Source organism: Kistimonas asteriae (assembly GCF_018263925.1).
GTDB classification, from domain to species: Bacteria; Pseudomonadota; Gammaproteobacteria; order Pseudomonadales; family Endozoicomonadaceae; genus Kistimonas; species Kistimonas asteriae.
The window spans coordinates 115,344-230,686 of the sequence record NZ_JAEVHF010000002.1 but is presented as its reverse complement, the minus strand read 5'-3'; the positions used below and the strand labels follow the sequence as shown (position 1 = coordinate 230,686).

General features: G+C 51.1%; 110 protein-coding genes and 1 riboswitch (2 of these 111 cut by a window edge). Of the genes, 52 read left to right on the top strand and 58 right to left on the bottom strand.

What is annotated here, in order from left to right:
- Positions 1–344, top strand: the 3' end of a protein-coding gene (locus KHS78_RS03350; protein ID WP_211825108.1) for an FAD-binding oxidoreductase. 1,090 nt of this gene lie to the left of the window's left edge; 344 of the gene's 1,434 nt are visible here — the last part of the coding sequence; the start codon falls outside the window, past its left edge; the stop codon is at positions 342–344.
- A gap of 23 nt (positions 345–367) precedes the next feature.
- On the opposite strand, the gene KHS78_RS03345 is transcribed toward KHS78_RS03350, so the two are convergent.
- Positions 368–730, bottom strand: a complete 363-nt coding sequence (locus tag KHS78_RS03345; RefSeq protein WP_211825107.1) for a nuclear transport factor 2 family protein — start codon at positions 728–730, stop codon at positions 368–370.
- A 189-nt stretch (positions 731–919) separates the two neighbouring features.
- On the opposite strand from KHS78_RS03345, the gene KHS78_RS03340 reads away from it, so the two are divergent.
- The 5 genes from KHS78_RS03340 (at position 920) to KHS78_RS03320 (ending at position 3,779) form a co-directional block, all read left to right on the top strand.
- Positions 920–1,552, top strand: a complete 633-nt coding sequence (locus tag KHS78_RS03340; RefSeq protein ID WP_211825104.1) for a class I SAM-dependent methyltransferase — start codon at positions 920–922, stop codon at positions 1,550–1,552.
- A 264-nt stretch (positions 1,553–1,816) separates the two neighbouring features.
- Positions 1,817–2,296: a GNAT family N-acetyltransferase gene (locus KHS78_RS03335; RefSeq protein ID WP_211825102.1), complete on the top strand. Its 480-nt coding sequence runs from the start codon at positions 1,817–1,819 to the stop codon at positions 2,294–2,296.
- Between the two features lie 57 nt (positions 2,297–2,353).
- Positions 2,354–2,794: a GNAT family N-acetyltransferase gene (locus KHS78_RS03330; protein ID WP_211825100.1), complete on the top strand. Its 441-nt coding sequence runs from the start codon at positions 2,354–2,356 to the stop codon at positions 2,792–2,794.
- A gap of 169 nt (positions 2,795–2,963) precedes the next feature.
- Entirely contained in the window at positions 2,964–3,188 is a 225-nt protein-coding gene (locus tag KHS78_RS03325; RefSeq protein WP_211825098.1) for a DUF1272 domain-containing protein, read from the top strand.
- A gap of 132 nt (positions 3,189–3,320) precedes the next feature.
- Entirely contained in the window at positions 3,321–3,779 is a 459-nt protein-coding gene (locus KHS78_RS03320) for a YaiI/YqxD family protein (RefSeq protein ID WP_211825096.1), read from the top strand.
- Positions 3,780–3,856: 77 nt separating this feature from the next.
- On the opposite strand, the gene KHS78_RS03315 is transcribed toward KHS78_RS03320, so the two are convergent.
- Positions 3,857–4,450, bottom strand: coding sequence for a hypothetical protein (locus KHS78_RS03315; RefSeq protein WP_211825093.1), 594 nt, complete (start codon positions 4,448–4,450; stop codon positions 3,857–3,859).
- A gap of 142 nt (positions 4,451–4,592) precedes the next feature.
- On the opposite strand from KHS78_RS03315, the gene KHS78_RS03310 reads away from it, so the two are divergent.
- The 3 genes from KHS78_RS03310 to KHS78_RS03300 all read left to right on the top strand — a co-directional run bounded on the left by KHS78_RS03310 (position 4,593) and on the right by KHS78_RS03300 (position 7,917).
- Complete coding sequence (locus KHS78_RS03310) at positions 4,593–4,883, top strand: ArsR/SmtB family transcription factor (protein WP_211825091.1); 291 nt, start codon at positions 4,593–4,595, stop codon at positions 4,881–4,883.
- 74 nt (positions 4,884–4,957) lie between these two features.
- Complete coding sequence (locus KHS78_RS03305; RefSeq protein WP_246506048.1) at positions 4,958–6,031, top strand: permease; 1,074 nt, start codon at positions 4,958–4,960, stop codon at positions 6,029–6,031.
- Between the two features lie 305 nt (positions 6,032–6,336).
- On the top strand, positions 6,337–7,917 hold the full coding sequence (locus KHS78_RS03300) for a PhoPQ-activated protein PqaA family protein (protein WP_211825089.1): 1,581 nt from the start codon (positions 6,337–6,339) through the stop codon (positions 7,915–7,917).
- An 82-nt stretch (positions 7,918–7,999) separates the two neighbouring features.
- Here KHS78_RS03300 and KHS78_RS03295 read toward each other — a convergent pair whose 3' ends face one another.
- Positions 8,000–8,839, bottom strand: coding sequence for a hypothetical protein (locus KHS78_RS03295; RefSeq protein WP_211825087.1), 840 nt, complete (start codon positions 8,837–8,839; stop codon positions 8,000–8,002).
- Between the two features lie 257 nt (positions 8,840–9,096).
- On the opposite strand from KHS78_RS03295, the gene KHS78_RS03290 reads away from it, so the two are divergent.
- A complete protein-coding gene (locus tag KHS78_RS03290) occupies positions 9,097–9,339 on the top strand; it encodes a DUF1418 family protein (RefSeq protein ID WP_211825085.1) in 243 nt (80 codons plus the stop codon).
- Positions 9,340–9,426: 87 nt separating this feature from the next.
- Positions 9,427–9,873 carry a GNAT family N-acetyltransferase gene (locus KHS78_RS03285; protein ID WP_211825084.1) on the top strand — a complete coding sequence of 149 codons (447 nt, stop codon included), beginning with the start codon at positions 9,427–9,429 and terminating at the stop codon, positions 9,871–9,873.
- Here KHS78_RS03285 and KHS78_RS03280 read toward each other — a convergent pair.
- The 7 genes from KHS78_RS03280 to KHS78_RS03250 all read right to left on the bottom strand — a co-directional run bounded on the left by KHS78_RS03280 (position 9,861) and on the right by KHS78_RS03250 (position 16,839).
- A protein-coding gene (locus KHS78_RS03280; RefSeq protein ID WP_211825083.1) for an IS1 family transposase occupies positions 9,861–10,564 on the bottom strand; the annotation gives its coding sequence in 2 pieces (ribosomal slippage) (positions 9,861–10,315 and positions 10,315–10,564; 705 coding nt in all). The two genes, KHS78_RS03285 and KHS78_RS03280, sit on opposite strands and share 13 nt — an antisense overlap.
- Before the next feature lie 515 nt (positions 10,565–11,079).
- Entirely contained in the window at positions 11,080–11,667 is a 588-nt protein-coding gene (locus tag KHS78_RS03275; RefSeq protein ID WP_211825082.1) for a cob(I)yrinic acid a,c-diamide adenosyltransferase, read from the bottom strand.
- Positions 11,668–11,714: 47 nt separating this feature from the next.
- Complete coding sequence (locus tag KHS78_RS03270) at positions 11,715–13,205, bottom strand: cobyric acid synthase (protein ID WP_211825081.1); 1,491 nt, start codon at positions 13,203–13,205, stop codon at positions 11,715–11,717.
- Between the two features lie 18 nt (positions 13,206–13,223).
- Positions 13,224–14,666 carry an ethanolamine ammonia-lyase reactivating factor EutA gene (gene eutA, locus KHS78_RS03265; RefSeq protein ID WP_211825080.1) on the bottom strand — a complete coding sequence of 481 codons (1,443 nt, stop codon included), beginning with the start codon at positions 14,664–14,666 and terminating at the stop codon, positions 13,224–13,226.
- On the bottom strand, positions 14,659–14,850 hold the full coding sequence (locus KHS78_RS03260; RefSeq protein WP_211825079.1) for a hypothetical protein: 192 nt from the start codon (positions 14,848–14,850) through the stop codon (positions 14,659–14,661). The genes eutA and KHS78_RS03260 overlap by 8 nt, the downstream gene beginning before the upstream one ends.
- A gap of 18 nt (positions 14,851–14,868) precedes the next feature.
- Positions 14,869–15,975: an ethanolamine utilization protein EutH gene (gene eutH / locus KHS78_RS03255; protein WP_211825077.1), complete on the bottom strand. Its 1,107-nt coding sequence runs from the start codon at positions 15,973–15,975 to the stop codon at positions 14,869–14,871.
- A 294-nt stretch (positions 15,976–16,269) separates the two neighbouring features.
- Entirely contained in the window at positions 16,270–16,839 is a 570-nt protein-coding gene (locus KHS78_RS03250; protein WP_211825075.1) for a hypothetical protein, read from the bottom strand.
- Positions 16,840–17,066: 227 nt separating this feature from the next.
- Between KHS78_RS03250 and KHS78_RS03245 the strand changes: the two genes are divergently transcribed.
- The 6 genes from KHS78_RS03245 to KHS78_RS03220 all read left to right on the top strand — a co-directional run bounded on the left by KHS78_RS03245 (position 17,067) and on the right by KHS78_RS03220 (position 20,543).
- Positions 17,067–17,468, top strand: coding sequence for a hemerythrin domain-containing protein (locus KHS78_RS03245; protein WP_211825073.1), 402 nt, complete (start codon positions 17,067–17,069; stop codon positions 17,466–17,468).
- A gap of 162 nt (positions 17,469–17,630) precedes the next feature.
- Positions 17,631–17,801, top strand: a complete 171-nt coding sequence (locus KHS78_RS03240; protein ID WP_211825071.1) for a DUF3012 domain-containing protein — start codon at positions 17,631–17,633, stop codon at positions 17,799–17,801.
- 113 nt (positions 17,802–17,914) lie between these two features.
- Positions 17,915–18,121: a hypothetical protein gene (locus KHS78_RS03235; RefSeq protein ID WP_211825069.1), complete on the top strand. Its 207-nt coding sequence runs from the start codon at positions 17,915–17,917 to the stop codon at positions 18,119–18,121.
- 28 nt (positions 18,122–18,149) lie between these two features.
- Positions 18,150–18,725 carry a hypothetical protein gene (locus tag KHS78_RS03230; RefSeq protein ID WP_211825067.1) on the top strand — a complete coding sequence of 192 codons (576 nt, stop codon included), beginning with the start codon at positions 18,150–18,152 and terminating at the stop codon, positions 18,723–18,725.
- Between the two features lie 62 nt (positions 18,726–18,787).
- Positions 18,788–19,744, top strand: coding sequence for a hypothetical protein (locus KHS78_RS03225; RefSeq protein ID WP_211825065.1), 957 nt, complete (start codon positions 18,788–18,790; stop codon positions 19,742–19,744).
- 73 nt (positions 19,745–19,817) lie between these two features.
- Positions 19,818–20,543, top strand: a complete 726-nt coding sequence (locus tag KHS78_RS03220; RefSeq protein ID WP_211825063.1) for a phytochelatin synthase family protein — start codon at positions 19,818–19,820, stop codon at positions 20,541–20,543.
- Positions 20,544–20,560: 17 nt separating this feature from the next.
- Here KHS78_RS03220 and KHS78_RS03215 read toward each other — a convergent pair whose 3' ends face one another.
- The 11 genes from KHS78_RS03215 to KHS78_RS03165 all read right to left on the bottom strand — a co-directional run bounded on the left by KHS78_RS03215 (position 20,561) and on the right by KHS78_RS03165 (position 32,384).
- Positions 20,561–21,592, bottom strand: coding sequence for an NADP(H)-dependent aldo-keto reductase (locus KHS78_RS03215; protein ID WP_211825061.1), 1,032 nt, complete (start codon positions 21,590–21,592; stop codon positions 20,561–20,563).
- Between the two features lie 797 nt (positions 21,593–22,389).
- A complete protein-coding gene (locus tag KHS78_RS03210; protein WP_211825060.1) occupies positions 22,390–22,875 on the bottom strand; it encodes a hypothetical protein in 486 nt (161 codons plus the stop codon).
- Between the two features lie 348 nt (positions 22,876–23,223).
- On the bottom strand, positions 23,224–24,006 hold the full coding sequence (locus KHS78_RS03205) for a hypothetical protein (protein ID WP_211825059.1): 783 nt from the start codon (positions 24,004–24,006) through the stop codon (positions 23,224–23,226).
- A 191-nt stretch (positions 24,007–24,197) separates the two neighbouring features.
- The gene (eutB, locus tag KHS78_RS03200; protein ID WP_211825058.1) at positions 24,198–26,636 is read right to left on the bottom strand and encodes an ethanolamine ammonia-lyase subunit EutB; all 2,439 of its coding nucleotides are present in this window, start codon (positions 26,634–26,636) and stop codon (positions 24,198–24,200) included.
- 58 nt (positions 26,637–26,694) lie between these two features.
- The gene (locus tag KHS78_RS03195) at positions 26,695–28,191 is read right to left on the bottom strand and encodes an ethanolamine ammonia-lyase reactivating factor EutA (RefSeq protein WP_211825057.1); all 1,497 of its coding nucleotides are present in this window, start codon (positions 28,189–28,191) and stop codon (positions 26,695–26,697) included.
- A 172-nt stretch (positions 28,192–28,363) separates the two neighbouring features.
- Positions 28,364–29,992: an alkaline phosphatase gene (locus KHS78_RS03190; RefSeq protein WP_211825056.1), complete on the bottom strand. Its 1,629-nt coding sequence runs from the start codon at positions 29,990–29,992 to the stop codon at positions 28,364–28,366.
- 260 nt (positions 29,993–30,252) lie between these two features.
- Positions 30,253–30,684 (bottom strand): EutP/PduV family microcompartment system protein, encoded by a 432-nt coding sequence (locus KHS78_RS03185; protein WP_211825055.1) that lies wholly within the window; start codon positions 30,682–30,684, stop codon positions 30,253–30,255.
- Positions 30,685–30,694: 10 nt separating this feature from the next.
- Positions 30,695–31,042 carry an ethanolamine utilization microcompartment protein EutS gene (gene eutS / locus KHS78_RS03180; protein ID WP_211825053.1) on the bottom strand — a complete coding sequence of 116 codons (348 nt, stop codon included), beginning with the start codon at positions 31,040–31,042 and terminating at the stop codon, positions 30,695–30,697.
- 231 nt (positions 31,043–31,273) lie between these two features.
- Positions 31,274–31,747 carry a cupin domain-containing protein gene (locus KHS78_RS03175; RefSeq protein ID WP_211825051.1) on the bottom strand — a complete coding sequence of 158 codons (474 nt, stop codon included), beginning with the start codon at positions 31,745–31,747 and terminating at the stop codon, positions 31,274–31,276.
- 44 nt (positions 31,748–31,791) lie between these two features.
- Positions 31,792–32,085 carry a hypothetical protein gene (locus KHS78_RS03170; RefSeq protein WP_211825049.1) on the bottom strand — a complete coding sequence of 98 codons (294 nt, stop codon included), beginning with the start codon at positions 32,083–32,085 and terminating at the stop codon, positions 31,792–31,794.
- Positions 32,082–32,384 (bottom strand): EutN/CcmL family microcompartment protein, encoded by a 303-nt coding sequence (locus tag KHS78_RS03165; RefSeq protein ID WP_246506046.1) that lies wholly within the window; start codon positions 32,382–32,384, stop codon positions 32,082–32,084. Before KHS78_RS03165 ends, KHS78_RS03170 begins: the two co-directional genes overlap by 4 nt.
- Positions 32,385–32,644: 260 nt before the next feature.
- Here KHS78_RS03165 and KHS78_RS03160 point away from each other — a divergent pair, with 260 nt between their 5' ends.
- Positions 32,645–33,100 (top strand): DUF1499 domain-containing protein, encoded by a 456-nt coding sequence (locus tag KHS78_RS03160; RefSeq protein ID WP_211825047.1) that lies wholly within the window; start codon positions 32,645–32,647, stop codon positions 33,098–33,100.
- A gap of 45 nt (positions 33,101–33,145) precedes the next feature.
- Here the strand turns inward: KHS78_RS03160 and KHS78_RS03155 are convergent, their stop codons facing one another.
- On the bottom strand, positions 33,146–34,720 hold the full coding sequence (locus KHS78_RS03155) for an AbgT family transporter (RefSeq protein WP_211825045.1): 1,575 nt from the start codon (positions 34,718–34,720) through the stop codon (positions 33,146–33,148).
- A 181-nt stretch (positions 34,721–34,901) separates the two neighbouring features.
- Here KHS78_RS03155 and KHS78_RS03150 point away from each other — a divergent pair, with 181 nt between their 5' ends.
- A complete protein-coding gene (locus KHS78_RS03150; protein WP_211825043.1) occupies positions 34,902–35,126 on the top strand; it encodes a DUF3820 family protein in 225 nt (74 codons plus the stop codon).
- 32 nt (positions 35,127–35,158) lie between these two features.
- On the opposite strand, the gene KHS78_RS03145 is transcribed toward KHS78_RS03150, so the two are convergent.
- On the bottom strand, positions 35,159–36,244 hold the full coding sequence (locus KHS78_RS03145) for an SMP-30/gluconolactonase/LRE family protein (RefSeq protein WP_211825041.1): 1,086 nt from the start codon (positions 36,242–36,244) through the stop codon (positions 35,159–35,161).
- 132 nt (positions 36,245–36,376) lie between these two features.
- Here KHS78_RS03145 and KHS78_RS03140 point away from each other — a divergent pair, with 132 nt between their 5' ends.
- The 6 genes from KHS78_RS03140 to KHS78_RS03115 all read left to right on the top strand — a co-directional run bounded on the left by KHS78_RS03140 (position 36,377) and on the right by KHS78_RS03115 (position 42,367).
- The gene (locus tag KHS78_RS03140; protein ID WP_211825039.1) at positions 36,377–37,027 is read left to right on the top strand and encodes a DJ-1/PfpI family protein; all 651 of its coding nucleotides are present in this window, start codon (positions 36,377–36,379) and stop codon (positions 37,025–37,027) included.
- Between the two features lie 63 nt (positions 37,028–37,090).
- Positions 37,091–38,098 carry a 2-hydroxyacid dehydrogenase gene (locus tag KHS78_RS03135; protein ID WP_211825038.1) on the top strand — a complete coding sequence of 336 codons (1,008 nt, stop codon included), beginning with the start codon at positions 37,091–37,093 and terminating at the stop codon, positions 38,096–38,098.
- Between the two features lie 166 nt (positions 38,099–38,264).
- Positions 38,265–39,611, top strand: coding sequence for a GntP family permease (locus tag KHS78_RS03130; protein WP_211825036.1), 1,347 nt, complete (start codon positions 38,265–38,267; stop codon positions 39,609–39,611).
- Between the two features lie 84 nt (positions 39,612–39,695).
- Positions 39,696–40,829, top strand: a complete 1,134-nt coding sequence (locus tag KHS78_RS03125; RefSeq protein ID WP_211825033.1) for a glycerate kinase — start codon at positions 39,696–39,698, stop codon at positions 40,827–40,829.
- Between the two features lie 240 nt (positions 40,830–41,069).
- A complete protein-coding gene (locus tag KHS78_RS03120; RefSeq protein ID WP_211825031.1) occupies positions 41,070–41,717 on the top strand; it encodes a UbiA family prenyltransferase in 648 nt (215 codons plus the stop codon).
- Between the two features lie 182 nt (positions 41,718–41,899).
- Complete coding sequence (locus tag KHS78_RS03115) at positions 41,900–42,367, top strand: hypothetical protein (RefSeq protein WP_211825029.1); 468 nt, start codon at positions 41,900–41,902, stop codon at positions 42,365–42,367.
- On the opposite strand, the gene KHS78_RS03110 is transcribed toward KHS78_RS03115, so the two are convergent.
- On the bottom strand, positions 42,312–43,079 hold the full coding sequence (locus tag KHS78_RS03110) for an AraC family transcriptional regulator (RefSeq protein WP_211825027.1): 768 nt from the start codon (positions 43,077–43,079) through the stop codon (positions 42,312–42,314). The two genes, KHS78_RS03115 and KHS78_RS03110, sit on opposite strands and share 56 nt — an antisense overlap.
- Positions 43,080–43,210: 131 nt before the next feature.
- Positions 43,211–43,771, bottom strand: a complete 561-nt coding sequence (locus tag KHS78_RS03105; RefSeq protein WP_211825025.1) for a cytidine/deoxycytidylate deaminase family protein — start codon at positions 43,769–43,771, stop codon at positions 43,211–43,213.
- A gap of 223 nt (positions 43,772–43,994) precedes the next feature.
- Between KHS78_RS03105 and KHS78_RS03100 the strand changes: the two genes are divergently transcribed.
- Entirely contained in the window at positions 43,995–45,344 is a 1,350-nt protein-coding gene (locus KHS78_RS03100) for an iron-containing alcohol dehydrogenase (protein ID WP_246506044.1), read from the top strand.
- A gap of 37 nt (positions 45,345–45,381) precedes the next feature.
- On the opposite strand, the gene KHS78_RS03095 is transcribed toward KHS78_RS03100, so the two are convergent.
- Positions 45,382–46,248, bottom strand: coding sequence for a DMT family transporter (locus tag KHS78_RS03095; protein WP_211825023.1), 867 nt, complete (start codon positions 46,246–46,248; stop codon positions 45,382–45,384).
- A gap of 143 nt (positions 46,249–46,391) precedes the next feature.
- Between KHS78_RS03095 and KHS78_RS03090 the strand changes: the two genes are divergently transcribed.
- A complete protein-coding gene (locus KHS78_RS03090) occupies positions 46,392–47,018 on the top strand; it encodes a M48 family metalloprotease (protein WP_211825021.1) in 627 nt (208 codons plus the stop codon).
- A gap of 29 nt (positions 47,019–47,047) precedes the next feature.
- On the opposite strand, the gene KHS78_RS03085 is transcribed toward KHS78_RS03090, so the two are convergent.
- Positions 47,048–47,929 carry a LysR family transcriptional regulator gene (locus KHS78_RS03085; protein WP_211825020.1) on the bottom strand — a complete coding sequence of 294 codons (882 nt, stop codon included), beginning with the start codon at positions 47,927–47,929 and terminating at the stop codon, positions 47,048–47,050.
- A gap of 165 nt (positions 47,930–48,094) precedes the next feature.
- On the opposite strand from KHS78_RS03085, the gene KHS78_RS03080 reads away from it, so the two are divergent.
- Entirely contained in the window at positions 48,095–49,075 is a 981-nt protein-coding gene (locus tag KHS78_RS03080; protein WP_211825018.1) for a zinc-dependent alcohol dehydrogenase family protein, read from the top strand.
- Positions 49,076–49,135: 60 nt separating this feature from the next.
- Here the strand turns inward: KHS78_RS03080 and KHS78_RS03075 are convergent, their stop codons facing one another.
- Positions 49,136–49,912: a DUF748 domain-containing protein gene (locus KHS78_RS03075; RefSeq protein ID WP_211825017.1), complete on the bottom strand. Its 777-nt coding sequence runs from the start codon at positions 49,910–49,912 to the stop codon at positions 49,136–49,138.
- Between the two features lie 430 nt (positions 49,913–50,342).
- Positions 50,343–52,127: a hypothetical protein gene (locus KHS78_RS03070; RefSeq protein ID WP_211825016.1), complete on the bottom strand. Its 1,785-nt coding sequence runs from the start codon at positions 52,125–52,127 to the stop codon at positions 50,343–50,345.
- A 287-nt stretch (positions 52,128–52,414) separates the two neighbouring features.
- Between KHS78_RS03070 and KHS78_RS03065 the strand changes: the two genes are divergently transcribed.
- Entirely contained in the window at positions 52,415–53,272 is an 858-nt protein-coding gene (locus tag KHS78_RS03065) for a hypothetical protein (RefSeq protein WP_211825015.1), read from the top strand.
- Positions 53,273–53,344: 72 nt separating this feature from the next.
- Here KHS78_RS03065 and KHS78_RS03060 read toward each other — a convergent pair whose 3' ends face one another.
- The 6 genes from KHS78_RS03060 to KHS78_RS03035 all read right to left on the bottom strand — a co-directional run bounded on the left by KHS78_RS03060 (position 53,345) and on the right by KHS78_RS03035 (position 59,250).
- Positions 53,345–54,256 carry an HET-C-related protein gene (locus KHS78_RS03060; RefSeq protein WP_211825014.1) on the bottom strand — a complete coding sequence of 304 codons (912 nt, stop codon included), beginning with the start codon at positions 54,254–54,256 and terminating at the stop codon, positions 53,345–53,347.
- 264 nt (positions 54,257–54,520) lie between these two features.
- Positions 54,521–55,054, bottom strand: a complete 534-nt coding sequence (locus tag KHS78_RS03055; protein WP_211825013.1) for a DUF3299 domain-containing protein — start codon at positions 55,052–55,054, stop codon at positions 54,521–54,523.
- Positions 55,055–55,075: 21 nt separating this feature from the next.
- Positions 55,076–56,338, bottom strand: a complete 1,263-nt coding sequence (locus KHS78_RS03050; protein ID WP_211825012.1) for an ABC transporter permease — start codon at positions 56,336–56,338, stop codon at positions 55,076–55,078.
- Positions 56,338–57,060, bottom strand: a complete 723-nt coding sequence (locus KHS78_RS03045; protein WP_211825010.1) for an ABC transporter ATP-binding protein — start codon at positions 57,058–57,060, stop codon at positions 56,338–56,340. Before KHS78_RS03045 ends, KHS78_RS03050 begins: the two co-directional genes overlap by 1 nt.
- 307 nt (positions 57,061–57,367) lie before the next feature.
- A complete protein-coding gene (locus tag KHS78_RS03040) occupies positions 57,368–57,916 on the bottom strand; it encodes a BMC domain-containing protein (protein WP_211825008.1) in 549 nt (182 codons plus the stop codon).
- Entirely contained in the window at positions 57,916–59,250 is a 1,335-nt protein-coding gene (locus KHS78_RS03035; RefSeq protein ID WP_211825006.1) for a 4Fe-4S dicluster domain-containing protein, read from the bottom strand. The genes KHS78_RS03040 and KHS78_RS03035 overlap by 1 nt, the downstream gene beginning before the upstream one ends.
- Positions 59,251–59,585: 335 nt before the next feature.
- Between KHS78_RS03035 and KHS78_RS03030 the strand changes: the two genes are divergently transcribed.
- A complete protein-coding gene (locus KHS78_RS03030; protein WP_211825004.1) occupies positions 59,586–61,628 on the top strand; it encodes a leukocidin family pore-forming toxin in 2,043 nt (680 codons plus the stop codon).
- Between the two features lie 122 nt (positions 61,629–61,750).
- On the opposite strand, the gene KHS78_RS03025 is transcribed toward KHS78_RS03030, so the two are convergent.
- The 12 genes from KHS78_RS03025 to KHS78_RS02970 all read right to left on the bottom strand — a co-directional run bounded on the left by KHS78_RS03025 (position 61,751) and on the right by KHS78_RS02970 (position 73,786).
- Complete coding sequence (locus KHS78_RS03025; protein ID WP_211825002.1) at positions 61,751–62,914, bottom strand: RING finger protein; 1,164 nt, start codon at positions 62,912–62,914, stop codon at positions 61,751–61,753.
- Between the two features lie 981 nt (positions 62,915–63,895).
- Positions 63,896–64,645: a hypothetical protein gene (locus KHS78_RS03020; RefSeq protein ID WP_211825000.1), complete on the bottom strand. Its 750-nt coding sequence runs from the start codon at positions 64,643–64,645 to the stop codon at positions 63,896–63,898.
- Complete coding sequence (gene eutJ / locus KHS78_RS03015; RefSeq protein ID WP_211824998.1) at positions 64,642–65,502, bottom strand: ethanolamine utilization protein EutJ; 861 nt, start codon at positions 65,500–65,502, stop codon at positions 64,642–64,644. The genes KHS78_RS03020 and eutJ overlap by 4 nt, the downstream gene beginning before the upstream one ends.
- A gap of 16 nt (positions 65,503–65,518) precedes the next feature.
- A complete protein-coding gene (pduL, locus tag KHS78_RS03010) occupies positions 65,519–66,184 on the bottom strand; it encodes a phosphate propanoyltransferase (RefSeq protein ID WP_211824996.1) in 666 nt (221 codons plus the stop codon).
- 88 nt (positions 66,185–66,272) lie between these two features.
- On the bottom strand, positions 66,273–67,043 hold the full coding sequence (locus tag KHS78_RS03005) for a hypothetical protein (protein ID WP_211824993.1): 771 nt from the start codon (positions 67,041–67,043) through the stop codon (positions 66,273–66,275).
- 84 nt (positions 67,044–67,127) lie between these two features.
- Positions 67,128–67,415 carry an ethanolamine utilization microcompartment protein EutM gene (eutM, locus tag KHS78_RS03000; protein WP_211824991.1) on the bottom strand — a complete coding sequence of 96 codons (288 nt, stop codon included), beginning with the start codon at positions 67,413–67,415 and terminating at the stop codon, positions 67,128–67,130.
- A 45-nt stretch (positions 67,416–67,460) separates the two neighbouring features.
- Complete coding sequence (locus tag KHS78_RS02995; protein ID WP_211824989.1) at positions 67,461–68,927, bottom strand: acetaldehyde dehydrogenase (acetylating); 1,467 nt, start codon at positions 68,925–68,927, stop codon at positions 67,461–67,463.
- Between the two features lies 1 nt (position 68,928).
- Positions 68,929–69,636 (bottom strand): BMC domain-containing protein, encoded by a 708-nt coding sequence (locus KHS78_RS22625; protein ID WP_211824987.1) that lies wholly within the window; start codon positions 69,634–69,636, stop codon positions 68,929–68,931.
- Positions 69,637–69,653: 17 nt separating this feature from the next.
- Entirely contained in the window at positions 69,654–70,307 is a 654-nt protein-coding gene (eutL, locus tag KHS78_RS02985) for an ethanolamine utilization microcompartment protein EutL (protein ID WP_211824986.1), read from the bottom strand.
- A 70-nt stretch (positions 70,308–70,377) separates the two neighbouring features.
- On the bottom strand, positions 70,378–71,268 hold the full coding sequence (eutC, locus tag KHS78_RS02980) for an ethanolamine ammonia-lyase subunit EutC (RefSeq protein ID WP_211824984.1): 891 nt from the start codon (positions 71,266–71,268) through the stop codon (positions 70,378–70,380).
- Positions 71,269–71,281: 13 nt separating this feature from the next.
- Positions 71,282–72,646 (bottom strand): ethanolamine ammonia-lyase subunit EutB, encoded by a 1,365-nt coding sequence (locus tag KHS78_RS02975; RefSeq protein ID WP_211824982.1) that lies wholly within the window; start codon positions 72,644–72,646, stop codon positions 71,282–71,284.
- A gap of 369 nt (positions 72,647–73,015) precedes the next feature.
- Positions 73,016–73,786 (bottom strand): hypothetical protein, encoded by a 771-nt coding sequence (locus KHS78_RS02970; RefSeq protein WP_211824980.1) that lies wholly within the window; start codon positions 73,784–73,786, stop codon positions 73,016–73,018.
- Positions 73,787–74,122: 336 nt separating this feature from the next.
- Between KHS78_RS02970 and KHS78_RS02965 the strand changes: the two genes are divergently transcribed.
- The 3 genes from KHS78_RS02965 (at position 74,123) to KHS78_RS02955 (ending at position 78,959) form a co-directional block, all read left to right on the top strand.
- On the top strand, positions 74,123–75,523 hold the full coding sequence (locus tag KHS78_RS02965) for a hypothetical protein (RefSeq protein ID WP_211824978.1): 1,401 nt from the start codon (positions 74,123–74,125) through the stop codon (positions 75,521–75,523).
- Positions 75,524–75,734: 211 nt separating this feature from the next.
- A riboswitch (cobalamin riboswitch) is annotated at positions 75,735–75,936 on the top strand.
- Positions 75,937–76,128: 192 nt separating this feature from the next.
- A complete protein-coding gene (locus KHS78_RS02960; protein ID WP_211824976.1) occupies positions 76,129–77,040 on the top strand; it encodes a cobalamin-binding protein in 912 nt (303 codons plus the stop codon).
- 59 nt (positions 77,041–77,099) lie between these two features.
- Positions 77,100–78,959 (top strand): TonB-dependent receptor domain-containing protein, encoded by a 1,860-nt coding sequence (locus KHS78_RS02955; protein ID WP_211824974.1) that lies wholly within the window; start codon positions 77,100–77,102, stop codon positions 78,957–78,959.
- A gap of 166 nt (positions 78,960–79,125) precedes the next feature.
- Here the strand turns inward: KHS78_RS02955 and KHS78_RS02950 are convergent, their stop codons facing one another.
- Genes KHS78_RS02950 through KHS78_RS02940 form a run of 3 tightly spaced genes read right to left on the bottom strand, consistent with a single transcriptional unit; the run spans position 79,126 to position 80,961 of the window.
- Entirely contained in the window at positions 79,126–80,319 is a 1,194-nt protein-coding gene (locus KHS78_RS02950; protein ID WP_211824972.1) for an NnrS family protein, read from the bottom strand.
- Positions 80,320–80,333: 14 nt separating this feature from the next.
- Entirely contained in the window at positions 80,334–80,570 is a 237-nt protein-coding gene (locus KHS78_RS02945; RefSeq protein ID WP_211824970.1) for a transmembrane sensor/regulator PpyR, read from the bottom strand.
- Entirely contained in the window at positions 80,563–80,961 is a 399-nt protein-coding gene (locus tag KHS78_RS02940; protein ID WP_211824968.1) for a group III truncated hemoglobin, read from the bottom strand. Before KHS78_RS02940 ends, KHS78_RS02945 begins: the two co-directional genes overlap by 8 nt.
- A 319-nt stretch (positions 80,962–81,280) precedes the next feature.
- On the opposite strand from KHS78_RS02940, the gene KHS78_RS02935 reads away from it, so the two are divergent.
- Positions 81,281–81,757: a hypothetical protein gene (locus tag KHS78_RS02935; RefSeq protein WP_211824966.1), complete on the top strand. Its 477-nt coding sequence runs from the start codon at positions 81,281–81,283 to the stop codon at positions 81,755–81,757.
- A gap of 22 nt (positions 81,758–81,779) precedes the next feature.
- Here the strand turns inward: KHS78_RS02935 and norR are convergent, their stop codons facing one another.
- Complete coding sequence (norR, locus tag KHS78_RS02930; protein ID WP_246506042.1) at positions 81,780–83,369, bottom strand: nitric oxide reductase transcriptional regulator NorR; 1,590 nt, start codon at positions 83,367–83,369, stop codon at positions 81,780–81,782.
- Between the two features lie 332 nt (positions 83,370–83,701).
- On the opposite strand from norR, the gene KHS78_RS02925 reads away from it, so the two are divergent.
- Entirely contained in the window at positions 83,702–84,271 is a 570-nt protein-coding gene (locus KHS78_RS02925; protein WP_211824964.1) for an ATP:cob(I)alamin adenosyltransferase, read from the top strand.
- Positions 84,272–84,309: 38 nt separating this feature from the next.
- Here KHS78_RS02925 and KHS78_RS02920 read toward each other — a convergent pair whose 3' ends face one another.
- Complete coding sequence (locus KHS78_RS02920) at positions 84,310–85,461, bottom strand: type IV pilus assembly protein FimV (protein WP_211824963.1); 1,152 nt, start codon at positions 85,459–85,461, stop codon at positions 84,310–84,312.
- 754 nt (positions 85,462–86,215) lie between these two features.
- Here KHS78_RS02920 and KHS78_RS02915 point away from each other — a divergent pair.
- The 4 genes from KHS78_RS02915 to KHS78_RS02900 are packed head-to-tail and all read left to right on the top strand — an operon-like array spanning position 86,216 to position 92,585.
- Positions 86,216–88,462, top strand: coding sequence for an ABC transporter substrate-binding protein (locus tag KHS78_RS02915; protein WP_246506040.1), 2,247 nt, complete (start codon positions 86,216–86,218; stop codon positions 88,460–88,462).
- Positions 88,463–88,511: 49 nt separating this feature from the next.
- On the top strand, positions 88,512–89,489 hold the full coding sequence (locus tag KHS78_RS02910; protein ID WP_211824962.1) for an ABC transporter permease: 978 nt from the start codon (positions 88,512–88,514) through the stop codon (positions 89,487–89,489).
- A 13-nt stretch (positions 89,490–89,502) separates the two neighbouring features.
- Entirely contained in the window at positions 89,503–90,888 is a 1,386-nt protein-coding gene (locus KHS78_RS02905) for an ABC transporter permease (protein ID WP_211824961.1), read from the top strand.
- The gene (locus tag KHS78_RS02900) at positions 90,885–92,585 is read left to right on the top strand and encodes an ABC transporter ATP-binding protein (protein WP_211824960.1); all 1,701 of its coding nucleotides are present in this window, start codon (positions 90,885–90,887) and stop codon (positions 92,583–92,585) included. The genes KHS78_RS02905 and KHS78_RS02900 overlap by 4 nt, the downstream gene beginning before the upstream one ends.
- 12 nt (positions 92,586–92,597) lie before the next feature.
- Here the strand turns inward: KHS78_RS02900 and KHS78_RS02895 are convergent, their stop codons facing one another.
- Both KHS78_RS02895 and KHS78_RS02890 read right to left on the bottom strand, forming a co-directional pair.
- On the bottom strand, positions 92,598–93,314 hold the full coding sequence (locus tag KHS78_RS02895) for an SDR family NAD(P)-dependent oxidoreductase (protein ID WP_211824959.1): 717 nt from the start codon (positions 93,312–93,314) through the stop codon (positions 92,598–92,600).
- A 73-nt stretch (positions 93,315–93,387) separates the two neighbouring features.
- Positions 93,388–93,813 (bottom strand): PPC domain-containing DNA-binding protein, encoded by a 426-nt coding sequence (locus KHS78_RS02890; RefSeq protein ID WP_211824958.1) that lies wholly within the window; start codon positions 93,811–93,813, stop codon positions 93,388–93,390.
- A gap of 151 nt (positions 93,814–93,964) precedes the next feature.
- On the opposite strand from KHS78_RS02890, the gene KHS78_RS02885 reads away from it, so the two are divergent.
- The 5 genes from KHS78_RS02885 (at position 93,965) to KHS78_RS02865 (ending at position 101,642) form a co-directional block, all read left to right on the top strand.
- A complete protein-coding gene (locus KHS78_RS02885) occupies positions 93,965–95,110 on the top strand; it encodes a helix-turn-helix transcriptional regulator (RefSeq protein WP_211824957.1) in 1,146 nt (381 codons plus the stop codon).
- 670 nt (positions 95,111–95,780) lie between these two features.
- Positions 95,781–97,082 carry a parallel beta-helix domain-containing protein gene (locus KHS78_RS02880; RefSeq protein WP_343216859.1) on the top strand — a complete coding sequence of 434 codons (1,302 nt, stop codon included), beginning with the start codon at positions 95,781–95,783 and terminating at the stop codon, positions 97,080–97,082.
- A 3-nt stretch (positions 97,083–97,085) separates the two neighbouring features.
- On the top strand, positions 97,086–98,219 hold the full coding sequence (locus tag KHS78_RS02875) for an SO2930 family diheme c-type cytochrome (protein WP_211824955.1): 1,134 nt from the start codon (positions 97,086–97,088) through the stop codon (positions 98,217–98,219).
- A 103-nt stretch (positions 98,220–98,322) separates the two neighbouring features.
- Positions 98,323–100,299 carry a DUF1302 domain-containing protein gene (locus KHS78_RS02870; RefSeq protein ID WP_211824953.1) on the top strand — a complete coding sequence of 659 codons (1,977 nt, stop codon included), beginning with the start codon at positions 98,323–98,325 and terminating at the stop codon, positions 100,297–100,299.
- 29 nt (positions 100,300–100,328) lie between these two features.
- A complete protein-coding gene (locus tag KHS78_RS02865) occupies positions 100,329–101,642 on the top strand; it encodes a DUF1329 domain-containing protein (protein ID WP_211824951.1) in 1,314 nt (437 codons plus the stop codon).
- Between the two features lie 73 nt (positions 101,643–101,715).
- Here the strand turns inward: KHS78_RS02865 and KHS78_RS02860 are convergent, their stop codons facing one another.
- Positions 101,716–102,813: a phosphatidylinositol-specific phospholipase C gene (locus KHS78_RS02860; RefSeq protein ID WP_246506067.1), complete on the bottom strand. Its 1,098-nt coding sequence runs from the start codon at positions 102,811–102,813 to the stop codon at positions 101,716–101,718.
- A gap of 91 nt (positions 102,814–102,904) precedes the next feature.
- Complete coding sequence (locus KHS78_RS02855) at positions 102,905–104,023, bottom strand: hypothetical protein (RefSeq protein ID WP_211824947.1); 1,119 nt, start codon at positions 104,021–104,023, stop codon at positions 102,905–102,907.
- A gap of 220 nt (positions 104,024–104,243) precedes the next feature.
- Between KHS78_RS02855 and KHS78_RS02850 the strand changes: the two genes are divergently transcribed.
- The 4 genes from KHS78_RS02850 to KHS78_RS02835 all read left to right on the top strand — a co-directional run bounded on the left by KHS78_RS02850 (position 104,244) and on the right by KHS78_RS02835 (position 110,232).
- Positions 104,244–104,837: a LemA family protein gene (locus tag KHS78_RS02850; RefSeq protein WP_211824946.1), complete on the top strand. Its 594-nt coding sequence runs from the start codon at positions 104,244–104,246 to the stop codon at positions 104,835–104,837.
- A gap of 9 nt (positions 104,838–104,846) precedes the next feature.
- Positions 104,847–106,733 (top strand): M48 family metallopeptidase, encoded by a 1,887-nt coding sequence (locus tag KHS78_RS02845; RefSeq protein ID WP_211824944.1) that lies wholly within the window; start codon positions 104,847–104,849, stop codon positions 106,731–106,733.
- Between the two features lie 35 nt (positions 106,734–106,768).
- Positions 106,769–108,169, top strand: coding sequence for a hypothetical protein (locus KHS78_RS02840; RefSeq protein ID WP_211824943.1), 1,401 nt, complete (start codon positions 106,769–106,771; stop codon positions 108,167–108,169).
- A 338-nt stretch (positions 108,170–108,507) separates the two neighbouring features.
- Entirely contained in the window at positions 108,508–110,232 is a 1,725-nt protein-coding gene (locus tag KHS78_RS02835; RefSeq protein ID WP_211824942.1) for a hypothetical protein, read from the top strand.
- A 36-nt stretch (positions 110,233–110,268) separates the two neighbouring features.
- Here the strand turns inward: KHS78_RS02835 and KHS78_RS02830 are convergent, their stop codons facing one another.
- A complete protein-coding gene (locus KHS78_RS02830; protein WP_211824941.1) occupies positions 110,269–110,925 on the bottom strand; it encodes a glutathione S-transferase family protein in 657 nt (218 codons plus the stop codon).
- 165 nt (positions 110,926–111,090) lie between these two features.
- Between KHS78_RS02830 and KHS78_RS02825 the strand changes: the two genes are divergently transcribed.
- From KHS78_RS02825 to KHS78_RS02810, 4 genes are all read left to right on the top strand, one after another.
- Positions 111,091–111,525 (top strand): hypothetical protein, encoded by a 435-nt coding sequence (locus KHS78_RS02825; RefSeq protein ID WP_211824940.1) that lies wholly within the window; start codon positions 111,091–111,093, stop codon positions 111,523–111,525.
- A 107-nt stretch (positions 111,526–111,632) separates the two neighbouring features.
- A complete protein-coding gene (locus tag KHS78_RS02820; protein WP_211824939.1) occupies positions 111,633–112,262 on the top strand; it encodes a trimeric intracellular cation channel family protein in 630 nt (209 codons plus the stop codon).
- Positions 112,263–112,282: 20 nt separating this feature from the next.
- A complete protein-coding gene (locus KHS78_RS02815; RefSeq protein WP_211824938.1) occupies positions 112,283–112,576 on the top strand; it encodes a hypothetical protein in 294 nt (97 codons plus the stop codon).
- A 193-nt stretch (positions 112,577–112,769) separates the two neighbouring features.
- Positions 112,770–113,102 (top strand): hypothetical protein, encoded by a 333-nt coding sequence (locus KHS78_RS02810; RefSeq protein ID WP_211824937.1) that lies wholly within the window; start codon positions 112,770–112,772, stop codon positions 113,100–113,102.
- Between the two features lie 9 nt (positions 113,103–113,111).
- On the opposite strand, the gene KHS78_RS02805 is transcribed toward KHS78_RS02810, so the two are convergent.
- Positions 113,112–115,343, bottom strand: partial view of a hypothetical protein gene (locus tag KHS78_RS02805; protein ID WP_211824936.1) — the end only. 3,816 nt of this gene lie beyond the right edge of the window; the window shows 2,232 of its 6,048 coding nt (coding positions 3,817–6,048); its start codon lies off the right edge, out of view — the gene reads right to left on this strand; it ends in the stop codon at positions 113,112–113,114.

Here is a 115,343-nt window from a genome sequence, read left to right as displayed (position 1 = left end):
TCAGCGGTATTGAAATTCTCTACAGCGGCGGTGCCGTGACGCGACTGGATGACGATGCCTGCGCCTTTGCCGGCCGCAAGGCCCGCTTCCTGATATTTGTCGAATCCAACTGGAAAGAAGCCGGGGATAACGACGCGAATATCGCCTGGCCCTGTGATCTGATCAGCGCGCTGCAGAGAGGCACGGAGGGCAGCTTTTATCTGAATTTTTCCAGCACCCATGAAGAACAGGAGTCCACCATGCGTCACAACTATGGCAGGAAATACCAGAAACTGATGGCCATAAAAAAACGGTATGACCCGACCAATCTCTTTCGACTTAACCAGAACATCAGGCCAGATTAGCCATTGTCATTCAGACCACTTTCTTATTCCGGCCTGTAAACTTCTACACGACTGATCAGGCTCTTATCTGAAAATATAACGACTTCCCTTCCCGCCACTTCGACAAATTCACCGGTTTCGCTATCTGTTGCATGCCGTATGAAATCAAAAATAATCGTTCCTTCCTCCGTGTATTGGTATGCCTCTACCTGCCAGTAGATATCCTGGTAACGGTTGAAGAATGCCTCCATCATTGAAGCAATGGCTGCTTTGCCTTCAAAAGAACCGACATAGGCGGAATAGTAAGTGGCATCTTCCGCAAAGAGCGAAAGAACAAGCTCCAACTGATGGGCATTGGATAACGCAACATAAGCGCGTGCCATTTCGATCAATTCAGTTTCTGTCATGACCCATTCCTCTTTGGCAAAAGGGATCAAACGTCACTCTGTCTATAGATTGCTATACAGCCTGATACAGGCTGCACAATTGGCAAGTTCTGTCGCACCATAACGATCAAAGCGCCCCACTCATACCGCCCTTTGTACTATCTTTTGGCTTCTCATCCATAGAATACCTATCGATCAAAGGAAACTTCTGTGAAGCAAGAGACCCGCCCCGCATCACTTTCACCTGCCCAAGCTTATCAGACGATTCTTGTGCCAGCTTTATTTACGGAGTGGGCGCCACGTGTTGCGGACGCTGCCGGTATCCAGGCAGGGCAACGTGTCCTTGATGTGGCCTGCAGCACCGGTGTTCTCACCCGGGAAATCCACCACCGAGCAGGTCCGACAGGACACGTTACCGGCATGGACCTGAACCCGGATATGCTCGCAGTAGCCTCGACCCTGATCCATGCGATTGAATGGAAAAAAGGCGATGCTGAAGACCTTCCCTTTCCAGACGACCACTTCGATGCAGCCGTGTGCCATTTCGCCCTGATGTTTTTTAATGACAAGGTAAAAGCCCTGTCAGAAATGCTCAGGGTCATAAAACCTGGCGGAAAGATAGCCGTCATCGTGTGGGATGCGCTGAACAACGTACCGGCCTATGCCAAGGTCACTGAACTCTTAAAAGCCGACATTGGAGAGGATGCCGCTGATGCGTTACGCAAACCGTTCTGCCTGGGGGGTTATGACCAACTGGTGCCACTATTTGAGCAGGCTGCCCCGACAATCTGGCCATTAGCCAACAGATCGGGCATGCCTGCTTTCCTGATATCGACACCTTGATTGATGCGGAACTGGAAGGCTGGATGCCCATGAACGGCATAGTGATATCTACCTCACAGGCGCAGCAAATAAGACAGGTCGCGAAGACGCTACTCCATGAGTATATCGATGAGAATGGACAAGTGAGGTTTGCTATGCCCGCTCTGATTGTGACCGGAAACAATACTTTAAATCACTGATACGAATACACTGTCTAATTACCTAATCTCTCCCCCGGCGTGTATCGTTGCGGACTGATACCACCGGATCCAGTTGTGATATCCGATGAACATCATTGCCTACCAGGACAACTACAAAACCGGTGTCGTAAAGTTAATGCAACAATTGCAGGACACCGAACGCAAACTTAGCCGCGACCGCCCACCCGGCACCAATATCGCATCAGATCATACGGATTACCTGTTAGCACTCTGCAGGAATAAGCAGGGAACCCTGCTGATCGCCCTGGAGGATAGCGTCGTTGCCGGTTTTATTGTGGTGGTCACCGAGCAGGAGGATGAAGGGGATCAGCACCTTTATCCGGATTACCGCCAATATGGTCTTGTCACAGACCTGGTTGTGGACGAAGAGTACCGGGGCCACGGCATTGCCCGGATGCTGATGAAAGCGGCCGAACAGCACTGCCTCTCCTGTGGACTGAAGCAGCTTCACGTCACAGCACTTTACGGCAATGCGCCCGCCCGGGGGTTTTATGACTCCTACGGATTCAGTGAATACGAAATCATTTACCGGAAAAGTCTGTAACGATTAGCACTCTTTTCGTCTGACGCTTCACCGTGCGTCAGGCGACACAGGTTTATTATGCAGTTGACGTATACATCTGGAACCATTGAAGAGGCACTGGCCGTTTACGCTGGTACACCAGAGTTTGATCGGGTCATGACCCAAGAGGCTTTTCTGGCGAAACTCTCTGGTAAGCGACACCTTATCCTGGTCGCGAAAGACGGCGAACAGTGCGTCGGCTTTAAAGTGGGTTACGAAAACTCACGGTATGAATTTTACAGCTGGCTGGGCAGTGTTCTGCCTGCCCACCGCGGGCAGGGCGTTGCTGCCAGATTACGAGACATGCAGGAAAAATGGGCGCAGGCGCAGGGATACTCCTCCATACGGGTCAAATCCTGTAATCGCTTTCCAGCTATGTTGCATCTATTGATCCACAGTGGTTACCAGATCGTCGGCTATGAAGACCTCGGTGATATCACGCAGAACAAAATTCATTTTATCAAAGCGATCACGACCTGAAGAACCTGCCAGGGACTATCCCCACGCTTCAGCCATGATCAGACCTTAGTCGCAGAACCCAGCAGCCCCAGGGGCTTGATCCTTGTCAAATTCACCATTTACAGGAACTATCACACCAAACAAAGACTCTAATAACCGATGGATACATGATTAAGGAAAGGAGAATCCTATGCTCAAAATGAAATCCGCCTGTGAGAAATGTGGAGCATCACTTTCACCGGATGGAACCGCTTATATCTGTTCCTTTGAATGCACCTACTGTGCAACCTGCACCCAGGCAATGGACGCCACTTGCCCCAACTGTGACGGGGAACTCCTGCGCCGACCATCCCGGGTCAGGAAGGCACTTGAGGTCGCCGCTACACAGATTAAACAGAAACTGTTTGGTAAATAAACGGGATCAAAAGCCCCAGAATGTCATTAATGATAAACTGCGCCTTTCAGCCTCCGGTTACGCCGGCAGCACGATAAGACAGGCAGCCGAAAATGATGTCCTGTCATCCCTTTTCCAACCACGTGGTATGCCATGAAAATATGGGTAGACGCTGACGCCTGTCCCGTCGTGATCAAGGAAATCCTGTTTCGCGCCGCTGAGCGCACCCGGGTGGAGGTAACCCTGGTCGCCAACCAGCCGATACGGGTGCCACCATCACGCTATATCCGCTCCATGCAGGTCTCGAGCGGCTTTGATGTCGCCGACAATGAGATCGTCAGGCGCCTCAACGCCGGTGACCTGGTCATCACCGGCGATATCCCATTGGCCGCAGAGGTCATGGAAAAAGGCGGCTTTGCCCTCAACCCCAGGGGAGAGCTCTACACCGCCGCCACCATCAGGGCGCGTCTGAACATGCGGGATTTCATGGATACCCTGCGTGCCAGCGGCATCCAGACCGGTGGACCGGCCGCGCTCAGTCAGAGTGACAGGAAAGCCTTTGCCGATAACCTGGACAAGCTGCTGACAAAACATGACAAACAAACGCATTAAGAACACTTGTGAAAGTCACTCACGTTCGCCGTTTGTTTACCGCCTAAGTGCGTAGCTGGCTCATACTTTCAGCCAGCTCAAAGGGTAATTTTTTCCAGGACGACAAAAGGCATTGTAATTCTTTGGGTTTTCTGCTGAATAATACGACTGCGAACCGTATGTTGCATGATGTAAAGGTCGGCTTCTTTTCCCATGAAACTAGAGATGAGTGAATAAATCCCTCCCATATCACCCGCAACAGTTTTAGCCATGAAGCCATGAATCAGAAATATGGGTAAAACCTGTTCCAGTATAAGCCCCTTAGGTATAAAGATCTTGCTCAAATCAGAAGTAATCATCCGAATGTTAAAGGCCATTCTTTCGACAGAATGCTGATTCGCATACAAAACAGCGGGCAAGTTTTCCAACACAATCAAACTAAATTTATGCTTATCCAGTAGCTTCAAAACAGGAGCAATATCCGACGAACTGATGTCATAGACAATGTCTGGCTGACAGACAGGATTATTGTCCATCGTTGTGCAGTTTTCATGTGCATGAAAAGCCAGGGGATACCAGCCATTTATCCCCATTTCTTTTAGGCTATTAAAACCGTAGCCCTGCAATACACTATGCCCACACCCCACAACCAGGCTTTTTTGAAAACACTGCTTTCCGCCTGTAACCGACATATACATCACCGAAAGAGAAAATCTGAAAGTAAACCTTTCACCAGTGGAAAAGCGAAGGCTCGTCAGGAATTGTAGCTAAATATATATTTCTATATTTCTAGAAATTTGACTTAAAAAATAGTCCGGCATACACTCCCGCACCATGAACGATGAACTCGCAGCTAAACGTCTGGCCGAGCTGGGGAATGTGACCCGCCTGGCCATTTTCCGGTTACTGGTCCAGGCGGGCCATGGCGGCTTGCCGGTCGGTGATATTCAGAAAACCCTGGCGGTTCCAGGCTCAACGTTGTCGCACCATATCAGCCGACTGGTGTCTGCCGACCTGGTGAGACAACGTCGCGACGGCAGGGTACTGCACTGCACGGCCCGGCTGGATGAATTGCAGGAACTGGTGGAGTTTCTTCTGGCAGAGTGCTGCAGCATTAGCCACTGAGTTCACGGATGGCAGGTTTCTCTGCCTGTTTTTTTGCTTACTTATTTCGATATTTTTAGAAATATGGTGATTTTATGAGTGATAACCTGATAGCCATGCTGAGAGAGACATTTCATATGTTCCTCTTCCTGGCCACTGAACTGACCCTGCTGTTCCTGGTGATCAGCTTTATTGTCGGTGTGATCAACGAGTTGCTCCCGGCGAACAAAATTCAGAAGATTCTCAGCTCCCGAAATGGCCGCGGTTATTTTACTGGCGCCATCCTGGGTAGTGTGACGCCGTTCTGCAGCTGCTCGACCATTCCGATGCTGACAGGGCTTTTGAAAGCCAGGGCCGGGTTTGGCCCAACCATGACCTTCCTGTTCACGTCGCCGCTGCTGAACCCGGTGATTATCGGCCTATTCCTGGTGACGTTTGGCGTGAAAGTCACGGTGATCTACGCCGTGGTGGCACTGACAGTCGCCGTCATTGCCAGCGTCATTCTTGAAAAGCTGAAGTTTGACCGCTTCATTCGCAGCGATGTCTTACAGGCTGGCAGCAGTACTGGTTGTGGCAGTAAAAGTACAAGCTGCAGCAATACAGCTGACAGTAGCACCTGCTGTGACGGCAACAACACAACAGCCTCGCAAAACTGTAACAGCGCACCGACAACTAACAGCTGCTGCGATAGCACACCAACATCACAGTGCTGTGACAACAAACCGGCTGCCTCCAGCTGCTGCACAACCACACCACCTGAAAGCCGCTGGATGCGCGTATGGCGTGACACCTGGGCGCAGTTCCGCAAGGTATTGCCCTGGCTGATGGTAGGTGTGGTGATCGGCTCCTTCACCTACGGCTTCGTTCCGAACGAACTGATCACCCGTTTTGCCGGTCCCGATAATCCCCTGGCAGTCCCAGTCGCGGCATTCATTGGTATACCACTGTATATCCGTGCTGAAACCATGATTCCCCTGGCCGCAACACTCGCCGCCAAAGGCATGAGCCTTGGTGCGCTGATGGCGCTGATCATCGGCAGTGCCGGCGCCAGTATTACAGAGGTGTTCCTGTTGAAATCCCTGTTCCGGGGACCAATGGTCGCCGCCTTTCTGCTGGTAATTTTTTCCATGGCGATTATTGGCGGGTACAGCTTCAGTTTGCTCCCATGAATAGCGTCTTACAGGCTGAATCTATGAAATTCAGCTCAATTTAGCCTGTATTAAGTACCCAGACTTTAGTTTTCTCAGCGTACCAGCCCACCTTCAGTGGGCTGGTGGCGATAAAATAGGGGATTACTTTTGTACAGATATTTCCTCTTCAACAAAGAATCCCGGTATAGCAACCTGGAACCAATCGACAGACACTTTTTGAACAAATAGCCAGCACCTTTTAGGTACACCACTATAATTACTTTCCGCGAGTATTCACTCTTAAACACTTTTTCAAAAAGCGTAAATAAAAGGTTCCCATAATCATGGCTTTTATTAGTTCATTCTTGCATTTCCTTTGGAGATATAAACAGCAGGAAACGTACTTTTTAAACAAAAGGCATCATCGACTATATCTATTGAGCACCATTCCGCTGTTTCTTTTTTTTGCACTTTTGTCAAACTCGACGGTAGCAAATGACAGCAAACTGGATCACTACATTTCAGAACACCTATCGGAGGCCACTGAACTGCAATGCAGGGAACCGATGTTACTCCCATCTTCCATTATTCATGCCTGTACCTTCACCTCCCAGATTTGGCCTGCTGGTGAAGAAACAATTGAAGGTCCAGCCTGGGTTCACAACATCACCATTGCCATACCCAGAAAATTAAATGACATACCCGATACAGCACTTTATTTCAGTGATGGAGGTGATAATGACCGCCCCGGCGACTACTTGAAGCAATTCATCATGCTGGCTCGCCTGAAAAACAACAGTACCTCTTCAGCAGAACGTACATTCAATCCTATTGCCATTATGGATCTGCTGATTCAACATACTAATACGGTTCTCGTTTACCAACAGCAAGTACCGAATCAACCTTACACATTTCTCGATACTCCAGAGACTGAACTAACCGAAGACAAGCTTATAGCGGAAAGCTTGGTACGAGCGGTCAGTACCAAAACAGCTGATGCAGATTCAAACTTGCTGTTTCCCATGGCGCATGCCAATATTGCCGGACTTTACCGCTCGATTGAATTCATCAATACGAAAATCAGCAAAACTCCGATAAAGCATTTTATCGTCGGTGGCGCATCAAAACGAGCGTGGGCCATGTGGCTGGCAACCGCTTTTGACCAAGGGCCTGATGAAAATGCAAGACAACTGATCTCAGGCATTGTTCCCGTTGCCATGATCCAGAATTTCCCGGAAACGCTCAAAGCGACAAAAAACAGTTACTGTCATTTCCCCAAGCCACTTTCCCCTTTCACCGAACGCCATATATTTCAAGATCTCCTATCTCCCTATGACGACCGCTATAATGAGCTATTTACTGAAATCGATCCATACACTTACCTGAAAAACAAACGCTTTGATAATATCAATGCGCTAGTCATCCAACCCAGCAGTGATGACTATTTTATTCCAGATGCACCCCATTACTATTATCCAGAGCTGAAAGGTAATAAGCGGATGATGGTAATCCCTAATATGGGTCATGGAGGATCTATGCCTGCCATGAACTACCTCTATGGTGCTTTGAGCAATATTACCGCCCTTGTTCATGGTCAGCCGCTACCGCTTTTTCTGGAGGAGTATGACTGGCACAACAACATACTAAGCGTGCATACCGAGGACAAGCCGGAACATGTCTATGTTTGGAGTGCCAATAATACCGGAGCACGGGACTTCCGGTTAGATTCGGCAGAATTCACCCGCAAGGAAATTCAACCCATTATAGAGATGGGTGAATCTCGAACTTATCAATGGCAGGCAGATGAGGCAAAAGGATGGACAGCCTTTTTCATGGAAATGCACTACCGCGCACCGGGAGCCAAATCGTTTGTACTTAGCACTCAAGTTTACATTACACCTGACCGGTACCCTGTTTGCCGGTAGTGCAGGATTATGTGGAATTAAACAAAACCCCGCCTTTTAGACAGGGTTTTGTTTACTGTACACTGCGACTACACGAAACACGCTAGGCTTCGGTATCAAGAGAAAGCTCTGAGATACTCGCCGGATGATTTTCACCGTTGCCTGATTGCAATGGAGAACCCTCGGATGAGCTCAAATTAATGAGCATCATTTCCCCCGGAGCAACCTCTGCCCAAACAGAAGGATTACAGGCAAAATACGGTGTACTGAATGAAATACCAGGCTTGTTGGCAGTGATTTTATATACATGCCCAGGCTCAATATTCATGATAACAACACCGCCCTCAGTACCGGCTTCATCCATCCCGGGAATAGGTTGAGGTTTACCCGCCAGTGTCCCGAAATAAAAGACTGCGCCATGTGGCTTACGACGCTCAGCCCAGTCACTGCTTACCAGCGACACTTTGGCTCCCTTTTCCAGTTGATGGATATCACTCTGCGCTAAATTCCGTTTGTTTACCGTAGCAATCAGTTGGCAATAACCTGGCTTCATTTTTTCAGAAGTATGACGTTCAATAGCATACTGTGCACTATCCCATAACCAGTCGGGAATTGCTGACCAGGCAATACTGTTTTCCTCCCCACTAAACCCTTCAGGGGGCACAACAAAAACACCAGACTGAGACGTCGCATACCCTTCTTTTTTGAATAATAACGAAATCGCCTGATCAACCGGATACTGAAAATGATAAAGACCATCAATGAAAGGTAAATCATACATTGGCGTCTTCGAAATCACATCGTAAAACTCAACATCTTCAATGGGCTCCGCTTTTCCCAGTGGCTGGGCAAATACGGAAACGGATGCTATCTCCGTTGCCATAACCGAAGAAACAGAAAACGCCAAAGCAACAGCAAACGAATTCATCAAGTGATGATGCATGCGATAGTTACCTGATCATTGAATGAAACATCCTCTCCCGGTGTAGAAAACTCATCAGAAGAGACCATGAAAAAAGCAGTTTAGTTGATAAAAAAATGCAAGATTGCAGTAACCAGTCCGCCGGTCAGGTGCGGGTATCCTTATGTCTGAATAAGCATGAATTAAGTGCCTGTCAAACCCCACAGTGGTATCGAATCACCGATACTTATAGTATCAAGATAAGATACCGTATCAGGCAAACACCTAAGGAGAGGAGCATGGAAGGAAAGAAGCAACCGGTTACCATACCAGCACACTTGCTAATACTTGATGTCCTAGGAATGGTCTTGATTGGTTTAGGCGCAGCGGAGCTATCAGGCACGCTTGATTTTTTTGCCGGTCTGATCCCTTTTGAACACTATCATTGGGTCATGATCTTCATCGGCATCCTGCTAACTGCACCATTCATATTTTATCTAGTAAAGTCGGCTCAGGGCGTTCAAAACACACCCAGCGAATAGCGCTCATCCAGATATAGAAGCTAGCGGCTATCATTTACAACCTGATATCATTGTCTTTCCCCTGCTGCTAGCGTTCACCTTTGTCCTATGCCATTTCTATTTAGCCAACTTTCTCAGGAACAGTTCCCGCTGGTTAACCGTTTTTATAAAGCCAATGGCCACAAAGGCAAAGCTCGTGGTAGCGAAGCCCTCTATGTCATTCGCGAGGCACAAGATATTATTGCCGCCGTGCGCCTATGTCCCAAGCGCGATGGCTGGTTGCTCCGTAGCCTGTGGGTGGCCAAATCACGACGGGGAAAGGGAATTGGCACAATGCTCCTGCGCAACGTATTGGCAACACCTGAGCACCATCCCTGCTGGTGTTACCCCTACGACCATCTGAAAGCTTTCTATCAAGCTGCAGGCTTCCAGCAACAGCCTGCAGACGAAGCCCCTGAGCAAATCCGAGGACCTTTTGAAGCTTACCAGGCCAAGGGCAACCATCTTCTATTAATGACTTTCCAGAAGCACTGGGTAATGCCTCAAACACGTTGATAGTGGGTGCGAGAGATAAACTCACTAATGACTTTATCGTGAAGCTCCTCTGAGCGGGAAAAGCAAATCGTTTTGCGAGCCAGTCTTTTTAAACGTGTACGTAACGTCAAATTGTTTCTCTCAATTCTTTGCGTGAACAACTTACCAATAACATGATGATTCTCCGGCAGGTGTGAGGTGTAAGGACTCCAGTTATCAGTACAGTAAAAACTGAAACTATAGGGTTCAAGGAGTCTGAGCAGTGATTGGAGTGTAGACTCAGCCCTTCGCCCAAATGCATGGGTTATGACCCGTTTGAAGCCTGGCTCCCAAGCATAGAACAGCCACCGCTGATTCCGCTTGTTCCCTACAAAAGACCACTGCTCATCCATATCACAGAGTAGCTCTACCCTGGCCTTCTCGAAGGGATGGCTTGTTACTTGTTGGGGAGAGAGTTTTTTAAATGGCGGGATACGGTGTTTGGACTGGTATTGAGTACTCGCCCCGTGTCTCTTACCCCTGCACCATTCATTGCCATGTCGATAATCCGCTCATGGGTTCCTGACTGATTCGCGTTGTAGATGAACTCGGTCTGAAAGCTGTGCTTGCAGTCACGACAGAGGTAACGTTGCAGACCTGAGGGCGCTTTACCGTTTCTCACAACAGCTTTGGTACCATCACAATGGGCACAAACAACATCAATCTTTGCCATAGAACCTACAGATAAAACGACAGTAATATACCGGTTCTATCTGTGTTCTGTATTCGCAATCAACGCATTGGCGGCATTACCGAAGCACTGGGCATTACAATAAATACACGCCTTATTATGAAGACGATTTATTAATCATTTAAATGGATAAATATTTTCGACTTCCATTAATAAAAATACTAATGGGAGAATTAGAACCAACACTAAAAAACAAAGAACCGTAACCGAAACAATTACCCAGAGCCAAGTTTTCTTCAGCGTACCAGCCCATATTCTTTGGGCTGTAGACAACAATATATGGGATTACTTTTATACAAGAAATTACGTCAGGTCATTTATACAAATGAGATCATAGCATAACGTACTTAGGAAGGTGCGAATAAGTCCACCCTCACATTCGGTAATCCTTGGTATTACTGGTACTGTTTTGGGAAAAAGGGACTTATTCGCAGTTTCCCTTATAAACAATAACGTCACCGGGAATAAATAAATGCTTCCCGGTGACGTAAAAAGTCTTATTCCACCTTTGTTTTTTCAGACTGCTGCCAGAGTACTTCACCGCCAGACTGGCGGGCAGTCACTCGACCTAGCACAAACATCAGGTCAGACAGACGGTTGAGGAACTGCATCAGGGGCGCATTGATTTCCTCACCCGCCTCTTTCGCAGCAATCACTCGGCGCTCAGCACGACGGGACACAGTGCGCACCATATGGCAGTGACAGGCCAACCGTGACCCACCGGGCAGGATAAAATTCTTCAGCGGCGGCAAGCCTTCGTTGAACTCGTCCAGTACCTCTTCCAGATACGTCACAAACTCCTGACGAACCAGCTGATAGCCCGGCATGGCCAGCTCACCACCGACATCAAACAGGCGGTGCTGAATGAACTCCAGCGGCTTCTGCAGCTTATGGCGCAGGATCTGGCAGTCTTTCAGCTCACAGATCAGCATCCCCATCCAGGCGTTCAACTCATCGACAGAGCCGATGGCTTCGATTCGCGCGTGGGTCTTAGGAACACGAGTACCGCCGCCGAGGCTAGTTGAGCCCTTGTCACCAGTACGAGTATAAATTTTTGTCAGTCGGTTGCGTTCGTTCTCAGACATCTCAAAGCCTCGGTTCCGTCGCGCTGCCTTTGCAGCCACCGGTTCGGTTATTCTGTGACCAGTGCCAGAATCTGGTCCATATCAAGATAGGTTTCGATGGCATCTGCCAGACGATCCAGGTTGTCTTCCCGCACCTGGTCGAAATTAAACGTAGCCGCCTCGTTCTCCGCCAGCCCCGACCAGCGCAGGATGGCATGGCAGGCATCGGCGTGTTCAAACACACCGTGGAGGTAGGTGCCGAACACCTGGCCGTCCGCAGACAGCACACCGTCTTTGTGGCTGCCCAGATCAATCACCGGATAATCCAGGTCATCGCCCTGCGTCACGCCGGCGTGGATCTCGTACCCGGTCACGGTGACCGGCTCCTGGCCAGGAAGACTCAGTGTACCGGACACCCTACGCAGCTGTTTCTCACGATCCAGCGTGGTATCAATATCCAGCAGGCCGAAGCCCTCACTGATGCCGGGCTTACCTTCAATCCCCTCAGGGTCATGCACAAACCGGCCCAGCATCTGGTAACCGCCGCAGATACCCATCAATTTACCGCCCAGGCGCAGGTGGCGAAGGATATCCTCTTCCCAGCCGTTGTCCTGCAGGAACTCGAGGTCGGCGCGGGTACTCTTGGTACCGGGGATAATGATCAGGTCACAGGGGGGAATACGCTGCCCTTTGCACACCCAAGTGAAGTCAACATTCGGGTGAAGCTGCAGCGGGTCAAAATCGGTATGGTTGCTGGTACGGGTCAGAACGGGTACGGCAATTTTCAGTTTCTGGCCTTCACTCTTGTCAGCGTTGGATACCGTAATGGCATCTTCCGCATCCAAATGCAGGCCGTGGAGGTAAGGCAGCACGCCCAGCACTGGCTTTCCGGTCTTTTCTTCCAGCCAGCGCAGGCCAGGTTCCAGCAGGCTGACATCACCCCGGAACCGGTTGATCACAAACCCTTTCACCCGTTCCTGTTCTGAAGGAGAAAGGAGCGCCAGCGTGCCGTAAAGATGGGCGAATACCCCACCACGATCGATATCTGAAACAATAATCACCGGGCAGTCGGCCGCTTCGGCAAAGCCCATATTGGCGACATCGTTCTCGCGCAGGTTGATCTCGGCCGGGCTGCCGGCACCTTCCACCAGCACATGCTTATATTGATCTTCCAAACGACGCCAGGACGCCAGAATACGTTCCAACACCTTGGGTTTGTACTCGTGATAAGCCCGGGCATCCATCTCTGCCAGCACTTTGCCGTTGACGATCACCTGGGCGCCGGTATCGGTATTGGGCTTGAGCAGCACCGGATTCATATCGCTATGGGGTTCCAGGCCACAGGCAAACGCCTGCAGCGCCTGGGCACGACCAATCTCGCCACCGTCTACCGTCACGGCGCTGTTGAGCGCCATGTTCTGCGGCTTGAACGGGGCGACGGACATACCGCGCTGTTTGAATACACGACATAATCCGGCCACCAGTACACTCTTGCCAGCATCACTGGTGGTTCCCTGCACCATCAGGGTGCCGGGGCGGCGGGTGACAGTGTCAGTCATCCGGGACTCCTTGTTCAGTCAGTAGCCGAAGACCAGCGTTTTCACAATCACCGGCAGCACCTTGTCCTGCGCCAAGGGTTTGCCGATATCAATATAATCGCCATCTTTCACCGAAATTGAATCGATACAGACGACATCTTTGCTGTACTTCAGCTTGGCCTCGATGCTCTGGCCGAGCACCTTGGCAAAATCTTCTTCCACAATCACGATCAGCGGCTGGGGCAGCTTGATCATGGTGTCCATGCCCGCAATGATAATCTCCGCCAGCTCCTGGACATAGCTGAAATCAGGCTGGCGTCGTCCCTGCAAACCCAGCGCCACATGCTGGACGCCGGTTTCCAGGTCAAACCAGGACAGTTTTTCCTTAATGACCCGGATCATGTCTTCAGCAGGCAGGGTTTCATCCTGTGCCGTCAGGCGCAAGACCGGGACGTTCTTGATGGGAAATACATCACGGGAGAAATTGATGGTGCTACCACTGATATCGGTCGCGTGGGAACCGGCACCGATGACTGTGGCGCGAATGGTTTCCACGGCATCAAACACCGAGAAGTGGCTGAACAGCGGCGACTTCCGGATCGCACGCCCCAACAATACGCCCAGGTCACCGTATTCAAACTCACCGACTGACGGCATTTCATCATAGGCATAGACCGCTACACCGCCGGAGAAGCAAATCTGGTCAATGGTGTAATCGCGACGCATATCCTGAGTGCCACGGCCTACCAGAAAAGCGAGATCATCCGTTGCAGGACGAATACCGCTGACCTCTTCAAGAATTTCCACCATGCGCTGGACAATGCGGTCAATCTGACCGCGGCTCAGTACATCACCGATGCTAACCGGCATGCCCATACGGCGGGTCATTTCGTACCATTTCTCGGAGATATAAGTGACTTCGGTGCCACCTTTCTCAAACTTGATCAGGCGCCCACCGATATCCAGACAACTTGTATCAATGGGCTCACCCACCTGATACGCCGCAATATTGGTCGTACCACCACCAATATCAAGATTCACGACAATGGAGTTCTTATCGAAGGATTGCTTTGAGGCACCCGCGCCCTTACCGGCAATAATACTTTCGAGATCCGGTCCTGCGGTCGCAACCACAAAATCCCCGGCCAGCTGACTCAGGGCATCAGCGACCTGGCGGGCATTCTCCTTGCGTGCGGTTTCCCCCGTGATGATCACGGCACCGGTATCAATTTGCTCAGGACGGATATCCGCCTTGCGGAACTCACTCTCCACCAGCGCCCGCACCTGGGTGGCATCAATCATGGTCGGCGACAGCAGCGGCGTAAAATGCACCTGGCTGCGGTAGACCACTTCGCGCCCGACAATCTCCACCTTGGGGATCATCGCGCCCGGTGACACGTTTTCCAGGAACAGACGGGTAAAGACCAGCTGGGTGGTGGAGGTACCGATATCAATACCGGCGCTCAGGATTTCTTCACGCATGGGATAACCTGATTCGAGTAAGTGTGGCCGGGATGCGTCCTGTAGAGAGGACGGGGGATACCGGCACCGTATCGGACAACGGCTCGGGTTTGGCAACCGTATGGGGGACGATAATGACAAACCGGAGCGGTCGCGGGTATCGGGGAAAACGCTGCCGGCAACAAGCCGGCAGCATCAGAGACATCAGCGGTAACCGCTACAATCAGGCAGTCTGTGCTTCAGCAGACGTCTTGGACGCCATGTTGCGGGTAACCCAGATCGCCAGGGCGACAGCAGTCACACCACCAACCAGCTTACCGGCAACAACAGGCGCGATCATGTCGCTGTTAACAGCGGCAGTGAAGCCCAGGTGGTCACCGAACGCGAAGGAAGCGCTCACAGCGAAAGCCACGTTGATGATCTTACCGCGGTTGTCCATGTCCTTCATGATGTTGAACATAGCGATGTTGTTGGCCAGAGTAGCCACCAAACCAGCAGCGGCGGTTTCGCCCATGCCCATCATCTTGCCCAGCTTCATCAGCGGCTTGTTCAGGTGAGTAGTGATGAAGTGGACCATCGGGAACGCACCAGCCAGAACCATGGCGATCGCACCGATGATTTCAATACCTTCGGAGATCGGGGCCATGCCGGGGATGATCACAACACCGGTCAGGGTTTCAACAACGATAGACGCCAGCGCCAGGGTGATGACGGCAACAACGCCCTTACCGAAGATTTCGAAACCACTGATCATCTTGTTAGGCATGAAGTACAGGCCTGCGGCGATCAGACCGGCCACGAGGATGATCGGCACCAGGTTGACCATGATCATGCCGATATCGAAACCGGCAACCACGCCACCCACCAGGCAGCCCACGGGAACAGTGGTCAGACCGATCAGTACACCACGCGCCAGGTACTGGGTGTCTTCCTTGGAGATGATGCCCAGGGCAACCGGGATGGTGAACACGATGGTCGGACCCATCATGGCGCCCAGGATCAGACCGGCAAAGTTACCGGCTTCCGGCGTCTTGGCCATTTCCAGTGCCAGCGGGTAACCGCCCATGTCGTTAGCCAGCAGGGTGGTGGCGAACATGGCCGGGTCAGCACCCAGAGCTTCATAAACAGGGACAACAACAGGACTCAGGATGGTGTTCAGTACCGGTGCCAGTGACACCACACCGACCATGGCCAGCGCCAGGGCGCCCATGGCCATGAAGCCTTCCTCAAACTGGGCACCGTAGCCCCATTTATTCCCCAGAATCTTGTCGACGGCGCCAAGCACCATAAAGCCGACCATGACGTAGAGGATGATATCGTTGATACTCATAAATTCCTCGTGGACTGTGTGTTGGTAAAGCTCAGAGTTATGGTCCGTCACGCATCAACAATCATGCTGTGCATAACCCTGGCCTTGTCAGGGACATGCGGGTCGGCTCGTGCTGAGTGTACGGACTGTTGCGCGGCAGGCTAACAGGAACGGACGTGAGGATTTATGACGTTGCTCAATGGCGAAATCGCGATCATCCGGGGAGTTGATTTACGTCAAGAATTACTGAAGAAGATGAGCGTCAGTTTGCTCTGACGCTCATCCTGTCGAGGAAGTCACACCGCTCAAAATACATCACACGTTGAATCTCACGCTCTTTTTGACGGTAGATGTCTGCGCACCTTCAGTCTTCAAAATAGACTGTGGCTTATTGTCGTCATCCTGAGTCGCAATTTGCTTAGCATCACGCTCGACGGTGTGGGCACGCACATCCCGGCTTAATTGATCACAAACAGCCTGCACTTTTTTCTTGTTCTTTCGATCACCGGCAGGCAATAAGTCCATAGCCAGCTGATGCTTAGCCTTGTCATTTTGATTCATGCGAAACAACCGGGCCTTTCCATCATGCTGATTCCATGATGGCAACTCATCGTATTGCTTCACCATGGTTTCTACAGCGGATTGGTACTCGGCCTTGGCAACAACAACATTCACCGGTCGGCTAAATAATGTTTTTCCTGAGGTCTTGGCCGTACAGCAAACTACCTGGCTGACCGCGGCCTTATGGCTCTGAGAACATTTGCGACCATTCTTTGTGTTTTTCTGGCCACTGACGGAACTCGAAGAATCATTATTACCTGAAGCATCCAATGAATACTGCTTTTGTGTTTTAAACATCCTGAAAAATGCATTAATTGAAGCCATGAAAAACATCCTTTTTTGTTCTGTTATTGATGTATTAAGTATCAACTAAAAGTTCCCCTTCCACTATTAAACCTTGGTAGTAAACGATGATATTTATTCGCTATTTATTTCAATAAGAAATAAATAAAAATACTGCTATTGCAAATAATAAACAGGATCCAGAATCCCCTTCCACATTGAATCTAAACTTAATCAAATAGACCTACATAACTGACAGGACGTTTATTATGTCAAAACTCGTTCAGGAGTTCCTGCAGGAACATGCCCATATCACAGACACCTTATTAAATGTCCAGCGTATTGGCATCCATACCGAGCAGGGCAGAAAACTTCTGATTCTGGCCAAGGAAGAGTTACTGGCCCATCTGGCAAAAGAAGACGCCAATCTGTACCCCATTCTCTGGAAAGCAGCGGAAACGGACGAAAAACTGAAAAGCACCCTGGAAAAATACGCCAAGGATATGGACCAAATCTCAGCCAGCGCTCTCGCCTTTTTCGAAAAGTACTGTTCACACGGTGACGAGGAAGGTTTTGAGAAAGACTGTAAGGGCTTGATTCGGGTTCTTTGCAAGCGCATCGGTAACGAGGAAGCCGTACTGTACAAGAAGTACGACTCAATCATGCGCTAACGACTTGCGCCAACGTCAACCTGACGATCCCCTATACTTTGCCGAGGCGTCGCATCGCGCCTCTTTGATGCAGTCTGCATCAATGCTGCCTAGCTGTTAGAGAACAGCACTACATTCGTGATTTAATACCCCAGCGTTACACCCATCACCTGGAGAACAATGATGAAGCGGCTATTTGCCTGTACAGCTGCCCTGCTGTTTACCACCCTGATCACCGCCTGCTCCCCGGAAGTAGGCTCAGAAGCCTGGTGCAATGGGCTCCAGGAAAAACCCAAGGGTGACTGGACCGCTAATGAAGCCACCGACTACGCCAAACACTGTGTGTTTAAATAGTCTGTACTTTATATGACGTTGGCCGGTTCACCCATGACGGTGTATAGGCCAACGTCTGCTTGCCGGTATACAACTATTCTCTAGTTTGGGAAGACACATACAGGGATGTCATGATGAAACGGTTACCACTCTCCATCTTACTCGTCGCTATGTTTCTGAGCGCCTGCAGCAGTGAAAAGGAACCTCAACAGAACGAGGCTGATCCGCACTTTCTGTCCGGGCATCAAAAAGCCATTGACCAAGCCAAAGCCATGTCTGGCACATTAGAAGAGGCTGCCAGACAGCGGGATGAGGCCCTGAAAAAGCAGCTCGGCAAATAACCATAGCACCTTACAAGCGTGTCGCTGGTTGACTGAATACCGCATAACACCGGATAGGCAGTCAACCGCTGTCCGACGACAATGTGGCGTTCAGACCAACACCACGGCCAGGGATTTCACATTGCTTCAGAATCTACTGCAAGCCTACCGGGGGGAACTCTACGGTATCGCTTTTTTCCAGACGTTTCTTGATGCCACCACCCGCCCCCATGAGCGTCGAACATGGCAGCTTTTGATCGATATCGAGCAGCGCACGGCAGAATGCCTGAGTGCCTACCTGGTACCACTGGGCATCCACTGCCCTGAAAATGATCCAGCAATGGTTCAAGCAGGACGACGACAGGCTAACCTGTGGCTTGACCTGCCCTGGGACACGCTCATGGCAACATTGGCGCCATGGATCAAAACCTACGCGGAGCGTTACCGGCAGCAGGCGGCAGAGGATAAAGTCCATCACACGATCAGCACCCTGGTGGCAGACCATGAGGATGCCATACTGGCCTTTGTGGAACGGGAAATCGCACAGGATACGAATAGTCTGTCGCCACTAATCGAGTTTCTGGCCAGGTATCCATCCCCCCGTCCGCTGGCAAACACCGCCTGATAGGAATGGGGAAAATCGTCCTGCTACACTGAAGTGACAATAAACAACAAACCACTGATTCCATGCGCAATGTCACCAGGACGGTCACTCTCCTAGCAAGCTTACTCTTTATCCTGAATCTGCCTGTTCAAGCACAAGCGGAAACACTCTGCACAAAGGGTACGCCCCGTATAAAAGTTCACGTCACGACAGACTGGAAACTGCGTTTTGGCGGTCGTCCCGTTCCCGGCATTGATATCGAGGACCGGCTTGTTTTTACCATCAAAAAAACCGGCTACCGGTTCAATCTGCCCGATCGCTTTCACGGCGACCCCTGTCATCGTGGCAGCGTCAGGGTCTCCAAAGATGGGAAGTATATCGGCATTTTCTGGAGTGAAAATTATCTAGCCAGCCAGAATGGGCTTTTGGCCCTTCGTTCAGAGGATTTCGGGGAAAGCTTCAAGCTCTATTGGCTGCCCAACACAGTCTTCTACGGAAGACTGGTGAAAGACGACAACGGCAAATCCGTCGGCCGCTGGGAGTTGGGCATTAGCAAAATTACCACCATTGACCAGCAAAGTGTCCTTAAAGCCCATAATACCAAGCACTTCAAAAAACTCGCGCCCAATATCACCCAGATGAAATCCAACCAGCTATCAGACAGCTTTTCCTCAAGCAATCACAACAAAATATCAGCGGAAATGTTCACAGTGGTGGGTCGTCATACCGAAAAAGGTGAATATTATGAAATATCCATCTTGAACTTCCTGCAAACCTTCAACATGGGCAAAAGCTGGCATGTTTCAGCCGATACCAACCATTATCAGCACTTTTTTTCCCCGCCGAGCGCCTATCACCATGTCTGGGGTAACGATACCGACAAACAACACCTCAGAAGGTTTCAGGGTTTGCCTCCAGAGTTCACTGCCGTACCTTACTCAACAATGGCGCAATGTATCGCTACCTATCCGCAAGGTTCACATGACATTACGTTCGAAACACTGAAAGCAGCGATTGAGGCAGGAGAGAGCTGCTCCTGACGGAACCCTCTCAAGATAAGCAGGTCTAAACTGCTACACATTGCCCGTACGACAATACCAGCAGGAAATTTTCATGAAACAAACAATCGCGTGCCTTGGATTGCTCTGCACACTGCTCACGTTTGCCGTGTCAGGCGCACAAAACACTGACCTGATTGACTGGAATACCCCGGCAGCAGCACCCCTGCAGCAAAGAATCCCGGCCAATGCGGACTTCTGGCAACTGATTCCCCAGCTGACAACCCAGAAAACCCAGACCTATTGCGGCATCGCCAGTGCAGTCACCGTACTGAACACTATGGCCTTTGGGCAGTCAGGTGACCCTGTCTATTTCCCTTATATTTATGCCACCCAGGACAGCTTCTTCACACCTGACGTCCTGCAATACATCACACCGCGGTCTGTATTAACACGCGGAATCACCATGAAGGAGCTTGGCAATGCCCTGCAAAGCCACGGCGTCCTGGTCCACAGCATGTCAGGGGACAGTATTGGCATCGATCAACTACGCGGGCGCCTACGTCGAGATTTAACGGATAAGGAACACTATCTCCTGATCAACTACCACCGCCCTTCTCTGGGTCAGAAGGGTGGTGGTCATTGGTCGGTACTGGGTGCGTATGACGCCGCATCGGATCGAGTCCTGATTCTTGATGTCGCCCGCTATGCCCATCCACCGACCTGGGTCAGCCTGTCGGCTTTACATAGTGCCATCAATACCATGGATTCAAGCAGTGGAGAGTCCAGAGGTTTATTGATTGTCTCTGCGCCCCCAAACGCCGCCCAGAATAACCCATAAAGAAACCAACCAGTCACTTAAGGCGCTGGATTCGGCTGTTCAGCATGAATCGCTTCAATGGCTTCCAGCACCTCGTCGGACAATGTCAGCTCACTGGATGCCAGGTTACTGTCCAGTTGCTCAAGGGTCGTTGCCCCGATGATATTACTGGTGACAAACGATCGTGATGTGACAAATGCCAGTGCCATTTGGCTGGGATCCAGGCCAGCCTCCCGAGCCAATGAGACATAAGCCTCCGTCGCTTTCTGTGCCTGTGGATTGTTATAACGTTGGAAACGAGCGAATAGCGTCAGGCGTCCATCAGCAGGCCGCGCACCATTGAGATATTTCCCACTGAGCACACCGAAGGCTAGCGGAGAATAGGCCAACAGACCCAAATGTTCGCGGTGAGCGATTTCTGCAAGACCAATTTCAAACGAGCGATTCAGCAGGTTGTAGGGATTTTGAATACTGACCGGACGCGCCTGCTGCTTCATCTGGCTTTCTGCCAGATAGCGCATGGCGCCCCACGGCGTCTCATTGGACAGCCCGTAATGGCGAATCTTGCCGGATTTCACCAACCCATTCATAACATCCAGCGTTTCTTCGATCGGGGTACCATCAACATTTTCCTGATGTGAATAACCCAGTCGGCCAAAGAAGTTGGTGTTACGATCAGGCCAGTGCAGCTGATACAGGTCGATGCAATCCACGCCCAGTCGCTGAAGGCTGCCGTCCACCGCGCGCTCGATATGCTCACGATTCAAACGACGACCACCGTCCATATAGTCAAAACCGGGTCCACAGACCTTGGTGGCCAGCACCAGGTCATCATGCCGGCCACGCTGACGCAGCCAGTTGCCGATGATCTGCTCCGTCCGGGTCCATGTTTCCGCACCGGGCGGGACTGGATACATCTCAGCCGTGTCAATGAAGTTGACGCCGTACGCTGTCGCCCTGTCCAGCTGGGCAAACGCCTCCTGTTCTGTATTCTGTTCACCCCAGGTCATCGTGCCCAGACAGATGGCACTCACCTTGATATCAGTTGGACCAAGTTGTCTGTATTCCACAAAAATACTCCAATGTTGGCTGTTACATGCCCATCTACCACCTGCCCAACGGGTTGCATGATCATATACGACAGGTATATCGAGAGGATGGACTGCGCGCACGTATGTTGACGCATGAGGCGATCAAAAAACAATGGGAAGATAGAATCTTATGGTAAATAAAAAAACCTCTAATGTACGGGATTCATTTGAGCAATATCGAAAGTCATATTCTATACTTCGGCTGCAATAAGAATCTGATGCTTGAATATAAAACAGTGCAACAAAACATTCTTGCTCATTACATGAAACGGCAGAGATTAGCTATTTTCTTCTTTCTTGACCCTTATATCCTCAGGCTTTAATCATGAAAAAATCACATATCCAGTTATTGTCTGCAACCCTAATGCTTTCAGGCTTAACATTTATCACAGAAGCAGTATGCAATAACATACCCTACCGTACAGGTGAAAATCTTATAACACTAAAAATAAGAAATGAAGGATGGTATCTATTGAACTATGAGTTTGATCGGTATATTTGCACACATAACGAAATTGGCACCGGATCTATTATCAGCGGGTCTTTATTAATGGGAAGATCCACCTCCTACCCAATTTATGACACCAATCCAACAGGCCTACAATGCAGAGTGAAAGTTTGCCCCACACCCTGCTATGAATCATTCACCCATTATTACACCATTACAAAATCAACCACTATTCGATGTTCTGGAACCATATTCTCATTCAATTGCGACATTTACTAATATAGAGAACATAAATCCACCGACTAAATCAAGCCGGTGGATCACTTCATCAACTTGACTTTATCGTAATTGATAACCTGGAATTTTTAGGAAAAGATTGATTTTCTAGAATAGTCGGATTCCAATACCCTGTGTGCGACGTACAATTTTTACCTACCTCTTTAAAATTAAGATTTAAGTGAACACAATATTCATCCATCTTATTATCCCCACCCAAATAGCCGCCGGCGGAAATAATAAACATGTACTGATCTTTTTCACGGCCATGTTTCCAACTGACAAGCCCTGCCGGATAGTTGTGTAACCCATCAAAAACTGGGGTCAATGTCATTATTGTATTCACTGGAAAGCCTGAATAGGATGCCAAATGATAACTGCCCGTTGCTATTGCAGGATCCTCAAGCCCTTCGATCCCACGAGCACTCACCTCAAACAATGGAAAAATTTCCTGATGAATTTCCACCGTTCCGGCATGGGCCATGCTGCCAGACACAACTAATGCAAAAACAAGTGGCATGGAAGAAATAGATCTCATTTTCAAACCCCTTTCACTGCTGCCTGGTAGTAACCTTCGCAGTTTTCTGGAAAATCAATGCCCGACAAAATGCCTGACGATCCCCACCGGCATCTCAATACATCAAACACCAGGTTCGGATAAAAAATAACACAACATGACAAACTCTGTTTTTTTATTCATTGTATGGAGCATTTTCTTGCATTAACGGTTAAAATCACACGTCTATTCATATATGTCGTGTGTTGCTGAACATTGTCCCCGATAACAACAGTAGCGATCAAAAAATAATAAAACAACAAATTCGATCAACCACCCCTAGAATAATACTTAATGACAATGACCGTCCTAAAACCCATTCTTTAGACATTACACACTCGCCAACGCCTTTTTAATTGGAGCAATGTGCATGGAAAGGTTAGCAACAACATAGGGGATTCTCGCGTACATTGCTTGAGGATTTTCATGTCTTGGCACTATGAAACCATTCCCCCGCCCCACAAAATATTTAGCACTCTTTTTAAAGTCTCCATCATTACTCTCTGGAAAGCACACATCTAAATAGGCGACAATCTCCAAACAACACCTGAAAACATCATTAATTAAAGGCGACATGATTCTAATAAAAGAATACTCCCGCGGCCCTAAGTTTTTTTTGTATTCGCAATTGTATTGATCAAATTCATATTGCCTCTCTACGCTTCTTTTTAGCCTCTCTATTTTATAGCGTGCAATCGCTAAATTAAGGTACTGCTTATGATTATTGCTACATCCGGCGAATAGCGGCTTAATCGCCTGATCGGATTCATCATCACCTCCTGATGCGAGATAATCCTCCAGCGATGGATAATACTCACCCGTTTCCAAGCATCGATACCCCTCCAGAACAGCAGGTTGATTCACACGTTCTTCACCGGCAACTTCGGTCGAACCAATATTAACCTCATGTATTAAAAGTTCTTCGATGCGGCGTAAATGGCAGCAATTCTGCCAATTGATCAAATCGATAACAGGATTAACCAGGTAATGAATGATTGCATTAATGCAAGGTTTAACGACATGGTTCAGGAACCGCGCGCTTCGCGTTCTACAACAAGGCCCTGTTTCACCATGGCCAGGCACATTCATTGAAATACTACATGCTGCAGCCATTGCTCTAACCTAGCACAGTGTGTTGATAAACATCTCCGTCGAAAAGTTAGAGGAACCCTCTACGGAAAAGTTCCTTTCAGGTGCTACCGCGTAACGTTAATAACGAAACTGTCAGAAAAACCAAACAATGTCGACACAGGATAAGCCTGCATCCGTAGTTCCCTATTAGGATACAGGCAGCGTAGTGTCCTTTAGAAAGGGTAACGATCGTTATAGCGGAGCTTAACCCCTGCCTGGCGCAGCAGGTCACCCGCTAACGGTGAAAGCAGTGTACGACGACTCAACAATATTTCCTTCACCCCCCATTCCAGCAACATAAGCACATCCGCTTCTGAAATGGTTTTCTGGTTACTGAAATCATGCACACGAATAGGCTGCACGGTTTTCTTTTCTACTTCCTTCGGCGCTTCTGGTAACACTTCCTTATGCACCAGACCCATCCGGCTACCCAGGATCGCATTCAGACGGTTGCCTGCCGCCTTGTTGTCAAAGATCTGCATGGCCCGTTCCGCGACCAGCGAACCGGCTTCCAGCGGCGGAATACCTCCGTGATAGATATTCGGCACCACCGTGTCCTCAAAGGCAATCGCCTCCACACCGGAATACTCGGCCGCCAGTTGCCGCGTTTCCTCATCACCCAACCGGTAAACCAGGTAAGCCGACAGGCTACGGGAAGACTCGGCATCGGAACCGGGACGTTCACCCAGCAGTACGATCACCATCCGGGCATTCACGACCCGTGCAACATCTTCTGCCAAGCGAACCCGGCCATGCGGTGCAATCATGGTTTGTCCAAGGCTGTAGCCTCGGCTGCGCAATCCATCTTCCAATACCGGTAACAGCTCTTCGATGTTGTGATGCACCGCCTCAGCACTAAGCCCATCGGTGACAACGATCTGGATATCATTGTTTTCCGGTGTCAGTTTTGCACGACATTCATCGTTTAACGTCGCGCCCGTATCCGGACGGGAATGGTGTAACGCCAGGTTCGATGCCTTTGAATCGATCCGACGATAATCCAGATCATCAAACGCCTCAAACCGTAGTGCACTGACTGCCGCCGCCCGGGCTATCGCCATATTCAGGCGAAGATTACGCATGACCTGGTTGGCCATCCGCGGCCCCGCGTTTTCCAGGCCATAAGCCATGGGTACCCGCGACAGTAAATGGCGAAACTCGTGTTCAGAATCCGCAAAGATGGCGGGATTACCCCAGTTGGGCCCACGTTGGATCTGACCACGCTTGTCCTCGGTGAAAATGCCGCGCTCAATACACCAGTGATAAAACTCCGGCGCCGGCTTCAGGTTATGGATCTCCCGCATAGTCTGGTCATCGTGACCGCTGGTATCCGCATAGGCCAGCATCCGGTCTACCCCAAGGTAGATGTCCATAAAGTAATTGGCGCCAGCAACGGTCAACAGTTCCACCGCCATTTCCTGGCCTTCCTCGGCGGCATCCGCATGCAGGGTAAAGCACGGGGAAACCCCCATCGGCAGACCCATCACCTTGGCCATGAACAGGTCCTGCAGATTGGAGTAGACAATCTGCCGACTGTTCTCGTGCGTTTCGGGTCCGATGAAACCGGTCACACTGTTCACCATGCAGGGGTCATAACGACGACACAAGCCGTAAGTCAGTGCTTCAGTTGTCGCCATGTCGATACCGTCATGCTTGCTGTAACTGACCTCACTGCCCTGCCCGGTCTCGAAATACATGAACTGCTCCGCCTTACCAGCCAGCGTGCCTTTCTTCGCCATTAAACGGTATGCGTCGTCCATGTAGGTGACTGTGACATCAAAGGCTTCACGTAACGTAACATCCGTTCCGGCCAGTGACTGGAACAGGATTTCCACCGGTGCCCCTTCTGCCAGGCAGGCCAGCTGGGTTCGAACATGGGATAGCACACAGATCTGTGTCGGCGCACCGGTCTGCTTGCGAATTTTATCCAGGTGGAACAGGCAGGCGCTGATGTTGTCGACTGAATCCTCTGAAGGATTCAGACCAATCATCAGGTCGCCATTGCCCATGGAAAGCCCCAGCCAGGTTAATGCTGTAATTGCACTCAGGTCATCGGTCGGGTGGTTTGGCTGAATCCGGGTGGAGAGAGAACCCTGCAAGCCAAGATGCGTGCGCGCACGGGTCGGGCAGATGATCTTGCGGGCGTTGTAGATGAGGTCATGCACACCCATCAGTTTGGTGACTGCCGCCACCATCACCGGCGTCAAACCGGTTCCGGCCTTGACCAGCTCCGCACCGGTGGCCGCCTGCATCCAGTCCTTCAACTCGCCCACGGTCATTAACGCGAGTTCATCGAACACCTCAAGGTTAAGGTCATAACCTACCCGCATGATGTCATCTATTCGCCCATGGCGGTTGACCAGCGGCCGGTCATACAGGTGTTGGAGAGTAAGATCTGACAACAGGGTACGCGCCGCTTCCCGCTCGACCTCATCAAGAGCCGCCAGCCCGGCATTGATGTCGCCGGCCTTGCGCAGGTCAGCCGCACCCAGCAATGCCTTCAGCCCGGAAAAGCTGTATTCCCGCCCCATGACATTCAGGCGGTACACTTCATCCGGCCGGGGTTCCGGTACCGGAATGTTTTGCAGCGGGGTCAGGCGGGCATTCGCCATAACAGTTGTCTCTCCAGAATTTTGTCTTCATCATGCGCCGACATACGCTGGGCTCAAATCAGTGCATGCCGTAAAAATAAACCGGAATCACATAATTCCGTACTGCCCCCAGGCTGACGAACTCCGCCGGCCGGTCCGGCACTTCATCGACAGCCATCAGGTTGACCGGCAGCTGCCCCCAGCGGGTCGCGTAGTTGCCAATCACCTTGCCAAAATCCTGCGGCGCCAGTAGTAGCAGAGGATGATCTTCCGGAAAGGGTCGATTTTCCAGCAATCCAGCCAGACGTTCACCGAACTGTTTAACCTGGGGGAAGCGGGGATATTCCCCCTCCGGAATCATCGCCTGGATGCAGGCGCCATTAGGGCTTCTGCAAGCCAGTTCCACGGCGCTCGACAGCGCTGCCGCATCAGCATCCAGCGTCAGGCGGGCGACAATCGGGAGATCATGCAGTGGCAACTGTCCGGGGCGAGGCATATACAACGTATTCCCCGACAACTCCGCACTGTGAAGGGTCAAGCCATAAACCGTCGCACGACCACCAAACTCCGGAATATGTGAATACAGACTGCGTGACAGCAGCGGAGATTCCACGATGCCACGGCAAATATCAATACCCAGATCGCCATACCAGGTCGTTCCAGGCAACTCTTCTCCCATGACCAACCGGTAAAGCAGCTCTCCGACACCGCCGGAAAACGTAATAATGGTGTCGTCCGTCAAGGTATGTACTTCACCGTTGTACGGTGCCTGACACAATCCTGCTCCAAAACCATCATCAGCAAACCATGCTGTTTCACCGGTAACAATGGCCTCCAGCCCGCGCACGGTGAAATCCACCACCGCCTTGACGTCAGATGCTGACAGGGTTTCCCCAACGGCGGTATCAATCCCCAGCCGCTCAAAGACCATTCGCCCGTAACGGGACAACCCGAGAAGATGATAGCTGCCAGGCTGAAAACGGAAATGACGTGCGCCAAGGAAATAGCTGCCAGCAGCCAGAACATTACCATCCAGCCCCAATGCTGGGTTGGTAGTGCCACCACCAATGTCCAGGTTTATCACCGGCCGCTGCGGTTCCTGACGGGAAAGCTCCAGGCTGTTGCCCATAAAGGCCAGCCAGGATTCAAGACAGGGGTCGTCTGCTGTCGCCACGATAACATGGCCGATCCGTTCACGTACCGCCTGGGCAATGACATGGGCATTGGCCTGCTCTGCCGCCAGACCGGTGATAATGACGCCACCGGAAAAAATCTGCTGACAGTCGATACCGCTTTCTTCCAGCCAACAGTCTATGCATTCAATGATCCGGGTGCGTGACAGCTCGTCACCATCAAACGGCGTGAAGACCGGTTCGGAACGATAGAGCAGGTCAGGACTCCCGAACTCCATTCGCCCCGTCGTCATACTGCGTTCCATACGCGCACGGGCAACCAGGGCACGACTGGTGGTCGAACCGAAATCCAGGCCAATCATCAGCGCTGTGTCACGGTCACCCGCCTCGTGTGTAAATACACGTTGTCCGGAGGGCTGTGTTCTCGGAGGAAAAGGCGTCATGGAATCAATACATCGTAAAGCAAAGACATTATCTCAGAACCTGAAAAAGCCGTGCAGAATGATAAATGACTAGTTCAGTGTGTTAACCCTGACCAATGCAAAAAAGCCGCCTAACCAACAGCGGGCTTACCGAAAATCGATAAGCCCGCTGTTTATGTGCCGCTAGCTGTAATTACTCAAGGGCATCCTTGGTCAGCTGACCGACTTCAGGATGGGTCAGGAATTTAGAGAACGGCGCAGTGGCTGCTTCCGGACCATATACCATGACCAGTACCGGGGTATCGGTATGGGTACCGGTGCCCCAGACCACGGACTGATCTTCCGCCAACGTGTGGCCCATCAGGTTCCAGCGATTCTCTTCACCGTACACATAGAAGGACTCGAACGGTTTATTCACCGCAGGCCAGGTCTTGGAGGCCAGGTAAGGGTGACCGGCTTTCTGGAAACGGTTCGGGTTGGTTTTCAGCACGGTGGCCGCCATGGCTTCCGTAACCTCGAAAGCATGGTGCTGGCTCATCAGCTCCGCCAGTTTCTTCGCGGTCTGCTGCTCTGCGGGCAGGGATTCGAAATCACCCCAGATGTTCTTGTTGCTGCGAGTCTGGGCATAGATACGGTCCAGCAGGCTCAGGTCAGCAAAGTTGAACATGGGCTGATAGTCGTGTTCTTCCCCAAAACCGGGAGCAGGCAGTTTCTGCGGCTCAGGCACATCCTTCATGCTGTAGCTGAAACCAAAGGAACCGGTTTCATGGTCGGCAGTCACCACCATCAGGGTATCGTTACGCTGTGCGACCCATTCATACACTGCCTCGATGGCCTCATCGAACTTGACCATGTCGTGCAGCATGGCGCCGACATCGTTCTCATGACCGGCCCAATCAATCTGGCCACCTTCAACCATCAGGAAGAAACCGTCTTCATCCTGACTCAGGATATCCAGCGCCTTCATGGTCATTTCTTTCAGGGTTGGCTCAGAACGATCACCGGCATCTTTCGTTGCGGCGTAATCAATACCATCCATCATGCCGGAGTTGGCGAACAGACCCAGTACCTTGCCGCCTTCAACCTGCTCCATTTGCTCACGGGTAAACGCCAGCTGGTAACCGGCTGTCTGCGCACGGTTCAGCAGGTTCACCTCATCTTTACGCTTGGAGCTGACTTTGAAAGCACCATCATTCAGGTCACGGATTGCCTGGTACGTCTCACCCTTGTCATTCACGGACTTGGGAACAAAATGGCGCAGACCACCTGAGAACATCACATCAGGACCAATGTTGATCATGTCCACCGCAATCTCATTCTCAAGGTTACGGTGTGGCTGATGCGCGGCAAAAGCGGCTGGTGTCGCATGAGTCAGGCGGGTATCGGAGACCAGGCCTGTGGACTTACCCATCTTCTGGGCACGTTCAAGGATGGTTTCCAGGTATTCACCCTCGGTACCGACACCGATGACTTCGCTCAATGCCGGTTCACCCGTTGCCAGCTGGGTTGCGGAGCAGGCGGAATCCACCACAATTTTGTCGTGCGGACCCGTGCTGGAAACACCCAGAACACCGGCCTCGATCAAGCGATCGATACCCGTCGGGCGACCTTCATAAATGGAGTTGGGGGCACGATGCGCGTAGGTACGCAACAAACCCACCTGCTGCGGCCCCATGCCATCACCAATCATCATGATGACATTCTTGACCTTTCCGGATTCTGTCTCAGTGCCTGTGTTTTGCTGACCATCCAGCGCACAGCCGGCTATTGCCGTACATCCGGCAATCACCAGACCGGCCAATAGTGTCTTCCTGAAATGCATCAGAATTTCCCCCAAAAATAAACGTCCAGAAAGTGCGCCCGACCTTCCTCCATGCGGTTTCCAAACCACGATGACATTCGTCAGGCGTGCATAGATCGCGGCACATTCTTGCAATTTCAGGCTGTTTTACATTGATATCCTGCAATAAATGTCATGACTGCCATTTTGAAATATGACCTGCATCAAGCCACACGTCAGTTTCAGAAAGAACAGAAATCAATGACAAAAAAGAGCCGGAAAACCGTATGGCGTCCTGACAATTAATTGGCCGCCCCAAGGTAGGCTTTCAATTCAGCAATCCCTTCGCCAGTCACAGAGCTGATTTCAAACAGGGTATGGACACCGGCTGCTTTCAGTATTTCCCGGGAGAAAGCGGCATCGCACCCATCACTGTCAATCTTGGTGATGATGCCGATCGCGGGGCGATTGAACATGCCGGTAAAACAAGGGGGATAATGGTTATTCTTACGAGTACAGTCGTGTATAAGGCCGATCACATCGTAATCCACCGAGGATGTCATCAATGCGGAATAAAAGTGCCGGTTTTCAATGAATTCACCCGGGGTATCCAGCATGTACTGGCTGTATTCCATCGCTTGTGTTTTGCGATAGACCAGCTCCTGACCATAGAGCGCCTGGGTCAGTGTTGTCTTGCCCGATGACGTCGAGCCGATCAGCATCATCTTTTTCATCGGCGAACCATCAAGAGCGGGTAATCTGTGCAGGCGAAAACTTCAGAATGCCGCCAAGCAGATCCAGTACGGCATTAAGTGCGGCTTCCACACTGCCAACATCACCGCTGATCACCAGGCATCCGGAAAAACGATCAAGGAAACCAATTTCAACACCCGCCGCTTTCGTCGCAACATCTGCTGCAATAATGGAACCTTCACTCGGCGTAATCGTCATGATACCGATGGCGCTGACCGTCTCGGCGTTCAGGCCGAGCTTTGTCACCAGATCAGACTGGGGATGGGCTATCAGGTGTGCCAGGGTGACCTGTTTACCAGGTACATACTCCTGAATAATGCGTTCTTTCTCTTGCGACATAAGCTAATGACACCTGCCGCATAAACGGCGAACAAAACATAATACGTGCAACCAAAAACCAGCAGGCGATCAAGTTGCCAGTGTCGATGGCGTCGGTGCCCGTTTGCAGCAGCGGCAGGGATGCCGCGGTAGCGCGGAGGGCTATGGATAGCCCTTCAGCGCGGGCGAAAAACGGGTACCGATGCCATCGGCTCCCCCGATCCTTAGTAACAAGAATCAGGGAAAAAGCGATCAACCGTTCTTCTGACGGGCAATCTCTTCCCAGTTAGCGGGATAAACGACAAACAGGAAGCGGGCAAAATCCGGCGCGCTGAACTGGATCTTGGAGCCCTTCGGAATCAAGATCACGTCACCGGCATGACCCACCACTTCGCGGCCATCGATAATAACTTTCAGGGTACCTTCGATGATGTAGTCCACTTCATCATATTCCAGGGTCCAGTCGAAGGTGGTCTTGTCCATCTCCATCATGCCGCAACCCAGGCGTGGGCTTTCGGACAGTTCCAGCAGGTCGGTAATGAAGACCTTGTCACCCGGCTTGCCGGTATCGAACGGCTTGCACTTGACGGTGGCCGCCTTAACGACTGCGACACCGGATGCATCCACGTGCTTGTCGAATTCGGGCTTGGTGATCTGTTGTGCCATCTGCTCAGCGACCACCTTGCGGATGATTTGCTCGAGCATTTCAGCGTTGATCTGGGTCATGTCACACTCTCAGAACGGTTAAAAAGAAAGAAACAGAAAGCAGCTCAGGATGTTGCCAACAGCTTGATCACGGTTTCCTGCACGATCTGAATCGTACGGCTGTCAGTGATACCGAACTCTTTTTCAAGCATGTCGACGATACACTGGCGCAGCGTGTCAGGCGTTTCCACCGGTGTTGGCGCCTGAGTTTGTGCCTGTGCGCCGTGCACCACGTGAATGCCATGAATCCGCGCGTAATCGACCGCGCCGGGGGTCATCAACATATCCCGCTCCAGCAGCAGTGTGTCTCCAGTCAGGAACCCGGTGATGTTGTTCCGGGTCACTAGTCGTTTACTCATCCACTGATCTCCATGTTGTCCACAATACCGACAATGGCGGCATCCACCGGACCTTCATGGATCATGGCCGCCTTACGTGCCGCACCGCCCCGGGCTACCAACACCATGTCGCCGATCCCGGCGCCAACCGTATCGACAGCCACCATGGCGCTCTTGGAATCCTCACCATCGGAATTCACCAGGCTGACGATCATCAGCTTGAAGCCGTTGAGGCCGTCCAGTTTGCGGGTCGCCCAGATGTTGCCTGTTACCTTGCCTATCAGCACCTGCGATTCTCCTGCATCAATGCTCCGGATCATCCGGATACCTGCCGTGAGGCGATGGGGAAAACCGGAAAATCGAAATGGAGGAAACAGTAATATGAGTGCTGTCCAACCTTGTTGATTTCCATCAACTCGGCTGGAAACAATGAATGAATCCAGATCAAAGGAGTGGACTGACAGAAAGTAGATTGGCGATATGTTGAAAGCTACGGGTACTGGTCAGCAATACACGACAGCATATTCTGGTAAAGTGAATGCCCTGCAAACAACGACACTAACAGGCAGTGACTGATACCATGACCACCTACTTTCGTTGCATTCTCACTCTAGCCGCAGCGCTGTGGATCTCCGGCTGCTCAATTACCCATCCTCTGGAAACAGGTGATTCAGCGGCACTGACCCACTGCCCACCGACACCTAACTGCGCATCAACAGAATCTGACAACATCGTCCATCGCATTGAACCGTTCATACTGGCAGCGCCGGCTGATCAGGCTTGGCCGCAGATCGTCAAGACTGTCTCTGACATGCCACGGACAACCGTTAATACCGAACGTCCCGGTTACCTGTATGCAAAAAGCTACAGCAGAGTTTTCCACTTTGTGGATTACCTGGAAGTTCTGAGTGTTCCCGAGGAAAACCGTCTGGCCGTCCGCTCCTCATCGATGCTGGGCATCTCTGACTTGGGCGTGAACGCCAAACGGACCGAAACCCTGAGAAAGGCGCTTCAAGAGAAAGGAATAATCGAATAAACCATGGAGAGGAGAGAGGTCGAACGACCTCTCTGTCAGAAACACTTACATGGCAGGATAGGTATACGGCGCCTGGATGCCCAGGGGCAGGCCCAGCGCCCAGTAACCCAGCAGGAAGATCGTCCAGACCACCAGGAAGAACAGGGTGAACGGCATCATCATGGACGCCACGGTACCGATACCGGTGTCCTTGATATAGCGCTGGCAATAGACGACAACCAGCGGAAAGTAAGGCAGCATCGGGGTGATAATGTTAGAGGATGAGTCACCGATACGGTAAGCGGCCTGACTCAGCTCAGGAGAGATACCCAAGCTCATCAGCATAGGCACGAAGATAGACCCGATCAATGCCCACTTGGCAGAGGCGGAACCTACCAGCAGGTTCACCATGGCTGTCAGGAAGATAATACCGACAATCGTCGCCTGACCCGGCAGATTCATCGCCTGCAGTACTTCCGCACCGCTCAACGCCAACAGGATACCCAGGTTGGAATCCGCAAACGCTTTCAGGAACAGGGCACAGAAGAACGCCAGCACCATATAGCTGCTCATGCCCGCCAGGGTCTTGCTCAGCGAGCCCATGACGTCCTTGGAGCTCTTGAAGGTACCGGACAGCTTGCCATAGACAATACCGGGCACCAGGAACAGCAGGAAAATCAGCGGTACGATGGATTGCATCAACGGTGCGCTATAGCTGCTCAGGGAGCCTGATGCATCACGCAGACTGGAACCTTCCGGCAGACTGGTCGCCGCCAGCAGGACAAGGCCTGCCACCATAGACAGCGTGGCAAAAGTGAATGCCCGGTTTTCCTTTGCCGTCATGGTGCTCATGTTGGGCGCTTCTTCGACATCATCGTCCAACTTGAGTTTACCCAGGCGGGGCTCAATGATTTTCTCAGTCACATACCAGCCAAGACTGACAATCAACACTGACGAGCACAAGGTGAAAAAGTAGTTGCTCAACGGGTTAACGACGTAGTTCGGATCATAGATCTGTGCGGCTGACTGGGTGAAGCCCGCCAGCAACGGATCGATACTGGACGGTACAAACGCCGCAGAGAATCCGCCGGAAACACCAGCAAACGCTGCCGCAATACCCGCCAGCGGATGACGACCGGCCGCATAGAAGATAATGCCGCCAATAGGGATAACCAGAACATAGCCGGCATCGGACGCCACATGGCTGAAGATACCGATGGCAATCAATACGGGGGTAAGAATTTTTGCCGGCGTAATGCGCAGGATTTTCTTGATACTGGTATTAATATAGCCAGACTGCTCCGCCACGCCGATACCCAGCATGGCGACCAGTACCATCCCCAGCGGCGCAAACGTCATGAACGTGGTGACCATGGTGCTGAGGAACTCAGCCAGGTAGTCACCCGTCATCAGGTTCTTGACGGTCAGCGCTTCCTTGGTAACAGGGTGGATCAGATCGTAGCTGAAGAAGGAGAGGAAGGTGGAAAGAGCGAAGATAAGAACCAGACCATAAACGAACAACATGGCCGGATCAGGCAGTTTATTACCGGCTTTCTCGATGCCGTTCAGGAAACGGTCCATCAGTGCCGGCTTACCCGACGAAGCGGGTGGTGTAGCTGCAGACGACAGGTTACTACTCATTCGACCCTCGTATACTCTTGTAATAGGTGTGTATTGGTGCTTCTTTGAGTAGCCCGAATGTAAAAAATAAAGTGCGAAAAGGTAGATGATATGGATCAAGAAAGCGTACGATCGTGCGTCTTTTTTACACGAACTGGAATCAATCATTCCGGAAAACAGACGTCTCTGGTGACATCACGACATGCTTGAGAAAGAACAACTGATCAAACTGGCCAACATGCCCATGCCCTTCGGGAAGTACCAGGGGCGGGTGCTGATTGACCTCCCGGAGGAGTACCTGCTCTGGTTTGCCAAAAAGGGATTTCCACAAGGTGAACTGGGCAAACTGATGGGGTATGCGCTGGAACTGAAAATTGAAGGGCTGGATACCGTCGTGCGACCACTGCGATCAGCACGACATGTCTAGTCAGTGGCTGTTATATTCCCTATGAAAAACTATCAATTTGTCCACACTTTCCTGACCCGCCCTATCTGCTGCTCCATCAAACTGGAGAGATAAAGGTACTCATCTGTTTCCAGCACGCCAGTGGTAAAGGCAAAGCGTCCCAGTTCATCCTGTAGGTTTTTGACAATATTGCCATTGTCGTCAAAAGCGACAATATGCGCGTAGCGTTGGGCTTTCGGCCGTATCGCCGCTGGCAGGCGCTGTACAACAGTACGCAGGAATGGCTGGTCTGATAATTTGTCCAGCGCCGCGCTTCTGGGCGACACTATCCCGACCCAGTAGCGTCCATTCTGCCCTTTGGAGAGGTTATCCGGGAATCCGGGTAGATTCTCAATGGCAACCTCCACCGTGCCAGCCTGCTCACCATCCAGCCAATAACGCAATACCCGGTAACCCCCTGTCTCATTCACCAGCACTGAACGGCCGTCATGACTGACCGCGACACCGTTGGCAAAGTTCAGCCCATTCATCAGCTCGCGCGCCTTACCGGTTACAGGATCAAACGCCAGCAGGCGCCCATGACCGCCATGCTCCATAATGTCCAGCAGGCTCGCCTCGTAGGTGCCACCAGACGCTTCAGCCCCAAATTTGACGGACGATTCGGAGAAATAGACCGTGCCATCCGGTCCTTCATCAACGGCATTGGCATAAACCAGCGGCTGGCCATCAACCTCGTCTGCCAAGATGGTTTTACGCCCTTCCTTATCGAACGACAAAAGCCCCCGATAAGCATCCGCAACCAGCAAATTACCCTGTGAGTCAAAACCCAGCCCCAGGGGCCGTCCACCGGTTTCCGCCCAGTTCTCCACCTTACCACCGGGGATAATGCGGAGGATCGTCCCATCCTTCACCCCGGCATAAATCCGGGCCTGCTGATCCATGGCCAGGTCTTCCGGGCCATCGTGCCCTTCCAGCGTGAGCGTCTCCAGGGAAGAGAGTTCGCTGTTCGCCGTGAAATCACCGGTATAGCCGGGATTATCCGGCGCCTGCCAGGCCACTGGTGTCACCGGCACAGGCCAAGCCACCAGGTAGAGAATTACCAGCAGTATCACACCAGCTACGATCATCCACAGTTTCATCAGCACTCAGCCATTATTGGATTTCATACGGTTTAACCTCTAACCCTGCCATCATAGATGAAGCATTGCCAGACGGCTTGCCGATCGCCATACTGACTGGCGGTTTACCGCCTTATTGAGACGGCATTCACTATGAACAATAAAAAAACGATTGCCCTGCTGCTGTTTGATGATGTCGAAGTCATGGACTTCGCCGGCCCCTTCGAAGTGTTTTCAGTAACCAATGAGCTGAACCAGGATTATCTCTTCACGCTTCGTACTGTTGCTGTGACAACCGATCCGGTTATTGCCAGAAATGGCCTGTCCGTTAATCCGGATGTTCAGCTGGATGCGATGCCTCAGGCCGACATCATCATTATTCCCGGCGGCGACGGTACCCGTGCCGTACTGTCACAACCGGTTGTGATGAACTGGATAAAGCAAGTCAGCACCCATGCTGAGCACATACTGTCAGTCTGTTCAGGTGCCTTACTGCTGGCGGGCGCAGGGCTGCTCAATGACATGCCTGCGACAACCCACCATGAAGTGTTCGACACACTGGCTGAACTCTCCCCCTCCACCCGCCTGATACGTGACCAGCGCTTTGTCGACAATGGCAAAATAGTGACCTCGGCCGGTATCAGCGCCGGTATTGATATGAGCCTTTATATGGTGGCCAGGCTCTATGGTCACGACATCGCACAAAAAACCGCTCGATACATGGAATATCCTTACTTCACCGAGACCGATAACTCCCAGAACGAAGACCGGTTCAACGACAACTCTCCCCTGGCGTTTATGTAACCCGCTCAACGACAGTGAGCTACTATTAGGCCAATATCCCTGATCAGGCTGAGGGTTCTTTCCATGAAAATCGCAGTCTTTGGCACCAAGCCCTACGACCGTGAGTACCTGAACCACGCCAATCAGCAGTACGCGTTTTCAATCGACTATTTCAAGATCCGTCTGAATGAGGAAACCCGGGAACTGGTACGGGGGCACGATGCCGTCTGCGTTTTCGTCAACGATATCCTCAACCAGCCGGTACTGGAAACCATGGCAGAGGCTGGCGTTCGTCTGATTGCCCTGCGTTGCGCGGGCTTCAACAATGTCGATCTGAACCTGGCGGACAAACTGGGCATCAAGGTGGCGCGGGTGCCGGCCTATTCACCGGAAGCCGTCGCGGAATACACCCTGGCGCTGATCCTGACGCTGAACCGCAAAACCCATAAGGCCTGGAACCGCATCCGCGAGGGCAACTTTTCCCTGAATGGCCTGCTGGGTTTCAACATGACCGGTAAGACGGCCGGGATCGTTGGGCTGGGACGCATTGGGCTGGCGACGGCCAAACTATTGCAGGGTTTCGACATGAACGTCATCGCCTACGATCCGTTTCCTGACGAAGCGACCATTAAAGCGGCGGGTATCAAGACCGTGCCACTTCACGAGCTGTACCACCATGCGGATATCATCACCCTGCACTGCCCCCTGACGGACAGCACCTTTCACATGATTGATGCTGAAGCGCTGGAGTCCATGAAACCCGGCGCCATGCTGATCAATACCAGCCGCGGCGCATTGATTGATACCCAGGCCGCCATTCGTTCGCTGAAAGCAGAGCATCTGGGTTATCTGGGCATTGATGTTTATGAACAGGAAGGCGACCTGTTTTTCGAAGACCTGTCCGAGCAGATTATTCAGGACGATATCATCCAGCGGCTGCAATCGTTCCCCAATGTGCTGATTACTGGCCATCAGGGCTTCTTTACCCGAGAGGCACTCACCGCTATTGCCGAAACCACGCTGGCCAATATTCATGAATTCGCTGAAACCGGCACCTGCAAAAACCAGCTGACGAAAGCCTACCTCGCCTGAAGTCTTGCTTTCAGGCAACATCCCCCTGAATTTATTACTGTCAGGGTGCCCATCCCTGTCGGGAAGCTGACTCATATCATTGTTCGCTTAAACGGTTGCGATCACGCTTCGCACAAATCGGAACAACTTCCCACAACCACCTTTACGAACAGTGAGCGATTGAAACATGTACCTGGTACTGGTCCTGTTGGCCGTAGTCACCTTTGTCGTACTGGCCACATCACGCTTTAAACTGCATCCGTTCATTACCCTGTTGCTGGCAGCGTTTGCTACCGCATTTCTGGCCGGGTTACCGCTTGAACAGGTGGCATCCACCATCAGTGCCGGCTTTGGCGGCATCCTCGGCTCAATCGGTATCGTAATTATTCTGGGTACGTTGATCGGTACTATCCTCGAAAAAACCGGCGCAGCCATTACCATGGCGGATACCATCATCCGGTTGCTGGGACAGCGGTTTCCGAATCTCACCATGTCCATCATCGGCTACCTGGTGTCGATTCCGGTATTCTGTGATTCCGGTTATGTCATCCTGACCTCACTCAAGCGTTCATTGTGCAAACGTCTGGGAGCCTCGGCCGTTGCCATGAGTGTCGCACTTGCCACTGGTCTCTACGCCACACACACCTTTGTTCCGCCGACACCGGGTCCCATTGCCGCTGCTGGTAACCTTGGCCTGGCCGACAACCTTGGCCTGGTCATCGGTCTCGGCCTGATTGTCGCCGCCTTCACTGCAGTGGCCGGTTTATTGTGGGCCAACCATGTCTCTGACCGGCTGACCTGCGGTGAGGATGCCAGCGAAGAGCAGGACTACGAGGCACTTCGCGCCCAGTACGGCGAGCTGCCGTCACCGGTCAAGGCATTTGCCCCTATCCTGGTGCCCATTCTGCTGATCTGTCTGGGTTCTATCGCCAACTATCCCAGCCACCCACTGGGTGAAGGTCTGGTATTGAAGCTGTTTGCCTTTTTAGGCACGCCGCTTAATGCCCTGATGATCGGCCTGGGACTGGCCACTACACTGATTCGCGGTGACAAACGCATGGAGCAGTTCACCGACCTGATTGGCAAAGGCATCCTGGCCTGCGCACCGATCCTGCTGATTACCGGCGCCGGTGGCGCTTTCGGCAAGGTGCTTGCCACCACAGAGATCGGCAGCTACCTCGGGGAAACCCTGTCGAGTTTGGGTATTGGCATTTTCATGCCCTTCATCGTCGCGGCAGCCCTTAAGACGGCACAGGGCTCTTCAACTGTGGCATTGGTGACAACTTCCGCGCTGGTCGCCCCCATGCTGGGTGACATCGGCCTTGCCACTGAAATGGGGCGCGCTCTGACAGTACTGGCCATCGGTGCCGGCGCCATGACCGTTTCCCACGCTAACGACAGTTTCTTCTGGGTCGTTTCCCAGTTCAGCAATATGTCCGTGCCCACCGCTTACCGGGCCCAGACCATGGCAACACTGGTTCAGGGTATCACCGGTATCACAGTGGTTTACCTGATGAGTCTGGTACTGCTGTAAACTCAGTCGAAACACGACAAATGATGTCAGCCCGACGCTTCATCCATCGGGCTCTCATGAACACACTGAAAACACCCTGATACCATGAAAATTGTGATTGCGCCTGACTCATTCAAGGAATGCCTGACTGCACTCGAAGTGGCCCAGGCCATAGAGGAAGGCATTCTGTCGGTTATGCCTGATGCCGAATGTATCAAGGTGCCGGTCGCTGACGGCGGGGAAGGTACCGCCCGCTCCCTGGTGGATGCCACCGGTGGCCAGTTACGGCAATATTCCGTGACCGGACCCTTAGGGCAGCCGATCAACGCCGCACTGGGATTGTTGGGTGATGGTGAAACCGCTGTCATCGAGATGGCCGAAGCCTCAGGCCTGGCGTTGGTGCCACCGGCGCGTCGAAATCCCCTGCATACCACCACCTATGGCACCGGCGAGTTGATCAGCAAAGCGCTGGACCTGGGTGTCCGACACCTGATCATCGGCATCGGCGGCAGCGCCACCAACGACGGCGGCGTCGGTATGATGCAGGCATTGGGTGTCCAGTTTCTGGATGAATATGACCACCCAATTCCGCCAGGTGGCGCAGGATTGTTATCGCTGCATCGGATAGACACCAGCCGCCTTGATCCACGGCTTGCGGACGTGGCCTGCCAGGTAGCCTGTGATGTGAATAACCCACTGACAGGCCCTAACGGGGCATCCCATATTTTTGGTCCCCAGAAAGGCGCCACACCCGAACAGGTATTTCAACTCGACCGTGCATTAGTGCATTACGACCAGCTACTGCAATCGCAGTTGGGACAAACCGTCGGACAAATACCTGGTGCAGGCGCCGCTGGCGGGATGGGCGTTGCACTGCTGGCGTTCCTGAACGCCAACCTTCAACCTGGCATTGATATTGTTATGGAGGCTGTCGACCTTGTCAGCCACCTGCAGGGCGCTGACCTGGTCATCACAGGCGAAGGGCGTATTGATGGGCAGACCGTTTGCGGCAAAACCCCCGTTGGCGTCGCCCGCCATGCCAAAAGCATGAATCTTCCAGTCATTGCTATCGCCGGTTGTCTGGGTGACGATCACGAACAAGTGCATGCTGAAGGCATTGATGCCCTGTTTCCGGTCATCGCCCACCTTGCCAATCTGGAACTGATACTGCAGGACGGTTATCAAAACATCAGGCGCACAGCCCGAAACGTAGCCAAACTCCTGACTATTTCAAACTGACAACCACTACTTCCTGCTTCAATATTTTTATATTCAGGCCTTATTCCCGGTCAGAATCTAATACAGGGAGCTTGGCAAATGAGAGGAGGACGCCTCTCTTTTGTCATCATGTCTCAGTATTCCCTTCGCATTAGCTGGAACTTTTCAACGTTCGCAAACTCCAAAGCGTTGACACAATCAAAGCATCCTTTATCAAAGTTGCTGATTTAACTCTAATAAAACGCTTTGGAGCCTCAAGGTATGTCTGGAAGTACGCTTTTAATCGCTACTCCGCCAAAAACAACGTTTGCCGACGCCACTCAAACATTGGCTAGTGAAGCAGTAGATTTCAATTGCTATCTAGACAAAAAAGATACGGTGGCCGCCAAAGCACCTGAGATACCACTTTGTCGTCGGTGCATTAACAGATTCATCGCAATTATTGCCGTTATTAGCACACTACTTTGTGCATTAGTCGCTGCTCCTGTAGTAGGGTTATGCGGTGGTCTGGTGGCCATCGGGATAGTAGCTTCAGGAATGCCTATAGCGCCCGTCTCAGGGCCGGGAGCAGGAGCGCTCGGCATTCTGGTTATAGTTATTTTTTCTGCCGGAGCACTGACAGGCATAGGTTTTACCTTCTTCTATACACCTTATTGTATGACCTGGGTTTACGATACCGTCATGAAAAAGCTGGAATCAGATTATCAATCGCCTTGTTTTGTACAAAGAATATTAAAAGCCTATGATGGCGAGAAAGCTAATAAACCCGTTTCCTCAGAAAAACAACTACTCGATGAAGTGGATGCGACCAAGTCACCGGAATATGTCACTATGCCAGCTAAGAACCTAACTGCCTCAGATGAGATGCCAGTTGGAAATAAAAAAGAAAATAGAGATTCCAAATATTAATATATCAGGCTCATGACCTCTAAATGAAACCACACTGCAATTTAATCCCGGGCTTACATCCATTTAATACTTTGACCAAAGTGGTATTTAAATCCCTTTCATCGAATGGGATACTGGTTCCTGTTAATTGGTCATTTCAAGCCATATCGATACCTTAGTTAAGCAATGGTTAGGAATATCTTATGTCATGCATCAGCTTGAAGGGCGTGTTCTCTTGCTGTCAAGATCCTGCAACAGGCCAAATCAACAAACAGATCAAACGTACTGTTTTTGGTCGCACGGTGTTTCGTATTACTTATCCGCTACGCAGGCTGATTTCAGATATTGTCATGACAACCTATGAATTTACCCGTGATATCGCAAAGGAAGCATGGCTTTCCATGGAAGACAGGGGAATTGCTGTCATCATGGTTCCCTGTGTTTTTCTAGCCGGAGTCATGGGTTTTAGCTTTGGTCTGGCATTCGGTGCCATTGGCGGTGCACTTACGTTATTGCCCTCTGTTTATTGGGCATTCAGATCAGAAATCGATGAACTTGATACAAGTCTGGAAAAATACCTGATGACACCGAGGCCCTGGCAGGATCTCTATGAGCCTATAGAAAGTACCGCCCCGGAGACACCCCCGTCTGCCGCCGGAACATCGCAATAAACGCGCTGTCACTGGCAAAACCTAACTGGGTGCTTACTTCCGAAACCGGCAACTTCTCTGACAACAATTCCAGTGCTTTCAATAAGCGCAACTGCTGCCGCCAGTCACTGAAACTCATACCGGTTTCATACCGAAAATGCCGGCTGATCGTGCGGCTGCTGGCACCGACATCCGTAGCAAGCTGGGTCAATGTACGACCATCCTCAGGATGTTGTAATAAATGATCCGCTATCACCCGCAAGCGCCGATCCTGTGGCAAAGGCAGCATGAGTTCTGCACGAGCAGCACTGTTTAATTCGTCCTGAAGAACAATAGCAAGCCGCATTTCAGCCCCATCCTCGGGATAATCAAGTTCCCATTCACAGACACGCAGGATCAATTCCCGAAAAAGCGGGGTGACATTTAACAGACACTCGCTATCTGGCAGGGACGAGAAATAACGGGTATCAAAATACAGGCTGCGATAATGAAAGCCCTGGGTGCGGGTACTGTGCTCAATCCCCGGCGGAAGCCAGGCGGCACGATTGGGCGACAGAATGCACATCGTGTCCGCCATAGTGATCGTCATGCTGCCTTCAACGGCGTAGAGAAGCTGGGCTTTCTGATGCTGATGGCAGGGCGACTCATGGGGACCCACATCAACGGCAATCCCCATTAACGGACAAGCTAGTGTGTCCGGATCCTGTACATCGTCATGGTGGTATAAGGGCATAGTAAAAGGTAATCAAAAAGCGGCAAAACGTGTCTGTACACTGCATTATATGATCACCCGCCAGACAGCTGATAGCACATCGCTGTCAGCCATACTGACCATAATCCTGAACACTAAAATACTGAGAGTGATCAGTCCCGGGTACCCTGTGGCGTGACGATATCCCAGAAATCGGCCGGATTCATGGAAAGTGTCTTTCCCGGGCGCTGCAGATCCAGCGTTTTCTGGTACTGGTGAGCCTGCTCAAACAGCGCCAGGCACTCTGCTTCCATGACAGGGCCGTCAATCGTTACCGAGGTGTGTTCAAAGGTCCGGTTGAACGTCCGTGACTCCATTTGATCTCCCCAGTCCCATAGATGATTGATCGCATTCAGCGAAGCGCCATAGACGGCGCGGGATACCGAAAAACCCAGCAGATTGGCCCAGAACAGGCAGCCCATGCCCATGGGCTCAATCTCTGCGGTGGAGTAGAGGGTGAATGTCTCCCCATTGTCCTGATATTCCGGCATTTCTGTTGCCAGCACATGAAGGGCCAGAGTTTCTGCGTGATAGATCGGACTAATATGGGCAGCATCCGTTGCGCGCACCAGAATATCCCCCGTCACATCGTGCACGATCACTGCAGCAAAAGGCCAGACACGATTGGTTCGGGCAAAATCGATAGCCTCGGCCATGTATTCAGTATCAGACATCCGGCACTCCAGAAAATCCAGAAAAAGGGCGTCACTAGAATCAAACGCCGGAGAAGAATAGCAGCGAATCTGCCCTTGTGTTTTTTTCCAGAAGTTGACCGGTAACAACACCAGGTCACCTGACAGGCAATTGCCTCATGCACCTTTGACAATGATCAATAGCCCCTTCCACATCCGTTGATAATTTTACGGGCAATATCATCCATTACGATGGACACGTGTTTTGACCAAAAAACTGATCACCCCGGATAATCTGGAGAATTTCTGTACCGATGGCACCCTGTACGTGGAGCCCGGCTACATCCTGACGCCCGGCGCCATCGACAAGGCCCGCCTCGACGACATCACCATTCACCACGGCAAGCCCCATCCAAAAGAACCGCCGGCACTGTCTGAGGCAGGCCCCAGTCCCAGCGACCAGCACGCAGGTCATGATTTCATCATGCCGACCATCAACCTGCTGGGCAGTGGCTGCCTGACACGCGCCATCGGCAAGATCAAGGCCATGGATTGCAGCAAGGCACTGGTCGTCACAGATGCCATGCTGTGCAAGGTCGGCGTTGCCACCATCGTGACCGATATGCTGTTCCAGCACGGGATTGATGCGGTGATCTACGACGGCACCTGCCCAAACCCGTCCGTCGCCAACGTGCAGTCTGGCCTGGGCCTACTGCGCAAGAATCGCTGCGACTTCGTGATTTCCCTGGGCGGCGGCTCGCCCCATGACTGCGCCAAGGCCATCGCCCTGCTGGCTACCAATGGCGGCGATATCAGTGATTACGTTGGCATTGACCGCTCCCACAGCCCGTCCCTACCCCTGGTTGCCATCAACACCACGGCGGGCACCGCCTCCGAAATGACCCGGTTCTGCATCATCACCAATGAGCAGACCCATGTGAAAATGGCGATTGTTGACCAGAATGTCACACCCGCCATATCCATCAACGATCCGCAACTGATGCTGGGCATGCCGGCCAGCCTCACCGCCGCCACCGGGATGGATGCGCTGACCCACGCCATTGAAGCCTACATCTCCACCCAGGCTACGCCCCTGACCGATGCCGTTGCCAGCAAGGCGATGGAGCTGATCGTAAAATACCTGCCACGCGCTGTGGAAAACGGGCAGGATGAAGAAGCCCGGGAGCAGATGGCCTATGCCCAGTTCATGGCCGGCATGGCGTTCAACAATGCGGGCCTGGGCTACGTACACGCCATGGCCCACCAGCTGGGCGGCAAATACGGCTTGCCCCACGGCATCTGCAACGCGGTACTGCTGCCATATGTGATGGCCTACAACATGGAGACTGCGGCCGACCGCCTGTCTGATGTCGCCTACTTCCTGGGTTGCCGGGTACATGGCAAACAGGCCAGGGAGGCCAGTGTGATGGGGATTGAAGAAGTATGTCGTCTGTTGCTGAAGGTGAATATTCCCACCAGCCTGACCGCATTAAATATCAGCGCAGACGATATTCCGTTCATGGCGGCCAATGCCCTGAAGGATGCCTGCGCATTGACCAACCCACGCCAAGGCACACAAGCGGATATTGAACAGATATTCCACAACGCGCTGTAACGGTTAAAGGCGGGTATTTCTATCGAGTACCCGTCAACTACTGAGCCTTCTGCCGGTAAAGGCTGTAAAGTGAATGGGTGACCAGTGTCGCTACAACGATCACACCACCAATAACGGTGCTGCCTGAAGGTATCTCACCCAATACCCAAAATGCCCAGATGGGCCCGATAGTAGGTTCCAGCAACATCATCAGGGTGACTTCCGGTGCGGGCACACGCCTGGCACCCTCGCCCAGCATAAAGAAGGCTAAGCCGGATAGCAGTCCCATCACAGCCAGCACAAGAAACGATTTCAGACTCAGCGCCAGCGAAGGAACAATCAGCAGACAGGCAACAGCGACCAGCAGACCTCCCCAGCCATAGACCGACATCACATTGATCTTGCCACTGGCACTACGAATCACCGTAATATGCGCCGCTGTCAGACAGGCGCACGCAAGCGCAAACAGATTACCGAGCCATCCGCCTCCCTGAAGGTCACCAGCAAACACCACGGCAATCCCGACAACCGCCAACCCCATGGCAACCCAGGTTCGCCGAGCCGTTGTTTCACCCAAAAAGAGACGGCCATACACAGCTGCAAACAACGGCGTGGTACTCAGGATGACCAGCGCATTGGCAATACTCGTGTGGGTGATCCCCATGACAAAGGTCATACTACTGACGGCAAACAATGCAGAACCCAGCCAGGCACGAGAGCCTCTCGGCACCCACTGTTGAATGACATTGGCCCGGTAACGGAGCGCCATGATCAAAAACAGCGCAACGCCAATCATCGCCCCCCGCCAGAACACCAGACTCCAGTCATCCACACCGGCCAACCTTACCAACACACCGTCCGGTGTCAGACAGAGAGCGCCGGCAAAAGCCAGCAGATGCCCCTGCCGGGAATGCGTTGAATTCATCAACCCGGTTCTCCCTTTCATTGCTAGTCGCCTAAGCCCCTGGATGCTCCCATAGGTAACGTCATATATCCCGACGCTTTCTTCTATAATCCATAGTATGAGTGAAATGCCTGAAAACCAACGCATAACCTGAGCCAATAATCATGCTAAAGCAATGGATTGCTCTTTCAGTGTCCATCCTGCTGTCTTCGTTTTCGCAGGCTGAAGAAGGCAAGATTCAGCCAGGTGGCACACTGTCAACCAGTCAATTCAGACAGGTCGTCCACTATTGCCAGACTCATCGTCCCAGGTTTTGGGGCTTACTTGTGGATATCCGTGATCAAGATGTGCAGATAATCCTCTCAAATGAGAGAAAAGGAGGTCCCGGCAAAGCTGGCGGAAAACACCGGATTGTACTGAGTACGTTCTACCTGATGAACGATCTTCCCCAGTATCCGGAAGACCGGCTGATGATTGTTTTACTCCATGAATATGGCCATATTCTCTACAACCGGCAGAAAGACAGAAATGACCGGTCACGGGTGGCTAACGAGTTTGCTGCTTTCCGGTATTCACTGGAGGCGGCTGGACAACTGGCAAAAAAAGGTGACGCCGGTCCGTTGCGTGAAGCCCTGCATCGCATGGAAGCACGAAGCCGCAACGGTCGTCCTGACGATCCACACACCATCGCACTGAAGCAATTGACTAATGATCCCCTCTGGCAGGCTAGCATCCGTTTGCTTGCCAATACCGAGACGTCCCATCAACTAGAACGCCACCAGAAACAGTAATTCGCCAAGTACAGTGAAGACTGTGCCTCTCAGGTAAGTGACGCCCTGAGAAAATCCAAAAAGGCACGCACCTTACCGGATACCAGTGTTCGATTCAGATAAATGGCGTAGGTGGCACTTAAGCTTTCCTGCGGACTGAAACGATGCGCCGGCAACAGGGTGGCTAGCTCTCCACGACGCAGCTCATCCTCCACAGCCCAACGTGGTATCAGAGCAATACCGCCATGGTTCAATACCAGTTGTTTCTGTCCCTGCACTGTATTGATCGTGAGTGAACCATTGATCGCCAAACGGACAGGTTGCTCATCCAGCAGATACCATTCACGCCAGCCAGCATAACCATAGCGAATGCAATTAAACGCCGCCAGTTCGTCGGGGCTTGATGGTTGGCCCTCTTGCGTAAGGAACGCTGGTGTGGCGCAGAGCAGGAAATCATTCTCAGCCACCCTGGTGGCAATCAGGCTGGAATCCGGCAGCTGACCACTGCGCAGAGCAACATCAATATTTTCATCCACCAGGTCGACCACGCGCTCGGTCAACTCAATATCGACGGCAATGTCCGGGTAACGAGCCATAAAGGCAGGTATCAAGGGCAATACGACACTCTCCCCGAACCCCACCGTCATACTGAGCCGTAACCTCCCACGGGGTGTATCCGACAAAGCATGAACCGCTCGACGCGCCTCCTCAAGCTCCAGTAACACACGACGGGAATACCCGTAATACTGGCGACCCGCTTCCGTCAGACCAATACTCCGTGTCGTGCGGTTAAGGAGTGCAACGCCCAGTTCTTTCTCAAGAGCGGTCACCTGTCGTGAAACCGATGAGGGCTGAACATCCAGCATCCGCCCGGCTTCCGAGAAACTACCGGATTCCACCACCGCATTAAAGTACATAAGACGTGTCATCATCGTAAACAGTTTCTACCAGCGTCCGGTTTACCTTGGGCAATCGAGCGGCAACTTATGCCACCTTTGCGCATAAAGCAAAAATCCTTTGCCGGACGCTGCCTTGTGAGCGGGAATCCGCCCCCCTAGACTGCGTTTATCTTTTTTGACCAGGATGAGAGCTGTTCCATGAAAGCCATGATTGTCCGCCAGTTAGGCGCCGCTGATGTGTTCGAGCAAACCGAAAAGCCCATGCCTGTCGCAAAGGCTGGCCATATGGTCGTCGAAGTGCGAGCCTCCAGCGTCAACCCGCTGGATACCATGCTCCGTTCTGTCGAAACTCCGTGGTCAGCCAACCTGCCGGAAATCCTTCATGGCGATGTCGCCGGTACTGTCAAAGAGGTGGGTGAGGGCGTCACCCGGTTCAAGCCCGGCGACGAAGTTTATGGCTGCGCCGGTGGTATTGCCGGTCAGGATGGTGCACTGGCGGAATACATGCTGGTTGATGCGGATCTCATGGCCCATAAGCCCAACAGCCTGACCATGGAAGAATCCGCCGCATTGCCGCTGGTATCCCTGACAGCCTGGGAGGCCCTGCATGACAAGATGAACATCCAGAAAGGCGACAATCTGTTGATACATGGCGCGACAGGCGGAGTCGGCCATATCGCTATTCAATTGGCCAAACATCTGGGTGCAACCGTCACCACTACGACCACGCCCCGCAACCTGGAAACCGCAAGGCAGCTGAACGCCGATCACGTGGTCAACAGCGTTGATACGCCGGTTGCGGATTACGTTCGCCAATATACGGATGGCCAGGGCTTCGATAAGGTCTTTGACACCATCGCCGGCGCCAATATCCAGCGTAGCTTTGAGGCCGTACGTTTCAACGGTGAGGTGGCTACCACACTGCCAGTAGACGACACCTCACAGGTCGTACTGAAAAGCCTGAGTCTGCATGGCATCCTTATGCTGATCCCGCTGGTCCATGGTATCAACCGCCCGGCCCACGGCAAGATCATGGAAGAGATTGCACGGCTGGTCGATAACGGTGTTATCAATCCCCTGATTGACCCGAAGCGGTTCACCATCTGGGATGTGGCTGATGCCCATCGGCATCTAGAAGACCGTAAAGCGGTCGGCAAGATTGTCCTGAGCGCGGAATAATGGAACCTGCACGTTGTCTCATCCATAAAAAAGCCCCTCTTTCAGGGGCTTTTTTATGGATTACTGGAACAGGGACTTCAGTTTATTCAGATTTTCCTTGTCTTTATCAGACAGTTTTTTCGATAACTCTTCTTCCAGCTTTTTCCGCGCAATGTCCTGCAGGCGGTCGGCGACAACTTTCTCAGTTTGTGCCAACAGGCGGTTAAGAATCTCTTCACTCAGTTCGTCCGGCGTCAAACCCGTGGTTTTATCCCCAAGGTTAGTCATGACGATATTAGGCATTTTGAGGGTATGGTCACCCTTGTCCTCAGTCATCAACTTCAACGTGGCATTGGTAAAGCTGAGGTTTTCCACCATCAGGCGGATATCGGCACCCTCTTCTTTCTTGGCAGGCTCAGCAGGCTTTTCTTCTTCACCGGCAGGCTTCTTCGCACTGCGCTCCTTGATATCCTTTAACAGGGTCTGGATATTCGTAGTCGCACCTTTCTGTTCTGCCGTGATATCCATACCATCAACAAGGATTTCATTAATGACAACCACCGGACCTGACAGGGACTTGGGGCTCACCTGCAGAGCAATTGCATTCATGCTGAAAATATCAGGGCTCTCAAACCCTTTGGGATTGGCGATGGCCAGCTGATTCAATTCACCGCGGCCATCACGCAAGGTGATCTTGACACTGTTCAGCGTAACGGGCGTCCCCGTTATTTTGGAGCCAGTCGTCTCAATCACGTCTTTGACAATACCATCCAGGTTCCGGAGGGTGATCACGACCACCAGAACCATTAGCGCCACAATCGCAACCAGTGCAATCGAAACCGTCTTCTTGATACTCATGGGCTTTCCCCTTACCCGGCCAAAATGATGTTATAGAGACAATTGGACGCAAGGGAGTCTACTCCGCCATAACCTGTTGTCCAGCGCAAAACCACAGCGCCAGTGACGGATTCCCGTGTTTTCGAATGACTCGGCAACCTGAATAGACAGAAATATTCGCTAATCCGTTATCAACCAGGCTGTATCAAATGCCATAAGCTGCAGCGCAGTTTAGTTGGATACAGGAATTACAATTTTCGAAAGTCATCTTGAGCAAGAGAAGCAGAAAGCTGCCGTAGAGGCTGAAATACAACGCTTACAAAAAGTTGAATACTCCCCCTAATCATTGTCGAAAAAACACAACTTATCGACAGTAACCATAATCCCCCACAAAGTCCCGAAAGGCATAATAGCGGATCATTTCACCCTGTGATGACGAATGAACAACTGATCAAACCAAATCAACACCTGCGGATGAAGGTTCAGGTGACAGCTCCGCTGCGGGGGACGCACCACTATTCTCACTGTGTGATGGTGTTGGAGGTATAATATCCATTATTTCAGGCGGTATAAGGTGGCCGGACGAGTCACCTACCGGTAATGAATAAAACCGTTCTGGTGAGGGGGGCCGGAAATATTCTTGAACCGGAGTATCCGATTCCGTCAGGTGTCGCTGCCGGCGAGACTTTTCCTTCTTGAACAGATTTTTAAATACTTCCAATAATTTTCGTTCTTGCTTTTCACGGCTGCGCATGAGGCTCTCTTCATAGCAATCACTATAAACTTTCTGTAGCGATGGAAACTCTGTTGTCCAAAAAGCCGATGATAACTGCAGATCCTTTAATAATTTTTTTAAATCCCTCTTCTGCACCTTCGTCATCATAGCCTGAGGGTCAGCTGAATTATCCATTTCATTCAGCTTTATCCTGACTTTCCTGATAATTTCACGTCCTCGCTTTGGCATTTGAGACAACAGCTGTTTAGAAACAGGTTCCAAGCTACTGTAGCGTGATGGTTTAGGATCAAATGAGCTAATAGCCTTGAACCCAACGCAAGTTGTCAGCCCAACGCAAGAGGCCTGAGCAGATTGCCGTGACTCTTTTTCTGACAGGCTATCGATGTATGCTTTTGCCTCTGACGCTGTGAGAAAGGCTTTTTTATCATCCAACTCCACACCAATAGAAGAGCTTCTAGCAATCACCGAGGGAGGTTGCACCGGGCGCTTCTTTTCAAGGGAGTCATCAGACAACGTAGAATCATCAAGCGTGTCACAACTGGGTGGCAATGGTTGATTATTAATAGGAAGCAGTACGCTGTATGTTCTTTCCCTCCTGATGTAATCAGGTATGGTTTTTTCTCCTATCGCGTAATCTAACGCTATCCAGTTTTTATCCATAAGGTTCGCCGCTCGCTGTAACTTCTCGATCATATCCCTCAAGGCCGTTTTTACCTTGATATCCGAAAGCAGGGGAAGTTCAAGGCAATACTCATCCACCAATACAGAAGGTGCAGGCAAGCATTCACGACATTGGTCAAGATAACGAATCAGATGCTCCCAGCCCTGCTTTAGTTTCTCTACCATATCTTCCCGCTGGGTTACGACAACGTATGGCATTTCAGCATCAAAGTCTGGCTTAAGCTCTCGCTTTACTGCAGTTTTCAGCCCTTGTTCAAAGACATTCCTACATTGAATAAAAAAATCTTTCTTAAGAATCTCGTAACTATGCAGATTTTTGAGAAGCCGACCCCTGATGGTCGGTGATATCTGATCCGGGACAACGGTATGCAGATTGCCGAGCGCACCCTCCGCCAGCGAAGTCAAATAATCAACATATTCAATCGCCTGATCTGTAAGCCGGCACAGATCATGACATGAAGCGTCATCACGGGAAAAACCCTCCTCCGACAGTTTATTCAACAGCAAACAGTGCAAAAAGAAAAACTCACTGTTTTCAAGATCTGTTTTGGCCTCTTTAACCGGTACAGGTTCCTCTATCTCCTGTCTTGCAGCTGTTGCTACTAATGTTGAAGCGGTCCGATATCGCTGTAGGGATTGTCGCCTGGTGTGGCCAGAGGGAACAGGTTCATCCAGCTGCGTTAAATCCAGAATTGAGCGTCCCTTTTTTAAGGTTACTTTCTGTGACGCAAATTCAGCTTTCGCTCTTTTATCCTTTGGACGCCAGCCAAGACTTAAAAGATCTTGCTCTATTTTTTTACTCGGAGAACTACTTGCCATTATCTATTCCCTTAAGATCAAAGATACACCTTAAATAGAAGGATGCCGCTGAAAATAGTTCCGCAGGATCGTAGTTTTTTGATCGTCTTTCCCTATATCACCCAAAACTGTCAGCATTCAGGCTGCTTTGGGAAACCACACTTAACATATTGGTTATTTACTTTGTCATCAGATCTGCCCTATTCGTCACTGAAGTACTTTCTGAAAACCTTATGGTTATAGTCCTAGTAGGGTCTTTTCATAAATAAAGAATGGATAGGCTTGTTAGTTAAAGAGACGGAGTATTTATGGAGACAAGCAAAGCGACAAGTAACAATGGTAGCAGCAACCACTCACCGACTCCGGAAACCAGTAAGTCGACCGTGGCAAGATCGGGTGGCAGAACAGTGACAGAGGTGCCCCCACACCGGCAAACAGCAGCACATAGCCCTCCCTCCAAGAAGTCTGAGTATTGCATATTGGATTCCTCTAGCGATTCCTCTCTTGGTGAAGAAACATACACAGAGGTGCATACATATATTGTAGAGCAATGCCAAAAGATACTTAACGTATCAGTCATTGATGACATACCAGAAGCATTGAAAACGTTATCTAATGAACATCGAGCATTGATAAGTGAATTCTTGCCCGATACCCCTCCAGACTCAACACTGATAGATATGCTCAAAAAGAAAGACCTTAGCTCTTTTCATGACGTTCTCAACCTGGGTCTCGAAATTACAGGCGGAAAGACGGCGCTAAAAGAATACAACTCAGCTCTGAGCCAGCAATCAGAGGAATATATGCAATCGCTTGATCATTTGCTAGAACGTTTTCAGCACCTAGCCGAAGGCCAGTCAACTTCAGTAACTGACACTCAAAATCTGATCAGTGACACACACGCTAACTTACTAGCGTTAAAAGAAAACTATTCCAAAATTCAAAAAAACCAACACTTGCTGAAAGAAAGATATGAACAGCTTATTCCTACCGAAGGACATAGATTGTATTTAGAAGGCAAGCATCAATCTATTCGCAGGTTGTTAGAAAGTCTATCAAAATCTGCCAGCACTTCAACACAAAAAAGACCTGCTGATACATCCCTTTCCTATGAGCCAACCACCGCCAAGAAAGCGAAACTCAAGGACTCTGAATCTTCCTCTTGAAATGCGACTTGAACACAAAAGATAACGGCGCATTCAGCCATGCGCCGTTATTGACTGTTTACCGTCAGGGTATCAATCCAGATAACCCGCTGGCGGCTGCTTACGATTCGTCAGCGGCGGATAGATGTAATCCGGCTTACCTTCACAAACCACGTTGACGTTGGCATCCATACCGGTACCGAACGTGATCTTTTCAACGCTGCCAACCTTACAGTTGCTGGGCTTGGGCGGATACACGTTCCACAACTCAACGTTGGTCATGGTGCGGTAAACGTCTTCAGGCACTGACAGCATGAATGCATTCAATACACGACGGCCGTAACGTACCCCTTTATCAAAGGCGACTTCATACCCCAGGGCATCGTAGTTCTCGAAGTGACGACGGGATACCTTGCCACGGAACGGATAATCCTTGCTCATGATGTTGTGGGGATAGTCACTACCTTCAGGGATACCCGGGATCGGCATGTCCGGATCATAGTGGGTCAGCTTCAGGCTTTTCGGTACATCGTTAATGTCACGGCCTTCAAAGAAGATTTCATCAATGATCCGCTGCTCTTTCTCGCTCATCTCAATGTAGTTGGAGTGAGAGATGAAATCTTCAGAGGCATGCAGGGCACTGCCCAGGTAGGTGAATGCGCCGTTCAGATCGCCGACAATCGCCATCTTGGAAGCGGCTGCCAGGTTCTTGCGGAACATAACGATACCATTCGTAAAGGCTTCCTTGTTGGTTTCTGTCTGGTAACGGTCAAAATGGACTTCGGGAATGTAATCCTTGTCACCACCAGTCGTGTTGAAATCACGATCCGGATAAACGACAGAAGCCTTCAGAAGCTGCATGGCTTCCGGCGCCCACATGCCATACTTGGCGGCTTCCTCGGTGATTTTAGGATGAGATCCAAACGTCGACATACCATAGGACGCTGTAGCAGCAACAGCCAGGGCAACACCCGCAGCAATCTTGCTGATGTTTTTGATTGTCATAATCAAAAAAACCTGAAATACCTAAGAAATGAAATGGATTAGGAACATGACTTCCTGTCGATGGATAGTAATTTCTATCACTGCATTCATAGTGATTTGCGTCAACGGGCTATCTTAAATTCTCAGGCCTGATCAGGGTTTACTGGCGTAACACGAATACAGGTCAATATTTGGCACCAACATACCAAATTCGTTTTTTTGTTAAAAAAAGCAGGCTGAAAAACGATCCAACCTGCTTATTAATCAACCCTTCACACTAACGCTTTACCAGGTAATGTAATCTGTCACCAATTCTGCCTTCATGGAATACATTGCATCCGAGTATTCACTGGTCTTCATGGTAGACGTCAGCTTGCCGTAGACCCAGTAGGGGTACATGGCCGTTTCCTCGTACGTCATCCCCTTTTCATACTCAATGTAAACGATCTGGTTCGGGCTGGGCGGCGGCACATGCACACAGGCGCCTGCGGTAGGTACTAACAGGAACTGGGTCGCTGTCATGTCTTCACGCATGTTCAGCGGTACAAGGTAACCGGGAATCTTGACCAGCCGGTTGTCATAGTCAGTAACAATCGTACGACTATAGCCTTCCATATAGGAATCAAAGACATCCTTGGCGATGGCGCCGTTGCGGTAATCCTTGACCACCGTCTTATCGACGGTCGGCCGAAGGTCTTTCCAGACAACCCGTAACGCATCGTCCTGAATGCCTGCCAAAGCCTGCGTACTGGTCAACAATGCCAGCAGTAACATGGAACAATGGGAAAGCAAACGAACCATAACGACAGTTTTCATCATGTTGTATCGCATTGTCAGAACCTATACACGAACCGTCAGACCATCGGCCAGTGAGTGTTTGTAGGCACGCCAGGCTGGCAGCAGTCCCAGGGTTGCAGATAGCAGGATAATCCCGGCCAGCATCATCACCTCCTTAAAGGCAGGCAAACTAATCGGCAGGTAAATGCCCAGCTGAGCCTGAACCAGTGGTTGTGCCACCAACAGACCGCCGTAGAGCAAGCCGATACCAAGGGCACATCCCGCCACGGTATAAATCAGCGTCTCGCTGAGCAGTAGCAAAAAGGTATGAACAGGCTTCGCGCCAATCGAGCGGAGGATGGCAATTTCACGACGACGCTCGTTTAATGACGTCAGCACCGTGGTCAACATCCCCACCAGTCCCGCCAGCAGAACCAGACCCGAGACAAACAGCAGCGCTTTTTCTCCCGCACCCACGAGCTGCCACAGATTCTGTAATGCCACACCAGGCAGAATGGCCAGCAATGCCTCGTCGCCATACTCATTGATCAGGCGCTGAACCCTGAACGTGGCCATCCTTGACGTCAGCCCCATATAAAATGCCGTCACAGATGTTGGCTGAAGGGCCATTTCACGGGCTTCTTCGGCGCTGGTTTCCAGTCCGGGTACCGGCGCCGAGCTGTTATGCCAGTCAATATGCATGGCTTCGATACCCGCCAGGGACACAAGGATGGTTTTATCAATGGGTGTGCCGGTAGGCGACAATATACCACTGACTCTGAACGGCTTATCCTCATGATGATGCATGGCAACGGCATCCACACCGTGTGACAGAACAATGTCCTGACCCACGGTATAGCCCAGCTTCCTGGCGACTTCAGCGCCAATCACTGCATCGAACAGGTCCGAGAATGGTTGGCCATCGGCCACTACCAGCGGGGAGTCACCGCGGTATCGGAAATGCCTGAACAGGTCACTGCTGGTACCCATCACCCTGTGTCCCCGGTGGGAGTCCCCCAGGGAGACCGGAATGGTCCAGGCAACGGCAGGATGGTTGCGGATTTCTTCATAACTCTCCCAGCTGACATTGCTTGATGCATTGCCAATATGAAAGACAGAACTGAGTAGCAGGTTAATGTCGCCGGTACGGGCGCCCACGATAAGGTCTGTGCCGGAAAGGGTATTGGTAAAACTCTGCCGTGCTTCCACCCGGATGCGTTCAACCCCCAGCAGCAATAACACACTGATGGCGATGGACAGCACGGTCAGTGTCGCAGTCAGCCTGCGATTCAGGATGCTTTTGATGGTCAGTCCAAGAATCGACATCAGCAAGCCTCCAGGGTGTTACCAGCAGAACGGTTGATTGCGTTCAGTGAAACGGTTTGGTCAAACAATCCTTCCAGCGCCGAGTCGTGGCTGACAAACAGCAACGTGCTACCCGCTGAACGGCATTCCTCAAACAGTAATTCCAGGAATGCTTCCCGGCTGTCACTGTCCAGTGCTGACGTTGGCTCGTCAGCAATAATGATTTCAGGCTGACCGAGCAATGCGCGCGCCGCTGCCACCCGCTGTTGCTGGCCGATACTGAGTTCAGTGACAGGCCGATGAATAAGGTTTTGACCGGTCAATCCCAGGTGATTCAGAAGGCGCACGGCTTCCTCTGCCAACGATGCACTTTGCTGTATGGCCCGCTCTTTACGCACCGGCGCAAAACTCGCAGGCAATATGACATTTTCCAGTACTGACAAATAAGGAATCAGGTTGAACATCTGAAAGATGTAACCAATATGGTTGGCACGGAAGGTATCTCTCTGACTGACCGGCAATCGGTTAATCGCCGTTCCCAGAATATTAACCGTCCCTTGCTGGGGTTCCAGTACCCCGCCTATCAGCCCCAACAACGTAGTTTTACCACTGCCGCTGGGGCCTTTCAGAAAACAGCGTGAACCCGCCTGCAGTTCAAATGCGGCAATATTAATAACAGGGTTGTCAGGCTGCCAGCCGAATAGCATGTCTGACAGTTGGATGGGTGATGCTTGATCAAACATGGTGATGACCAGATTCTCCTGCTGAGAACAACGACACGATTGAGAGCGTCTTGCAATGTCATAAATAAGACAGGATCAGAACTGGATCGGCAGAATAAAGCACCAAGGTCTCAATTCGTTGAGATTGGTCATGTCCAGCGATTGAAAAAATGATTTATGTCGGGTGGGTTAATTTGAATCAATAAATGTAAGGCAGCGTATCTAACAGACATGCATCGCTTTTGATTATGGAAACGGTATAAAAGCAGGAAGATGATTCGGTCATAACTGACCTGCCATTTCAACTGACAGGTCAGTCCATGAAGGATTAGAGCAATTTGCGGAACAGTTCTTCTGTGGGAGAAGCAATAACCGTCTTGTGAATCAGCATGCCGGATTCATTGGCCGCCATCACACCAGAGTCCACCGCTGCGTTCACGGCAGACAATTCACCGGTCATGGTCACGAAAGACTTACCGCCAATCGCCATGCCCAGACGTACTTCCATCATCTTCACGTCCGCCGCCTTGGCAGCCGCATCGGCAGCAACCACTGCAGAAGCCACGTTAAAGAACTCCAGTACGCCGACTGCGCCGGTATGCTGGATATCCGTCATGCCGCTCAGACCAGCGATCAATTCTTCGTGAATGTTCGGAATCAGCAGGCGATCAACGATGGTCTGACGACCGATCTCTTCACCGGCTTCCACGGATGCGCTTACTGCAGCCACATCGCCAGAAACGATCACCAGGTACTTACCCGGGCAGATGGTCTTGGCTTCCTGCAGACGCACGTCAGCCGCCTTGGTCATGGCGTCCGCCGCCTGGATTCCCTTTGCAATGCTGGTGAATTCCAGCAATCCCAGTGCATTACTCATTACGCATGACCTCGGGCAATAACAACCTGACTTTCATTCACTGCGACCACCTGGCCGTCGATACTGGCGTGGATCATGGAACCCAGCTTGCCATCCGGAATCGCACCGATCACCTGTCCCCTGACAACGGGGTCACCGACCTTGACGGTTGCCTCACTGGGCGCGCCAATGTGCTGCCACAGGGAAACGGTCACCTTCTCGATCGCCACATCGCGGAATTCCTTCAGCGGCTGATGGTCATAGCTGCCAAGGTCCAGACGTGAAATCAAACGGTGTGGCGGCACCTTACGCATTTCCCGGTTTTCGCGGGCGATCACTTCACTGCCATCGTGCTGGTAGCGAATGCCTTTTTCACGCAGTTTACCGGCGATATACAGGTTCACCTGGCGCGGCGAGATACCCATCGGGCAGGCATACATTTCACAAACACCACAGGCGCAGCACAGCAGCGCTTCGCTCAGGGATTCATCAATCTCCTTCGCGTATTTCACTGCCTGCATCATCTTGTGCGGATGCAGCGGATGGCCGATCAGGTAACGGGGACACTGGTCCGTGCAGTAACCGCAGCTGATACAGGCGCGGGCACGGTTGAGCATCTGAATCTCGGTTTCATCGGCCCGCTCTACCAGGTAATGGTCAGCCGGGATAACAATCAGAGCACCATCGGTCTTGGTGATGTACATGTCCGCCAGTTCGTTCTCATGCACCATGCCGCCCATCATCGGGCCGCCACGGATAATGCAGAACTTCGGAATGCTGACACCGCCAGCCGCCGCCAGACACTCTTCAAAGGACGTGCCTACCGGTACCTTGATGACCCGAGGCTCGTTCACATCACCGAGTACGGAGACATACTTCTCAGTGACCGGAATATCCTGGGTCGCTTCGAACACGTTGATCATTGTGGCAACGTTGGAGACCACGCAACCCACGTTCAGCGGAATGCCACCGGGAGGTACGGAACGTCCAGTCACTTCGTACACCGTCATCTGCTCGTCACCGGCCGGGTAGAAATTCTGCAATTCGAAAATCTCTACCGGCGCATCCATACGTACGATGGTGTCACGCAGTGCGGCAATTTCACGACCGTACTTGCCTTTAACCGCAATCACTGCCTTCTCGGCCTTGATCTGCGCCCTGGCCAGCAGGATGCCGCCAATCAGCTCCGCCGGTCGCTCGCGCATCAGGAACTGGTCGGTTTGCAGCAGCGGTTCGCATTCCGCCGCATTGATAATCAGGTATTCCGCTTCGGCATTCAGTTTGACGTGAGTAGGAAAACCGGCGCCGCCGGCCCCGACTACACCCGCCTGGCGGACGAGTTCAACTAAGTCCATGGCTCTCTCGTGGCTATCCGGTACAGCTGTGGCGGACAGAGAATCACCGGGACAGCCATACAGAAATTTTTCGATGGTGGCGCATGGTAACCGCAGCACCAGTGCATCAGATTGAACCAAGTCAAAAGAGGTGGGGATGTGTCGTCAAAACCTGCCTGAAATATCACCAAACAGTGACATACATCAACGGGACCAAAACGTGTAATCCCCTGCTTTTATTCACGTTTTTTCAGGAACCAAGCAGCCCATACCGTGAACAAATCCACTGGAGAAAGGAAACTTTGTCGCGCTTTCGCAATCAGAACGGGTAGTTAACACAGAGAGGTTTAATTTCCATGTCCGTTTCATTGCGAAAAACGTTTTTATGTCTGCTTGCCCTGACGGGCAGTATGGGCAATGTCCAAACTAGTTCTGCCACAAACATTGATGACGATCACTATATCGTTCCGACAGGACAAACCGTCAATGTCATCCATATTGTGGATCTGTTGAATGTCGCGGCTGACAGTGAATCTGTTTACAACACCTTGCGTCATCATGTCATCGATGAAGGTGAAAAATACCTGATTGATGTTGTCGACAGGCAGGCTTCCCGTAGCGTCGCTGAAATGCGCAAAGCTGTGCAAAACCTGTTTGGTATTGCTTTTGACCAAGATCGGCTTTTGGTGAGTCGCTATAAAGAGCAGATGCTCTACACCCCCTACAATAGCCAGGATGATGTAACACTCCCGGAACTGATTGAGAACCTCGATGCAATCGAACAACGCGATCAAACGCGATCTATGCGGGAATATCGCGCTGTCAGCAGCATAGACGAGCAAACATCCCTGCCGCACCTGGCGTTTTACATCAACATGTTCCACCCAATGACCACTGAGGAGTGCACATTCCCAACCTCCTATGTCTGGCCTGAAAAGGGTACGTCGAATTTTTGTGAGCGCGGCAACATTTCGCTCATTTACCGCGTCAACTGGGAACGCTCACTGCAATACGGCACCACGGGTTCTGCGACACCCGATGCCAAAATTGTCCGCATCACCCTGGATGATGACGTTTCAGGCGCCGGTATACATCTGAACAGTCGACTGGGGCACCGTGTCACCAAACCGGGTTATACCGGTGTAAACAGCTGGTATCGCGACTGGAGTACGGATGTCTATGCCCAGTCTTACGAACTCTCCATCAAGGCTTCGAATGATAAAGCGGCAATCCTGAAAACAACCCCGTCATCGAATATCAATCCGCAGTATGAGAAGACGGAAACCTCCGGTTTTTCTCTGGGTGTTTCAGCAGAACTCGGAACAGAAAACCATAAGGAGGGCGCCAAGGGGCTGCTGATTCCAATTGCCACCTATGAGCAGAATCGTACCCTCTCCTTCAGCACAGCCGAATACAGTATCCAGAAAGCCACCCCGAGTGATCGCGAAGTCCTTTTCACCTGGGACAGAAGTGAATACGCCAGCCGGGACTCCCTGTTATCCAAAGGCACTGATCCGGTGTTTGACTCTTACGTGACCTATCCTGTCGATACCAGCAAAATCAGTCCGATCGCCTATTCAAACTTTACCCCTCGTCTTGATGTTATCTACAAGGCGAACAGTCAGGAATCCGGTACAACGACATTTTCCTTGGACACATCCGTACAGGCTCGCCCCCTATATACGGGTGCATTCCTCTATTTTTACCTTATTGGCGCTCACGTCGCCTATGAAGCCTTCGAGACAGACCACCTTGACCAGCGCATCACTGCACATGCCGGCTTTACGGTGGACTGGAATCATCCTGTATTCACAGGAGGCTACCCAGTCAACCTGCAGTTAGGCGGTTTCAACAACCTATGCCTGAGCTACGACAATGATTTTAACCTGTCCCCTCAGGAGTGCAGTCTTATCAGCAAGCACCAGGCCTTTATTTACGACGCAATGGGTCGTTATCTGAGCACACTGGATACAACCATGTGCCTTGATGGCGATGACCTGACCCGCCTTAACCGTTGTGATGCCCGCCTCAGTCAACGCTGGCAGTGGCTGGAAGATTCAGACCATTTACAAAACATGCTCTCATGTCATCTGCTGGCTCATGAAACCGATACAGCAACACTCCTGATGAGCCCTTCGTACGAAACAGGAATTGAAGGTGTAAGCCAGAGAACGCTGACATCTTTCACCTCTATCTACAATATTCCTTACTGCCACGCTTGGCAGGAAGCGCCCAATAATGTGGGGCGTATTGGAGATATTTACCGTAACCATGATCCAGTAACAGGTAACATTGACTATTTCAGGCTACTTAACCCTGTATATGGAAACTACCCGGAGGAGCATTCAAATAATAGTGACTGGGAATATTTAGGGCAAGCCATGGCATGCCAGAATTGATTTTAAAAAGCCCTGCATATTTGCGGGGCTTTTTAAAATAAGTGTTAAGTTTTTAATTTCACAGGCTTGTTTATTTTTAATCAAAGAATAAACAATATTATCGTTTAATTTTCACTAATAGCTTACTGCCGAGCAAAACCGCAAAATCTAGGTGATATATAACTTTCAATGACTTTTCTACAATACGGGCACGTGGCCTTGCCTAACCCATTATTACGTGCCAGATACTCAACAAAACAGCTTTTACAAAAACTCATATCCTCACATGGCATAGCTACTATAACTGCAGAGGCATCTGTGCATATAACACACAAGCGAAGGGCATCAGGATCCTCATCAATCTCGTTATTATTAGTATCTCCCATAGGCTTTGCAGCGTGTTCACCAGGGCACTCATCCACTTCCATCTCCATATTCTCAGCCAAAGTTTCTGAATTTGGCGTATGAGGGAAAGATGAATCATCACCATACGACTGAAAGCTATCAATTGAATCTGATCTACGCCGCAGAGGTGAAAGTAACGCTTCCTCAAAGCACATGTTCAAACCAGAATCTTTACTTGTAGAATGACTCATATGGCTTTTCGCAATAATTTCGTTAAATTCTTTATAGACCTCTATCTTTTTGCACAATTGTCGAATTAATTTACAACTTTTCGAATGAGCAGTCACAAGCATTTCCAGCTTGAAAGTCTCAAGATTAATATGCGGTATCCTACAACCATCAACGAAACAGAGCAGGCTAAGCTCTCTTTGCACCGTATCTTCTGAAGCATAAAACCCATAGCGAACAAACAACTCCCTAAGTTGAGGTGAAACCTTCTCCCATAAACCTGTGAGAGTTCTTATCCTTTGGGGATACAATACCTTAAAAGCGCTAAAAAGCTGAGTGGTAGAGCGCTTCACCTCTTTCGCACATTCATCCAGATCTGTTATCTCGTCATTATTCTCTATGTTTATGCAGCCGGGCTGATGTTTGAGCAGGCATAATTGAAAATAAGGGTCACTCGAATCTGATTTCACACTGTTTAATCTTTCGAGATAACGCTTAACTGAAATCGTATGAGTAGACGGCTGATAGTCAGTGTCTGGCATTTCAGGTGATACCGTTGGCTGACCTGCCATAGGGGACCCTACTACAACCGAAAGTTCCCTTGGCCTGCTGTTCATGCTATCAGTGTTTTGCTGAGAACAAGGTTCTAACAACATGTCAGCATCGGGGTCGACACCAACGACTGGCCTTCCATCAACAACAGAAGGATTTAGTGTATCAGCAGCGCTTGCCATAGCTCCAGACTGTACTGGGAATAGACAACGATTGACACTTTGAAGCCTACTATGCATATCAACATCTCTCCATGAAAAATAAACACTTTATTCCATAATGCGACACCCAATTCACAATAAAGTTCATGATCACGTCGAACTGGCAAGCGTCAATATATCCTACATCTCATAAATACAGTTCTTTCTCAAAACCGATTAATGCATGCGAAATCTTATCAAATTATCTCTTATAATAAACAACGACCGAGTTAGATCTTATATCCTATATGTCACAGTATGAGACTGTGCATTTGATAGCAACACCATTACTAGAGCCACTTTAAATACTCGACGCCATTAATAAACCCACTTAATATAGCTTTGACATTAAAATCAAAAATGACATACATATTTAGATAGCTTTATTCATTTACCTTTCCCTCCCAAACAGCCATTATCAAGCAATAGAGTACGACAACAATGCCAAAGCATTCTTGTCAGAAGAGTAATTACGATTAGCATTCTCTACCCGATAATGTCAGGCATTCTGACAAAGAACCTGTAGGAAAGATAATATCTACAACAGATACTCTATAAAACCTTCTGGAAAAAATAATGTTATAATTATTCTTATTAACTCTAAAAAAATCAAAGAGCCATTCTCATTTATTAAAATAACCAAACACTCTGCCTGCATACGCCATTAATACCTAACCACAAATATACGGCTTAATGAGCATTAAAACCATCATTTCACCAGACAATCCAAGAATCGTCGGATACAACCAAAATTATTATCATGAAAAAAGCTCCATATATTTACGGTTAATAATAAAAAACCTACTGAATTCATTAACAAAAACATCTGTATTAAACCCTGTGAGTTATTTACCCCCTATATTGCCTTCTATGTAACGGGTATTTTCTGATAGGCATAAAAAAGGCGGCCATAAAATGGCCGCCAAAAAATGCGCAATCTTGCGCATCCCCTCAAAAGATGGGTCAGGACGTCACAACATCCAGTTCAGATGTCATGCGGATGTAGTCTCTTGCCAACGGTGTCAGCAGGCTGTCAGGGCCCAGCGTGATGCATGTGAAGCCCTGCTCCAGGCAACGACGCAGATCTCGCTCACCGACAACACGCTGAGTCAGTTCACAGGCTTGCCCGATAACAGATGCGTCAGCCATGCTGACTTCCGCAGGTGGAGCCACCTGGTAAGTCACTTCATTCACCGTAGCCCGCTGAGGCGCCGGTACTTCAGAGACAACCTGTCCGCGCAGGGCAGCCGCCAGGCTATCCAACCCTGTCACCTGCATACCGAACGACAGCAGTTGTGCTTCCTTGTCCTGAAATACCTTGTAGAACGCCGGCTTGGCGGTTTCACGGAAACGGCGATACGCAATGCCTTCTTCCAGGATATGTACGGTTTTGCCCAGCAACAGGGACTCAACCAGCACACAACCTTCACTGCCACGTTCGAGCCCGATTGTCAGTGCCGATAACAAGCTGTTAGGCAAACTGGCAAGAATAATATGATCAAACCCGGCAGCTTCCGGCTGGTCCATATCTGCGGCAAAACTCAGGCAGAAACCCTGCCCCAGTGTTTTGGCAAACGCATCACGGTCAGCGCAGTCACCAACCACCAGCACCGTTTCTTTTTTAACGGTTTCTGTCGTCAGGCTGCCAGAACGTGCCAGCAATTCTTCCAATACGCGCCGGGCGATCAGTTCAACCAGTGCATCCGTGTTCATGCTGCATTTTCCTCAGGCGTCTCAAGCGCTTCCAGCGCGCTGATGGCAATACCCAGCGGGGTCACCAGGAACGGATTTTTCGGCTTATGGGTACGCACGCCGGTCTGCTTTTCCACCACAGCCTCAAAGTCAGGCAGGCAGGTGGTGCCACCGACCAGGTAGATGTCTTCGACGTCGTAGCCCTGGATATGGTCGCGGACAATGGTACCCATTTTTTCAATCACGGGGCGAACAATGGTCACCACATCACGGTGGTTGGCCGGGTTCTTCTTGAACTCTTCCGCTTCTTCAAAGCTGGTCTTGTAGTTACCCGCCAGCACAAGGGACAAATGGGTGCCGCCTGTCGCTTCATCTGCGGTGTAGATCACTTCACCGTCGCGGAAGATGGACAAACCGGTGGTACCACCACCGATATCCACGACAGCACCATTCTGGATGTCCAGCACCCGATTCGCTGCTGTCGGCTCATCCAGCATATTGACAACATCCATGCCCGCACCTTCCACCACGTAGCGGTGGGTCTTGCAGCTGGATTCATCGGAGTTGGACGGCATGGCGATGGCAGCCTTGTCCAGCGTCACGCCCAGGCGCTCTTCCAACTTTTCCTTCAGTTTGCGAACAATATGCAGTGCGCCGACATAATCCACGACCAGTCCGTCTTTCAACACCTGGGCGAATTGCATTTCCGTTGCCAGCGGCTGCCGGTCACGATCCAGCACCACCAGTACGATATACGCAGTACCCAGGTCGACACCGACCACCAGTTCTTCCGGATGGGTCACTTTACCTGTACGGGTCAGGCTTTCTTCGACCGCCTCGATCAGCACATCAGCGTGTTCGGTATTACATTCAGACATGGTCGTTTACCTCCGTTTAAGCGACTAGCTCACCTTGAGCGCCGGACGGCAGGCCAACAGCATTGGCTTCATCGAAATCGATGTGCATGGCCAGATGGAAGCTGTCTTTCACACGAACCAGTACCTTGTGGAACGTCACCGGACGGTCAGTCTCAATTTTCACATCCACTTCCTGCTTGTCCTGCACACCCAGGCGGGCGGCATCGCTGCTGGTCATGTGGATATGGTTGCGGGCAACGATCACGCCCTGCTTCAGCTGCACCATGCCATTATCGGACAACAGGAACAGGCCCGGTGTCGCCGCGGTGTCGCCGGATTCGCGCAACGGTGCATCCACGCCCAACTGACGAGCGTCAGTGCGTGAAACTTCAACCTGGCTGTCCTGACGGGCAGGGCCAAGAACCGCGACATGCTTGAACGAACCCTGGGGACCGATCACGGTCACCCGCTCTTCGCACAGGTACTGACCTGGCTGGGAGAGTTCACGCTTTGGGGTCAGCTTGTGGCCTTCACCGAACAGGGCTTCCACATCTTTTTGGCACAGATGAACGTGACGGGCAGATGCTTCAATCGGGATCAGCTTTTTACCGACATTGGCGTCGGTACAATATTCACCAATCACCTGGTTGATGATCTGTTGCAGTTGGTCTTCACTCAGATTCAGGGCACTGCTGGTATTCATCGTTTCACTCACTTCTCACCTGAACAGGCGCGATCAATCGTCTGACCGCGTCATCCTGATTCAAGCCGTTAATCAATCACCTGTCGGCTCACCGGCTCTGCGGTTGCGCAGGGGCAAACTCACCGGCCCGTTCCCGTACCATCAGCTGGTAACAGTGGCCTGACAGGTGGTGCAGCGCCCGGAGCATGTCCGGACGTTCACACCGCTGGCCCCGTTGATAGGCGTGCACAGCCGTCAATTCCGCTTCACGGATACCGGCACGCAGCCGGTTCAGACTGACGAGGGTTCTGCCCATGCTGTAATGGGGCAGGCCATCCTCGCAGTCGCTTAATGGCGCAGGTTCGCTGTCCTGCGTCCTGAAAACGTCCGGGTCAACGTTTTCACCCGGCACGATGGCGATGGTCAGCTGGCGGACATAGTCCAATACCTTCTGCAGTTCGTCGCACAAGGATTTCCGGCCTGACTCAGCGCAATCCACCTGCATGCAGAGCATGTCAGCCTGCAGGCGGTCAAACTGTTCCTGGAGTGCAATGCGGGGATCGGTCAACAACACAAGACGGTTGTCGCCCAGAACCGCCATGCAGTCCGGTTTTTCGGTGAACATGCCACCGGTGTAATCGCAGATAAAATGGGGTGTCGGTGCTGCGGCGCTATTGTCGCCTTCATCGACGGTTGCCGGTATCAGGGATTCTTCGACAGGCGTTACATCGTCCTGTCCCCGGATAACCAGCGCTATGCCCTTGTCCTGGATAAACTGACGGGCAGACGGGGTGATGATGTCTTTCAGCTCCACCTCAAACGTGGTGAAGGCCGCCTTGCGGTATTCACTGCGAATCCGCGCTTCTGTAACAACACCCATGGAACTTCCTTAGCCTGAACAGCAGACTCTGGCAGAAAGGCCGGACCAGGCCGACCTTTCCAGCGTCAGTTGACGTGTGCCGAATTACTCAGCTTTTGCCTGAGGCAGGATCACTTCAACTTCACCGTGCGGACGTGGGATAACGTGTACGGAGATCAGCTCGCCAACACGCTCAGCGGCAGCAGCACCAGCGTCGGTAGCGGCTTTAACAGCGCCGACGTCACCACGTACCAGTACGGTAACCAGACCGCCACCAACCTGCTCTTTGCCAACCAGAGTAACGTTGGCGGCTTTGACCATGGCGTCAGCAGCTTCGATTGCGCCAACCAGACCCTTGGTTTCGATCATGCCCAGAGCGTTAGAGATAGCCATTTTTAATTCTCCACTTTGTAATCAGAGATGTTTGTTGAGGGTTCGTTAAAGAGACTTCAGTCGTTCAATCACCAGACGGGTGATTGCTTCGATATCAACATTCGCAGTACTGCAGGCCACAGGCTGAGCCTCAGGCTGTGCCAGTGCTTCCGGCTCAATCACGCCGTAAGCCACATACCGCTTGGTAAACAGGTTCATCGGGGTCACGTTATCGGAGGTCGCAGAACCACCGACGCTGCCGCAGCCCAGAGTGAACGCAGGCGCCAGGTTCGTGGTCGCACCCACACCACCGTGGGTGGACGGCGTGTTAACCACCAGACGAGATACCGGCTTCTTCAGGGCAAACTCGCGTACCAGGGCATCGTTCTGTGTGTGGATCGCCAGGGTATGGCCCGCACCTTCAAAGTGCAGCAGTTCCATGCACAGCTCGCAGGCGTCGTGCGCGTCGCTGACACGATAGAAGCCCAGCAGCGGAGACAGTTTTTCCCAGGAGAAGGGATACTTCTTGCCGACGTTGTTACGACCTTGCTCACCCACCAGAACACGGGTAGTGGCAGGTACATCAAGGCCGGCCATACGGGCGATTTCCACCGCAGGCTTGCCAACAATACCGGCGTTCAGGCCGCCACGCTGGTTGACGATGACTTTCTCAACTTTCGCGATTTCCGCTTCGCTGAGGAAGTAACAACCCTGGGCGATCATCTCTGCCTTCACCTGGTCAGCAATAACGTGTTCAGTGACCACGTGCTGCTCAGAGGCGCAGATAGTGCCGTTATCAAAGGTCTTGCTGGTGATAACGTGATGAACCGCTTTCTTGATGTCTGCAGTGCGTTCAATGAACGCAGGCACGTTACCCGGACCAACACCCAGCGCCGGGTTACCGGAACTGTAAGCCGCTTTGACCATGGCGGAACCACCGGTGGCCAGAATGATGCCAGTGCCGGCGTTCTTCATCAGCTCGCTGGTGCCTTCCAGACTGGGAACGCTCATCACGCTGATCAGTTCTTCCGGCGCACCCAGGCTGACCAGGGCTTCGCGCAGAATGCGAACAGTCTCGGTAATGCTCTTCAGCGCCGACGGGTGGGGGCTGAAGATGACGGCGTTACCGGCCTTGATGGAAATGATGGTCTTATAAATCGTAGTGGACGTCGGGTTAGTAGACGGCACCAGACCAGCAACAATACCGAAAGGTACTGCCACTTCCATGACCTTGCGGCTCTGATCGTCAGAGATCATGCCGATGGTCTTCATGTCCCTGATTGAATCCAGCAGAATCTTGCTGGCCAACAGGTTCTTGGTAATCTTGTCCTGAACCTTGCCGAAGCCGGTCTCTTCCACGGCCATTTCCGCCAGACGACGGGCATGGGTCTGGCCGGCGCGCGCCATGGCGTCAACCAGGGCGTCGACCTGAGCTTGGCTGTAGTCGGCCAGCACTTGCTGGGCGGCTGTCGCCTTGCGGATCAGGGTCCGGACTTCCTGTACGGATACGAGGTCTCTATCGAGGAGTTCCAACTTACTTCATCCTCTCGGTGTTTGCGCGCTCATGGTGAGCAACAATGACGCGGATCAGTTCTTCCTTTTTGGCGAACTTGATCTGGTTCTTGCTCATCCCGATATCGGGCATTTGTCGCGCCATGTTTCTCAATTCCACGGTCCGGTGCTGACGCAGGGCGTCGGCAGTCTCGGACTGTGGTTCCTGAACGGCAACGGGGTGTTCCTGTTTGGCCGCTGCTTTCGGTGCCGGTTTCGGTTCCGCCTTTTTCGGCTTTTCAGCCGGGGCGGCCACCACAAACGTTCTGGCAACGGTCACCGTGGTGTCACTTTTGGATTCCACACTGGCCGGCGTCTCAGGCTTGGCCTGAACCACCTTCTTCGGCTCATCCGGCGTGACCGGGGCATCCGGTTCCGGCTGACTGCCATTCGGACCGCCATCCCCATCCGGGTCAGGCTTGTCCAGCAGCGGCGCCAGGTCAGCGGCAGGCCGGGCTATCACGTGGGTGGATACCACACGCCCTACCCGGTCGGCCGCAACCGTGCCGGCCTCAATGGCCGCCTTGGTCGCGCCTACATCGCCACGGATGATAATGGTCACCAGACCACCACCGACCCGCTCGATACCGGACAGGGTGACGTTAGCGGCTTTTAGACAGACATCAGCGGCTTCCACTGCGGCCAGATAACCGACAGTTTCAATAAACCCAGCTGCTTCTTGTCCTTTCATGGCCTACCGCTCCCGTCTTAGAAATGCTTCGGGTTTTCAGCCACGAATTTCACAGCGTCAGCGAAAGCATCGCAGGCTGCCTTACAGGCAGACTGGCTGCCGGTCAGCAGACCACCGCCGAAGTTGGTTTCTGAAGGAGGCTCGAACAGTTCACACAGGGTGACGTCAGCCGCTTTCAGGGCAGCATCCAGGCCATACATCGCTTCCAGGGGAGGAGCAATCAGGTACGCCAGGGGCTCACCTTCCTTGATACCAGCCATGCCGGACAGGAAGGAACCGGTGCGGGAGATGCACTGCGCGTAGTACGCGATAGTGTCGTCTTCGTTCGCACTGTAGAAAGAGAATTCGTTTTCAATGAAGTCGATAGCGACGTTCAGGCCGCTGCGGACTTCCGCCGGGTTAGGACCGGCCAGCATGCCGATGACTTCGCCAGCCAGCTTGGTGTTGGCATTGGCGGCACCGCCGTAGAAGCTCTTGCCCAGGCAGACAGTAACTTCTGCGTTCTTGGTGGCTTCGTCCATGGCGCAGTAGGTTACGTCATCGCAGTCAGAGGTCAGGATACCGACACTCTTCCAGCCCTTGGGCATACCCAGCTTCTCTGCCATCTTGGCATCGACGTTGGGGATCATTTTTACCGCCAGTACGCCGGCGCCTAAGCGATCACCTTTCATGACTCTCTCCGGTATGTTCGGTCGTTAAGGCTGCCGCCTTATTACGACAGCAGCCTTACGTCATTAGTCGTTAGACTCGGAAACCAACACCACTGCACTTCTGCTCCATCATCTTCTTGACGATGTTGGCGATGTGCGCACCGGCTTCGGCAGCAGGGGTGCCGCGACGGTGGATGTTGGAGATCACGGTACGGCCGGCTTCCGGCATACCTACCTTGCCTTCATAGGTGATATAGGCACCCATGGATTCGCCAGTGGCCAGTCCGGGACGTTCACCGACCAGCTCGACAGTCACCTTGCTGCCGACGATCTCGGTGATGTGGTCCATGGAACCGACACGACCAAACTTGACGAATACGGGGTTACCCACGCTCATGCCGTAACCTTCCAGACCCTGCTTCAGTGCCGGCAGGATGTTCTTCAGGTTGGCGGTAATCGCGGTGGAAGACAGGCCGTCAGCAATGACGATCTGTACGTCGACGCCCTTACGGCATTCGGCGTTAACCTTCGCGGCACCTTCTTCGTTCAGCTTGCGGCCCAGGTCAGGACGGGTAACGTAGATGTCCTTGTCTTCACAGCAGGACTGCACGGCTACCAGGCCCATCTCGACGACAAACTCTTCCGGTACTTCGTTGAACACGGAGTCGATGGCGACGGCGTGGTCAGCACGGAAGCGCAGCATGGTTTCGGTCTTGTAACGGGGACCCGCACGACCGATACCCAGACGAGCCGGTGTCTTCGCCTTCAGCTTTTTATATTCCGCTTCGTTCTCGGCATTCTCGATGTCGAAGAAGTCGGACATTTCAATCGCAGTGATGTCTTTCAGTTCGCTGTCGGCGACATCATCCACCTGGCTGGCCAAGGATACCGCTTGTGCGACGGCAGACTTCTGACCGTCGTCAACATTAATTTCCTTGAGGACCTTGCCGATCAGGTCTTTCAGTTCATTTTCAGAGATCATCGATAGCCACCCGTTACTTCAGAAAAATAGAAGCGTCGCCGGCACGCTCTGTCAGACGGCCGTCTTCCATGATGCCCATGCGTTCACACCAGGCTTCAAATTCCGGAATCGGACGCTTGTCGAAGATGTCGCGCATAGTGGCCACGTCGTGGTAACCGCTGGTCTGGTACATCAGCATGATGTCGTCGCCGGCCGGGATACCCATGAAGTAGGTACAGCCCGCGGCAGTCAGCAGGGTCATCAACGCTTCGTTGTCGTTCTGGTCAGTCTTCATGTGGTTGGTGTAACAAACGTCAACACCCATTGGCAGGCCGTGCAGCTTGCCCATGAAGTGGTCTTCCAGACCCGCACGAATCACCTGCTTACCGTCGTACAGGTACTCAGGACCGATGAAACCAACAACCGTGTTCACCAGGAACGGGTTGTAGTGACGGGCGAAACCGTAGCAACGAGCTTCCATGGTCACCTGGTCAGCACCGTGGTGCGCATCAGAAGACAGCTCGGAACCTTGACCGGTTTCGAAGTACAGGACGTTCGGGCCAGTACAGGTGCCCTGCTTGAGCATCATGTCACGGGCTTCCGCCAGGTGACCGGCGTTGAAACCGAACGCTTCGTTACCCTTCTGGGAACCGGCGATGGACTGGAAGATCATGTCGGCCGGTGCGCCGCGCTCAACCGCTTCCATCTGAGACAGAACGTGTGCCAGTACGCAGTTCTGGGTCGGGATTTCAAAGCGCTGTTTGATTTCCTCGAACTGGTGCAGGCAGCGGTAAATGCTGTCTGTGCTGTCATCTACGGGGTTCAGACCGATAACCGCGTCACCGATACCGTAGGACAGACCTTCCAACGTGGAGATACGGATACCTTCAACGTCGTCAGTCGTGTGGTTGGGCTGCAGACGCGCGGCCAGGGTACCCCTGCGACCGATCGTCGTGTTACAGGTCGCCAGCACTTCAATCTTGTTGGCAACGTAGATCAGGTCCGCATTGGTCATCAGTTTGGCGACCGCGGCGATCATCTCGGAGGTCAGGCCGCGGCTGACACGACGGATGTCGTCACTACGGGTGCTGTACTGCAGCAGCCACTCGCGCAGCTCGGCTACAGTCCAGTTCTTGATCTCGTCATAGATGCGTTCGTTAACGTCATCCTGAATGATACGGGTGACTTCGTCACTCTCGTAGGGCACAACCGGGTTGTTGCGCAGATCGGACAGCAGCATGCGGGACAATACGTCCTTGGCCGCGACCATCTCGGTAATGGATTCGGCAGCTAAGCCTGCCAGAATGTCGCCAGAGCGTTTCTCGTTGGCCTTGGCGAGCACTTCCTTGATGCTGGAAAAGGCATAAACCTTTCCAAACAGCTTGGTCTTGAGAAGCATTTGTGAGCCTTTGCCTGGGGTAAAGGAAATTTAACGCTGCGAAGAGTACTCAAATGCGTCAACCGGATTGTTGATGTGCATCAGCAGCGACCCCGGCTTGGCGATTGAGCTAGGTCAATGGTTTGGTGGTTGTGTCAAAGCGTCGGAATACCATTGTTTTTCATCAAAACCAGTGCTGTCATTTCATTGATCTCAGTCACAGGGAGTCAGACTCAATGTTTGCACAAGCTCCAATGCTTTTTGCGCTAAATACCTGGCTAAAGGATTTCACCTGTAGAAATTCTTGTGGATGGGGAAGCAGTGATACCTGGAGCCAGAACGTGCTCCCCGCCCCTTAGAATGACAAGACTCCCCCTATTTATTACTAACTCAGAAAACAACATTGCCGCTTGTTGTTTCAGATGCAGCCAGTGTATCGTCGTGAACACGCCCTACTACCATGTCGTAAACTTCCTGAACTTGATCTTTATTAATTCGCCCAAGCAAAATTAATGCTTTTATAAATAGGGATAGTTTAGGATATTCCATATTTACAGACCAAACCTGGATAACATGCGCAAAAGAAATATTTTTTCTTTTCAAAAAACTTTCATCAAAAGGGTTACCACCTTCAAACGTCGATGTATGTGCAGTTATAAGTGCATGCTTTACTAAAGCTTCGATATCCGGCTTCTTAATTGTTTGATCAAGCAAACGGTAAATCCTAGGGTGTAGATTACATATCTTCTCACCTTGCACCTCATCAAACTTATCCCAATCCCAATATTCAGGACTTATCTTTGCCTGAGTAGAATCATCAGATTTCTCAGATTCCATAGAAACGGCTTCTTCTTTTTTTTCATCGTCAAACAATTCCTTCCGCCCTACCTCTAAATCATCAAACTTTCCTCCAAAATGATGCCGCAGTCTTTCATCCACAATCTTTTCCACTTTCCTATCAAGACTTTCATCTATTTCATCGACCTGTGTCGCAACTGTTATATGCTCCATACTTCTCACGTTTTCATCCTGCACTATCTCCACATTCAATCGGTGATATCTAGCAGGAAGATTTGCCTGAGTGCCCACTGACCTTTTCTCTATAGAGCTTGATCGATCAAAAAACGCAGGCGATCCTGAACTTTTTACTGATGTAGCCATAAAGCCTCCTAAAACACTAAATTAAAAAATTATATCTCTCGGTATCGCTGATATAGGCAAAAACAATAATGAATTAATTTCATGTGAAATCTTATAACCGATATGTTGTCTACATTGCTAAACAATGGATATTCCTATGAAATACAGCCCCTCATTCATAAAACGATAAAGCATTATATTAAGCAAAATGACCTGACATTATGTTATTGCATGGGGCTCTCAGATTACTGGCCCGCTTTAAACAGTAATACTGACCCTTTTGTTAGCTAAGCGTCCGTCCTTTCGTTGTCCAATGCACTGTACATTAATATTGTTTACTCAACAGGAACATTAGTCATGGAAGGCACTCGAGTATCACCCTCTCACTCCACAGGCTCTGGCAGCGGTATCAGCAGTCCAGCTCCGTCAGCATCGACAAGCGGCATTCAGGTCGTCCAACCCAGCCACCAGCTGTCAACAGAACAACAGCAAAGAAAAAGGCACCACTCAGAGGGTTCCGAGCATCATGGAGTAAGAAAAACACGTCGACTCACCAAACCAGAAGAACGATTAACCAAAACACCGGACATTCACGAGCAAGCGGTGAGAAAGCTGCTCAGTGATAAAGACTTTTCGAGCAAACTTACCGAACCGATGTTAAGGCTATTCAATGAGTTAGTAGATATTATGTTTAACGAGGAAGAAAGGTACAATTTTCTAACAGGAGAACATAAAACTTGCACCCGGTTCACCGAGATCGCTGATTCGCTTGATTCAAAACACTTTACAGGCACAACCAAACCAGAGCAAGCAGCCATGCAATTTCTCGACAAGCTATTTGAGCAAGTATTTGGTATTGACTGGAAAGAGATCTGGAAATACATCCCTGAAATCAAAAAAGAAAAAAGCAATATCTCTTACACTCCACCCGCTTTTATGGCAAACACAAAATCAGGCAATAAAACGTTAGTTTCAATTTACAACACTTACTATCAATTCATCCACAGAGCGAGAAACAAATCCCTTTTAGAATTCAAACTAAGAGAACCTGAATGTTTTAGATTACTTGCATCACTAGCTATAGACAGTAAAGAAAACTTTAGAGAGCTGCTCCCAATGTTAACTAAAACTCAGAAATGGGTTCTTATAGAGTGGTTTGATTCAGTCAGCTATCATACTAAAGACACTACATTAAAATGGAAACACATGACTCCTGATTCAAAAACAGAAAAACCGTCTTTTGACGTGGAGAAGTCGGAGGAATCAAGTGATGATGAGTCTGAAGAACAGCAAGTTTTAAGTACGTTTGCTTCAATGGAAAGTTCGTTAAAAAAAATACGGGCAATGTCAGAATACGACCTATTCGTACCGATTCCTCTTAAAGAAATCCACGGATCACTCAAAGCGGCAAAAACAGCTTTAGTCGATCTCGATGCAATTGAAGAATATCTTCACAAGAAGAAAGAAGCATTATATGACGATCGAAAGCTTGATTCCAGCATCAAAGACTGCGTTGACATCTACAAAGAGTTGCATAAATTTTATCAGGGCATGGACGTAAGCATGGGCCAAGTACCCGAACTCAGCAAAGACACTAAACCTGGTAATTATCCAAGTAAAAATTCACGAACACATACAGCACCTATGTGGATATCATTGGTTCAGCTGGACACATTATTAGAAGGTTTAGAGTATCTTTATGCGCACTCTAGGCAATTAAACAAAGATCAGTCTAGTAGGGCTATAGATTCTGATTAATCAGAAACAACAGCCCCCTGGCTCTGCCTAATCAAATTAATGACCTTATTTTGTTCCCTTATGCCGTTGAAGGTACAGCTGATGCGCATCAATACTCTATAGGCTTACCTCTGCCTTGAGGTAGGTCATTTATGACACAGGTCATGATTCTTCCCCCGATTTATCTTATGATGCCCTCACTTTGCAATGGTGCCGTAAAGAGACGGAAATTTCGTGTAACTTTCGGCCCGGCGCGCGAGCATGCTCAAGCAGACTCAGCGCATCGGAGGGAACGGGGTGAAACACCCCGGCTGTACCCGCAACTGTAACAGGCGAGCCAACACTCATTCTGTGCCACTGGACTCAAGGTCCGGGAAGGCGAGTGAAGGCAACGACCCTGGAGCCAGGAAACCTGCCCAGCAAAACCAACGGAACAGACCGAACGTCAGTTCAGTCTGTGTGATACCGGGCGGGTTTACCTGGTTGTTGAAATCATTCTCTGATTTCCTGCCTTGCAGGCGGGACAGTCATGCGACCACCGATCGCGGCTGCCCCACGCCTGACCAAACGACTCCCGCCTTATAGAAGCTGTGGTGCACCCAACGGTGACACCGGGAGTTGGCGACATGAAGCGAATCCTGCTGTCTATTCTGATGCTACTGGCCATCCCTGCCTGGGGTGCGGCTGTCTGTGAGCAAGACGCCACCGGTCAGTCCGTCTGCCTGGATAAGCCGGCCCGCCGCATTGTCAGCCTTGCGCCCAATATCACCGAACTGCTGTTTGCCGCCGGTGCCGGTACCCATATTGCCGGTGTCGACAGTTACAGCACCTACCCGGCCGCCGCCAACGAGATCACTACCATCGGTGGTTTTCCCAATATCAGCGTAGAAGCCCTGCTGGCACTTCAGCCTGACCTGGTGGTGGTCTGGGCCGGTGTGACCGCACCACAACTGAGCGAGAAGATTGAATCCCTGGGTATCCGGGTATTCCATCTCGGTCAGGCCACCATTCCCGATGTGGCAACGTCCATCCGCACCCTGGGCCGACTGGCCGGGACGGAAACGGTCGCCAAGCGCAATGCGGATGCGTTCCTGACCCGCTACGAAGCCCTGCATGACCGCTACGCAGACCGGACACCGGTCAGTGTTTTCTTCGAGATCTGGCATGCGCCCCTGCGCACTGTCGGTGGACGGCACCTCACCAGCCAGGCCATCGCCCTGTGTGGCGGCAATAATGTCTTTGCTGACCAGAAGGTCAATGTACCCGCTGTCGGCATCGAATCACTGCTGGCCCGCAACCCGGACGTTATCGTCAGTACCGACCGTGTCGGCAATGACCAGGACATCCACCAGCGCTGGCAGAAATTGACGGTGCTGGAGGCCGTACGTGAGCAACAGCTGATCACCCTGCCGGACAAACTGATCTCATTGCCGACACCCCGGATGCTCGACGGCGCCGAGATGCTCTGCGAGCAACTGCAGGCGATACGGGACAGTCACCAGCCCCCAAAGCAACTGATCGCCGGACACACTGAATAACCGGCGGCATTACAACCGTTTTGACACGAACACAATCCGACTTCACAAGGTATAAGAGAATGACCAAGCCTTCTGCTCTGGCGCTGTTGCCGCTTGCCATCATGGCTGCCAATGTGCACGCCGAAGATGTCTATGAAATGGATAACGTAGTGGTCACCGCTTCGCGTACGGCCCAGACCATTGATGAAACGCTGGCACCGGTCACGGTGATCAGCCGCAAGGACATTGAACAGAGCCAGGCGTCCAGCGTACCCGAGCTGCTCAAGCGTGTACCCGGTATGCAGGTTGCCACCACCGGCGGTGCCGGCAGTACCACCAGCATTTATCTGCGCGGCACAAAAACCGCCCAGACGCTGGTACTGCTTGATGGCCACCGCATTGACTCCGCTACCAGCGGCAGCGCATCACTGCAACACATTAACCCCGATATGATCGAACGGATCGAAGTGGTTCGTGGCCCACGTTCCAGCCTGTATGGCGCGGATGCGGTGGGTGGTGTCATCCAGATTTTTACCCGTAAAGGGCATGCAGACCCACGTCTATCACTCAAGGTTGGCGCAGGAAGCCGCGGCACCAGCGAATACGGCGTCAATTATGGCGGTAATGTTGAAGGAACCCGCTTCAATATCGGCGGTAAGCTGTTCGAAACCAATGGCTACGACAATACTGCCATCAAAACCGGTTATGCTGGTGATGACGACGCATACAGAAACAAATCCTTCACAGCCAGCGTTTCCCACACATTCGACAACCAGATTGAAGCCGGTTTTAACCTGCTGCACTCCGAAGGAAAGAATGAGTACGACAACACTTGGAATACGGACGTCCGCCCCTATGACGAGTTCCGTTTTTCTACTGTAAATGCCTTCCTGAACCTCCCAGTTACAGATAGCTGGACTACGCGTATCAATACCGGTTACAGCAATGAACTGGGTGAAAACTTCCAGAAAATGCCGAATGGTACACATACTAAAAATGGTTCCATCAAGTCCATGCGAAATACGGCCAGCTGGCTGAATGATGTTGCCTGGGCAGACAACCAGCTCCTGACGACAGGCATTGACTACACCAATGACCGTATCGATACCAAGCCGACAAGCTACTCTGTGAATTCCCGCTACAACAAGGCCGTTTTCGTTCAAAACCAGTCTTCATTTGAAAACAGCGATCTGCAGGTAGGTCTGCGTCGAGACAAGAATGAGGCCTTCGGCTACAAGACAACCGGCAATATTAGCTGGGGAGTCAATTTATCGGATGATTACCGTCTGATCTCTTCTTATGGCACCGCTTTCCGGGCCCCCTCCATGATGGATCTGTATTATCCGGGCAGTGAGAACCCTGATCTGAAACCAGAAAAATCCAAGAATGCCGAGATTGAGCTGCGAGGCATAATCAACGACACCAGCCACTGGAGTGTTACTGCATTCCAGAATGATATGGATGACATGCTGATCTGGTTCTCAACCGGCCCCATGACGGGATACATGGAGAATGTCGAAAAAGCGCGCATTCGTGGTATCGAAGCCAGCTTAACGACTCAGTTAGCGGCGTGGGATATTACGGCATCGGCCACCTATCTTGACCCCAAAAACCTGTCAGATGATCCAAAGGTAAAAGATAAGGTTCTGCAGCGTCGTGCCCGTCAATTGTTCAGCCTGGATGCAGATCGTACATTCGGCCGGTTCTCTTTCGGCGGTACGCTCCGGGCCCAGGGGAAGAGCTATGATGATGTCGAAAACCACGATCGTTTAAGTGGTTTTGCTACCGTTGATCTGCGTACCAGCTACCGCTTCACGCCGGCAGTAAAAGGTGAATTGAAACTGGTCAACCTGATGGATAAGGAATATCAGACAACCAAGAGCTATGAAGGCGAACCCCGCGGCGTCTTCGTCTCCATGACCTGGACACCTGAAATCTAAACAGCGCCCTTCATGCAGGAAGCATGATCCTAAGCGACAAGGATGTCGGAACGCGCTGGAGACTCAACGCAGACAACCTGTGCAATTAATCACAGGTTGTCTCTCCCCGTTATCATTACTCGCATTCATCCCTGCAATGTCCGATTACCGCTGTGCACATTCCTACTTAACCCGGTTTTCCATCAACCCGTTTCTGCAACAGCATATCGCCGTAGAAAATGAGGAACGTGCCATAAGCAAGAATCCACAAAAGAATGGATATGAAATAAAAACCGATCCGCAGGTCAGGGACCAGTTCAGGCAATACACTTCGCACTAGTGCTGAGAAAACCGGTAAACCCAGTGCAAAACCCACGCCCCTGTCCGGTAATTGCAGAGGGCGGCCTGTATGACCCAAGGTCACCCGGCAGATCATGGCCAGAATCAATCCCCCCATACCGCCTATCGCCAGTATGTGAAGTGCAATCGCATCGTCCCAGCCAGTGAGTGGCGTCAGCGCAAGAAGCAACAATCCCAATACGATACAGGCGTAGGACAGATGCAATGACCACAGTAATGGCTCCCGCAACGTAAGCCAGGGTTTCCAGCGCAAAACACGCCATGCATTGGCTGCACTGGCAATCAAAAGCAGTGCCACAACCCATCCTGTATTAACAGGTACCAGGCTCACTTTGGCCAGCACCACCAACCCGGTTGGAACCAGTGCCGCCAGCTCCAACCAGCGTAACCGCTCCGGTTGAGGGAAGCCGAGACGAACCGACGTAAAGAACGGAATCACTCGTCCACCCAGCACCAGCATCAAGACAGTGATCAACAGCAGACCACTGCCTGCAGCCTGTATGGCAAGGGAATGGTCAGCCTGAAACGCTGCATAGTGCATCTGACCATTGATAGCCGTCATCAATAACAACAGTGGTACAAAGAGCAGGTTGCGCCATCCTTTTGCCTTTATGACAGGTCGAGCCAGCATCACGGCTGACAGTGGTAACCATATGACATCCACTATTGTCAGCCAAATGGTTGGTTCCCGAATCAGCAGCATTCCCAGGCGCGCAGTCAACCAGAGTAAAAATAAGCAAGCCAGTTGCCAGCCCCGCACGCCGGGGATGCCTGTCCACGTTTGTACGGCAGTCAGCAGGAAACCCACAATAATGGCACCGCCAAAACCAAACAGCATTTCATGGGTGTGCCACCAGAAAGGGTTGGTATAGAAAGCCATCGGCCAGCCTCCCAGCAAAAAGCTGCCCCAGGCCGACAACGCAACGATAGAAAACAATGCCCCGCCAAAAAAGAACGGACGAAAGGCCAGGCGAAAGAAAGGAAGGATGCGATTTTCTTTTTCCTTGTCAGTTATTTGCATAGAAACAATCCTTATCAGCACATGTCGGGATGATTCTGTGCATGCTCTGCAGCCAAGCGTATGACGTAACCGACTTTTATTACGCCCGGTCCGAGAATCGTCATCATGTGCGACAGTATCTGCACTGCCATGCCAAGCCCCAAGGGCGCTACCAGTATGTACGCGCCCAGAATTCCAGCCACCGTGGCGATAACACCGCCTGATAACAATACTTCACTGAGTAAACGATATTTACCGATTTGTTCAGTCATTACACACCTCCTGACTGGCAGTCGCTTTGATAATCTGGTTTTCCATATTGCGGGCAATGCCTCTGGCCCAGTGTTTGCTCTTTTCAGCAAGGGATCCCTGAAACAATTCATCGACGGATTGGTCGAATAGCGTCAACCATCGCTGCATATGGGACGGTTGATAGGCAACTTGTCCAAACAATCGCAAATGGGGTGCAAGGGCATTACGGCGATACCTGCCCGATCGCAACAACAAGGCCGACCAGAAGGTGGTCATGACATCCAGATGCGTATGCCAATCCACGCAGGCGACATCATTAAACAGGGGGGCAAGCACTGAATCCCGGCGAACACGTCCGTAAAAGGTATCCACCAGCCTGCGTATATCCTTAACGTCAGCAATATCTGCCATATTGACCACCCCGGCTCACTGTCTTTCTTTAACCATTGCAGTGGTCATGCCATATACAAAAAAGCTTATAAATTCAGTGTGTTACACAGGCTCAGGCTATACAGAAAGGGTAAAAGAGTCATTTAGATAACTTTAAGAGTCCATAAGACTACACATTGGTGTAGTCATTAAGACTATAAACCTCAATAACCTACTGTTTTATAAGTACTATTTTTATGGCACGACCCCTGCTATGTATCAGACAAGTCACACCGAAAAAAGGTCAATGGAAAATGAAAAACACGTTGCCAGCCGGTCGCAGGCTTAGGGAAAGCTATATATGAAAGTGTCAGGCATAACTCCCGGGCTGGCAGCAAAGCTATTGGTTGTTATCTGCCTGCTCTGGTGTGGCATGGTGCTGGGTATTTCGTTTCTGGCGACGCCGGTTAAGTTTCATGCACCGACACTTTCACTGGCTGTGGGTGTCGATGTCGGGCGCACCGTGTTTGATGCTTTCAACCTTTTTCAATTGGGCTGTCTGCTATTGGCCATTGGTATCGCCCAAAAGAGCCGTGGTCCTGCATCGATCGTTGTATTGCTTTTTATCCTGACAGCGAGTCAGCTGACACAATCCTTCTGGTTGTTCCCTGCATTATATGAACAGGCCAGCCAGCTGATAGCGGGTAACCGATCTGCTGCTCTTCATTTGCATCTACTATTTGGCATTCTCGAGCTGGGTAAAGTCTTGGTTCTCTCATCAATTGCCTGGCTCAGCCTTGGTGTTGCAACGGCACCCGCTTATATGAAGAAACAATGAGACGGGGCTCTTCGGTGCGAGCTTATCGTCCCTTAAGCCCAAGCCTCCGTGCCAGCCGATGCAGGTTGGCACGGTCAACCTGCAGGATTCTGGCAATAGCCGCCCAGTTTCCACCCTGTTGTTTCAATAGATGGCGAATCAACGTTCGCTGGTAGTTATCCAGTAAAACTTTTAACGGTGCATCCCCTTCAGGTAAGGCAACAGATTTTGACGCTGTCGATAACATCCCCAGCGTATCGCTTTTCCCTTCGAATGAGTGCATCTGCATATCAAAGTCTTCAGGTTCAACAGTCACAAAACCATCACCCGCCTTGCCACGATCCATTCGAACGACACTACGTGCTTTCAAGGCTGCCCGACTGACGGCATGCTCCAGCTCACGCACATTCCCCGGCCAGGCATAGGTTTGCAGAAGGGCATTACAGGCTTCTGATAATCTCAGACAATCTAACCCCAGTCTCGCCCTGTTGAGCTCCAGAAAATAGCCGGAAAGCAGCAGCACATCCTGCGCTCTCTCTCTAAGAGGTGGCACATGAATAGGGTAAACACTGAGTCGGTGATAAAGGTCAGCGCGAAACTTGCCTTCCTTGACTTCGACGGCCAGATCCCTGTTCGTCGCGGCAATGATTCGCACATCGACTTTTATCTGCTGATCACTACCCACTCGCTGAATTTCGCCATTCTGTAACACTCGCAGCAATTTGACCTGCTCAGACAGTGGCAACTCGCCAACCTCATCCAGGAACAGTGTTCCATGATTGGCAATTTCAAATTTGCCTTTTCGATCTTTGACTGCACCGGTGAAGGCACCCCGGGTATGACCAAACAATTCACTTTCAATGATGTTCCCTGGCAGCGCGGCACAATTGATATGAATCATCGGCGCATGACGCCGGTGAGACTGCTTATGTATGGCACCTGCCACCAGCTCCTTGCCCGTACCCGTTTCTCCCAGCACCAATACAGAAAGGTCAGAACCGGCAACCACTTTTATTTCTTCCTGAAGGCTCTGCATGGCGGTACTTTGCCCAATCATCTCGACAACCTGGTCTGCAATCAGGCTCTGGCTGACCGCCTGTTCCTGCTCGACCCTGACTTCCAGACGGTTAATCAGGCTGACCATTCTCACTGTCGCATTACTCATTGCGATAGCTGTACGAAATGCTTCGGGGGCCATGGACTTCATGGAACCCGCTTCCAGCGCATCGAGGGTCAATAACCCCCAGGGTGCGTTATCCAGCATCAACCTTGTACCGACGCAATCATGAACTTTTAACGAACCCTGATGCCCTGTCACCAGACCATCAAATGGATCTGGCAGTTCGGAATCATGGGGAAATTGTACAGGGGTGTCGCTATCGATAATCCGCTGTAACCGGGGATGCTCACTGACAGGAAACCGGCGCCCAAGGGTGTCGGGCGACAAGCCAACAATGGCAACCGGCCTGAGAACCTGTCCTTCCAGCTGCATCAGGCTGGCGGCATCACAGGGAAATAGATGCGCCAGATGTTCCAGCAGACACTGATAACGTGCTTCCGGTGTCATATCATCAGAAAGGTTTTCAATAATATGAACCAGATGAGCCAGCGTTTCATCGTAACTGATCGACATGCGCCCCCCTCCGCATCGGTCGTCGGTACAGCTTATCGCTCATCGAACATTTCCCCAAATACCTGCGGTATTCAGCCGAGCATCGGGGTGGGAATATATCGCTCGCAAGACACAATTCTCCTATTAATCACCAAAAGCTTGCTTTAGGTTATGCTCATGGAAACGGGCGCAAATCGCATAATGATCCCGATCATTTACCCGACGCAGTGTTCTGATAGACTCCCCATTTTTGCACTCAATCATGTCTTCGTCTGGAATGCGGGTATCAATGTACGTGAAACCTGACCTCCACACCGCCTGGTAAGCCTATATCTGCATCTAAGGATTCCACCATGCCTCTGAAGTACTCCGGCAATATCCGGGAACTCTGTTATCCCTTCATTTATGAAGAATCCGCCCTGTGTGACTACGAGATCCTGACCGATGAACTCTGCACCCTGGTGGGTTGTGCGATCACGGAGCTGGAATCGGATCCCGAAAACCGTTTTTTCGATATCCTCGAGTTCCTCAATGAACTGCAGCCCAAGATGTTCCACCTGAATGGTTCCATCCGGGGCAAGGGCAGTATCCACGAAGAAGACATCCAGCGGCTGGATGCCTGGTTTGACCGGTTTGAGGAAGAGATTGGCGGCCGTATTCAGAGCTTCGTTCTGCCCCGCGGTCCCCGTTCCGTGCAGCTGATTCACTCATGCCGCAGTCTCTGCAAAAAAGTAGTGCGTTGTCTGGTGAAGATTGATGCGGAAGGCCGGGAAGTGCCTGATGTGCTGCACCGCTATGGCAACATGCTGTGCAACTTGCTGTTCCGGGTGACGGTGGTGATCAATGGTCGTCTGGGGATAACTGAACCGGAGTATGTCAGCCCAAACTATCCACAACGTCCACCGAAGAAGAAACGCTCCTGACCTCAACTATGGGTTGGTGATTCTGCCCAAAAAGTTATTCACAAGCGGCGGTTATCCCAGTCGCCAGGCGGCCCCCGGCTGTTGTGGATAGCGTAGGCCTGACCGGTGTGGATATAAATATCCATCGTGCTCAAGGTGACATGCCGAGTCATGAACGGAATTTTGATTGCCGTGCCTGGCGGAGGAAATTCCGTTGTCATGCTGAGCTGTGGATTGGCCTTGATGATCCGCTCTCGCCAGGCTTGTGGATAACTCCCATGGCGCTTCGCCAGCCCTGCGGCCAGCTTATCCAGAGAATCTGTACCGATAACTTTATAGGTAATCCAGGATGATGGCTGTTTCTGCCCGACCAGGGCATGACCGGATACGGGTTTATCCACAGCAGTCAAAATTGCCATGCGATCATCCGGCTTGATGACTTGTTCATCGGGAAGCGGGATTTCAAAGGTTTGTGATTTGTTCTCGTTCTGATTTTCCTCGTCAGAGAGCGCCGCTGCCAATACGGGTTGTGCCGGCTCTGTCGTCGTCGGTTTATTCACAGGCTCGGCTTTCGGCATCACCGCAGCAATCGCTTCCGGCGAGAAGTGCGGGTCATAGGTGATCTCATCCGTGACCGATGCAAAGGCCAGCGCCCGACTGCCCGGCCGACGCTGCTCATTATGCCTGACCAGTTTCAGTGTCTGGTCCAGCTTGCCGACCGTCTTGATTTTTTTCCTGAACAGCAGGCCCAGCGTATCATCGGACAAGGCAGGGAGTTCCACACTGCGCCCATACATTGCCTTGCTGGATTTCCTGAAATCAAACTGGCTTGCTGCGACCTGTTGATGATTGGCTCCTGCCGCATCCGGCATCCAGATATCCACTTCCTTGAGCATGGCGATTTCGGTCGGCATCACCAGCATCAGGAAACGCAGGTTTTCCTGGGTGACCGGCTGGGTACTGCTTAAACGGATAATCACCCGACCATCGGATTCACGATGCCAGGTTGTTCTGATATCAGCATTAAAGAACTGGTGGGGAATGTTGTAACGCTGATGATCCAGCGGTGAAGCAACATCCACAATGAAAGGGCTTTCGGGATCAGCCAGGCCTGAAACTTCTATCTCGGCACGTAATGGCTCATTCAATCCGGAGAGTAATTTAACCGCGGAGAATTCTATTGCATGGGCGGGGACTGAAATCAGAAACAATACGAATACTGCAAGGACAAGACCCCACGGTCTCATCCCTGACCCGGAAACAAGCTTTGTTTCGAGCGCAGTAATGCCAGTATTCATACCTTTCAGAATAGCAATCCAAACGCTCTAAAATCCTATTTATCCAATAAATTCATAGAGTTAATTGTCATCTTGCGACAGAGTACTGTTATTTTTGAAGACCCTTGGGATCAATGGAAAAATAACCACCAGTTATCTGACACTACATAAGGTGTGAATGATTCTGTGCAATGACCTGCATTCCTAGTAATTATTTTGAAGACAGACGCCTGTTGATTTATCCCCAACTATTCACATCCGCACCTGATTTCTTCGAAAACCACTAATTCTGTGAAGCCAAAGCTGAAAGAAGCATTGCCGTTTATTTTTTATTCACAGCCTCATTGCATCAAAATCATCAACAGTTTAATTATTCACAGGGCATGTTAACCACAGGAAAACGATACACAGGCCACTTAATCACAGGAAAACTATCCACATTGCCTTTACGCACAGCTTGAACACCGTTCACGAAGTCATCGACAGCTTATACAGTTCAGCACCGGGTTCACCGGGCGATTTTCCGAAAATCCGGAACTGACTTGTTATTGACGGAAATGCGAACAAAAATACGCCAGAATAGTTATTACGCGGGTTTTATGGGGTTCTGACCGTATCCGTTTTACGGCAGATCTCGCACAAAACCACCTAAAACGGTACCCTGAACAAAACAATAATGAGCCCATAGATGATGGAAAACGCCTGCCTCATGCACCATGACGAGACAGCAGCCAGACTCCGACGCCGCCTTCTGCAGCGGTTGTCGCCTCTGATGGGCGTTCTATTGATGGCCGTCGCCGTGCTGAGCGGCTGTTCCGATACGTGGAACGATCCCCACGCCCCGGAACCCGAAGACAAGGTCACCTATTACGCCAGCTACTCCAACCAACCCCGCCATCTGGACCCGGTTCGCGCCTACAGCGCCGAGGAAGGGCTCTTTCTCGAACAGATTTACGAACCGCCACTGCAATACCACTTTCTGAAACGGCCTTATGAACTGATCACCGCGACCGCCAACGAAATGCCGACGGTGACCTACCTGGATGAGAATCGTCAACCGCTTGGCAGTGATGCCGAATCGCCTGCCTACAGTGTCTTTACCGTCAAGATTCAGTCGGGTATCCGGTATCAACCCCATCCGGCGCTGGCCAAAGCCGGAGGCCATCCGCTGTATTTCTTTGAACACGCCAGTGAATCGGCAGAATACGGTTCCCTCAATGATTTTGCCGAAACCGGCAGCCGTGAACTGCTCGCGGACGATTACATTTACGCCATTAAACGAATGGGTGACCCAGCTAACAAATCACCGCTGATTGGTTTTATGGCGGATTACATCGTCGGTCTGACAGCCTTCACACAAACCATTGCTGAAACGAGAAAATCTGAAAACGTACCGCTATGGCTTGATCTTCGCCAATATGACATGAAGGGTCTCGAACAGATTGATGACCACACATTCGCTATCACCATCAACGGCAAATACCCCCAATTCCGCTACTGGCTGGCAACACGTTTTTTCTCCCCGATTCCCTGGGAAGCCGATCGCTTCTATCACAACCCCGGCTTCAAGGAACGCAACCTGACCCTGGACTGGCACCCCATCGGCACCGGGCCGTTCATGATGGCGGAGAATGACCCCAACCGTAAGATTGTGCTGGTCCGCAATCCCAACTTCCGGGAGGAGTTTTACCCTAACGAAGGCGTTCCTGGCGACCAGGAAAAGGGGCTGCTGACTGATGCAGGACAACCACTCCCGATGATTGACCAGGCGGTTTTCGTCAATGAGAAAGCCTCGATACCCCAGTGGAAGAAATTCCTGCAGGGTTACTACGACCGCTCCGGCGACGAAAGCAGCAATATCAACTCCGCCACCTTTGACCAGGCCTTTAATACCGGCCCGGACGGCATGTCCCTGTCAGCAGAGCTGATCAACCATGGCGTCAGGGTCGATGAGGAAATTCGTCCCTCACTCTATTACACCGGCTTCAACATGCTCGATCCGGTGGTGGGTGGCTACAGTGAAAAGCAACGTAAGCTGCGCCGCGCCATTTCCATCGCCTGGGATGACCAGGAATTCATCGATATCTTCTACAACGGACTGGGACAACAGGCCCAAAGCCCAATACCTCCAGGTCTCTTTGGCGCCAAAGAAGGCCGGGAAGGCATTAACCCCCTGATCTTTGACTGGGATGAGCAGCGTAACCGGCCCGTCCGGAAATCCATCAAGCACGCGAAAAAACTGCTGGCTGAAGCCGGCTATCCGGGTGGCCGGGATGCCGTTACCGGCAAACCGCTGGTACTTTACCTGGATACCGCCGGAAGTGATTCCGGTCCCGGCGCCGACTGGATGCGCAAGCAACTCGACAAACTGGGCATCCAGCTTGAGTTCCGTCCCACCGATTACACCCGCTTCAAGGAGAAGATGCGCCAGGGCAATACCCAGATCTTCCGCTGGGGCTGGCTGGCAGACTACCCGGATCCGGAAAACTTCCTGTTCATGCTCGACAGCCACCAGGGCGCTCAGAAGTGCAAATGCGATGGGGTCAATACAGCCAACTACGACAACCCGGAGTATGACCGCCTCTTCGACCGCATGAAAACCATGGATAACAGCCCCGAACGTGCCGCCATCATCGATAAAATGGTCAACATCGTTCGTAGGGACAACCCCTGGATCATGGGCTTTCACGTCAAGGATTACTACCTCAGCAACGCCTGGGTGCACAACACCAAACGCCACGGCATCAGCCTGGGCACGCTCAAGTATGTACGCGTGGAACCCGCACAGCGCGCAGAAAAACAACTGGCCTGGAACCGCCCGATCCTGACACCACTGCTGATCACCCTGGGCATTGTGATTGCGCTGGTGATCCCGGCGGTTCGCGCCTACCGCCGCCGGCAGCACAGTACGGTTGTCGGAGGTCGCCCGGAATGAGTCTTACATACCCACGGTTGCCCGGATGCAGCCTCTGGAGTGAATGAACATGTTTGCCTATCTGATCCGCCGTGTGCTGTACGCCATCCCGATCCTGATCGGCGTCAACCTGCTGACCTTTGCCCTGTTCTTTATCGTCAACACACCACAGGATATGGCGCGTGCCCACCTGGGTGAAAAGTACGTTACACAGGATGCCATCGACCGCTGGGTGACCGAAAAGGGGTATGACAAACCGCTGTTTATCAATAACGAAAACAGCGGAATATCCACACTAACAGACACGATATTCTTCGAGAAATCACTGAAACTCTTTGTGTTTGATTTTGGCCAATCCGACCAGGGACGCGATATCAGCACCGATGTCCTCGACCGTATGTGGCCAAGCCTGGCGCTGGCAGTGCCTACCTTTATCGTGGGGATCTGGGTGAATATCTGTATCGCGCTGCTGGTCCTGATGTTCCGAGGCACATTGCTCGACCGCTTTGCCGTGATGGTATTCGTGGCGCTGATGTCGATTTCCTACCTGTTCTACATCATCGCCGGCCAATACCTGTTTGCCGGACTCTGGCGACTGGTGCCGGTTTCCGGCTTCAATCCCGGGGTAGATGCCTGGCGATTCCTGATACTGCCGGTGATTATCGGGGTGCTGGCGGGGCTTGGCGCCGGTGCCCGCTGGTACCGCACCCTGTTTATTGAAGCCTCAGGTCAGGATTATGTGAAAACGGCGCGAGCCAAGGGCGCCAGCGAGATCCGGGTTCTGTTTCGCCATATTCTGCCCAACGCCCTGCTCCCTATCCTGACCGGCGTGGTGGTGGTGATACCGCTGCTCTTTATGGGCAGCCTGATCATGGAATCCTTTTTCGGTATTCCCGGCCTTGGCAGTTACATGCTGACCGCCATCCAAGCCCAGGACTTCGCCATCGTCCGCGCCATGGTCTTTGTCGGATCCGTGCTCTACATCATCGGCCTGATCCTCACCGACATCTCCTACACCTGGGCCGACCCCAGGGTTCGCCTGAATTGACAAGGATAACGCCATGAAACCGGTACTACTCTGGAGCGATACCCTGGTCTACCTGATGGTGGCGGCGCTGGTCGGCTTTGTCTTTTCCATCCGTCGCAACCCGGAAACCTGCGCCCGCTGGCGCGAGGTGTTTGCTACCCGGCTCGGTATGGTGACCTTTGTCATCATCATGGGGTATGTCAGCGTTGCCTTACTGGACTCCCTTCATTTCCGCAAGGCACTGCCTCCGACGGAAGGACACACCAACCAGCAGGTGTTCTACAGCAACCAGGTCTACAGCGTACTCGACCTGATGCTGGGCGAAATGGGTGAGAACGATGAAAGAACATACTCTGCCCCCTTCGCCCTGAAATCCTTCGTCAAGGAGAATCAGCATACTGACGATGGCGGGATGGTCAGAGATTACCCGGACCTGAAATACGCTGGCAGCCACCTGGCGACAGCGGATGACAAGACAGGCGATATTGCCAGCAACAGCCTGATAGCACTGGGTAAAGGACTCGTTATCAGCGCCATACTGATTGGTTTACATTGGGCATGGCGACGTAAAAAAACAAGCGTAAATGGTAGCGAATTACCATGGAAAAGTGCCTATATCACGCTAACCATCACAATATGTCTGTTAGCCTGGCTGATTGAGCTGGGCAACCTCTACCACGTGATGGGCACGGATCAGGCCGGTAATGACACCCTCTACAAAACCCTGAAAAGCATCCGCACCGGCATCCTGATCGGTACGCTGGCCACCGTAATCATGATGCCGATTGCGATAGTGTTTGGCATCTCCGCCGGCTACTTCAAGGGTTGGGTGGACGATATTATCCAATACCTCTATACCACGCTGAGCTCTATTCCGGGCATTCTCCTGATCGCCGCTTCTGTGCTGCTCTTTCAGGTCTTCATTGATAATAATCCCGATTTCTTTGAAGTGGGTCTTGAGAAGGCTGACGCCAAATTCCTCGGCCTTTGCTTCATTCTGGGTGTCACCAGCTGGGCTGGTCTCTGCCGAATGCTCCGCGCAGAAACGCTCAAGATCAGTCAGCTGGAATATGTCCAGGCGGCGCACGCATTTGGTGTCAGTCACTGGCGTATCCTGATGCGTCATATTCTGCCCAATGTGATGCCCATTATTTTGATCACCTTTGTGCTCGATTTCAGCGGATTGGTGTTGGCTGAAGCGGTACTGTCTTACATCGGTGTTGGCATTGACCCGGCCATGGCCAGCTGGGGCAACATGATCAACATGGCCCGAACCGAACTCTCACGGGATCCGGTGGTGTGGTGGAATCTGATCGCCGCGCTGCTGTTTATGTTCACGCTGGTACTGGCCACCAACCTGTTCTCCGACCTGGTGAATGACGCCTTTAATCCAAAGGCTCAACTGGAGGCCAGTGCATGACCGGCAGCACAGGACAATCTGTGGATAACCACAAGCAACCTGCTCTGGCAAGGGATTCAGAACAACCTGTGGATAATCAAACTACTGTGCAAACACCCCACCTTTCCGTCCGCAACCTGAGTGTTCGGCTCACGGGAAATGGCCAAACCGACATCCTGAACAATGTCAGTTTTGATCTCCATGACGGTGAAATTTATGCCCTGGTTGGCGAGTCGGGCAGCGGCAAATCGGTGACCGCAACTGCTATCATGCGCCTGCTGCCGGATGCCCTGGCCATCACCGCCGGTGAGGTTTTACTGGAAGGTGAAAACCTCTTTGCACGGACTGAGCAAGCCATGACCGCCGTGCGGGGCGCCCGGATCGCGATGATCTTTCAGGATCCCATGAGCGCACTCAACCCGGTCCACCGCATCGGTGACCAGATCGCTGAAACACTGCGCCTCCACGCCAGGGATAATGAGCAAAATATTCGAAAACGCGTTGTCGAACTTTTGACGGAAACGGGCATTCCTGACCCGGAACGACGGACTGACTGGTACCCTCACCAGCTCTCCGGCGGTCAACAGCAACGCGTTATGATCGCCATGGCGCTGGCTTGTGAACCGGATATCCTGCTGGCCGATGAGCCAACTACAGCACTCGATGTCACCATCCAGAAACAGATTCTGGCCCTGGTGGCTGAACTCACGGTGAAACGTCGCCTGGCCGTCCTGCTGATTACCCATGATATGGGGGTCGTAAGAACCACTGCCGATCGTGTCGGAGTGATGTATCAGGGCCGGATCATCGAAGAAGCAGTCTGTGAAGACTTCTTCAATAATCCAATAGAAGCCTACAGCCGCCGACTGATTGACAGCCTGCCGGATATGTCCGTCTACCGCCCGGAGGAACATGAAACGCCACTGCTCACGGTGCAGGACCTGAAGGTCCATTTCCCGATCCGCAAAGGCATCCTGCAACGGGTGCACGACCATACCCGTGCCGTTGACGGCATCAGCCTGGACATCCGCCACGGTGAAACCCTGGCACTTGTAGGCGAATCCGGCAGCGGCAAGAGCACCACCGGGCGGGCCATTCTGAACATGGACCGGGTGACTGCCGGGGTTATCCATTTTGACGGCCAGGACATCACCAACCTCTCACGCCGGGCCATGCTACCACTCAGGAAACGGATTCAGGTGATCTTCCAGAGCCCTTATGCATCCATGAACCCCAGGATGACGGTTGGCGCCATTATCGAGGAAGGCATGATGTCTCTGCTGCCTGAGCTGAACAAACAGCAACGCCAGGCGCGTATCGAGGCCCTGCTGGCACAGGTGCAGCTCGAACCGGAGCACCGCCTGCGCTATCCCCATGAATTCTCCGGTGGGCAGCGTCAACGTATTGCCATTGCCCGTGCATTGGCAGTCGAGCCAGACCTGATCATCTGCGATGAACCCACCAGCGCGCTGGATGTTTCCATTCGTGCGGAAGTGCTGGAACTACTTCAGGCGCTTCAAAATGACCTAGGCGTGTCCTACCTGTTCATCACCCACGACCTGTCGATCATCCCCCAGCTGGCGCATCGGGTGGCGGTCATGAAAGATGGCGTGATTGTCGAGCAGGGAAAAACAGAACAGATCATCACTCGTCCGCAGCACCCTTACACACAAGCCCTGCTGGCATCATCGCCAGTCATGGCGGCGGCAGATGGCTAGTACAGCGATACATCACCAGGGCAGGACGTCACCAGACCAGTCAAAGAATTGACCGGTATCGTCCGCTGTCAGCCCCGTCAATACACTGACAATGCGTTGCGCAGACATTTCCGGAGCGTAGAGTTTGTCGGCTGGGGTATTGGTCGTGAAGGGGCGGGACAGGTTCGAGACCGTCGTCCCCGGATGTATCGCCACCACGGCGGCCTGTTTGTGCGTTCTATGCATTTCGATGGCAGCCGTTTTGACCAGCATGTTCAGCGCCGCTTTTGAAGCCCTGTAGCCATACCAGCCACCCAGACGATTATCACTGATACTCCCCACTTTGGCACTGAGTGACGCAAAGACCGCCGGTGAACTTTTGGGCATCAGGCCGGAAAAATATTTCAGCAACAATCCCGGAATGACTGCGTTGATTGCAAAGTAACGCGTAAGGGAGTCTGCCGAAATATCCTGCAGCCGCTTTTCCGGCTTCAGGTTATCATCATGCAAAATGCCAGTCGCATTGATCAGGAGGTCAAATGAATGCGCCTGTGTCTTCAGGGTATTACTGATTAAGGCAAGTGAGTTCTCACTGTAGTCAGATTCAATCACCGTCTGGACGGTGCCATGCTCAAAGGTAAGGGCATCTCTGACAACCCCTGTCACGGCATAGTCATTCGCAAGGATATCAGCGAGGGCACGACCGAGACTTCCATTGACACCAAATATCAGCGCCTGCCTCTCTCTCACGGCAACCTCCCCAAAAAAAGTGTGTGCTGCCCCTGTTCCTGAAGCCGCATACCGCTCCCAACCTCAGTATCACTCATTCGGATGACTGACTGATGACACCTGGATCAGCGTGAACCACGAGTTCACGATAACCTGATAATGGACAGTACTCTCTTGTTACTATGACATCCGTTATCGCCATAAGTGCGACCTCTGCCGTTGTATGCACAATGGCACCGGGTTTCAGATGCCCGCCAACAACGTGCCCTTTCTGGTCTGATAAGCTGGCATGAAGATGGCTGCCATCATCTGTCAGCACGCCCACCAGGGATACAATTTCAAAAGGTCCTTCCAGCGATGTGATGTTCTGCTGATCAGCAAAGCGAATCATCGCCTTGGACAGGCTGCCGACACACGTCATGATCGCGGCAGCACGGATGTTATTCTGCGCAATAAAATGCTCCATCCCAAGATACAGATCTTCCCCCGGCGTTAGACGGAAAAGCAAACTCGACGACATTGTCCACCTCTGAGCACCCTGTATCGCATACTTTTGAGCATAGCGTTACAACGCATCATTGGCCTTACATCCCTATGAACAGTCATGCATAATGCAAAAAAGACGCCGCAACGCATTACAACAATAACGATGCTGCAACGGACTTAGTGACATGTTACCCATACAACAAGCCAGTCTCTTTTTCTGCCTGTCTCTGACACTGCTGAACCTGATTCTGGTGACAGCCTCTGGCAGACGTGAGCCCGTAACCCATTGCTTTGCGTTGTTGCAACTTTGCCTGATCGCCTACCTGATTCAGCCTTTAACTACGCAACTGGACACCGGCTTCCTCATTGATTGGGTTGTAGCCTTGGGAAGAAATGCACTTCCCTGCGTTTTCTGGCTTGTATGTCTACTGACGTTTAATGACGAATTCAGACTCAACCGTCGGGTATTATTATTAGCGTCAGTTGTCGTTTTATTTAGCCCGATGCTGAAACTGATGTTTCATGTCGTCGGTTATCAGCCTTCTTTATGGATTAATTTCTTCAGCCACTGGATACCACAATCCATCGAGTTTTTACTGATAGGCCATGCACTTATAACGATTGGTCGTTACCTGCGTGAAGACTTAATACAAAACCGACGTCGTTTACGTGGATGGCTACTTGGATGCACAGGATTTTATATAGCCTCTGTCGTCTTAATGGAACAATTAATTGGATTAAGCGACAATCTTCGTTCAATTAATAGCCTTATGCTGGCTGCATTCCTTCTGATATTTAACGCATTGTTGCTCCGCTTCAAAACAGACCTGCTCTATCCAGCACGCCGACAGAAACAGGAAATTGTCTTTACCTATACCAATAAAACGACATGTGACGCCGATAAACCGGAAACCCCTTCGCCCGCTGATCACATCGAAGACACCATTTTTAGTAGACTACAGTCGTTAATGGAACATGAATTTATTTACCGGGAAGACAGCCTGACCATCGGCGAACTGGCCAGTCGGCTGAATATGCAGGAATACCGCCTCCGATCATTGATCAACCGCCAGCTTGGCTATCGAAATTTTAATGATTACCTGAACCATTTCCGTATTCGGGAAATCCGGGAACGGCTATCAGACTCCAATCAGAAGGATATCCCCATCCTGACCATTGCCCTGGAAGCAGGATTTCACTCCCTCAGTGCCTTTAACCGCGCCTTCAAGAATCGCATGGGCATCACACCCAGCCAATACCGCGAGGAACGGCAGCGGCAGCCGGAAAGCCCTTCCAGCACGCAACTGACCGATTCTGAAATCTCTGACTGATTTTCAAATGTCAGCATTTTTCTGACGTTTTGCTGAGAATCAGTCATCGGTATACAGTTCACTCTCCCGGCATGGTCATATCCCGACCTGCCATATCCGTCAGTTGGCTTTTATTTGGTAAGCGCCACTCAAGGCAACCACCAGCAACAGAAACCATCGCGCCCCGCAGCCAGGTAGCAGGCCATCGCCCTATATCACCGGCAGACCTAATAAGCGGATCACCTTAACCGACTCATTTCTGAATGGATGACTGATTTCTGAAAAAACCAGTGTTTTGGATTTTTCTGCCATTTTTTTGACCTTCCAGTCAGACTGGTAAAGCCTGACTAATATTCCATAAGAGAGAATCATGTTTACTGGCTGCCCGCTTAATCACTCACTCTGACAAAACCTCATGTTTGCAGCCGTTGAACTCATTTTCATTCCTTTTGGCGACATTTTTATACAAAACACCGGATTACTAAGCCGATAATTCCAGACGTTGCTACTGACTCATTCCGAAACTCACTGATCAATTTCAAAAACGCCTGTCTTTTTCCAATAATCGCCGAGTTACTGACGCACGTTCTCCGTAGAGTTAGCTTCCCGGGCTACTGAATAAGCAGTGACCTCAGCCTTCTACTGTCTCTCGCTGAGTGCACACCAATAACAAGAAATGGAGAGAGCCGTCGTGTCCTATTCCCGTTTTATGATTCCCGCCCTGGCCCTTTTGCTGGCCGGCTGCAGCGAGGATCCCACATCATCCGCACAGGTTCCGACACCAGAGAAGAGTTTTGGCAAAAAACTGCAAACCCAGCTGGTCATGGCCCAGCCTGGCGATGTTATTGAGATTCCAGAGGGTTTTTATGCGCTGGATCGCAGCCTGACACTCAGTGTCGATGGCGTCACCATCCGCGGCGCCGGCATGGATAAAACCATTTTATCCTTCAAAAACCAGGTGGCCGGTGCAGAAGGCATGATGATCACCGCCAGTGACTTCACCCTGGAAGATCTGGCCATTGAAGACACCAAGGGCGATTCCATCAAGATCAACCAGGCCAAGAACATTGTGATCCGACGGGTTCGTTCCGAATGGACTAACGGCCCGTCCACCGAAAATGGTTCCTACGGCTTTTATCCAGTCATGACAGAAAACACGCTGATTGAGGATTCTGTCGTGATTGGCGCATCAGACGCCGGTATCTATGTCGGTCAGTCTTATAACGTGGTTATTCGAAACAACCGGGCGGAATACAATGTAGCCGGTTATGAAATCGAAAATACCATCGGTGCTGACGTTTATAACAATGTCGCGACCAACAACACCGGCGGTGTACTGATCTTCAACATGCCCTACCTGACCCAGCCCGGTCACAGCACCCGTATCTACAACAACGAAATTTACAGCAATAACACGGAAAACTTTGCCCCAAAGGGAACAGCTGTCGCCAGTGTACCGGCCGGTTCCGGCATTCTTATCAACTCAAACGACAATGTTGAGATATTCGGCAACAACCTAAAGGACAACGATACCGCCAATATCATCGTCAGTAGCCTCCTGACAGCGGATTACCAGGAAGAATACAAGGTGTCAGATAACTTCGATCCGTTCCCGGAAGGCATCTTTATCTACGACAACACCTACAGCGGTGGCGGCACATCACCGGGACGGCTTGAACTCAAGGCGTTGAAAGTTGCCCAGTTTGGGCTGACCGGCCGCCTGCCCGACATTCTCTGGGATGGTGTGATCAACCCCGGCAAGCTCGCTGATGGCAATGCATCCGTCGATACCGTCCTCTGCATTGATGATGCCGCCGCTGGGTTCATCAATGTAGATGCAGGCAACGATTTCAAAGGCATTTCCACCGATAAGTCACCACACAACTGTCGTATGAAGAAAATGGCGGCCATTGACCTCGGCACCCTAGACAGCAAGGACGACAACACCTTGTCGACTCTGGAGACTTCCGACAATACCAGCAAAGAGGGCTGAACCATGTCGCGCATAGCTGTTATTGCGTCACTCCTGGCTTCCCTGTTTCTGACCGGTTGCAGCAAGGAGTCACCCCCGCTGATGCTGTCCGGTTCCGATTACCCCGAGAGCCTCAGCGAGTGGCGCATACTGTCTATAAACAACGGTAACCTTAAAACAGGTCATCGGGTTATACCCTATGACCTGAATACCGCGCTGTTTACGGATTACGCCAGCAAACTCAGGACCGTCTGGCTGCCAGAAGGACAGCCCGCTGTTCCCGGCGAAAACGATGAACTGGTTTATCCCGACGGCACCATTATCAGCAAGACCTTCTACTACCCGATCACGGATAAAAATGACCGTAGTCGTGTAAAAGCTTCTGACGGTTCTGCCGTGCTGTATGACAACAACGACGGCCTACCGATGGATCAGGTACGCCTAATGGAAACCCGGGTACTGGTCAAACTGAAAGAAAGTTGGGTCGCATTGCCCTATATCTGGAACGACGCGCAAACAGAGGCGTTCCTCGATGTAGCAGGTGACAGCACAAACCTGACACTGGTGAAAAACGACCGTGAAGAAAAATTCACCTACATCGTACCGGATGCCAACGAGTGTGCCGGTTGCCATGCGGATGGTAAAAGCCGAAAGCTCGTTAAACCCATTGGCCCTCGTATCCGTCACCTGAACCGCGACCTGGTCTACGCCGATGGTGAGCAGAACCAGCTGGATTACTGGACGGCACACGGTCTGCTCAGCGGTGTCGATCGCGCAACCGCAACCCAGAATGCTCTGTGGCCCAACGGCCGGCCCGGCGAAACGCTGGCACACCGTGCCCGGAGCTACCTGGATATCAACTGCGCCCATTGCCACAACCCGAAAGGTGCTGCCAAAAACAGCGGCCTCTGGCTGACCTGGGATACCACAACCCCGGTTCGCCTGGGCTTCTGCAAGCCACCGGTTGCCGCCGGCAAAGGCACCGGTGACCGCAAAGTCGCCATCCAGCCCGGTGATCCTGACGGTTCCATCCTGCTGTACCGGATGCAGTCCAATGATCCCGGGGAAATGATGCCGGAACTGGGTCGTTCAACATCACACGCCGAAGGCGTGGCACTGGTCAGCGAGTGGATTGCCTCTCTGGAGGGGGACTGCTGAAAACCCGCCGCACTGACCGTTATGGGAGGTGCGGTTTTGATGTAACAGAGCACAGAGCACAGAGCCTGACTAACAATAATGATAAAGGCAGGAGCACATAATAATGATAATAAAGAAAACCAGACGACGATTTATGCCTCTAACCCGCTGTTCCAGCGCGGTACTGGCGGCAGTACTCAGTAGCCCTGTCGCGGCAACGGAAATCGAGCTGCTGGATGGACAAGTCACCGGTAACCTGGATAGTCGTATTTCCTGGGGCGGCACTTGGCGACTCGAAAGCCCGGATTTATCCGATGACAACGGCGACATCAACGAAAATGACGGAAAGCGTTCAAATGACACCGGGTTGGTTTCCAACGTTTTCCGTTTTTCAGCCGACCTTGAACTGAACTACGAGAACTATGGCGCATTTGTCCGTGGCACGGCGTTCTACGACAGTGTCATGATGGATGGCAAGAATGACTGGTTGGCCACCAATGCCCGCCAGACGGCCAAAGGCATTCCGGATCAGACCGGCACTTACACCTACGGTGACGACTGGTCAGACGGCGTCAAGGATAACCAGGGCAAAGACGCCAGAATTCAGGACGCTTATGTTTATGGCTACTGGGATATCTTCGATATGCCCGTGGATATCCGCTTCGGCAAGCAAGTCGTCAACTGGGGCGAAGGGCTTTTCTATGCGGACGGCATCAATACCAGCAATGCGTTTGACCTCGCGGCTGGCACCCTGCCCGGCTCCCAGATCAAGGACCTGCTGATACCCCAGACCGCGCTGCTGTTTGATATCGGCCTCACTGACACGTTGTCGTTCAGTGCCTATTACCAGTTCGACTGGGAAAGTCATGTCCTGCCTGGGCGTGGCACCTTTCACAGCGGTCAGGACGTCTTCATCGAAGGCTCTGATTTTGCTTATGACAACATCCCGGCTGATTTCGCCGCATTGGCAGCCAACTGGGATCTGGCAACCGGTGGCGCGTCCGACTTCTATGAAGAAGTGGGTTTAAATCAGACAGGTGACTTTCTTGTTGTCGCGGATACTTCCGGTAAAAAGAACGCCAGCAATAATGGCCAGTTTGGTGTCAGCCTGAAGTACCTGGCGGAATCTCTCAATGATACGGAATTTGGTTTTTACTACATCCAGTACAATTCCCATGCACCGTATATTGATGCCCAGATCACCCAGGACTCCGTGACCAACGCCCAGGGACAGATCACACAATGGACTGCGGATATCGGTACCCCCAATACCATGGGCGACTTCCTGTTCCAGGCAGCAGGCAATGACGCAGGTGTCTTCCAGGAACTGGCAGGTGGTCTTGCCGGCGCGGGTATTCTCGGCAACGGCACCAATGCCGGTGTTATTTATCCGGAAGACATCCGGATGTTGGGCGTCAGCTTCAGCACTGTGATCGGCGGTACATCAGTTGCCGGTGAGCTGACCTATCGCCCTAACATGCCCATCTGGATAGACGACCCTGACAACCTGATTGACAGTACCAGCAAAGCCTTCGGCACCATTCTTTCCGGTGGTGACTGCTTCGGTATTTCAGAAGCCGATCCGGCCCGGCAGTACTGCATCAGCGGCCCGGCCTACAACAATTACACCCGTGTGGAACTCTGGACCGGCTCTGTCAATTTCATCCACAGCTTTGGCCCTACGGGTTTCCTGAGTGACCTCAATGCCATAGGCGAAACCGCCTTCGAACAGATCAGCGGCCTGGGTGGAGATTATGACCGTTATGTTTCCACGGCTTCCGGCCCCTGGAATGAAGATGGCAGCACGTTCTCTACCGGCCATGCCGATGACCGCCTCGACCGTTTTGCCTGGGGCTATACGCTGGGCGTTTCCGGCACGATGTCCGACGTTTTGCCCGGCGTGAACCTCTATCCCGGCGCCACCGTCAAACATGATGTCAGCGGTAACTCCCATCTGACCGGCAACTTCAAGGAAGACAGCAAGGGGCTGAGCCTGTCACTGGGCGCTGGCTACCAGGACTTCAGCGTTGGCCTGAACTGGTTCACCGATTTTGACGGGGACAAGGAGCATATCTCCGCGTCCATGAGTTATTCCTTCTGACCGGCAGGCACATTAAGAGGATGCATACCATGATAAGAAACCACCTGCTCCTGGCCGGCAGCCTGGCCCTGACACTCACGTCAGGCTCCGTCCTGGCCAGTATTACGCCACAGGATATCAGCAAACTGGGCAGTGAACTCACACCACTGGGCGCTGACAGGCAAGGCAATGCAGACGGCACCATTCCCGGCTGGGGAGAATCCGCCAGCAGTGAGGCAGTCTCCGCCGACAAACCCCTGTTTGAAATAACAGCCGCCAACCTCGATCAGTACCGGGATAACCTGTCCGTTGGCCAGATCGCCCTGTTTGAACGCTACCCGGAAACCTTTCGCATGCCGGTTTATCCCAGCCAGCGAACCGCGAATTACCCTGAGCGAATCTATGACAACACCCTGAAAGCCGCCAGTAATGCCAAGCTTCTCAACGGTGGCAACGGATTCAAGGGTGCCTATGACGCCTACCCGTTCCCATTACCGGACAATGGTTTGGAAGCGCTGTGGAACCATATCGTCCGCTACCGGGGGGAGTACATCAAACGGCCAACTGTTGAAGCAACCGTGGAGCGGAGTGGCAGCTATACCTACGCCCGTTCCGAGGATGAGATTCTTTTCAACTACAACCAGCCTGACGGCAGTGAGGCAGATCTCGAGAATATCCTGTTCTATTACCTGTCCAAAAACGACGATGGCAGTGCCCAGCTGATTCACGAGACGCAGGATCAGTCAGCCGAGCCCCGATTGGCCTGGGGCTACTTGCCTGGCATTCGTCGTGTACGTCGGGCACCGATTCTCTCCTATGACACACCCGTTGGTGGTGGAGGTTTGCGAACTGCCGATGACACTGACCTGTATAACGGCGCGCCCGATCTTTATGACTGGACGTTGAAAGGCAAAAAGGAAGTCTACATTCCCTACAACAACCAGCAACTGCTGAAAGAAACACCGGAATACGATGACATCTTCATGGCGGGTCACATCAACCCGGATTTCACCCGCTATGAGCTGCACCGTGTCTGGGTTGTGGAAGGCAAACTGAAGGATGACAAGCGCCACATTTATTCACGTCGGACACTCTATCTGGATGAGGACAGCTGGGGCGCCGCCATCGTGGATCAGTACGATGGCCGTGACCAGCTCTGGAAGGTGAGCATCGCTTATCTTGCCAACTATGAAGATGTGCCCACTACCTGGACGACATGGGATGTATTCCATGACCTTCAGTCTCGCCGATACCATGTGCAGGGTCTGATCAACAAAGGAAATACTGCCATCGACTTCCCAGAGGTCATGCCCAAGAAAAAGCACTTTACCCCGGCATCATTGCGGCGGATGGGACGACGTTAATACTCACAATGACAGCAGCCTGTCAGGAGACCGGCTGCACATTTCCATCTTCGGAACTCAAGCATTGAACACATCATCCATCATTGTGATTCAATGAAATCACACTATTTATCAAACCGGCACCAGGAAAGTCCGCTATGATAATCCCGGTAAAATCGGTATGGCCATTAGCAATGTAATGGGCCATCAAATTGTTGATACCTTCAAAAGCAATACTGCAAATGCCAATGAAACAACCCACTCGAGGAAAGTCGGGATAACTGTTCTTCCACCCAGGCGTGGTAAGCCCCGTTAACAATCTTGGCGCTGAGGTCTGAGGGCTGGATTTGCCACTGGCCACAAAATAAGGAAAGGATCCACCGGACGCATTAAGAAAATTGACATAGATAATGTTGCGGCTCCCATGTTTGGCCTTTTCCACATGTGCCTTCACCTTTTGCCATTTACTGTAGAGATCCCAGTTGCTGGATACGGAATAAGAATCCTGTCGATCCAGATAACCATAATTTATGCCGTGATGGCCGCCGCCAAAATTTTGCAGAATAACGATTTTACCGCGTATTTCTTTAAGGGTCGGGTTGATGCTGTCAGGGTTCCAGATAAATGCGCCATAACGGTTTTTATAATCCTGGAAGGTTTGATTGAAAGAACGTGTATTGCCTTGAGCGGTATATTCATCCCTTAACCGCATCACTACCGTTTCGGTTGGGTTCGCGGCCAGGAATGCGGTTATGGGCGCCATAACATCGGGGCCAAAATAGGCATTTTGAAAAACAAAACCATGGTGTATGGCAAATTTGTCATAGAAGTGGCGCACGCGAATATCCAAGACCCGGATGCCTGACAATAATTGATTGGTCAGTGACATGCTTTGGGTTTGTACGATATCACCGCCATAAAACGAGAGCGAGTTATGGGTGCCCGGTAGCGATAAAGCACTGAGTCGCTGATCGCCCGGCACTGTTGCCATCCAGTCGCTGTTATCGGCAACAGGATCAGAACCATGGTAATAGCCAAGGTCATCAGCAACTATCACCGGTGACAGCACAGCAGCACAAACAAGCAGGCTTTTTGAGAAATACCTCTGTAAAAAACACACTCGCATAGCGGATTGGATGCTGCGCAATTTAACCAACAAGTACAGAGGCATCATACCCTTTCGTCGATCCATGCTACCCACTATGACATCGCGTTCTGCCGCTTACTCTGTCGTTCACATCGGCATGGGTCACGATAAACAAAATCCATTGAATTCCTGGGCATTAGAAATATTCGGCATCAAGGCCATATTTGACACCGAGCTCTTCAGCAAAGTGTTGTAGCTTGAGCAGATGCTGTTGCAGCTGGTTGATGACATCGCGCGTATAAATAAAATCATCCGCCACTTTACCATCCGCATGACCGATAAAATCTATACCACCAATTTTCGCACTAGCCCCTTCATAAAGGCTGTTGAGTTTTATCCGATCATCTTCCCCAAGACATTTCTTTAAATTATTCATTTTCGTCGTTACTTTTCTGAGTAACTCTGTCTTCATGGCAACCTGTGGATACTCACCTTGATGCATCACCCTTTCTTTATCGCTGGCCTTCACAGATTGTACGAGTTGTACATTGAATTCTGATTTAGTCATACCATCTGGCAGTGATGCAAGGAACAGCCGGGTTGACGTCAGTAACCCTGAAAAACCTGATATGCCGGTGTTAAATGCAACCAGCTTGTCCTTTCCGCTCATCTCCATCTGGCGAATATCGTTCTTCTTTTTTTTCTGCTTCGTTTTCAAGCCCTTTTCAATGCCTTCCGGGAGCGTTTGTGTTATTCGCTTGGGTCTTGTTTGAGACAGTATTTGATCTTGTAGCCAGAATACCCTCAATGACAGCTTTGCCACAGACTGAACGCTGCCTGTATTGGTAGGATGACTGCCTTCCTCATTGTTGATTAACACCTGCAATTCTGCCTTTAACTCCTGAGTCGCCTGATAACAATCCCGTTTACAGGTTTCAAGCTGATCAGACGTCCATTTTTTGTGCGCACCCAACGCATCTTTTGAAATATGCTTTGCTTTCAATTGCTGGATTTTGTTATTGGTCGTATCAGCGCGCTGCAGGGTGTCCTGGTAAAATTGCTTAGAAAAATGCACTTTTGCCTGGTCTAACTTCGGTCTTTTCAGAAGCAGGCTGGGGGGCATCTGTTTGTAACGTTTTGCATTTCGACGGGAAAATGGCTTACTAGGCAGAGGGTCTTCAAACTGGTCGACCTGCTTGAAATACTGCTGCCCCTCCGTTATGGACACTCGACCACTCGTCCTGGAGCCCCCCTCTTCGCTGCCAGGTACATAATTGACTGGCGTATTACCACTCCCTGGTACTGCCTTCACCATCAGCCTATTTCCTTTGCTATACCCCTTTTAGTTCAGTCTAGACAGGCTCTGTGCTCAGTCCTTCGCTTGGTCGGATAATGTGTAAAGAGACGGCGCACTATCAGGAATGTGCATAACAGCGCAGAAAACCCATTGCACGGCACACGAAAAGAAGCGTTTCTGATACACTCAAAAATAGCTTTTTCTCTTATAAACAGACTAACGAAGGAAGCTGGCCAAAATGGATATTGCAAGTATTGTCACGCTCTTACTTATCGTGGGCGCTATTGTTTATATCATCACGATATACAACGGCTTGGTGTCTAAAAAGAATGGCTATGAAAACGGCTTTTCCCAGATCGAAGTCCAGCTCAAGCGCCGCTATGACCTGATCCCCAACCTGGTGGAAACCGCCAAGGCGTACATGAGCCATGAGCAGGAAACCATGGAGAAGGTCATCAAAGCCCGTAATCAGGCCTCAGAGATTCTGAAATCCATGGCCGGCAATCTCACCGCTGACAACATGAAAAAATTCAGTGGCGCCGAGCAGGCGCTGTCAGGCGCCATGGGCAGTCTGAATGTGGTGATGGAAAACTATCCGGATCTCAAGGCCAACGAAAACATGATGCAGCTCTCCGAAGAGCTGACCAGCACGGAAAACAAGGTCGCCCGGTCACGGCAGTTTTATAACGATGCCGTGACGGACTACAACACCTTCCGCCAGTCCTTCCCCCAGATCCTCTTTGCTGCCAAATTCGGCCATGGCAAGGATGCGGGTCTGCTGGAGTTTGAAGACAGCGAACAGATGCAGGCTGCCCCCAAAGTCAGCTTCTAAGCCCTGCTAATGACGTTCTTCCAGTGGCAGAAAGACGCCCGACGTAAAACCGGGCGTCTGCTGGTATTCATGGCGCTGGCGGTATTCAGCCTTATCGCAGGCTCCAACCTGGTATATGCCTTCTTCCGAGGCTACAAATCCGAATTACCCTGGACGACCTGGTTCACGCTGGAAACCTTTTTCATATTCAGCTGTCTGATCGGCTCCGTGGTTCTCAGCGCCAGCGTAACACGCACCCTCACCCTGCGCAGTAAGGGCGGCAAGGCCGTCGCAGATTCCCTTGGCGGCAAACTGGTTGACCCGGCAACGTCACACTTTCACGAACGCCGACTGCTGAACATCGTGGAAGAGATGGCCATCGCCTCCGGCACCCCGGTGCCGGCTGTTTATGTCCTTCATGGGGAAAAAGGCATCAATGCCTTTGCGGCGGGCTTTACGCTGCAGGACGCCGTTATCGGCGTGACCCGAGGCACCATGGAGCAGCTGACCCGGGATGAACTGGAAGGTGTCATTGCCCATGAATTCAGCCATATCGTCCACGGCGACATGCGGCTGAATATTCGCCTGATCGGTATCATCTACGGCATCACCATGCTGGCGGAATTCGGCTACATCATGATGCGCGCCGGGGGCAGTTCGCGATCGCGGGATGGCACACCGCTCGCCATCGCCGGACTGGGTCTCATGATCATCGGTTACAGCGGGGCGTTTTTTGGCAACCTGATCAAAGCTTCCGTCAGCCGGACCCGTGAATACCTGGCGGATGCCTCCGCGCTCCAATACACGCGTAATAATGAAGGCATTGCCAATGCCCTGAGCAAGATCGGTGGTTCGGCCTACAGCTCCCTGTTGCAATCCGCCCATGCACCGGACGTCAGCCATATGATGTTTGGCAAATCCGTCGGTGGATTTTTCAATGCGCTGTTTGCCACACATCCTCCGCTGGAAGATCGCATTCGTAAACTGATGCCTGACTGGAACGGTAAATACATCACCCCCATTCTCATCGAAGCGGATACCGATACCCCCGCAGCAGCCAACACAACAACAAGCACTGGCACCGGTTCAATTAAGGCAGACACCCTGACAGCGTCTTTCAATGCCATGGGAACACCGAATGCGTCGCACCTGGCCTATGCGTCAGCGTTGCTCAGTGCTCTGCCAATGCGGCTGGCTGGTGCCGTCCATCAGAAAGACGACTCGGTTATGCTGCTCATGGCTCTGATGCTGGATGATAACCCGGACATGATTGAGAAACGGGCCGCGATTATTCGAAAGCAGTATGATGAAGCGACCCTCAATCAAACGATTGAACTCTACCATGCGATCGAAAGCAGCACGGTGACTGACCCACTGGTTCTGGTTGAGCTGACATTACCCACCCTGCGAACGCTGCCCCGCCCCCAACAGAAACAACTGCTACAGACGTTACTGGAACTGGCAAAGGCAGACGGAAAAACCAGTCCTCACGAATGGGCTTTATTGGCGATTGTTCAACATCACCTGGGCAGCACCCGGCATAAAAAGACACAGATGCCGTTTGACAGCTACGGCGATGTTCGAAAGATTGGCGCAGAAGCCGCCCAGATCATCAGTGCATTGATCAGCATGTCAGGCATGGACAAGGATGCAAAACAAACATGCTATCGAGAAACCATGGCCAGTCTGGCGCTGAAGCAACAAAAGCCACCCGCCAAAATGAGCTATCGGGATCTGTCCAATGCCCTTGAAGCCGCCAATCGCCTCAAACCAGACGCCAAGGAAAAACTGCTGAAGGCCTGTTGCCAGTGCATCGAACATGATGGTCAGGTTGAGCTGGCTGAAGCACAAACACTGCGCGCCATGGCGGTTGTCATGGAATGTCCAATCCCTCCTCTGGTTACATCTGCCCTATAAGACTAAAGGTATTCTTATAACATTCGTCAGTGTTTATGGCTGTCTGGTTACAGCTTATTTTTATCCGATCGTTTTTAATTACTACCTGTAAATTTACAGGCTTAAGAAATAATCACACTCTTCAATCAGACAATATGATCGCTTCTGACGCCCCCACAGCATCGACATCCCATGTGCCCGATACCTCGTCCAAAGGTGCTGTGACCTATCGCCCTTTTGGCATTAAAATAAACCGATTATCCTGTAGTACAAGAAATGCACTTGGTACACCTCCAGGCTCTCCGGAAAATAAAGAACCTGGCATTCCATTAGCATCACGGCTCATTCATGAATACCAATTAAGAGATGCTGGCATCTATCTTGTTCGTGGAACAAAAGGTGAGAAATGCCAATATATCGATTCGGACAAATTCTTCGAATTTGATATCGATACACCAACACCACCGCTGGAAGGCATTCCCCGATGGATTTTCAAACAAGAAATGCAGATCTCTCAAGAATCTCTCGCATCACTGAATATACGACATGCATACTTGCAGGCTACGGCATTCGAGGCTGATAGATATGGCTATATACACACAACGCTGGCAGGCCTTGTTCCATCCATCATGAGCCAGGTATTTCTAGGCGGGGATAATCTTTTCACCCCAACACATTTGGCATGTGATTATGAGGGTCATTTTGGTCTGCTTATGCCAATGATTGAAGGGGAAACGGGTGATGAAATGTTGGTTCGTACAGGATTAATCAGACAAGAGGCTGCTGAAAACAATCTACTCGCGGCTATTGAACCGCTAATCGAACAAAAACACCGCTATTTCGATGAAAACTATTTCAAAACTGCGAACAGCGCCTTTGATACGATTTTCAAATATCACAACGATTATATGCGTATAAAGTTTATCGATTGGCTCTGTTTGCAACTGGATCGAAGTAAGTTAACAAATATCATTATAAAAAAAGAGGATGCAGAACTCCCTGAACGCAAGCTTGTTGCAATAGATCCTGACTACGCCTTTCCTAACTTTGTGAAACGCCCATACAATCCACTCACCGATCTATTGGAAGATCCAACGGTACAGTATCCAACAAGGCTGCAACTTACCCAGCCCTGCTGCAAGATATGGGTAAAGCGCTTACTAAGTTGTATCACACCTTTTCTTACCCCGGCTAAAATTGAGCAATTACGTACGTCATTATCAACGGCATTCCCTTACCTTCAGGAAGCCTGTAATACCATTGGCGAAACCACGGCAACCAGCTCATCCGGGTCAGGACATGTAACACCTGATACTAAGCAACATTTAGCCATAGGCGTTGCGCCAACATCAAAATCTGTTCAACCTAGAGGAATACGATCCCCCATGGATCCATCAGCAGGATGGGATACATCATCATCCAATGATGAGGAAGAAGACTCTACCCCATTCTTCTGATCCAACGCTAATAGCAGCCAAGCAAGAGCGACTGTATAATTATATGGCACGTTATTTACCAGATATCAGCAACAACTTTAATAAGTTTGATTGAATCAGCAGAAACTCTATCGCTTCAAGGAAAGTCCGTTAACCTGCAATATTCATCATATGCATTGGTAGGTAATTAGCAGGTTCCGTTTTCACTTCTAAAACCATTATTTAAAATGTTAGAAATATTAACCTGCCTGTTATTTAATAAATTTCACCAATACCATTAGTATTGCACCTCTTTTTATATAGCCCATAAGCTTTGCAACAAGACGATATTTTATCGCACTCTATACCATTATATTTTTATGCCTAAGACACAACGAAAATCACTTGGATTCTCACCCGATTACTCCACACAGAAAAGACAGAACTTCGGCATTGATATTCATCGATTGTCCTGCTCTTTAAGGAAAAACCTTAACCCTTCTCCCAGTCCATTTAAGAATATCAACATAACCACTGGAGCAAGATCAATCTCGCTAGACCACCTTAACCGTACTGGCATTATCTATTACAGAGGGCAAGCAGGCTATCATCACCCTACAATAAAAACCAAAAACCTCCACCAATTCAAAATAGATAAAGACTATATACAAAGTACTGATAAAAGAATGGAAGGGTATGATGATCCCAGCGCCTATATTATCAAAAAGGAAGTCAAACCGGATGAGAAAACACTTCAAGCATACAGGGAAATAGGGAAAAGAGCTTTCAAAAATGAAGCAGCATTCTCGACAGACACAGAAGATGGTTTATTACATACAACCCGAAGAGCGCTATCTGTGCAAGTTCTCGCTCAATCACTTGGTGCCGGACATGTCTTTGTGCATGCAGACCTTGCACAAATGGGGGAGGACGAATTCGGGTTATTGATGCCTTTTATTAAAGGGATAACCATTGAAGAATGGCTTAATCAACATAACTTAATTACTCTGACTGCAGATGAGGAGAAAAAAGATAAAATAAATCGTTTAAAAAAAGAACCTTCACGCTATTGGGATACGGATTTCAAGGAAACAGCCTATAAAGCATTCAAACATCATTTTGGCAATCACCCTGACTTGCGCCTGATTGGAGCTATTGATCAACTGTGTGGCCAGATCGACCATGTCAAGTTAACCAACATTATGGTGACGCCCTCCCCCAAAACATTAACCCCGCTGAATGAAAACGTTAAACTGATCGCAATAGATAATGATCTTGCCTTTCCAGAGTATGCCGATGATGTCCTACCAATACAGCACATTAGAAAGGATTCAAGCATGGAGGGTCCAGCATTTACCTTCCCCAAGAATCCATGCTGCCAACTCTGGATTGACCGCCTGTGCGAATTGCTAAAACCTCTCTGCCCTGTAAGGTTAGACAGATTCAAAAAAGAACTGTCCGATATGTTTCCTACACTTCCGGAACAGTGTCACTTATCGTCTACCAGTGGTTCGCCAATCTCAACCGGTATCTCGTCAGGACGGGCCACACCAGATTCAGATTCATCGCCAAAACCATCGACGTCGAAAGCTAAAAGCGTTCATAATATTTCTGACATACCCCACTCATCCCATGCGATGCTAAGTGAGAACGTGCGCTATCACTATGAACACCCAGAATTATGGTTATCTAGCGATTCTTCCGATGACGAACAAGATATTCCGACCCTCCCCTTCAAAGAACAGCCCCAAACCGAACCTCAACCATTACTTTCAGGTGGATTTGATATATCAAATATCGACATAACACTATTATCTGAACATCCTGATTACACGCACACTTTACCGACAGCAGAGACATCCTCTCACCCAGAGACTGTCGCTGGAGAAGTTGAGAGCTTACCCTCTCTAGGTTTCGTACCATCATTAGGCTATCGAGAAGTTCAAAACTTACCCTCGTTAGGCTTCGTCCCATCATTAAGCCTTCAAGAAGAGCAGACTGAGCAGGAAACCTTTCCCAGCCCCCGTAGACAAGAAGATGTTGAGGAATCTTCAGACATACCGGTTCGCAAGAAACCTAGAAGGAGTTCCGACTCTGACGCATAGGTGTAGTTGCGCAGTACTGAATCACACATTGTATGATCACGCCATCACCCAACTACCCTGTGACCGATAACGTGCAATCGAGAGCTGCTCAAAATCTTCAACAACTGATAGCTTAACGGATTCCCGCGCCAGCAGTGTATCACTCCAACGCTGCAACTTTGGGTATGGTTTGAGTAATCCAGTAGAGAAGTTACGATCCAGCGTATCCGTTCGCATCATCAGAGGAGCACCAGCCGTATCCACTAGGGAAAAACGTGCTCCGGCGAACCACGGCCCCTCATCCGCGAGCTGCTCTTCCAGTCGGGCAAGCCCATCAATAAAAGTATCCCTTTCCTGCTCAAAGGCAGCCTTATCTTTCGCCATGATCAGCCGGTACTGGTTCATAAACAGCGTGGAGAGATACTCAATCCAGGCGCGATGCCGGGCTTTTTCCAACGGATCAGAGGGATGCAGCGAAGGCGGCGTGACCTCATCCAGGTATTCATTGATCACGGCAGATTCAAATAGCACCGTATCGCCTATCCGCAATACCGGTACCTTGCCCGTTGGCGAGATTTTGAGAAACCAGTCCGGCTTGTTGGACAGGTCGATATAGGTGATATCAAACGGCACCCCCTTCTCCAGCAATGTGATCACTGAGCGCTGGACAAACGGGCACAGCTTAAAGCTGATAAGTTCAATGCTATCCGCCATAACTCTCTCCTGTATACCGCCAACCCAGTATCAGACAACCCACCCCATGACTCAAGTCTGGCCGTCTGGTGCCACAGACAGGAGCCTCCTCATTAAAGCATCGTAGCGAACGATCCGATGATACGGTAAGACCAATCGTTACATCACGGATAACGGACACCCGCTATGTCAACCGCCAAACTGATGGGATTATTGCTCATGGCGCTGTTCCTCACCATTTGCCTGATTGCCGCTGCGGGCTACTGGTGGGTCAGCAATAATCTGGAACACTACGCCAACCTCTACGACGAGGTGGTAGAAGAAAGTGCCGGCAGCGCTGCAGAAGACTGCGTCACACAAAGCCTGCAATGGTCACAGACATGTGAGTGGTCATCCCTGTCCTGTCGAATCGAACTCCGGTTACGCACCCAGGCCTGCCTGAGCGTCGCCACCAATCGTGACTGGTTCTGCAAGCAGACACCGGGCTCCGAGGAAATCCTCAAGCGCGCTTCATGGGTGCTGGAATCCTGCGAGGACCCTGAGTATCACGATTACCCGTTATGCACGGATATCTTTGAGGGGGTTTTCGAAGCCTGTAACGATGAACCGGGAACCCCGTAATTCAATTCACTGTCTACTATAGGTCAAAGGTACCCGGACACGATCCGGGCAAGGCCAACAACAACCGCCGGTGACATGCCCTTTTCAGGGGCATTCAGGGAGTTGCCATGGAAAACCAGGTTCTGATCAGCATTCTGATCCTCTCCATTGTCTCCGAGTCTATTGCCGGCGCCCTGTCTGCCGGGCGCAAGGGGATGGATCCATTCGGGGTGGTGATCATTGCTTTCGCCACGGCGCTGGGCGGCGGCACCCTGCGGGATGTCTTCCTGAACAATTTCCCCCTGCTGTGGATTCGCTGGCCGGAAGTCATCTGGATCTGCCTGGCAGCCGCCCTGACCACCATCCTGATAAGGCGCTATCTCAACCACCTGCTGCGGGTCTTCCTGTTTTTCGATGCCGTCGGGGTCACCGGGCTGTCCATCATCGGTGCCCATATCGCCCTGGATCATGGGCACGGCTATACGATTGCCACGCTGTCAGCCCTGTTGACCGGCGTATTCGGGGGGATTATCCGGGATGTGCTCTGTGGCGATGTGCCCTGGGTCTTCCGTAAGGAGCTCTATGCCACGGTCTCCCTATTCGCGACCGGCCTCTATGTCGGCCTCACCCATACGCCCTTGGATCCGATACTGATCATCGCTATCGTGATGGTGTCTGGGGTAACCCTGCGGATGCTGGCGCTGAAATACCATATCACCCTACCCATCTTCCTGTATGATGGCCCTTCCTCAGACTGAAGCCTCTCTGGAGCTGTCCCATGGTATTCCTGCGCCGTTGTCTACCATTGCTCTGCCTTGGCCTGCTTGGCTGTGAATCCCTATCCACGACCCAGTCAGCCAATACCCCACCGCCCTGTTCGCCCGAATGGAACCAGAGGGTAGAACATCTGATCGGAACCGGAGATGGGTATGGTCACGGACCGGATATTGGCTCTTCTGAATGGTATTACGTGATTCACCGCAGACTTCGCTGGTCAGAACCAGCCAACCCCCAACCGGGTTCTCCAGCCTGGTGCCAACGGGTTGATCAGGCCATCCAGAAGATGAAATAGCCTGGAAACAACAAGCCTTATAGTCAGCCCTCAATCAGGCCTTCAGCGCCGTGCACTATTGCCTGGTCAGAATCGGGAACTTTATTGTCAGCACGTTATCAAAAATAAGAATAACGGTGTTCAGACAGGTAAAAGGCTTGACCCCGTATAGACAACAGCAAGGATGTAAAGCCGTTTTCAAGGAGAAGTAATTATGTGGTCATGGATTCAAACCAGTTTGACAGCAGGTGCTTTACTCATATCACTCGGCATGACAACCATCATGGCAAATGAAGCGACAGATATTGAGATAGCCACTGAAAATCATCAGCCATCTCTCCCCCCGCACGACGACACACCATCAGAACAACCAGGAAAAAACTACCGGTTGGCAGACTACCACTATTTTGTGAATACCAGCGATCACATTATCACCTTCTATGTGGGTGACTTTATTCCCGAAACCGTAACGCTCTACCCAGGGCAAGGGCGCTATATTTATATGTCGACGCGGCATCAGACCATTGAAATAGGACATGCTTGGTAAACATGGTGCTTAAATAGTTAACCTGCTCCATAATTTATGCCAGTAGATTGCCTCTAAACACGACAGGTTATAATCATTATCAAAGCTATCAAAACTTAAAAGATCAGCCGATTTCTTTTGAAGTCGATTCTCCAGTCTCTCCATCAATTTTATTTCTGGCTTTGTGATTGGGTTACTCTTCCCATAAAAAAACTGCACATAAATCCTCACAAGGCTTTGCCAATTAGTTGCCCTAACTCCTCTCCGCAACAAATTATTAGCTTGATTCTTAATTTGACGGATATCCACATCTTCTCTCGGATAGCGTATACACATACTGTCAAGCACGACTTGCTTCAAAGAGTCGGGTTCTACTTCATTAAGATTTTGCCGACTTTCACAGGTAAGTAGTGAGAAAATAGCAATTTTCGATTGTATGTTTTTATCATTATTAACTAACCAGAAAGCCTCTGGGTTATCATTATGAAATTGATTTACGAGCAACTTATAATTTTCATACAGCTCCTCATCTCGTTGCTCAACAGGTTGCCTCTGATAGTGCAAACAAACGTCACACACAAATTTAATATCCACTTTAATGTCTTTGGTATCAATATGGCGCCAAAAAGGGACAGGTTTTGAGGCTGCAATGTTTTCAAGATTCATGACTCGATTGACTTCACCTGACAAAATCAAACCACTGAGCTGATTTCTCCATTCAGGTCCTAAAATAATGCCACATTCTTCTAGAGGGATAGCCCCACCAGGACTGTTCGCTTTGGCCTGCAAAGCACTGTTAAATGCCTCTGCCCGAAAGTACCTACGCATCGCCATTCCTTCTGGAATACTTGTACCTTTCAAGCTGTTCTGATCCTGCAATTCTACCGTTGGAGTGCGTAAATACATCAATCTCAGTTGCTGTATATACATAAGACCATCTTTAACAACCAGATGAAAATCAGATGTTGTACTTTCTGGTAGATTTTGAACCACAAAGGCTGTCTCCGAAGCACGATGAGATTCAATAGCGTGCAAAAACATATTCCTATACATTCTTGTTTTTAAAGCATTATTTTCTATGCGTTTGAAAAGTCGGCTAGCACATGTCGTAGTGCGACAAACCGCGATTGGACATTGCGCATCTTCACACCATAACAATTGTTCAATAATCTCTACAATCGGCACAGTCTTATCAGCAAAGACTATTTCATTACAAATCGCAGCTTCAGCACCCTCCTGCGGGGATAGACTGGCAGGCAAGGCATTATTTGCGATCTCCTTCAGTGTTAAGTGTCGAAGCGACTGATCTGACTCTAATTCGATGTTTTCACCTTCGTAATAAGTATCCATTACTCTTCTTATCACATAATCATCCACTATTATCTTCATGCTGTCAGAAATCAATATAATTTGACGATTCTCAAAATAATTCAAAACCCCTAAAACATGGTCAACTTCATCCCGTTCAAACCATTGATTAAATCCTTGTTCGAAGCACCAGTTTAAATAGCCAGAAAACAGTTCCAGACATTCAACCTCATATTCATCAAGAGATTTACCAGCACATTGATAAATGTACAAACGTTGCAAATTCACCATCATCATGTGCATAAATAGTTTTGCACAACGTTGATGGTCTTCTCCCGCTACAATACACGGAATAACTGATTGAACGGGCCTGAGCGCATTTTCCACATCTTCCGCCTCAGAAATCTCATAATCAACGCGCAAAAGATAGTTCAGAATATCCGTCACATTATCGTGGGTGAGTTCCTTGTGCTTACCAACAAACGACAAGTACTTACCCCTGGTATGGCCGAGGTCGCTCATAAGAACCGGGGGATAAGACTCTCGTTTCATGAGTATGTTATCAACATAGCTATCGATATCATCAATTTCGATATCTTCTCTACTTTCTATCGATGACTCATCATCACTGATTTTCTCCACAGGGGTTGGTAACAGTGCAGAGAAATGCGCTTCTTTACTATGAAGACTCCTTGCAACTGACTCGGATAACCCTTTTGCCAAAGCAACATTAATAATCTCACCTTCCCCTCCGTCTTTTCTATTTTCTGCATTCGAAATGCTAACAAGTGCTACATGCAGCACTTCTAACCAATCAACAGGTAATCTCTCTTGAATATCGTGTTCAACTGACAATTTAACAATACCTAACAATTGATTAGTACAAGCATCTTTATCTTTAATTTTTTGTGGGGTTATCCAATCTGAATACTGTGTCATTCGAATCAGCAACAA

Excerpts from the sequence above, each read along its gene's own strand:
- KHS78_RS03345 (WP_211825107.1), bottom strand. The coding sequence starts at position 730 with ATGACAGAAACTGAATTGATCGAAATGGCACGCGCTTATGTTGCGTTA.
- KHS78_RS03335 (WP_211825102.1), top strand. The coding sequence starts at position 1,817 with ATGAACATCATTGCCTACCAGGACAACTACAAAACCGGTGTCGTAAAG.
- KHS78_RS03330 (WP_211825100.1), top strand. The coding sequence starts at position 2,354 with ATGCAGTTGACGTATACATCTGGAACCATTGAAGAGGCACTGGCCGTT.
- KHS78_RS03325 (WP_211825098.1), top strand. The coding sequence starts at position 2,964 with ATGCTCAAAATGAAATCCGCCTGTGAGAAATGTGGAGCATCACTTTCA.
- KHS78_RS03320 (WP_211825096.1), top strand. The coding sequence starts at position 3,321 with ATGAAAATATGGGTAGACGCTGACGCCTGTCCCGTCGTGATCAAGGAA.
- KHS78_RS03315 (WP_211825093.1), bottom strand. The coding sequence starts at position 4,450 with ATGTCGGTTACAGGCGGAAAGCAGTGTTTTCAAAAAAGCCTGGTTGTG.
- KHS78_RS03310 (WP_211825091.1), top strand. The coding sequence starts at position 4,593 with ATGAACGATGAACTCGCAGCTAAACGTCTGGCCGAGCTGGGGAATGTG.
- KHS78_RS03305 (WP_246506048.1), top strand. The coding sequence starts at position 4,958 with ATGAGTGATAACCTGATAGCCATGCTGAGAGAGACATTTCATATGTTC.
- KHS78_RS03300 (WP_211825089.1), top strand. The coding sequence starts at position 6,337 with ATGGCTTTTATTAGTTCATTCTTGCATTTCCTTTGGAGATATAAACAG.
- KHS78_RS03295 (WP_211825087.1), bottom strand. The coding sequence starts at position 8,839 with ATGCATCATCACTTGATGAATTCGTTTGCTGTTGCTTTGGCGTTTTCT.
- KHS78_RS03290 (WP_211825085.1), top strand. The coding sequence starts at position 9,097 with ATGGAAGGAAAGAAGCAACCGGTTACCATACCAGCACACTTGCTAATA.
- KHS78_RS03285 (WP_211825084.1), top strand. The coding sequence starts at position 9,427 with ATGCCATTTCTATTTAGCCAACTTTCTCAGGAACAGTTCCCGCTGGTT.
- KHS78_RS03275 (WP_211825082.1), bottom strand. The coding sequence starts at position 11,667 with ATGTCTGAGAACGAACGCAACCGACTGACAAAAATTTATACTCGTACT.
- KHS78_RS03270 (WP_211825081.1), bottom strand. The coding sequence starts at position 13,205 with ATGACTGACACTGTCACCCGCCGCCCCGGCACCCTGATGGTGCAGGGA.
- eutA (WP_211825080.1), bottom strand. The coding sequence starts at position 14,666 with ATGCGTGAAGAAATCCTGAGCGCCGGTATTGATATCGGTACCTCCACC.
- KHS78_RS03260 (WP_211825079.1), bottom strand. The coding sequence starts at position 14,850 with ATGTCTCTGATGCTGCCGGCTTGTTGCCGGCAGCGTTTTCCCCGATAC.
- eutH (WP_211825077.1), bottom strand. The coding sequence starts at position 15,975 with ATGAGTATCAACGATATCATCCTCTACGTCATGGTCGGCTTTATGGTG.
- KHS78_RS03250 (WP_211825075.1), bottom strand. The coding sequence starts at position 16,839 with ATGGCTTCAATTAATGCATTTTTCAGGATGTTTAAAACACAAAAGCAG.
- KHS78_RS03245 (WP_211825073.1), top strand. The coding sequence starts at position 17,067 with ATGTCAAAACTCGTTCAGGAGTTCCTGCAGGAACATGCCCATATCACA.
- KHS78_RS03240 (WP_211825071.1), top strand. The coding sequence starts at position 17,631 with ATGAAGCGGCTATTTGCCTGTACAGCTGCCCTGCTGTTTACCACCCTG.
- KHS78_RS03235 (WP_211825069.1), top strand. The coding sequence starts at position 17,915 with ATGAAACGGTTACCACTCTCCATCTTACTCGTCGCTATGTTTCTGAGC.
- KHS78_RS03225 (WP_211825065.1), top strand. The coding sequence starts at position 18,788 with ATGCGCAATGTCACCAGGACGGTCACTCTCCTAGCAAGCTTACTCTTT.
- KHS78_RS03220 (WP_211825063.1), top strand. The coding sequence starts at position 19,818 with ATGAAACAAACAATCGCGTGCCTTGGATTGCTCTGCACACTGCTCACG.
- KHS78_RS03210 (WP_211825060.1), bottom strand. The coding sequence starts at position 22,875 with ATGAGATCTATTTCTTCCATGCCACTTGTTTTTGCATTAGTTGTGTCT.
- KHS78_RS03205 (WP_211825059.1), bottom strand. The coding sequence starts at position 24,006 with ATGGCTGCAGCATGTAGTATTTCAATGAATGTGCCTGGCCATGGTGAA.
- eutB (WP_211825058.1), bottom strand. The coding sequence starts at position 26,636 with ATGGCGAATGCCCGCCTGACCCCGCTGCAAAACATTCCGGTACCGGAA.
- KHS78_RS03195 (WP_211825057.1), bottom strand. The coding sequence starts at position 28,191 with ATGACGCCTTTTCCTCCGAGAACACAGCCCTCCGGACAACGTGTATTT.
- KHS78_RS03190 (WP_211825056.1), bottom strand. The coding sequence starts at position 29,992 with ATGCATTTCAGGAAGACACTATTGGCCGGTCTGGTGATTGCCGGATGT.
- KHS78_RS03185 (WP_211825055.1), bottom strand. The coding sequence starts at position 30,684 with ATGAAAAAGATGATGCTGATCGGCTCGACGTCATCGGGCAAGACAACA.
- eutS (WP_211825053.1), bottom strand. The coding sequence starts at position 31,042 with ATGTCGCAAGAGAAAGAACGCATTATTCAGGAGTATGTACCTGGTAAA.
- KHS78_RS03175 (WP_211825051.1), bottom strand. The coding sequence starts at position 31,747 with ATGACCCAGATCAACGCTGAAATGCTCGAGCAAATCATCCGCAAGGTG.
- KHS78_RS03170 (WP_211825049.1), bottom strand. The coding sequence starts at position 32,085 with ATGAGTAAACGACTAGTGACCCGGAACAACATCACCGGGTTCCTGACT.
- KHS78_RS03165 (WP_246506046.1), bottom strand. The coding sequence starts at position 32,384 with ATGATCCGGAGCATTGATGCAGGAGAATCGCAGGTGCTGATAGGCAAG.
- KHS78_RS03160 (WP_211825047.1), top strand. The coding sequence starts at position 32,645 with ATGACCACCTACTTTCGTTGCATTCTCACTCTAGCCGCAGCGCTGTGG.
- KHS78_RS03155 (WP_211825045.1), bottom strand. The coding sequence starts at position 34,720 with ATGAGTAGTAACCTGTCGTCTGCAGCTACACCACCCGCTTCGTCGGGT.
- KHS78_RS03150 (WP_211825043.1), top strand. The coding sequence starts at position 34,902 with ATGCTTGAGAAAGAACAACTGATCAAACTGGCCAACATGCCCATGCCC.
- KHS78_RS03145 (WP_211825041.1), bottom strand. The coding sequence starts at position 36,244 with ATGAAACTGTGGATGATCGTAGCTGGTGTGATACTGCTGGTAATTCTC.
- KHS78_RS03140 (WP_211825039.1), top strand. The coding sequence starts at position 36,377 with ATGAACAATAAAAAAACGATTGCCCTGCTGCTGTTTGATGATGTCGAA.
- KHS78_RS03135 (WP_211825038.1), top strand. The coding sequence starts at position 37,091 with ATGAAAATCGCAGTCTTTGGCACCAAGCCCTACGACCGTGAGTACCTG.
- KHS78_RS03130 (WP_211825036.1), top strand. The coding sequence starts at position 38,265 with ATGTACCTGGTACTGGTCCTGTTGGCCGTAGTCACCTTTGTCGTACTG.
- KHS78_RS03125 (WP_211825033.1), top strand. The coding sequence starts at position 39,696 with ATGAAAATTGTGATTGCGCCTGACTCATTCAAGGAATGCCTGACTGCA.
- KHS78_RS03120 (WP_211825031.1), top strand. The coding sequence starts at position 41,070 with ATGTCTGGAAGTACGCTTTTAATCGCTACTCCGCCAAAAACAACGTTT.
- KHS78_RS03115 (WP_211825029.1), top strand. The coding sequence starts at position 41,900 with ATGTCATGCATCAGCTTGAAGGGCGTGTTCTCTTGCTGTCAAGATCCT.
- KHS78_RS03110 (WP_211825027.1), bottom strand. The coding sequence starts at position 43,079 with ATGCCCTTATACCACCATGACGATGTACAGGATCCGGACACACTAGCT.
- KHS78_RS03105 (WP_211825025.1), bottom strand. The coding sequence starts at position 43,771 with ATGTCTGATACTGAATACATGGCCGAGGCTATCGATTTTGCCCGAACC.
- KHS78_RS03095 (WP_211825023.1), bottom strand. The coding sequence starts at position 46,248 with ATGAATTCAACGCATTCCCGGCAGGGGCATCTGCTGGCTTTTGCCGGC.
- KHS78_RS03090 (WP_211825021.1), top strand. The coding sequence starts at position 46,392 with ATGCTAAAGCAATGGATTGCTCTTTCAGTGTCCATCCTGCTGTCTTCG.
- KHS78_RS03085 (WP_211825020.1), bottom strand. The coding sequence starts at position 47,929 with ATGATGACACGTCTTATGTACTTTAATGCGGTGGTGGAATCCGGTAGT.
- KHS78_RS03080 (WP_211825018.1), top strand. The coding sequence starts at position 48,095 with ATGAAAGCCATGATTGTCCGCCAGTTAGGCGCCGCTGATGTGTTCGAG.
- KHS78_RS03075 (WP_211825017.1), bottom strand. The coding sequence starts at position 49,912 with ATGAGTATCAAGAAGACGGTTTCGATTGCACTGGTTGCGATTGTGGCG.
- KHS78_RS03070 (WP_211825016.1), bottom strand. The coding sequence starts at position 52,127 with ATGGCAAGTAGTTCTCCGAGTAAAAAAATAGAGCAAGATCTTTTAAGT.
- KHS78_RS03065 (WP_211825015.1), top strand. The coding sequence starts at position 52,415 with ATGGAGACAAGCAAAGCGACAAGTAACAATGGTAGCAGCAACCACTCA.
- KHS78_RS03060 (WP_211825014.1), bottom strand. The coding sequence starts at position 54,256 with ATGACAATCAAAAACATCAGCAAGATTGCTGCGGGTGTTGCCCTGGCT.
- KHS78_RS03055 (WP_211825013.1), bottom strand. The coding sequence starts at position 55,054 with ATGATGAAAACTGTCGTTATGGTTCGTTTGCTTTCCCATTGTTCCATG.
- KHS78_RS03050 (WP_211825012.1), bottom strand. The coding sequence starts at position 56,338 with ATGTCGATTCTTGGACTGACCATCAAAAGCATCCTGAATCGCAGGCTG.
- KHS78_RS03045 (WP_211825010.1), bottom strand. The coding sequence starts at position 57,060 with ATGTTTGATCAAGCATCACCCATCCAACTGTCAGACATGCTATTCGGC.
- KHS78_RS03040 (WP_211825008.1), bottom strand. The coding sequence starts at position 57,916 with ATGAGTAATGCACTGGGATTGCTGGAATTCACCAGCATTGCAAAGGGA.
- KHS78_RS03035 (WP_211825006.1), bottom strand. The coding sequence starts at position 59,250 with ATGGACTTAGTTGAACTCGTCCGCCAGGCGGGTGTAGTCGGGGCCGGC.
- KHS78_RS03030 (WP_211825004.1), top strand. The coding sequence starts at position 59,586 with ATGTCCGTTTCATTGCGAAAAACGTTTTTATGTCTGCTTGCCCTGACG.
- KHS78_RS03025 (WP_211825002.1), bottom strand. The coding sequence starts at position 62,914 with ATGGCAAGCGCTGCTGATACACTAAATCCTTCTGTTGTTGATGGAAGG.
- KHS78_RS03020 (WP_211825000.1), bottom strand. The coding sequence starts at position 64,645 with ATGAACACGGATGCACTGGTTGAACTGATCGCCCGGCGCGTATTGGAA.
- eutJ (WP_211824998.1), bottom strand. The coding sequence starts at position 65,502 with ATGTCTGAATGTAATACCGAACACGCTGATGTGCTGATCGAGGCGGTC.
- pduL (WP_211824996.1), bottom strand. The coding sequence starts at position 66,184 with ATGAATACCAGCAGTGCCCTGAATCTGAGTGAAGACCAACTGCAACAG.
- KHS78_RS03005 (WP_211824993.1), bottom strand. The coding sequence starts at position 67,043 with ATGGGTGTTGTTACAGAAGCGCGGATTCGCAGTGAATACCGCAAGGCG.
- eutM (WP_211824991.1), bottom strand. The coding sequence starts at position 67,415 with ATGGCTATCTCTAACGCTCTGGGCATGATCGAAACCAAGGGTCTGGTT.
- KHS78_RS22625 (WP_211824987.1), bottom strand. The coding sequence starts at position 69,636 with ATGAAAGGACAAGAAGCAGCTGGGTTTATTGAAACTGTCGGTTATCTG.
- eutL (WP_211824986.1), bottom strand. The coding sequence starts at position 70,307 with ATGAAAGGTGATCGCTTAGGCGCCGGCGTACTGGCGGTAAAAATGATC.
- eutC (WP_211824984.1), bottom strand. The coding sequence starts at position 71,268 with ATGATCTCTGAAAATGAACTGAAAGACCTGATCGGCAAGGTCCTCAAG.
- KHS78_RS02975 (WP_211824982.1), bottom strand. The coding sequence starts at position 72,646 with ATGCTTCTCAAGACCAAGCTGTTTGGAAAGGTTTATGCCTTTTCCAGC.
- KHS78_RS02970 (WP_211824980.1), bottom strand. The coding sequence starts at position 73,786 with ATGGCTACATCAGTAAAAAGTTCAGGATCGCCTGCGTTTTTTGATCGA.
- KHS78_RS02965 (WP_211824978.1), top strand. The coding sequence starts at position 74,123 with ATGGAAGGCACTCGAGTATCACCCTCTCACTCCACAGGCTCTGGCAGC.
- KHS78_RS02960 (WP_211824976.1), top strand. The coding sequence starts at position 76,129 with ATGAAGCGAATCCTGCTGTCTATTCTGATGCTACTGGCCATCCCTGCC.
- KHS78_RS02955 (WP_211824974.1), top strand. The coding sequence starts at position 77,100 with ATGACCAAGCCTTCTGCTCTGGCGCTGTTGCCGCTTGCCATCATGGCT.
- KHS78_RS02950 (WP_211824972.1), bottom strand. The coding sequence starts at position 80,319 with ATGCAAATAACTGACAAGGAAAAAGAAAATCGCATCCTTCCTTTCTTT.
- KHS78_RS02945 (WP_211824970.1), bottom strand. The coding sequence starts at position 80,570 with ATGACTGAACAAATCGGTAAATATCGTTTACTCAGTGAAGTATTGTTA.
- KHS78_RS02940 (WP_211824968.1), bottom strand. The coding sequence starts at position 80,961 with ATGGCAGATATTGCTGACGTTAAGGATATACGCAGGCTGGTGGATACC.
- KHS78_RS02935 (WP_211824966.1), top strand. The coding sequence starts at position 81,281 with ATGAAAGTGTCAGGCATAACTCCCGGGCTGGCAGCAAAGCTATTGGTT.
- norR (WP_246506042.1), bottom strand. The coding sequence starts at position 83,369 with ATGTCGATCAGTTACGATGAAACGCTGGCTCATCTGGTTCATATTATT.
- KHS78_RS02925 (WP_211824964.1), top strand. The coding sequence starts at position 83,702 with ATGCCTCTGAAGTACTCCGGCAATATCCGGGAACTCTGTTATCCCTTC.
- KHS78_RS02915 (WP_246506040.1), top strand. The coding sequence starts at position 86,216 with ATGATGGAAAACGCCTGCCTCATGCACCATGACGAGACAGCAGCCAGA.
- KHS78_RS02910 (WP_211824962.1), top strand. The coding sequence starts at position 88,512 with ATGTTTGCCTATCTGATCCGCCGTGTGCTGTACGCCATCCCGATCCTG.
- KHS78_RS02905 (WP_211824961.1), top strand. The coding sequence starts at position 89,503 with ATGAAACCGGTACTACTCTGGAGCGATACCCTGGTCTACCTGATGGTG.
- KHS78_RS02900 (WP_211824960.1), top strand. The coding sequence starts at position 90,885 with ATGACCGGCAGCACAGGACAATCTGTGGATAACCACAAGCAACCTGCT.
- KHS78_RS02890 (WP_211824958.1), bottom strand. The coding sequence starts at position 93,813 with ATGTCGTCGAGTTTGCTTTTCCGTCTAACGCCGGGGGAAGATCTGTAT.
- KHS78_RS02885 (WP_211824957.1), top strand. The coding sequence starts at position 93,965 with ATGTTACCCATACAACAAGCCAGTCTCTTTTTCTGCCTGTCTCTGACA.
- KHS78_RS02875 (WP_211824955.1), top strand. The coding sequence starts at position 97,086 with ATGTCGCGCATAGCTGTTATTGCGTCACTCCTGGCTTCCCTGTTTCTG.
- KHS78_RS02870 (WP_211824953.1), top strand. The coding sequence starts at position 98,323 with ATGATAATAAAGAAAACCAGACGACGATTTATGCCTCTAACCCGCTGT.
- KHS78_RS02865 (WP_211824951.1), top strand. The coding sequence starts at position 100,329 with ATGATAAGAAACCACCTGCTCCTGGCCGGCAGCCTGGCCCTGACACTC.
- KHS78_RS02860 (WP_246506067.1), bottom strand. The coding sequence starts at position 102,813 with ATGGATCGACGAAAGGGTATGATGCCTCTGTACTTGTTGGTTAAATTG.
- KHS78_RS02855 (WP_211824947.1), bottom strand. The coding sequence starts at position 104,023 with ATGGTGAAGGCAGTACCAGGGAGTGGTAATACGCCAGTCAATTATGTA.
- KHS78_RS02850 (WP_211824946.1), top strand. The coding sequence starts at position 104,244 with ATGGATATTGCAAGTATTGTCACGCTCTTACTTATCGTGGGCGCTATT.
- KHS78_RS02845 (WP_211824944.1), top strand. The coding sequence starts at position 104,847 with ATGACGTTCTTCCAGTGGCAGAAAGACGCCCGACGTAAAACCGGGCGT.
- KHS78_RS02840 (WP_211824943.1), top strand. The coding sequence starts at position 106,769 with ATGGCTGTCTGGTTACAGCTTATTTTTATCCGATCGTTTTTAATTACT.
- KHS78_RS02835 (WP_211824942.1), top strand. The coding sequence starts at position 108,508 with ATGCCTAAGACACAACGAAAATCACTTGGATTCTCACCCGATTACTCC.
- KHS78_RS02830 (WP_211824941.1), bottom strand. The coding sequence starts at position 110,925 with ATGGCGGATAGCATTGAACTTATCAGCTTTAAGCTGTGCCCGTTTGTC.
- KHS78_RS02825 (WP_211824940.1), top strand. The coding sequence starts at position 111,091 with ATGTCAACCGCCAAACTGATGGGATTATTGCTCATGGCGCTGTTCCTC.
- KHS78_RS02820 (WP_211824939.1), top strand. The coding sequence starts at position 111,633 with ATGGAAAACCAGGTTCTGATCAGCATTCTGATCCTCTCCATTGTCTCC.
- KHS78_RS02815 (WP_211824938.1), top strand. The coding sequence starts at position 112,283 with ATGGTATTCCTGCGCCGTTGTCTACCATTGCTCTGCCTTGGCCTGCTT.
- KHS78_RS02810 (WP_211824937.1), top strand. The coding sequence starts at position 112,770 with ATGTGGTCATGGATTCAAACCAGTTTGACAGCAGGTGCTTTACTCATA.